The organism is Methanolobus zinderi (assembly GCF_013388255.1).
GTDB lineage: Archaea > Halobacteriota > Methanosarcinia > Methanosarcinales > Methanosarcinaceae > Methanolobus > Methanolobus zinderi.
This window is the reverse complement of sequence record NZ_CP058215.1, coordinates 1,499,010-1,614,352: the sequence shown is the minus strand read 5'-3', so window position 1 is coordinate 1,614,352 and position 115,343 is coordinate 1,499,010. Positions and strand designations below refer to the sequence as shown.

General features: G+C 43.4%; 105 protein-coding genes, 1 tRNA gene and 1 pseudogene (2 of these 107 cut by a window edge). 41 read left to right on the top strand and 66 right to left on the bottom strand.

The window, feature by feature from the left end; all coding sequences use genetic code 11:
- Together HWN40_RS07905 and HWN40_RS07900 are read right to left on the bottom strand one after the other, a co-directional pair.
- Nucleotides 1-716 carry the 5' portion of a type II secretion system F family protein gene (locus HWN40_RS07905; protein ID WP_246275870.1) on the bottom strand. It extends 1,231 nt beyond the left edge of the window, so 716 of the gene's 1,947 nt are visible here — the first part of the coding sequence; its start codon is at nt 714-716; its stop codon lies beyond the left edge, outside the window.
- 10 nt (nt 717-726) lie between these two features.
- A complete protein-coding gene (locus HWN40_RS07900) occupies nt 727-2,427 on the bottom strand; it encodes a type II/IV secretion system ATPase subunit (protein ID WP_176965225.1) in 1,701 nt (566 codons plus the stop codon).
- A 174-nt stretch (nt 2,428-2,601) separates the two neighbouring features.
- Between HWN40_RS07900 and HWN40_RS07895 the strand changes: the two genes are divergently transcribed.
- Nucleotides 2,602-3,846 carry a PAS domain-containing sensor histidine kinase gene (locus HWN40_RS07895; RefSeq protein WP_176965224.1) on the top strand — a complete coding sequence of 415 codons (1,245 nt, stop codon included), beginning with the start codon at nt 2,602-2,604 and terminating at the stop codon, nt 3,844-3,846.
- Between the two features lie 15 nt (nt 3,847-3,861).
- Here the strand turns inward: HWN40_RS07895 and HWN40_RS07890 are convergent, their stop codons facing one another.
- The 14 genes from HWN40_RS07890 to dph5 form a co-directional block, all read right to left on the bottom strand.
- Nucleotides 3,862-4,761, bottom strand: coding sequence for a carbohydrate kinase family protein (locus tag HWN40_RS07890; RefSeq protein ID WP_176965223.1), 900 nt, complete (start codon nt 4,759-4,761; stop codon nt 3,862-3,864).
- 26 nt (nt 4,762-4,787) lie between these two features.
- Nucleotides 4,788-5,141 (bottom strand): DUF555 domain-containing protein, encoded by a 354-nt coding sequence (locus HWN40_RS07885; protein WP_176965222.1) that lies wholly within the window; start codon nt 5,139-5,141, stop codon nt 4,788-4,790.
- A gap of 199 nt (nt 5,142-5,340) precedes the next feature.
- A complete protein-coding gene (gene mtaA, locus HWN40_RS07880) occupies nt 5,341-6,366 on the bottom strand; it encodes a methylcobamide:CoM methyltransferase MtaA (protein WP_176966338.1) in 1,026 nt (341 codons plus the stop codon).
- A 106-nt stretch (nt 6,367-6,472) separates the two neighbouring features.
- A complete protein-coding gene (locus HWN40_RS07875; RefSeq protein ID WP_176965221.1) occupies nt 6,473-6,787 on the bottom strand; it encodes a DUF6951 family protein in 315 nt (104 codons plus the stop codon).
- A 38-nt stretch (nt 6,788-6,825) separates the two neighbouring features.
- Nucleotides 6,826-8,448, bottom strand: a complete 1,623-nt coding sequence (locus HWN40_RS07870; RefSeq protein ID WP_176965220.1) for a methylamine methyltransferase corrinoid protein reductive activase — start codon at nt 8,446-8,448, stop codon at nt 6,826-6,828.
- A gap of 10 nt (nt 8,449-8,458) precedes the next feature.
- Nucleotides 8,459-9,574 carry a uroporphyrinogen decarboxylase family protein gene (locus HWN40_RS07865; protein WP_176965219.1) on the bottom strand — a complete coding sequence of 372 codons (1,116 nt, stop codon included), beginning with the start codon at nt 9,572-9,574 and terminating at the stop codon, nt 8,459-8,461.
- Nucleotides 9,575-9,593: 19 nt separating this feature from the next.
- Nucleotides 9,594-11,201 carry a TCP-1/cpn60 chaperonin family protein gene (locus HWN40_RS07860; RefSeq protein WP_176965218.1) on the bottom strand — a complete coding sequence of 536 codons (1,608 nt, stop codon included), beginning with the start codon at nt 11,199-11,201 and terminating at the stop codon, nt 9,594-9,596.
- Complete coding sequence (locus HWN40_RS07855; protein ID WP_176965217.1) at nt 11,198-13,132, bottom strand: hydantoinase/oxoprolinase family protein; 1,935 nt, start codon at nt 13,130-13,132, stop codon at nt 11,198-11,200. Before HWN40_RS07855 ends, HWN40_RS07860 begins: the two co-directional genes overlap by 4 nt.
- Nucleotides 13,133-13,290: 158 nt before the next feature.
- Nucleotides 13,291-15,198: a methyltransferase cognate corrinoid protein gene (locus tag HWN40_RS07850; protein ID WP_176965216.1), complete on the bottom strand. Its 1,908-nt coding sequence runs from the start codon at nt 15,196-15,198 to the stop codon at nt 13,291-13,293.
- A gap of 353 nt (nt 15,199-15,551) precedes the next feature.
- Nucleotides 15,552-16,337 carry a helix-turn-helix transcriptional regulator gene (locus HWN40_RS07845; protein WP_176965215.1) on the bottom strand — a complete coding sequence of 262 codons (786 nt, stop codon included), beginning with the start codon at nt 16,335-16,337 and terminating at the stop codon, nt 15,552-15,554.
- A gap of 9 nt (nt 16,338-16,346) precedes the next feature.
- Nucleotides 16,347-18,887: a sensor histidine kinase gene (locus tag HWN40_RS07840; protein WP_176965214.1), complete on the bottom strand. Its 2,541-nt coding sequence runs from the start codon at nt 18,885-18,887 to the stop codon at nt 16,347-16,349.
- Nucleotides 18,888-19,065: 178 nt separating this feature from the next.
- On the bottom strand, nt 19,066-19,347 hold the full coding sequence (locus HWN40_RS07835; protein ID WP_176966337.1) for a DUF357 domain-containing protein: 282 nt from the start codon (nt 19,345-19,347) through the stop codon (nt 19,066-19,068).
- 17 nt (nt 19,348-19,364) lie between these two features.
- On the bottom strand, nt 19,365-21,059 hold the full coding sequence (locus HWN40_RS07830; protein WP_176965213.1) for an ATP-binding protein: 1,695 nt from the start codon (nt 21,057-21,059) through the stop codon (nt 19,365-19,367).
- A 76-nt stretch (nt 21,060-21,135) separates the two neighbouring features.
- A complete protein-coding gene (dph5, locus tag HWN40_RS07825) occupies nt 21,136-21,939 on the bottom strand; it encodes a diphthine synthase (protein ID WP_176965212.1) in 804 nt (267 codons plus the stop codon).
- Between the two features lie 150 nt (nt 21,940-22,089).
- Between dph5 and thsA the strand changes: the two genes are divergently transcribed.
- Nucleotides 22,090-23,721: a thermosome subunit alpha gene (thsA, locus tag HWN40_RS07820; RefSeq protein WP_176965211.1), complete on the top strand. Its 1,632-nt coding sequence runs from the start codon at nt 22,090-22,092 to the stop codon at nt 23,719-23,721.
- Between the two features lie 363 nt (nt 23,722-24,084).
- Here thsA and HWN40_RS07815 read toward each other — a convergent pair whose 3' ends face one another.
- Together HWN40_RS07815 and HWN40_RS07810 are read right to left on the bottom strand one after the other, a co-directional pair.
- Nucleotides 24,085-24,705 carry a DUF2119 domain-containing protein gene (locus HWN40_RS07815; protein ID WP_176965210.1) on the bottom strand — a complete coding sequence of 207 codons (621 nt, stop codon included), beginning with the start codon at nt 24,703-24,705 and terminating at the stop codon, nt 24,085-24,087.
- A 16-nt stretch (nt 24,706-24,721) separates the two neighbouring features.
- The gene (locus HWN40_RS07810; protein ID WP_176965209.1) at nt 24,722-25,384 is read right to left on the bottom strand and encodes a S4 domain-containing protein; all 663 of its coding nucleotides are present in this window, start codon (nt 25,382-25,384) and stop codon (nt 24,722-24,724) included.
- Between the two features lie 81 nt (nt 25,385-25,465).
- Between HWN40_RS07810 and HWN40_RS07805 the strand changes: the two genes are divergently transcribed.
- Nucleotides 25,466-26,143: an HAD family hydrolase gene (locus tag HWN40_RS07805; protein WP_176965208.1), complete on the top strand. Its 678-nt coding sequence runs from the start codon at nt 25,466-25,468 to the stop codon at nt 26,141-26,143.
- Here the strand turns inward: HWN40_RS07805 and HWN40_RS07800 are convergent.
- The 9 genes from HWN40_RS07800 to HWN40_RS07760 form a co-directional block, all read right to left on the bottom strand.
- Nucleotides 26,125-27,216, bottom strand: coding sequence for an NADH:flavin oxidoreductase (locus HWN40_RS07800; protein ID WP_176965207.1), 1,092 nt, complete (start codon nt 27,214-27,216; stop codon nt 26,125-26,127). The two genes, HWN40_RS07805 and HWN40_RS07800, sit on opposite strands and share 19 nt — an antisense overlap.
- Before the next feature lie 49 nt (nt 27,217-27,265).
- On the bottom strand, nt 27,266-27,973 hold the full coding sequence (locus HWN40_RS07795) for a cytochrome c biogenesis protein (RefSeq protein WP_176965206.1): 708 nt from the start codon (nt 27,971-27,973) through the stop codon (nt 27,266-27,268).
- Nucleotides 27,974-28,040: 67 nt separating this feature from the next.
- Nucleotides 28,041-28,715: a heme exporter protein CcmB gene (locus HWN40_RS07790; protein WP_176965205.1), complete on the bottom strand. Its 675-nt coding sequence runs from the start codon at nt 28,713-28,715 to the stop codon at nt 28,041-28,043.
- A gap of 14 nt (nt 28,716-28,729) precedes the next feature.
- Entirely contained in the window at nt 28,730-29,479 is a 750-nt protein-coding gene (locus HWN40_RS07785) for an ABC transporter ATP-binding protein (RefSeq protein WP_176965204.1), read from the bottom strand.
- 98 nt (nt 29,480-29,577) lie between these two features.
- On the bottom strand, nt 29,578-30,252 hold the full coding sequence (locus tag HWN40_RS07780; protein ID WP_176965203.1) for a molybdopterin-dependent oxidoreductase: 675 nt from the start codon (nt 30,250-30,252) through the stop codon (nt 29,578-29,580).
- Between the two features lie 25 nt (nt 30,253-30,277).
- Complete coding sequence (locus HWN40_RS07775; RefSeq protein ID WP_176965202.1) at nt 30,278-30,577, bottom strand: helix-turn-helix domain-containing protein; 300 nt, start codon at nt 30,575-30,577, stop codon at nt 30,278-30,280.
- Nucleotides 30,578-30,764: 187 nt separating this feature from the next.
- Nucleotides 30,765-31,142: a hypothetical protein gene (locus tag HWN40_RS07770; RefSeq protein ID WP_176965201.1), complete on the bottom strand. Its 378-nt coding sequence runs from the start codon at nt 31,140-31,142 to the stop codon at nt 30,765-30,767.
- Nucleotides 31,143-31,219: 77 nt separating this feature from the next.
- A complete protein-coding gene (locus HWN40_RS07765) occupies nt 31,220-32,305 on the bottom strand; it encodes a metal-dependent hydrolase (RefSeq protein WP_176965200.1) in 1,086 nt (361 codons plus the stop codon).
- Between the two features lie 95 nt (nt 32,306-32,400).
- Nucleotides 32,401-32,829, bottom strand: a complete 429-nt coding sequence (locus HWN40_RS07760; RefSeq protein ID WP_176965199.1) for a hypothetical protein — start codon at nt 32,827-32,829, stop codon at nt 32,401-32,403.
- A gap of 127 nt (nt 32,830-32,956) precedes the next feature.
- On the opposite strand from HWN40_RS07760, the gene HWN40_RS07755 reads away from it, so the two are divergent.
- Nucleotides 32,957-33,556 (top strand): class I SAM-dependent methyltransferase, encoded by a 600-nt coding sequence (locus HWN40_RS07755; protein ID WP_176965198.1) that lies wholly within the window; start codon nt 32,957-32,959, stop codon nt 33,554-33,556.
- An 18-nt stretch (nt 33,557-33,574) separates the two neighbouring features.
- On the opposite strand, the gene HWN40_RS07750 is transcribed toward HWN40_RS07755, so the two are convergent.
- From HWN40_RS07750 to HWN40_RS07735, 4 genes are all read right to left on the bottom strand, one after another.
- A complete protein-coding gene (locus tag HWN40_RS07750; RefSeq protein WP_176965197.1) occupies nt 33,575-33,868 on the bottom strand; it encodes an ArsR/SmtB family transcription factor in 294 nt (97 codons plus the stop codon).
- A gap of 50 nt (nt 33,869-33,918) precedes the next feature.
- On the bottom strand, nt 33,919-34,137 hold the full coding sequence (locus tag HWN40_RS07745; RefSeq protein ID WP_176965196.1) for a hypothetical protein: 219 nt from the start codon (nt 34,135-34,137) through the stop codon (nt 33,919-33,921).
- A gap of 97 nt (nt 34,138-34,234) precedes the next feature.
- Nucleotides 34,235-34,723 carry a hypothetical protein gene (locus tag HWN40_RS07740; protein ID WP_176965195.1) on the bottom strand — a complete coding sequence of 163 codons (489 nt, stop codon included), beginning with the start codon at nt 34,721-34,723 and terminating at the stop codon, nt 34,235-34,237.
- A 141-nt stretch (nt 34,724-34,864) separates the two neighbouring features.
- Nucleotides 34,865-35,503, bottom strand: coding sequence for a hypothetical protein (locus HWN40_RS07735; RefSeq protein ID WP_176965194.1), 639 nt, complete (start codon nt 35,501-35,503; stop codon nt 34,865-34,867).
- A 272-nt stretch (nt 35,504-35,775) separates the two neighbouring features.
- On the opposite strand from HWN40_RS07735, the gene HWN40_RS07730 reads away from it, so the two are divergent.
- Nucleotides 35,776-40,332, top strand: a complete 4,557-nt coding sequence (locus HWN40_RS07730; RefSeq protein WP_176965193.1) for a PKD domain-containing protein — start codon at nt 35,776-35,778, stop codon at nt 40,330-40,332.
- 82 nt (nt 40,333-40,414) lie between these two features.
- On the opposite strand, the gene chaB is transcribed toward HWN40_RS07730, so the two are convergent.
- Entirely contained in the window at nt 40,415-40,645 is a 231-nt protein-coding gene (chaB, locus tag HWN40_RS07725) for a putative cation transport regulator ChaB (RefSeq protein WP_176965192.1), read from the bottom strand.
- Between the two features lie 258 nt (nt 40,646-40,903).
- On the opposite strand from chaB, the gene HWN40_RS07720 reads away from it, so the two are divergent.
- The 3 genes from HWN40_RS07720 to HWN40_RS07710 all read left to right on the top strand — a co-directional run bounded on the left by HWN40_RS07720 (nt 40,904) and on the right by HWN40_RS07710 (nt 42,165).
- Nucleotides 40,904-41,404, top strand: a complete 501-nt coding sequence (locus HWN40_RS07720) for a hypothetical protein (protein WP_218165461.1) — start codon at nt 40,904-40,906, stop codon at nt 41,402-41,404.
- A gap of 115 nt (nt 41,405-41,519) precedes the next feature.
- Nucleotides 41,520-41,726: a hypothetical protein gene (locus HWN40_RS07715; protein ID WP_176966336.1), complete on the top strand. Its 207-nt coding sequence runs from the start codon at nt 41,520-41,522 to the stop codon at nt 41,724-41,726.
- A gap of 124 nt (nt 41,727-41,850) precedes the next feature.
- Nucleotides 41,851-42,165, top strand: coding sequence for a hypothetical protein (locus HWN40_RS07710; protein ID WP_176965190.1), 315 nt, complete (start codon nt 41,851-41,853; stop codon nt 42,163-42,165).
- Between the two features lie 25 nt (nt 42,166-42,190).
- Here the strand turns inward: HWN40_RS07710 and HWN40_RS07705 are convergent, their stop codons facing one another.
- From HWN40_RS07705 to hcp, 6 genes are all read right to left on the bottom strand, one after another.
- Entirely contained in the window at nt 42,191-42,598 is a 408-nt protein-coding gene (locus tag HWN40_RS07705; protein ID WP_176965189.1) for a molybdopterin dinucleotide binding domain-containing protein, read from the bottom strand.
- Complete coding sequence (locus HWN40_RS07700) at nt 42,598-43,845, bottom strand: formylmethanofuran dehydrogenase subunit B (RefSeq protein ID WP_176965188.1); 1,248 nt, start codon at nt 43,843-43,845, stop codon at nt 42,598-42,600. Before HWN40_RS07700 ends, HWN40_RS07705 begins: the two co-directional genes overlap by 1 nt.
- Before the next feature lie 27 nt (nt 43,846-43,872).
- Nucleotides 43,873-44,334 carry a (Fe-S)-binding protein gene (locus tag HWN40_RS07695; RefSeq protein WP_176965187.1) on the bottom strand — a complete coding sequence of 154 codons (462 nt, stop codon included), beginning with the start codon at nt 44,332-44,334 and terminating at the stop codon, nt 43,873-43,875.
- Nucleotides 44,335-44,361: 27 nt separating this feature from the next.
- A complete protein-coding gene (locus HWN40_RS07690; RefSeq protein WP_176965186.1) occupies nt 44,362-44,640 on the bottom strand; it encodes a ferredoxin-thioredoxin reductase catalytic domain-containing protein in 279 nt (92 codons plus the stop codon).
- A 164-nt stretch (nt 44,641-44,804) separates the two neighbouring features.
- Nucleotides 44,805-45,143: a cupin domain-containing protein gene (locus HWN40_RS07685; RefSeq protein WP_176965185.1), complete on the bottom strand. Its 339-nt coding sequence runs from the start codon at nt 45,141-45,143 to the stop codon at nt 44,805-44,807.
- Between the two features lie 63 nt (nt 45,144-45,206).
- A complete protein-coding gene (hcp, locus tag HWN40_RS07680; RefSeq protein ID WP_176965184.1) occupies nt 45,207-46,892 on the bottom strand; it encodes a hydroxylamine reductase in 1,686 nt (561 codons plus the stop codon).
- Between the two features lie 337 nt (nt 46,893-47,229).
- On the opposite strand from hcp, the gene hdrA2 reads away from it, so the two are divergent.
- The 7 genes from hdrA2 (at nt 47,230) to HWN40_RS07645 (ending at nt 59,659) form a co-directional block, all read left to right on the top strand.
- The gene (hdrA2, locus tag HWN40_RS07675) at nt 47,230-49,584 is read left to right on the top strand and encodes a CoB-CoM heterodisulfide reductase HdrA2 (protein WP_176965183.1); all 2,355 of its coding nucleotides are present in this window, start codon (nt 47,230-47,232) and stop codon (nt 49,582-49,584) included.
- Nucleotides 49,581-50,915 (top strand): 4Fe-4S binding protein, encoded by a 1,335-nt coding sequence (locus HWN40_RS07670; RefSeq protein ID WP_176965182.1) that lies wholly within the window; start codon nt 49,581-49,583, stop codon nt 50,913-50,915. Before hdrA2 ends, HWN40_RS07670 begins: the two co-directional genes overlap by 4 nt.
- Before the next feature lie 114 nt (nt 50,916-51,029).
- Nucleotides 51,030-52,928 carry a Glu-tRNA(Gln) amidotransferase subunit GatE gene (gene gatE, locus HWN40_RS07665; protein ID WP_176965181.1) on the top strand — a complete coding sequence of 633 codons (1,899 nt, stop codon included), beginning with the start codon at nt 51,030-51,032 and terminating at the stop codon, nt 52,926-52,928.
- 13 nt (nt 52,929-52,941) lie between these two features.
- Complete coding sequence (locus HWN40_RS07660; RefSeq protein ID WP_176965180.1) at nt 52,942-54,015, top strand: DUF5050 domain-containing protein; 1,074 nt, start codon at nt 52,942-52,944, stop codon at nt 54,013-54,015.
- Nucleotides 54,016-54,120: 105 nt separating this feature from the next.
- Entirely contained in the window at nt 54,121-55,218 is a 1,098-nt protein-coding gene (gene carA, locus HWN40_RS07655; protein WP_176965179.1) for a glutamine-hydrolyzing carbamoyl-phosphate synthase small subunit, read from the top strand.
- On the top strand, nt 55,218-58,448 hold the full coding sequence (gene carB, locus HWN40_RS07650) for a carbamoyl-phosphate synthase large subunit (RefSeq protein WP_176965178.1): 3,231 nt from the start codon (nt 55,218-55,220) through the stop codon (nt 58,446-58,448). The genes carA and carB overlap by 1 nt, the downstream gene beginning before the upstream one ends.
- A gap of 29 nt (nt 58,449-58,477) precedes the next feature.
- Entirely contained in the window at nt 58,478-59,659 is a 1,182-nt protein-coding gene (locus HWN40_RS07645; RefSeq protein ID WP_176965177.1) for an argininosuccinate synthase, read from the top strand.
- 60 nt (nt 59,660-59,719) lie between these two features.
- Here HWN40_RS07645 and HWN40_RS07640 read toward each other — a convergent pair whose 3' ends face one another.
- On the bottom strand, nt 59,720-60,532 hold the full coding sequence (locus tag HWN40_RS07640) for an HNH endonuclease (protein WP_176965176.1): 813 nt from the start codon (nt 60,530-60,532) through the stop codon (nt 59,720-59,722).
- 166 nt (nt 60,533-60,698) lie between these two features.
- On the opposite strand from HWN40_RS07640, the gene HWN40_RS07635 reads away from it, so the two are divergent.
- A complete protein-coding gene (locus tag HWN40_RS07635; RefSeq protein ID WP_246275868.1) occupies nt 60,699-62,081 on the top strand; it encodes an ATP-binding protein in 1,383 nt (460 codons plus the stop codon).
- Between the two features lie 12 nt (nt 62,082-62,093).
- Here the strand turns inward: HWN40_RS07635 and HWN40_RS07630 are convergent, their stop codons facing one another.
- The gene (locus HWN40_RS07630; protein ID WP_176965174.1) at nt 62,094-63,518 is read right to left on the bottom strand and encodes an ATP-binding protein; all 1,425 of its coding nucleotides are present in this window, start codon (nt 63,516-63,518) and stop codon (nt 62,094-62,096) included.
- A gap of 356 nt (nt 63,519-63,874) precedes the next feature.
- Between HWN40_RS07630 and HWN40_RS07625 the strand changes: the two genes are divergently transcribed.
- On the top strand, nt 63,875-64,501 hold the full coding sequence (locus HWN40_RS07625; RefSeq protein ID WP_246275867.1) for a cysteine hydrolase family protein: 627 nt from the start codon (nt 63,875-63,877) through the stop codon (nt 64,499-64,501).
- Nucleotides 64,502-64,584: 83 nt separating this feature from the next.
- Here the strand turns inward: HWN40_RS07625 and HWN40_RS07620 are convergent, their stop codons facing one another.
- The gene (locus tag HWN40_RS07620; RefSeq protein ID WP_176965173.1) at nt 64,585-66,072 is read right to left on the bottom strand and encodes a PEGA domain-containing protein; all 1,488 of its coding nucleotides are present in this window, start codon (nt 66,070-66,072) and stop codon (nt 64,585-64,587) included.
- A gap of 93 nt (nt 66,073-66,165) precedes the next feature.
- Between HWN40_RS07620 and HWN40_RS07615 the strand changes: the two genes are divergently transcribed.
- A complete protein-coding gene (locus HWN40_RS07615; protein WP_176965172.1) occupies nt 66,166-66,615 on the top strand; it encodes a YqaA family protein in 450 nt (149 codons plus the stop codon).
- A gap of 60 nt (nt 66,616-66,675) precedes the next feature.
- Here HWN40_RS07615 and HWN40_RS07610 read toward each other — a convergent pair whose 3' ends face one another.
- The 4 genes from HWN40_RS07610 to HWN40_RS07595 all read right to left on the bottom strand — a co-directional run bounded on the left by HWN40_RS07610 (nt 66,676) and on the right by HWN40_RS07595 (nt 70,966).
- Nucleotides 66,676-67,155 (bottom strand): hypothetical protein, encoded by a 480-nt coding sequence (locus HWN40_RS07610; RefSeq protein WP_176965171.1) that lies wholly within the window; start codon nt 67,153-67,155, stop codon nt 66,676-66,678.
- Complete coding sequence (locus tag HWN40_RS07605; protein WP_176965170.1) at nt 67,148-68,743, bottom strand: BCCT family transporter; 1,596 nt, start codon at nt 68,741-68,743, stop codon at nt 67,148-67,150. The genes HWN40_RS07610 and HWN40_RS07605 overlap by 8 nt, the downstream gene beginning before the upstream one ends.
- 140 nt (nt 68,744-68,883) lie before the next feature.
- A complete protein-coding gene (locus HWN40_RS07600; RefSeq protein ID WP_176965169.1) occupies nt 68,884-69,750 on the bottom strand; it encodes a DUF1638 domain-containing protein in 867 nt (288 codons plus the stop codon).
- A 214-nt stretch (nt 69,751-69,964) separates the two neighbouring features.
- On the bottom strand, nt 69,965-70,966 hold the full coding sequence (locus HWN40_RS07595; protein WP_176965168.1) for a sensor histidine kinase: 1,002 nt from the start codon (nt 70,964-70,966) through the stop codon (nt 69,965-69,967).
- A gap of 267 nt (nt 70,967-71,233) precedes the next feature.
- Between HWN40_RS07595 and HWN40_RS07590 the strand changes: the two genes are divergently transcribed.
- The gene (locus HWN40_RS07590; RefSeq protein ID WP_176965167.1) at nt 71,234-71,410 is read left to right on the top strand and encodes an ATP-binding protein; all 177 of its coding nucleotides are present in this window, start codon (nt 71,234-71,236) and stop codon (nt 71,408-71,410) included.
- Between the two features lie 33 nt (nt 71,411-71,443).
- On the opposite strand, the gene HWN40_RS07585 is transcribed toward HWN40_RS07590, so the two are convergent.
- Both HWN40_RS07585 and HWN40_RS07580 read right to left on the bottom strand, forming a co-directional pair.
- The gene (locus HWN40_RS07585) at nt 71,444-72,115 is read right to left on the bottom strand and encodes a dienelactone hydrolase family protein (protein ID WP_176965166.1); all 672 of its coding nucleotides are present in this window, start codon (nt 72,113-72,115) and stop codon (nt 71,444-71,446) included.
- Nucleotides 72,116-72,132: 17 nt separating this feature from the next.
- Complete coding sequence (locus HWN40_RS07580) at nt 72,133-72,783, bottom strand: phosphoribosyltransferase (protein WP_176965165.1); 651 nt, start codon at nt 72,781-72,783, stop codon at nt 72,133-72,135.
- Nucleotides 72,784-72,951: 168 nt separating this feature from the next.
- Here HWN40_RS07580 and HWN40_RS07575 point away from each other — a divergent pair, with 168 nt between their 5' ends.
- The 5 genes from HWN40_RS07575 (at nt 72,952) to HWN40_RS07555 (ending at nt 75,744) form a co-directional block, all read left to right on the top strand.
- Nucleotides 72,952-73,536 (top strand): diacylglycerol/polyprenol kinase family protein, encoded by a 585-nt coding sequence (locus HWN40_RS07575; protein WP_176965164.1) that lies wholly within the window; start codon nt 72,952-72,954, stop codon nt 73,534-73,536.
- A gap of 167 nt (nt 73,537-73,703) precedes the next feature.
- The gene (gene sp36 / locus HWN40_RS07570; protein ID WP_176965163.1) at nt 73,704-73,883 is read left to right on the top strand and encodes a Sp36 family protein; all 180 of its coding nucleotides are present in this window, start codon (nt 73,704-73,706) and stop codon (nt 73,881-73,883) included.
- Between the two features lie 194 nt (nt 73,884-74,077).
- Nucleotides 74,078-74,590, top strand: a complete 513-nt coding sequence (locus HWN40_RS07565) for a cytochrome P460 family protein (protein ID WP_176965162.1) — start codon at nt 74,078-74,080, stop codon at nt 74,588-74,590.
- A 125-nt stretch (nt 74,591-74,715) separates the two neighbouring features.
- Nucleotides 74,716-75,075, top strand: coding sequence for a cupredoxin domain-containing protein (locus HWN40_RS07560; RefSeq protein WP_246275866.1), 360 nt, complete (start codon nt 74,716-74,718; stop codon nt 75,073-75,075).
- Between the two features lie 15 nt (nt 75,076-75,090).
- Entirely contained in the window at nt 75,091-75,744 is a 654-nt protein-coding gene (locus HWN40_RS07555; RefSeq protein WP_246275865.1) for a phosphoribosyltransferase, read from the top strand.
- A 62-nt stretch (nt 75,745-75,806) separates the two neighbouring features.
- Here the strand turns inward: HWN40_RS07555 and HWN40_RS07550 are convergent, their stop codons facing one another.
- Nucleotides 75,807-77,930: a methyl-accepting chemotaxis protein gene (locus tag HWN40_RS07550; RefSeq protein ID WP_176965161.1), complete on the bottom strand. Its 2,124-nt coding sequence runs from the start codon at nt 77,928-77,930 to the stop codon at nt 75,807-75,809.
- 369 nt (nt 77,931-78,299) lie between these two features.
- On the opposite strand from HWN40_RS07550, the gene rsgA reads away from it, so the two are divergent.
- Nucleotides 78,300-79,406, top strand: a complete 1,107-nt coding sequence (rsgA, locus tag HWN40_RS07545; protein WP_176965160.1) for a ribosome small subunit-dependent GTPase A — start codon at nt 78,300-78,302, stop codon at nt 79,404-79,406.
- Nucleotides 79,407-79,620: 214 nt separating this feature from the next.
- Here the strand turns inward: rsgA and HWN40_RS07540 are convergent, their stop codons facing one another.
- The gene (locus tag HWN40_RS07540; protein WP_176965159.1) at nt 79,621-80,778 is read right to left on the bottom strand and encodes an LL-diaminopimelate aminotransferase; all 1,158 of its coding nucleotides are present in this window, start codon (nt 80,776-80,778) and stop codon (nt 79,621-79,623) included.
- Between the two features lie 190 nt (nt 80,779-80,968).
- On the opposite strand from HWN40_RS07540, the gene HWN40_RS07535 reads away from it, so the two are divergent.
- Nucleotides 80,969-82,834: a sensor histidine kinase gene (locus tag HWN40_RS07535; RefSeq protein WP_218165459.1), complete on the top strand. Its 1,866-nt coding sequence runs from the start codon at nt 80,969-80,971 to the stop codon at nt 82,832-82,834.
- Nucleotides 82,835-82,854: 20 nt separating this feature from the next.
- Here HWN40_RS07535 and budA read toward each other — a convergent pair whose 3' ends face one another.
- Both budA and HWN40_RS07525 read right to left on the bottom strand, forming a co-directional pair.
- On the bottom strand, nt 82,855-83,706 hold the full coding sequence (gene budA, locus HWN40_RS07530; RefSeq protein WP_176965157.1) for an acetolactate decarboxylase: 852 nt from the start codon (nt 83,704-83,706) through the stop codon (nt 82,855-82,857).
- A 173-nt stretch (nt 83,707-83,879) separates the two neighbouring features.
- Nucleotides 83,880-84,356 (bottom strand): chemotaxis protein CheW, encoded by a 477-nt coding sequence (locus tag HWN40_RS07525; protein WP_176965156.1) that lies wholly within the window; start codon nt 84,354-84,356, stop codon nt 83,880-83,882.
- Between the two features lie 304 nt (nt 84,357-84,660).
- Here HWN40_RS07525 and HWN40_RS07520 point away from each other — a divergent pair, with 304 nt between their 5' ends.
- From HWN40_RS07520 to HWN40_RS07505, 4 genes are all read left to right on the top strand, one after another.
- On the top strand, nt 84,661-85,383 hold the full coding sequence (locus HWN40_RS07520) for a CPBP family glutamic-type intramembrane protease (protein WP_218165458.1): 723 nt from the start codon (nt 84,661-84,663) through the stop codon (nt 85,381-85,383).
- Nucleotides 85,384-85,516: 133 nt separating this feature from the next.
- Nucleotides 85,517-85,999, top strand: coding sequence for an ATP-dependent zinc protease family protein (locus tag HWN40_RS07515; protein ID WP_176965154.1), 483 nt, complete (start codon nt 85,517-85,519; stop codon nt 85,997-85,999).
- Nucleotides 85,996-86,901: a 30S ribosomal protein S6--L-glutamate ligase gene (gene rimK, locus HWN40_RS07510; protein WP_176965153.1), complete on the top strand. Its 906-nt coding sequence runs from the start codon at nt 85,996-85,998 to the stop codon at nt 86,899-86,901. The genes HWN40_RS07515 and rimK overlap by 4 nt, the downstream gene beginning before the upstream one ends.
- A gap of 2 nt (nt 86,902-86,903) precedes the next feature.
- Nucleotides 86,904-87,917 (top strand): succinylglutamate desuccinylase/aspartoacylase family protein, encoded by a 1,014-nt coding sequence (locus HWN40_RS07505; RefSeq protein WP_176965152.1) that lies wholly within the window; start codon nt 86,904-86,906, stop codon nt 87,915-87,917.
- Nucleotides 87,918-87,990: 73 nt separating this feature from the next.
- Here HWN40_RS07505 and HWN40_RS07500 read toward each other — a convergent pair whose 3' ends face one another.
- Together HWN40_RS07500 and HWN40_RS07495 are read right to left on the bottom strand one after the other, a co-directional pair.
- On the bottom strand, nt 87,991-88,653 hold the full coding sequence (locus tag HWN40_RS07500) for a flavodoxin family protein (protein ID WP_176965151.1): 663 nt from the start codon (nt 88,651-88,653) through the stop codon (nt 87,991-87,993).
- Between the two features lie 301 nt (nt 88,654-88,954).
- Nucleotides 88,955-89,128 carry a hypothetical protein gene (locus HWN40_RS07495; protein WP_176965150.1) on the bottom strand — a complete coding sequence of 58 codons (174 nt, stop codon included), beginning with the start codon at nt 89,126-89,128 and terminating at the stop codon, nt 88,955-88,957.
- 99 nt (nt 89,129-89,227) lie between these two features.
- Here HWN40_RS07495 and HWN40_RS07490 point away from each other — a divergent pair, with 99 nt between their 5' ends.
- Nucleotides 89,228-90,493 (top strand): competence protein CoiA family protein, encoded by a 1,266-nt coding sequence (locus HWN40_RS07490; RefSeq protein ID WP_176965149.1) that lies wholly within the window; start codon nt 89,228-89,230, stop codon nt 90,491-90,493.
- Between the two features lie 118 nt (nt 90,494-90,611).
- On the opposite strand, the gene HWN40_RS07485 is transcribed toward HWN40_RS07490, so the two are convergent.
- Genes HWN40_RS07485 through HWN40_RS07475 form a run of 3 tightly spaced genes read right to left on the bottom strand, consistent with a single transcriptional unit; the run spans nt 90,612 to nt 94,422 of the window.
- Entirely contained in the window at nt 90,612-91,361 is a 750-nt protein-coding gene (locus HWN40_RS07485) for a succinate dehydrogenase/fumarate reductase iron-sulfur subunit (protein ID WP_176965148.1), read from the bottom strand.
- The gene (locus HWN40_RS07480; RefSeq protein ID WP_176965147.1) at nt 91,361-93,037 is read right to left on the bottom strand and encodes an FAD-dependent oxidoreductase; all 1,677 of its coding nucleotides are present in this window, start codon (nt 93,035-93,037) and stop codon (nt 91,361-91,363) included. The genes HWN40_RS07485 and HWN40_RS07480 overlap by 1 nt, the downstream gene beginning before the upstream one ends.
- Nucleotides 93,034-94,422: a class II fumarate hydratase gene (locus HWN40_RS07475; protein WP_176965146.1), complete on the bottom strand. Its 1,389-nt coding sequence runs from the start codon at nt 94,420-94,422 to the stop codon at nt 93,034-93,036. Before HWN40_RS07475 ends, HWN40_RS07480 begins: the two co-directional genes overlap by 4 nt.
- Before the next feature lie 177 nt (nt 94,423-94,599).
- On the opposite strand from HWN40_RS07475, the gene HWN40_RS07470 reads away from it, so the two are divergent.
- From HWN40_RS07470 to rpiA, 5 genes are all read left to right on the top strand, one after another.
- Entirely contained in the window at nt 94,600-95,208 is a 609-nt protein-coding gene (locus HWN40_RS07470; protein ID WP_176965145.1) for a hypothetical protein, read from the top strand.
- Nucleotides 95,209-95,353: 145 nt separating this feature from the next.
- Complete coding sequence (gene argH / locus HWN40_RS07465; protein ID WP_176965144.1) at nt 95,354-96,838, top strand: argininosuccinate lyase; 1,485 nt, start codon at nt 95,354-95,356, stop codon at nt 96,836-96,838.
- Nucleotides 96,839-96,885: 47 nt separating this feature from the next.
- Nucleotides 96,886-98,163 (top strand): Glu-tRNA(Gln) amidotransferase subunit GatD, encoded by a 1,278-nt coding sequence (gatD, locus tag HWN40_RS07460; RefSeq protein WP_176965143.1) that lies wholly within the window; start codon nt 96,886-96,888, stop codon nt 98,161-98,163.
- 86 nt (nt 98,164-98,249) lie between these two features.
- Nucleotides 98,250-99,581 carry an aspartate--tRNA(Asn) ligase gene (gene aspS / locus HWN40_RS07455; protein ID WP_176965142.1) on the top strand — a complete coding sequence of 444 codons (1,332 nt, stop codon included), beginning with the start codon at nt 98,250-98,252 and terminating at the stop codon, nt 99,579-99,581.
- Between the two features lie 22 nt (nt 99,582-99,603).
- The gene (rpiA, locus tag HWN40_RS07450; RefSeq protein ID WP_176965141.1) at nt 99,604-100,296 is read left to right on the top strand and encodes a ribose-5-phosphate isomerase RpiA; all 693 of its coding nucleotides are present in this window, start codon (nt 99,604-99,606) and stop codon (nt 100,294-100,296) included.
- 15 nt (nt 100,297-100,311) lie between these two features.
- Here rpiA and HWN40_RS07445 read toward each other — a convergent pair whose 3' ends face one another.
- Genes HWN40_RS07445 through HWN40_RS07435 form a run of 3 tightly spaced genes read right to left on the bottom strand, consistent with a single transcriptional unit; the run spans nt 100,312 to nt 102,766 of the window.
- Nucleotides 100,312-101,535: a potassium channel family protein gene (locus tag HWN40_RS07445; RefSeq protein ID WP_176965140.1), complete on the bottom strand. Its 1,224-nt coding sequence runs from the start codon at nt 101,533-101,535 to the stop codon at nt 100,312-100,314.
- A gap of 53 nt (nt 101,536-101,588) precedes the next feature.
- On the bottom strand, nt 101,589-102,146 hold the full coding sequence (locus HWN40_RS07440) for a magnesium transporter (protein ID WP_176965139.1): 558 nt from the start codon (nt 102,144-102,146) through the stop codon (nt 101,589-101,591).
- On the bottom strand, nt 102,143-102,766 hold the full coding sequence (locus HWN40_RS07435; RefSeq protein WP_176965138.1) for a magnesium transporter: 624 nt from the start codon (nt 102,764-102,766) through the stop codon (nt 102,143-102,145). Before HWN40_RS07435 ends, HWN40_RS07440 begins: the two co-directional genes overlap by 4 nt.
- A 123-nt stretch (nt 102,767-102,889) precedes the next feature.
- On the opposite strand from HWN40_RS07435, the gene HWN40_RS07430 reads away from it, so the two are divergent.
- The gene (locus HWN40_RS07430) at nt 102,890-103,192 is read left to right on the top strand and encodes a Dabb family protein (RefSeq protein WP_176965137.1); all 303 of its coding nucleotides are present in this window, start codon (nt 102,890-102,892) and stop codon (nt 103,190-103,192) included.
- Nucleotides 103,193-103,297: 105 nt separating this feature from the next.
- Nucleotides 103,298-103,837, top strand: a complete 540-nt coding sequence (locus HWN40_RS07425) for an NAD(P)H-dependent oxidoreductase (RefSeq protein WP_246275864.1) — start codon at nt 103,298-103,300, stop codon at nt 103,835-103,837.
- On the opposite strand, the gene HWN40_RS07420 is transcribed toward HWN40_RS07425, so the two are convergent.
- A complete protein-coding gene (locus HWN40_RS07420) occupies nt 103,838-104,605 on the bottom strand; it encodes a nuclear transport factor 2 family protein (RefSeq protein WP_176965136.1) in 768 nt (255 codons plus the stop codon).
- 196 nt (nt 104,606-104,801) lie between these two features.
- On the opposite strand from HWN40_RS07420, the gene HWN40_RS07415 reads away from it, so the two are divergent.
- Both HWN40_RS07415 and HWN40_RS13715 read left to right on the top strand, forming a co-directional pair.
- Nucleotides 104,802-104,878: transfer RNA gene (locus HWN40_RS07415), tRNA-Val, on the top strand.
- A 668-nt stretch (nt 104,879-105,546) separates the two neighbouring features.
- A pseudogene (locus HWN40_RS13715) lies at nt 105,547-105,738 on the top strand (integrase); the annotation flags it as partial.
- A 344-nt stretch (nt 105,739-106,082) separates the two neighbouring features.
- Here HWN40_RS13715 and HWN40_RS07405 read toward each other — a convergent pair.
- The 3 genes from HWN40_RS07405 to HWN40_RS07395 form a co-directional block, all read right to left on the bottom strand.
- A complete protein-coding gene (locus HWN40_RS07405) occupies nt 106,083-107,666 on the bottom strand; it encodes a hypothetical protein (RefSeq protein WP_176965135.1) in 1,584 nt (527 codons plus the stop codon).
- Nucleotides 107,632-108,231, bottom strand: coding sequence for a hypothetical protein (locus tag HWN40_RS07400; RefSeq protein ID WP_176965134.1), 600 nt, complete (start codon nt 108,229-108,231; stop codon nt 107,632-107,634). Before HWN40_RS07400 ends, HWN40_RS07405 begins: the two co-directional genes overlap by 35 nt.
- 73 nt (nt 108,232-108,304) lie before the next feature.
- The gene (locus tag HWN40_RS07395; protein WP_176965133.1) at nt 108,305-109,411 is read right to left on the bottom strand and encodes an RES family NAD+ phosphorylase; all 1,107 of its coding nucleotides are present in this window, start codon (nt 109,409-109,411) and stop codon (nt 108,305-108,307) included.
- A gap of 278 nt (nt 109,412-109,689) precedes the next feature.
- Here HWN40_RS07395 and HWN40_RS07390 point away from each other — a divergent pair, with 278 nt between their 5' ends.
- On the top strand, nt 109,690-111,684 hold the full coding sequence (locus HWN40_RS07390; RefSeq protein WP_176965132.1) for a hypothetical protein: 1,995 nt from the start codon (nt 109,690-109,692) through the stop codon (nt 111,682-111,684).
- A 41-nt stretch (nt 111,685-111,725) separates the two neighbouring features.
- On the opposite strand, the gene HWN40_RS07385 is transcribed toward HWN40_RS07390, so the two are convergent.
- The 3 genes in view from HWN40_RS07385 to HWN40_RS07375 are tightly spaced (at most 49 nt apart) and all read right to left on the bottom strand, a layout consistent with a single transcriptional unit that may run on beyond the window.
- Complete coding sequence (locus HWN40_RS07385) at nt 111,726-112,364, bottom strand: hypothetical protein (protein ID WP_176965131.1); 639 nt, start codon at nt 112,362-112,364, stop codon at nt 111,726-111,728.
- A gap of 49 nt (nt 112,365-112,413) precedes the next feature.
- Nucleotides 112,414-114,117: a restriction endonuclease subunit S gene (locus tag HWN40_RS07380; RefSeq protein WP_176965130.1), complete on the bottom strand. Its 1,704-nt coding sequence runs from the start codon at nt 114,115-114,117 to the stop codon at nt 112,414-112,416.
- A protein-coding gene (locus HWN40_RS07375) for a type I restriction-modification system subunit M (protein ID WP_176965129.1) crosses the window boundary here: on the bottom strand, nt 114,114-115,343 show its 3' portion. 219 nt of this gene lie beyond the right edge of the window; the window shows 1,230 of its 1,449 coding nt (coding positions 220-1,449); its start codon lies beyond the right edge, outside the window; its stop codon occupies nt 114,114-114,116. The genes HWN40_RS07380 and HWN40_RS07375 overlap by 4 nt, the downstream gene beginning before the upstream one ends.

Below are 115,343 nucleotides of genomic sequence, written 5' to 3'. Positions count from 1 at the left end.
TTCTGCTCTTTTGTTGCGGTAAGCCGGTACTGATCGTTCTTTGCCTTGAGATATGCAGTTATATCCCCTCCGCTGGCCACAATGGATTCCAGGCCCTCGATAAAGTCCTTGAACTTCTGAGAGGGTGTCCTGATAGTGGCCTTCTCAAGAGCCGTCAGCAGGTCGGTCCCGTAGCAATCCATATCCTTGACTATATAGCCTATCTCCTCCGCAGCAGCACCATATATGTGGTAGTTTTCAGTGATCGAGCGCATGATGTCCAGAAGATTCAGACCTCCACCTCTGCTCAGAGCGTACAGGTAGGCTGTTGTATGGGGGAGGGACTGGTTGATAAGCGAACTCCTGACATTTGCCTGTACCTGTGGAATTGACATGAAAATATAGTATGTGAGCGATGTAGCGACCACCAGGAATGTAATGGAAAGAAGTAAAGCAAAAATATTTGCAAAATTGGAACTGATCCATGCGGGAACGATCCATGTACCAATATTGTACAATGCAATGTCCCTGAAGAAATAAAGCCCGATGAAAATTCCGACAAGTGCTGCAAGGATGCCCGTAATTGCTGATACAAGACACGCCTGGGATATGTATTGCTCCACAAGCATGCCCATATTGGCCTTTCTGAGGATTATGCGTGTACTCTCTAAATCATCGATACGCTCTCTGATATATTCTCCGAAGATCCGATGTGCAACATAATCAAATCCGTTCACGTATACACCTTCAGAATTCCTGTGATATTATCTCCTCAAGGTTATCGTCGTCTATTGCCTTCAGAACCATTTCAGGGTTGGCGGTATATGCCTGGACCACAAGGGATATGCTGACATAGTCTCTCATTTCCTTCTTGCGCATATATTCAAGTATGCGCTCTCTTGTTTCCAGCTCTGAGATCAGTTTCTCCCGGTTCCATCCACGTGCCTGCATTATTTTATTTATGGCATAGGAATCCCCGCTGCGTTTGAAAGTGTCAGTTGCAGGATCCCAGCGGTATAGTTCATTGATGCGGATATAGCCGGTCTTTGCGTCTATTCCTGTGAGTTCCACGATACTCTGCGTACGCCTCACGCGCCTGTCATTGACAAAGGTCTGTGTCTGTATGCTCAGGATATCCAGCGACTGCAGCATCACATGGGGTACGTTCAGTGGTGGGCTGTCCAGCCTGTTTACAACGGTCTGCACATCGCCGGCATGCATGGTGGAATATGTTGCATGTCCCGTGGATATTGCCTGGAAAAGTGTAAGTGCCTCCTCACCACGAATCTCACCCACAAGGATGTACTCAGGACGCTGCCTGAGTGCTGAGCGCAGCAGGTCGTACATGTTGACTTCCCCTGTATTTCCGGAGCTGAGTGATTTTCTCGTGATACCCGCGATCCAGTTGTCGTGATGCAGGGTCAGCTCGCGTGTATCCTCGATTGATACTACCTTTGAAAGAGGGGGTATGAAAAGAGATACCGCATTGAGCATGGAGGTCTTACCAGATGCGGTTCCTCCTGCAAAGATGGCGCAATTGCCGTTTTCTATGGCAAGCCAGAAATAGGCGATCATTTCTACGCTGCATGTGTTAAAATCGATAAGGTCGATGGCGGTGATGGGGTCTCCCCGGAACTTGCGGATGGTAAAGGAGCTCCCCCTTGTGGTAACCTCCTTGCCAAGGGTTGCCTGAAGCCTAGAACCATCCGGAAGTGTTGCATCCACCATGGGATCGCTTATTGAGATGTGTTTGCCGCTTTTCTGGCAGAGCTTGATCACCAGGGAGTTGAGTTCCTCCTCGCCAAAGGAGATATTTGTTTTGATATTTCGATATTTATTATGATACAGGAAAACCGGGATGTCGACTCCGTCACATGATATGTCCTCGATATCCGGGTCAAGCATCAGTGAGTGCAGCCTGTCGCTGCCAAGAAAGTTACGTTTAAGATAATATAATATCCTGTAGATGGAACTATACTCAAGGTTGGCGTGATACCTGCTGAGAAGTGTGAGTGTCTGCTCTACCAATACTTCTTCCTTGTCCTTTTTAGAGCCGATTCCTCCAAGACTTAGAATGTCCCTCAGGTCATCATATATTCTTTCAAGTATGTCCCTTTCATAAAGAGTGAGTTCAGGTTCAACCACAAAATAATGGAATACACTTCTCTTTTCAAGAACGGTCACAAAAGAATAGGGCTCATTGACCCAGTACCTCTCGATTTCCTCATAACCCTGAGGTATTTCGAACTCAACAAGAGGTCCGTGCAGTTGAGGGTCATAAGCAGGAAGTTCGGTTCTCTTCTTTCCGAGAGTGGATATCTGCTCCCACAGATATCGATGCAATGATTTGATAGGCTTTGTTTCTTCTGTTCTGGTTTCCCGGATATCGTGATTTTCTGTCTCTGGTAGTGCCAATTCTGATCCGGATTTGTCTGACTCCTGACTCATTGAAGATTATTATATATGAGAATATATAAAAACTCTTTGTTTTTTAACTAATTATAGTTTCCTCACAGAACTATATCGTCATAAGAAAAAGCAGAAATAATTATATTCTATTGTTTATTATATAATTGCTCATCTCGCTGAAAGATTAAATCAAAACAAAATAGCGGTTCACATATGTCTGAAAGATGTCATTTCATAAAACCTCCAAAAACAGGTAGTAATGAGTCAAAACAGCAAAAAATGCTGGATGTGGCTTTTGAAAATGCCCCCACGATCATGTTGTTAGTTGATTCGGAATGTCGGGTAGAGCGGATCAACAGGATCGGGATTGAATCCATTGGCAAGGATCCTGAAAGAATTCTCGGGATGATGGCAGGTGATATCTTCTCATGTGTTCATGCAGCCGAAGACGATGGATGTGGCACGACCTCCAGCTGTGCCTCCTGTCCTGTCCGTACTACCATTACCAATACTGTTAGCACGGGCTCTGATCATTATAAGGCTGAAGGGGCCATTGAGGTCTTCACCAGGAACAATATTGTTTCGAACAGGGATTTCATAATCTCTACCGTATACGTGGATTTTCAGAATGAGAAAAAAGTTATCGTTTATCTGGATGACATCACTGAACGGAAAGAGGCTGAAAGGGCTACAATAGATGCGATGCTTCTCGCTGAGGAAGCAAACAGGGTCAAGAGTGAGTTCCTTGCAAACATGAGCCACGAACTCCGCACTCCCCTAAACTCTGTGAACGGTTATTCGGAAGTATTGCTTGAGGAAACAACTGATATACTTGATGACCGGCACAGAAAATTCCTGGAGAATATATCCCTCAGTGGTACCCGTCTATTGAAATTGATAAATGATATTCTTGACGTCTCAAATATAGAATCAGGAGAGATCGAAGTTAATTACGGGGAGGTTGACGTCAATGAAGTGTTCGAGAGCGTTTTGGATGACATTTCCTCTCTTGCAAAGAAAAAAGATATTGAGCTTAATGTCTCCATTGTTCCTGAAACGTTTTCACTGTATGCTGATAGTTTTCTCTTGAGACAGATATTGCTGAACCTTTCCAGCAATGCTATAAAATTCACTCCCGATGGTGGCAATGTTGCACTGAAAGCACATTTAAGGGATAATATGGCCGAATTCTCTGTTATTGATACGGGTATAGGTATCTCGGCTGATGATATGGATAAGTTGTTCATTCCTTTCCATCAGATAGACTCCAAACTTTCAAGAAAATATGCCGGTACAGGTCTTGGTTTATCACTTGTGAAAAGGTTTGTTGAAATGCAGGACGGCGAGATATCAGTTGAGAGTGAACCCGGTAAAGGCAGCAAGTTCATGTTCAGGCTTCCCGTGAATTCGAGTAATACTACCCCTAATAAACACATTTTACAGTCAGAAAGGATTTAAAGTAAAGTCCGGTTCTCAGAGCGTGGGAATAGCTTCTCCAAAATGGTCTTCGTACCTTTTCTCCATCTCATCCCAGGTTGGCAGGTCGGTCTGACAACCAATGCTCTGTACCGCAAAGGACGCTACAGTTGCACCTGTTTTACCACAGATCTCGAGAGGATAATTGCGCGTATATGCTAACAGGAAGCCTGCCCTGTAAGCATCGCCTGCTCCGGTGGGGTCCACTGCATTTACGGACACTACCGGAATAGAGATACTCTCCCCGCCGTGGTGGATAATACTGCCTTTTGCATCGTATGTGACTATGACTGTCTCGATCATTTCGAGTATGTCATCAAAACATTTCCCGGTCATGTCGCAGACGCGCTCTATCTCATGCTTGTTCGTGAAAAGTATGTTTGTGTTCTCAAGTATGCTCTCAAGATTCTCTCTGGAATAGGTCACAAGATCCTGTCCGGGGTCAAATGAGACAAAACCTGCTTTTTTTGCTATCCTTGCATTAAAGGTTGAATCCGATGTAGCTAGATGTGCAAAATCTACTGCCGGAGGATCGAGTTCCTGGAGGTGCTTTGAGGCACCCCAGTCGAAATATGTACTCTGGTGGTGTTCCCTGTCAGTAAATACAAATGCTCTGGTGCTCTTCTCCTCTTCGAATCTGTAGAGCAGCGAGAGGTCGACTCCCTGGTCTTCCAGTTCGGCTTCGTATCCAGAGGAAGCAAAGTCTCCTCCGACTGCTGCAATTAGCTGGCAGTTGCCGGCAAGTCTGGCGATTCCCATGGCTATATTCGCAGCTCCTCCGCCATAGTATTCATGATACTCGATGATTGGCTGCGACTCGTTGTGCACAGCTATGTTCTCAACATCAAAAAGAAGATCAATGGCAGCGTGTCCGACGACCGAGATAACTCTGTCCATGTGAATCACTTTAAGCTTGTTTCGCTTTAAATCGATTCCTCATCGAATGGCTGTACATCCACTACATCCAGGGGTACATCCCTGAGTGCTCTTCCGATAACGGATTTTGCTATCCTTGCGGCATGCTCATCACTTTCAGCATCAAATACCTTCATTTCAAGGACCAGTCCTACAATGGCTGTATTTGCTGCAAGGAACACGCTTGAGAAGGGGGCACTGCAGGAAGGACAGAAAGTGGTTCCGATATCCACTTCAACGTAATCGAGCTTAGGGTTCAGGCGCTTTCCTGCCTCCGAAATAGCAACACCAATGGCATCATCGGCTGTTTTTACATCTCTTACCAACCAGGCGGCTTCAAGTATAACATGATAATTGGGCATCTCTCTAACTCCGAAATACTTTCTTCTTACAATTACCTATGTAATATTAACTGTATTATAGGTAAATGATAAGCTTTGAATTAAACGAATTGACAAAAGGATTCAACGGTACATAAATTGTTTGCCCTGATGAACCCCGAAGACAGGCAAATTAGCGTATCTTACTACATTGAGCTATTATACTGAATACTTCTGGGATTCAGAGGGTACCTTCTGAATTTGAAACATATTCGTCCCTTGCCTCGACCATAGCCAGAAGATTCTCCAATGGCGTCTCAGGTGCCAGACCGCATCCGGGAGCAAGTATATCGATATTTGTATCCAGACACCTAAAGGCTTCTTTTCTTACATCTTCCGGTGTCTTTCGATAAAGTGTGTCCGCGGTCGAAATATTTCCGATAACCGCCGTATTGTTCCTGTGTGCAAGATCGATCACATATTTGAGATCCTTCACATTTTCTTCGACACTTATAGCACTAAAACCACATTCAAGCATGTCCGGTATAATACTATCCGTTTCCCCGCATACATGGAGGATACTATGGCCTTTTATACTCTTATTAAATCTGATCAGTGCAGGTTTTACAATTTGCCTGAATGCGTCAGGTCCCATCATCTCGGGAGAGGACAGAGCATCCGCGACCACAACCGCATCTGCACTTGAACGAAGATAAGCGTTGGCAGAAATTATACAGGCATCGATGCATTTTTCGATTATATCCTTTGCAATTTCAGGTTTCTTGATAGTTGATTTTAAGAAAGATCTGATCCCCCAGAGATAAGACGCAAGATCAGCAGGACCTTCAATACCTGCAACTAAAGGCACCTGTAATCCGGGATCCTTTTTAAGAAGGGAAATTGCTTCCATCACAACAGGTATTCTTCCCCTCTCCAGCAGATCACCGGGTATTTCAACATCCTCAGGATTATCTTCAAATGGGTGGGTTATTACCGATGGCGTTCTTGCCTTTGTGCCGAAATCGATCTGGCAGCCAAGTGCCTCTCCGATCACTGTCACATCAAATGGGATACGTATGAGCTCAAACTTTGCATCCGTGTGTAAAGAAGATGCAAGTTTTGCCATTTTTTCCGGATCCCTGTCAGCTTCTGGTCTGCTTGCTCCGGAAACATCCATCAGGTCAATTGTTGCTGATGTGGTGGCCGTACCCACAAGAGGAGTGCCTGTTTTTTTTCCATCAAGTATGTCCTGAAATTTGTTATAGATATCCGATTTTGATTCGCTAATGTAATACCATCCTTTTAATAATCTTTATTTGGTGTATTTGAAGACTAATTCTTAAAATGATTCTTATATTAAAAAAGAAAATCGGTTATAGGAAATCTATACTGATACTTCCTGTTTCCTTGGCAAGGGTATCCGACATAAAATCTGCCTCTATGCAACAAACGTGCATCACTGCGCAGGGTACAAGGCATGTGGGGGTACATCTTGCCTCTTTGGCCTTTTCCATCACAAGATTATCTTTTATATCAAATAGATCCATCATGTCGACTTCCAGATGAGACATTTTCTTGATTTTCTCACATGGTGTATCAATGTCAACAATTATCTTTTTACCATCTCTTTTTCCCCTGACTATATGTGTGAATCCACATATCCTGGAATTTACTCTTACTTCTGTCATCGAATCCTCCCGTAGTTTATGTCGAAAGACCTGAAATGTCATTCTTCCGCAATCGTTATTTCCTTGTAGTCAATTGCATGCACCGGACACACACTCACACATCTTTTGCACGCCGTCCCCAGACATTTCAGAGTATTGTACTCTGCAGTGAAATTTCCGTCTGATTTTATGAATATTGCTTTCTCAGGACATTCTTTTTCGCATTTATGGCACATTATGCACCCAACTGCCATCTCCTCAAGAGTTTCCCCTATGTCCTCTATCACTTCAACTCTGCCTGAACCGGTCTCACTGATATCTTTACTGACCCTTTTCTCAATAATCGGATATTCGATGGGTGCTGGCAGTTCAGGCAATTTCGACATCTTCAAAAGTTTCCGGTACATCTCCATGGACATACCCTCTGTCCAGTATCCCAGTTCACAGGCGTAGAACCTTTTGAAGGTTTCACTGGTTGCCATCATAAGATGATCTGCCTTTATATGTCCTGCTAATTCGATCAGCACGTCAAGCTTCACATTTTCAGTGACTATGTCCCTTGCAAGAGCCAGGGATGTGTTCCCGAATTGCACTGTTCTCTTTGTAAAATCCGGACATGAGCCAATTTTCCTTGCTTTCACAGGATCCACATAGGTTCCGGAAGCACCGCTCATATACATGCTTTCAAGGTCTTCATAGGCGATCCCGGATTCATGTATCAGGGTCAGTTGTGCAGCCCTTATGGCACCTATGGCCTTGCCAGCTTCTTTTATATCTTCTTCCGATACCTCTATTCCCTCACCCAGTTCGATCTTTCCGTATTTTAGCTTGGGTGGGGTGATTACGATCCCTGTTTCCATGGCAAGGGACAATATGGAAATGAGACCGGTTCCTGTAATACCATCAGGCACTATATCCGATTTTTCATGAATAGTTCCGGTTATCGGATCTACAAGATGACCTTTTACAGTTTCCATGTTCTCGTCAAGTACGGTTATTCTCCAGAAACCATCTTCCGGATTGACATCCGTGATGGCCCCGGGACCGGCAAGCATACCACAATCTATTCCCTGTCCCTCTATAGCCGGTCCGGCAGCAGCGCTTCCTGTGATTATCCTGCTGCCTATCTTTATAGCCATCTCAGCATTCGTTCCGTAGTCTGTTACAAGAGTTGGTTCTTCCTGTTCAAGAAAATCCGTCTCCACCATCATGGCAAGTGCATCGGCACCGATCTCATGCTCGATGGCAGGCGGAATGATTATCACACAATTATCAAGGTTTAAAGTTCCCTGAAATATATCCGTAGCCTTGAACATCCGGGCATCTCGTTTTATTTCCTCTATGCCCAGTCTCTTTTGCATGTTTCTCCCTGCATAGGCCAGATCACGTATTTCCGAATTCTGGAAAAGTGAGAGTTGTATAGGGTTACCACAGACCGCCATCTTTGATATCTGCAATGTATCTATATTAAAACCTTCTATCATTTTTCCGACGGCATCTATGATGATCCTGTGTGCCACATCTTCCCCGATGGATATGGCAAAGTCAAGATGGTCGGTTACGTTTCCTCCAGGCAACGGATGTTTCATTGTCATTGAAGTCTTAACGACTTTCTTTGTTTTCAGATCGATCAATTGAGCCCTAAAGCCGCTGGTTCCCACATCTAATGCAATTGCGTACATTTTAATCCCCCTATTTTAAACAAGATTTCATAGATTCCCAGAGAATTTTCATCTCTTCCTGAGGTGTATCCAATGGAATTTCACACCCGGTGGCTAGTATAAATCCTTTCTCAGGAGCTGCATCCATGCAGCGCTTAACTTCGGCATCGATTTTGTCGCTTCTTCCTGAAGTGAATGCATAAGGATTGATATTTCCCATCAGGCATATGCCGGAATCACTGAAATCTTTGAAATCCCTGAAACAATATCTTTCACTGCAACCAATGTGTTTATGATTGTGAATCTTCAGACAATCAACCCCATATTTTTCTCCGAGTGCTTCTACATCTCCAAAGAAGAAATTCAAAGCATCGGGTTCAAGAGCCTTTTCAAGTTCAAAGAATGCATGGTTTGCACAGTTATGTGAAATTACGTAAGCACCCCTGCCCTGTACATGTGAATATAATTTTTTAGAGTACTTAAACCCGAATTCCTTTGCCATTTCCAGACTGAAAAGATCCGAAGTGCTGCCACCGTTCTCGATAAATGCACCGTCTGCTCCTGCATCAAGCATCATATCTGCAAAGGTTATGCAACTATCCGTAAGGACATCAAGCAGTGCATGGAAATTATCGGGATCTTTCATCATTTCAATGAACATCTTGCTTCCATCCATTAGCTGGGAAGCGATCATGAAAGGAGGAAGGAGTGAACAGGTAATAAAAGCCTCATCTCCAAGCTGCTTTTTGAGCAAGCCGATGGATTCTACAATGGTCTTTACCCTTTCCGAGCGTTCTATGTCAATGGGATCGATATTCTCATATTCTTTTGCAGACTTTAGAGGAAATTCTGCTATGGTGGGATAGCCTTCTTTTTTGATGTTTATTTTTGCGCCTAAGGCTTCCGCTTCCACAAGCAAACATCCCCATGGAGACATTACATTGTCATGATGATACATTTCCCGTGCCAGGATTTGTGCTCTTGCAATTCCCTCTGCGGAGTAGTAAACATCCTTCATGTTTGCATTCATCCGCTCAAGTACCGCATTACCGGCTCCAAACCACAAATACCCAAGTGGTGCTCTGTCCACTTCTTTTAATTCAAGGGCGTTGATAAAACGCTCCTTTGAAGTCATTTCTTCAGCCACTTATACTCCCCCGGGACTTTTACTTTTTAAGTACGATCTCATCAATTCTCAGCATATTGCTTACAGCCTCGGTTCCCGCGATAAGAGCCATCTGTTTAATGCTTGATGAATCATATACAGGAGGGTTGTTTGCAACGACCTCTCGTGTAAGGTCGATCCTGCAGTCAATTCCCTTGCTATAGTAATTGAGCATGTGTGCTATTGCGTCAACCTCATTGAGACCTACATTCCTTGCCAGCGTTCTTGGTATCTCTTCAAGGGCATTCGCATATTCGATCACTGCAAGCTGCTCTTTGCCTTCGACAGTGGAAGAATACTTCCTGAGCATTTGTGAGAGCACAAATTCAATATCTCCTCCTCCTTTGACTACAAGAGGATTCTTCAATATGAATGCCGCATTATTAATGGCATCATCCACTGCTTCCTCAAGTTTTTCCAGGCCATATCTGAAGGGTTCCCATATCAGGATCGTGGATATCGGCTGTTCGTTTACAGAGAGGAAAAAGAAATGCTCATCGTTTCTTTTTTCAACTTTCACCTCATCGGCAAAACCCAGATCCTGGGGCAGTATATCATCCTTGATGGAAATGATGTTTGCACCTGTTGCTTTTGCGATCATCTCCATATCCCTGATCTTCAGTTTATCGAAAAGCAGAATACCATGCTTTGCCAGGGCTTCCTCTACATATTCGTCCACTTTTCCTTCACACAGAACAACGTTAGCTCCGGAACCAATTATTTTCTGTGAGTGGGCTTTCAAAGCCTTCATTTGGCCGTCCAGCAGAAGTGTGGAATTGTCAAAACCATCGAATCTTATATTATGCTGGGAATTTATGATCTTACTTTCAAATCTGACATTCCCGTTGATCATAAGGACATCCGCATTTTCTAAATAATGCGGCATGTCATCTCTTGAAGGTGTTTCATCAAGAATTATACCTGAAATGGATTCAATAGATGGCCCACCTACTTTTTTTATGACTTTGACATAATCATTCAGATCTATGCGGTTATTAGCCTGTATGTCTCCGAGTTTTGAAAGTGTTCTTAGAACGATGTCTGCTATCAACCGGGCCTGATGAGTTTCGACACCTTTACTCAGGCTGGCATTCTCTATAACAGAATGCAGATCGCTGTCAGAAACTATCCGGCTAGTCTCATAATCCATGATCTCATACGCTTTACTCAGAGCAAGCTGATATCCTTTTATTATGGTTGTCGGATGCAGTCCGTACTCCACAAGTTTGGCAGCATTCTCGATAAGCGAGGCAGCAAGGATGACCGCGGTCTTCGTACCATCGCCGCATACCCTGTCCATTGACATGGCAAGCTCTTTGAGGGACGTGACCACTGGATGCAGGACATCTATCTGTTCAATAATTGTTTTCCCGTCACTTGTCAGATAAATATCGTCTGTGGGGCTGATTATCAGCTTACTCAATCCACAGGGTCCGAAAGATGATGTAAAGAGTTCTTTGATGTCCTGGGAAGCCTGTAACATCTGGTATATCAGTTCATCCTCTTCAACATCTTCCCTGATTCCGATACGATTGCGTACACTTTGCTTCAGAGCATCCATATTGTCCAAAGCATGCGTGTTTTGTATCTGTTCAATAGATGTGCTCATATTATTCTCCTTGGAGAACCGACAGCTACTCCTACTATTTTAGTCTCCAGAGGTACCGTTCCGATACTTCCGATATCATTACATTCAAGATCAAAACTTACATTGTCCATACTCAATCCGTAGCCTGCCATGTATTCTGAAACTGTGCTGTTGACAAGGGAATTTGCCGTGTCAAGAGCCTCCTGATAGTCATCGAACGTGTATCTTCCTTTTTCCGAGAATAGCAGATACTGTGAGCTTCCGGGTGCTGTGGGTCTGATCAAAGCCTCTCCCCTGTAGACCACGTTACCGACAAGAGCACCTACAGCATTACCTACTTCATGGAATTCAGGGATCCTTATATCCGCATCAATGAAATGTTTCATGTCTTTCATATACGGTGTTACAGGTGCACCAACCAGTACCACCGGACTTTTAATCATGAATTTCATGAGTTCTGTGCCATTCAATATTTTTTCCAGATCGGTTTTTTTCACGGTATTCGCACAGTGTGCAATCAGATTAAGCACAATTTCCTTGGCCACGTCCTCCCTGAGTTTTTCACAGAGATCGAAGGGCTCCATGGATGTATAATCTGAAAGTATTGTGGCTCCCAGCATCGATGCATTGGAATCCCATCTGGTATAGTCACCGGTCACATGCAGGACGTCTGTCGGGGTGAAACCTACCTGTTTGATATATCTTTTCTGTATGAGCCTTCTCAGTATATCTTCGAACATCAGTGGATGCTTGTTTGTCCTTGAGGCAATATCCGATATGGAAGAAGGCTCTTCATTTATGGCATCGAATATTTCTATCTCTTCTCCCTCAAGTTCAGAGGCATAAAGACAATGGGATTTTACTCCATTGCACATGAAGAACGTTGTTGGCTGAAGGATGTCATTCATTATGCGCCTTGAGATCTTTTCAGCGTTCTGTAATTTGTTTATAAGGGACGGGAATTCGGAAGCGCAAAGGCACAGGGGTATGACCCTGTTAGGCCCCATATTTGTTTTCTCATGAATCCATACATGACTGTCTCCTCCAATGGCAGAGGTATTCATTTTGATAGCCTTGACCTTTGTATCCCAGCCTCCAACTACGGCACCTGAACTACTGACAACAGGCATGCTATTGCGGATCATTGAAATGTCCGTACTCGTACCTCCCACATCTATGGTCAGGCACTCTTTTAGATCCGTTAGATGTGCAGCGCCAAGGAGACTTGCAGCAGGTCCGGAGAAAATGGATTCCACAGGTTTTTTCAGTGCTTCTTCTATCCTGACCAGCGAGCCGTCACATTTCATCATCATCAGGACAGAATCAATCTTCTTATCCTCCATTACAGACCTTACTGATCTGATGAACTGGTCGATTACCGGGATCAGCTGAGCATTGAGAAGTGCGGTCAAAGCCCTTTCATATGCTCCGAGATCCATGGAAAGTTCGTGTCCGCAGACAACAGGGAGATCTGTCAGATCCTGGATGATCTCTTTTATCCTCAGTTCATGTTCAGGATTGCGCACTCCAAAATACGATGATACGGCAAAGGATGAGACCTTATGTTTGTTCATTGTGACAAATTTTTCCACTTCATCCAGGTTGCCCAGAGTTTCAACTTCGTTTCCGTCTGCATCATGTCCGCCTTTTATGGAAAGGATATGATCGGTGGGAATTTTCCGTGATATATTATAACCAATAAGTATGAGACCTGCCGGATATCCTCTGCCTTCCAGTGTGGTGTTGGTGGCTAGTGTGGTAGATACTGAAGTGAATCTCACATTTGCAAGATATTCGGCTTTAAGGCCGTCAATTGAATTTATTATGCCCTTTATTAGATCAGGGTAAGTAGTAAGCGATTTGTTTGAATCTATTATTGATCCGTCTTCAAGATTCATAATTACAGAATCTGTATATGTACCGCCAGTGTCTATGCCAAGTCCAAAGTTCATTATTATCACCTTCTTTTATGTGGAGGCAGAGTGGCTTACCACCCTGTGTATATTGTGGAGCAGAGCGGTTTGCCACACTGTGGATATAGACCTCATAAAGTGATTTTTCAAACCACTATGAGTAAAAAGGAAAAGCAGGGGGAAGTGATAGTTCCTGCTTATCCGAATATCTTTTTCTGAAGCTCGGGACCTAGCTCTTTAACTACATCTACCGAAGCCTTCACGGTCGTAAGAGGACCTCCTGGTGGAATCTCACAACCAGATGACATGACATACTTGGACTGCATTCCGTTCTCCTTGAGTACAGGAAGCACGCCTTCAAGCAACTCTTTTGTGTCATCCTTTACTTTCTGAACACCTGCAGGTGTGTTGTCCATGAACTCTACCGGGTTGACCTCTCCCATCATACAACATTCCTGTCCATACTTTGGAATAAGGTCTGCATAGTTCTGTGAGCCCTTACTCCTGAGTTTTGGATAGTATGCGTAACTGTATAGCTGAGTTCCGAATTTGCTGATCTGTGTGTCAAAGTGTACTGCATCCGCACAATTGTGTATAATGTATGGCTGGTCGTATTGCTTGAAGATCGGCAGGTGCTGGTCGTATACGAACTTACCGTCGAACTTCCAGTAGTCCTCCTCGCTCATGATCACATTGTTGGACCAGAGGTTATCGATACACAGTGCGTTACAGGCATTTTCTTCAAAGAACAGTTCGGATACCTGACAGATGTAATCCGTACATTTCTGGACTGCTTCAAGTACCACATCAGGATGTGTCTTCATGTCCATAAGAACACGGTCTGCACCCATAAGCTGGGTAAGGGTAAGAAGTGGTCCTTCATGGAATCCGACAAATGGTGTGTTGAGTTCCTTGTTAAGTTTCTCAGTTGCCGCCTTGGAAGCCATTACAAGCTCATAGGCACGGGTACCCTCCTTGACCTCAGGGACTTCTATACTCTCATAATCCTCAAGGTGTCCTTCGGATGAAGGTGTGTCATCTTCAGGGTACTTGATCTTACATCCGAAATCAGATGATGTTGCAGAAAGGTCAATGAGTCCTACGAACATGTCAGTGTCAAGGTATTTGGATCCCAGGTAAGCACTTTCAACAAAAGCATTAATGTCAGTAGCATATTCTTTGTAGCTGACATCAGCGAATTTCCTCAAAACTCCGCAGGCAAGCGGATATACCGGCAATCTGTCGACCTTTTTGTCACCCATTGCTGCCAGCGTCCTGTCCATATGGGTCATTTCCTCTTTTGTCTTGACGCCAACGCTCTCAAAGTCTGCAATGATCTGCTTCGCAGTTTCCAGACCGATATCTGTCTTTCCTTTAACCTTCTTTTTAGACAGTATCTCTCTGTATTTGACCTTACCAAGTGATATCTTCTCCTCGCTCCATCTCTCATCAGCAGGAGCAAGTTTACGCACCTCATTATTTGCCCATTCCGTAGCTGACATGGAATCCGGATGTGTAGAGTCCGCACCGATCTGTTCCGCGAATTCAGGTGAAACAGGTGCTCCTCCTATCATGACTATAAGGGAATCTCTGATACCTTCCTCCTGCATCATCTCGATTACCTTCTCCATGTTGGTCATGGTAGTGGTCATCAAGGCACTCATGGAAATCAGGTCTGCCTTCTTCTCCTTTGCCACCTCTACGAACTTCTCGACAGGCACATCGTGGCCCAGATCTACCATATCAAAGCCGGATGCAGACATCATTGTCTTGACCAGATTCTTTCCTATGTCGTGCACATCTCCTTCGATTGTTCCGATCACACCTACGGCACGCTTTCCGGCACCTTCTTCAAGTTTCATATGAGGTGTCAGTATGTCCATACCGGCATACATGGCACTGGATGCGATGAGCAGGTGTGGCACAAAGGCTTCACCTTTTTCGTAATTGTCACTTACAATGATCATTCCTTTTGCGAGTCCGTCAACTATGGCCTCGTAAGGATCCACACCTTCATCAAGGGCTTTTTGTGCAAGTTCTTCTGCTAAATCGTCGTCACCTTCGACAACAGATTCCGCTAATTGGTTCAAAATTGATGTTTTCATACTATCCTCCAAAGTATTATGCTTTATTTTAAACAGTGAACCTCCATTTTTCACTGTCAACAAGGAGGAGTATTTCACTTGAGGTATATAGCATAACCTCCGGTTATTTATTAACGGTGTTAATATTATGAACCGGGTTTCTTTTTGAGCAGAACCGCAATCTTATGAATGAACGCCTTTTAATTAACGCTGTTAACCAAAGGAAAGATCTCCAACAAGATTAATGGCTTTAATCAAATTAATGGCTTTAATCTGATGAACGCGAAAATGAACACAGTAAAATAAGATACTTTGAGGTCAAAAAAATGAAATTATATCTGAAGTGAAAACATCTCTGATATGATAGCCGGATTTCAGATATCTGTTACTTCTTGTGATGTGTTCCTGTAAAAGCGGTACATGTCCTCTCCCCACTTCAATGCGCCCGTTTCAAAACTCATCATGGCATGATTGTGGAACATTCCGTTCTTATAGAACAGGGTCAATGAAAGGAATCTGTCTGTTAACACACCGGACGCAAAACCGATATCGTCTTTGCATACAAACAGTTCGGTATTTTCCATTCCGATGTAATCCTTTAATTGTTCAGAATACTCCGTTTCAAATCTTTCAAATACAGGCTCTGTAATTATGAGTGATATTCGGACGCCCTTTCTGGCAAGTTCAATGTACTTATAAGGGTAAGCCGGACTGAAAGAAGAAGAGATTTCTTTTATGTATTCTGACTTTACAAGATTGTCAGTTAGCTTTTTAGGGAGTTCATACATACGGTTAAGTTCCGGCTCAACGAGTTCACAGACCCCCAGTTCTTCTATTCTTTCAAGAAGATGTGTCGGAATTCCGTTCACTTTATGATTTTCCCAGTATTGTTTGTTATCTTCATAGACCATCAAGGTGTTTAAAAGAGGGATCATTTTCTTTACGATTACCTCACCAAAGCTTGAGAGCTTGTAATGATCATCCTCATAAAGTATTATGCCTTGATCGATGAGAATCTTGATCTGTGTCATCATGGCACTGGAAGTAACATTAAGTGTAGTTTTGATCTCATCGATATTCATCGGTCTTTCTATCAGCAGGATGAGCAGATCTTTTCTTTTATCGGATAGAAAAAGAGTACCTAACAGAGCCAATTTCATTTTATCATCTCATTTTTTGGAAATTCGTGAGGAATCCTCTTCCGGACTTTCCACTGGAAGTCTTATGTGGAATGTTGTTCCTTTACCCTTTTTACTTTCGATCCATATCTCGCCTTTATGTTCAAGGATTATATCCTTACAGATGTACAGGCCGGACTCAAGTCCCTGGTACATTCGACTCATAGCATCCTCCATCTGATAGAATTTCTGGAAAATATGTGGTATAAGGTCTTTCTGTATGCCTGGTCCCGTATCAGCTATCCTCAGGTGCAGATGGTCATTTTCTTCACTTAGATCAACGTTTATCATTCCACCTTCAGGAGTAAATTTGACCGCATTATCTATAAGGATAATCAATGTTTCTGTCAGTTTAGCTTTATCAGCTCTTATCGGTGGCAGTCCGTCAGGTACATTCACTTCAAGCTCGATTCCTTTCTCATCTATCAGTAAAATAAGATCCATCACAGCTTCTGATATCAGTTTGTTCAGTTGTATCCGGGAAAAATCATATTTTAGCTTTCCTGCCTGCTCCTGACTCATATAAATAAGTGAATTTACCATGCGTTTTAATCTTTCAGAGTTTAGCAATACAGAATTGATGGACTTGGCCTGCTGGTCATCAATGGCCCGGATCATTTCATCGTGAAGGATACTGCACTCCGGGAGTTCGTGTGTGTGTTCAAGTCCCATCCTTTCCGCGATAAATTCTGTTTTCATTATGCTGACAGACCTTAGTTCCTCATTTGCCACCTTCAGTTCATCGGAATATTGTTTTAAGGCATCTTCGATCTGTTTTCTTTGAATGAGGTTCCACATACCCTGCATCAGTAAGGTAAGCTGGCGCAGATCTGATTCATCGTAATCCTCTTCTTTATTTCCAACACCGGCAACTGCTACGATGTGATCACCATCGAAGATCGGAATATTCATGTGTCTTGTAAGCCTGACATGATCCTCGGGGTATCCTTTTTTCATAGGACTGGGAAGTGAGTACTCATTTGTTATTATAGGTCTGCGCTGCCTTACTGCTTCACCCCACAGGCCGGTGGTCTTTATGGGATATACGAAGCGTTTGTTCTTGATACCACATTCCTTCATGGCACCTTCAGACCAGGAATGCATAATGAGTGCGGTTTCGTCAGCATTCATAAATGCAAGGTATCCAAGTGAACTTTCAGTAAGTCTTACGGCTTCTTCCCTTGCAAAGTCTGTGATCTCATCCAATGATGCACCTGTCATACTGTTAAGCTTAACAAGAGCTTCAAGCCTCTCCTCTTCAAGACGGCGCTTCTTTTCGGCTCTTTTGCGCTCACTGATGTTTCTGGCAACGGACAGGATGGCTTTTTTCCCATCATAGATTATGAATCGTGCACTGATTTCCAGCGGTATCTTCCTTCCATTCTTATGTATCGCCTCGGTTTCATATATCGCTCTTCCGTCAGTTTCGATCTCCTTCATCAGTTTTGATACGCGGTGCACATCTTCTGACGGAACGATATCGCAAGGGTATGAACTTAACATCTCTTCCCTGCTGTAATCCAGTGTATCTACTACAGCCTGGTTCACAGCAATAGTTTTCCCGTTTAGTTCGCTGATATATATCTGATCGTTTACATTGTTGAAAATGATCTTAAGTTTGCGTTCAGATTCAAGAGCGTTATCCAATACCATCTTGTTGTTTATCGCGATAGCTGCAAGATTGGCGTTTGCTTTGAGGATATCGATCTCTTCCTTTGTAGGCGTGTGTGGCTCGCGGAAGTACATCCCGAATGTCCCAAAGACTTCATTGTTCGAACTTATCAGGGGTTCGCAACAACTGGCCCTAAAGCCTGCACGGGCTGCAATATCCTTGAGGTCTTCCCAGTAAGGATGCTCCATTATATCCTCTACAATAACCCTTTTACCGGTGTAAACAGCAGTTGAGCAGGAACCTATGCCTTCACCTATGGGTAGTCCTTCAATGGCTTTTTTGTAGAAATCCGGAAGATCGGGAGAAATAGCATGAACAAGATGTTTCTTTTCCTCGTCCAGTAGCATGACAAAACTGATAGCTTCCGGTATAATTTTTTTAGTGGATTTCACCAGACGTGTAAGAATCTCATTCAGAGTTTCACCCGAAGCCAGAGCTTCAAGAACCTGGTTACGGCAATCAATTATTGTTTCAGAGAGTTTTCTCTGGCTTATATCCAGAATAATACCTTCATAGTACTGGATATTACCATCATCATACCTTCTGATAATTGTTCTGTCATCAATGCACCGAATCTCACCCGATGCTGTCAGTATTCTGTATTCCTGGGTGAAATTATCAACATTTGCTTCAGAGTATTCGGTAACCTCTCTACGTACTCTTTCAATGTCATCAGGATGGATAATATCTTCATATTTTAATTTGCCAGAAAGAAAATCATCGGATGAGTATCCAAATTGTCTGACGTTTTCTGAGACAAATTCCACTGGCCACCCGTTTTCGGGCTTCCATATGAAAATTGTTACAGGGCTGTCATTGATAACTTTTGCAATTTCCGAATTTACATCGAGTTGTGTCATTTATTACCATCATATAATTTTATCAACTAAATATCCGGGAATACATCTAAGGAATGAATGCTATTACTTAATGTCTAATATATCAAATGGTCAAAGAATATTCATTACTCTGTGTAATAAAAGTGTATATGAACTCTGCTTATTTATTGCAAGTTCATTCTTCAATTCAACTTACCACTTAAATGGTAAATAATACATCATCATCAACATCGAAAAGGCCAAGACGTGCACCTGCGTCCAGCCATGCATGACCGTAACTGAAACATACAAGTGCATTCACAGGATCATCGGTCTCCATGAAATGCAGGCCGTCATTGTAGTATGAAGTTGCCATGGTGCGATAATCCCCGGCTATCCTGTACATATGTGACTGCTTGATGGGAGCAACTTCAGCTTTCTCCAGCGCTTCCCTTAGCAGTCTTTCATATCTTTTGACCTTTTCATTCAGATCCGCAGCCATGACAACATCCACTCATATTATTTTCCGCCACCAAATATTTTGGTGAACAGCTTTCCACCTTCATTTTTAGGGGGACGGGACGGCTTTCTCTTCGGAGGTGGTGTCTTCTTAACAGTTTCTTCTTCAACATCTGCAGTCTCTACAACAGGTGGCTGAGCTGCAGGTGTTTCAGGAATCTGAGCTCTGCTCTCCTCCACAGTCGGGATCTTCGTCGCAGATGGTGGTGGAGGTGGAGGGCTCATGGTCTGCGCTGCCTTGAGCACGTTGACCGATTCGCCACCATGCTTGGATCTGCGTATGCGTATGTCCACAAGCACAGGTCTCTCAATTTCCGTGCTCACAAGCATGGCAACACCTGGCGGCAGTCGCATAAGCTCATCTTCCACATAGGAATTTACCCCTTCCAGTCCCTTGCTTATGGCTTTGAGGTCATTGGGGTTTGTCACCTTCATGATGATCTGCGTACCACACTGGGAAAGCACGTTCTTGTCTATCCTCGCAGGACGCTGGGATATGACCATCATCCCAAGACCGAATTTCCTTCCTTCTGATGCGATTGTTCTCAGGATGTCCGTACTGACAGTCTTGCTGAACCCCTTTTCCGGTGCATAGTTGTGTGCTTCCTCAACCACGAGCATACCGGGCGGGACCTTGTCCAGCTTTCTAGCCTCGAACAGATTTGAACACAACTGTGCCACGATCATACTCTGTATGTCAGGAGGCACGCCCTTGAAATCAAGTATCGCAACCTTGCCCTTCTGCACAAGAGCTTCTATGGGTGTCGGGTTTGGTGACAGGATATCCGTTTCCTTGATTGTTTCAAGCATGTTGATGACAGTCCATTTTGCCTTGCTCTTGTCGTTGCTCACGGCAAATATGATGTCATCGATGGTATAGGTCTCCATTTCAGCCCGCAGGCTCTGTATGGCCTCATAGAGAATACCCGTATGTGTTGTCGAGAAATTGTCAGGGAAAATGGATGTCAGATCCTTTACTGTAAGGTTCATCCCGTTAAGACGGAATACCTCGTCTGCATCCGGGTTTATTGCCCTGTTTGCGGGTGTGTATACTTTGACCCTGTCCGCATATGATTTTGGTGTGACCCCGTACTTTTTGAATACTTCCTGATCATCCGTTGCTTCCGTTTTGAGTGAAGCGTATTCACTGTGCGGGTCGATAATAAGAAGCGGTATGTCCCTGTCGATGAGTTCTTCAAGGATCACGGCGGCAGTATAGGATTTTCCGCTACCGGTCTTGGCAAGGATGCTGCAGTGCTTCTGCACAAGGCTGTTGACACTTAACTGAACCTTTATTCCTGTGCCTTCAAGCATGCCTATGTTCATATCCTTTCCCACAAGTCCCAGCACTGACCGGATCAATCCCTCGTCTGCAACATATATCAGATCACCCGGGCTGAATGGAATGACAGGTGATCTGAGCATGCCATCATTGTCACGGGTACCTATTACGATTGCTTCCGCTACTATGCGGTCGTCACTTTTGTCTTTTCTCTGACCTGCTTTTGCCTCTTCTATTGTAAAAGAATCACTCGATCTTGTGATATTCATTACCTGAGCAAGTACCCATCCATCGGTTTCATGCCATGCCTTGACATATGCACCCCTGTGAACGGCGGTGCTGTCCGACACAAGCATCTTAAAATCCAGGGTACCTGTCTCTCCAAAGATAACTCCTACTGAACCTCGAACCATTTTTCATCCCTCAAATTCTTGGTTGCTGCTAATATGTACGGGTTGTATTATTATATTTCCCCCGGTATTATAATTTTCAATCTTCAACAGTTGACATGATCTCAGTTGGAGCACCTGCAAGTTTTACTAGCGCTTCGGCCTCGATGAAGTGCAGATCTGCGGGGATCACGACAATATGCAGCGGTCCTCCGAAATCATGATCCTTTAATTTGTGTATATAATCTGCCTTGACAATCGGTCCAGGTGAACCTGCCCGTGCAATGCCCACGGTAATGGCATTTTCCATTACTCCTTCTCCCCTTCGCTCTTCCACTTCAAGCAGAAGCTCCATTGCCTGATTTACGGTCATGTATCCCTTTTCTCTGTCAATGTCAAGGAAGATAAGGGTGTGCATATCCCTTTCTTTGTTTGCTTTGATTGTGTCATAGGGGGTTTCCGATATGATTGTTCTTCCCCGGCTGCTTGTATATGGGTGTGGTATTGTGGAGGCTTTACCGAAACGATAGTTCTGTAGACCGGACAGCCCGCAGATGGCCGACGCAATGGATGCTCCGTGGATGAGCTTTGTTTCAATACCCGCATCCTGCGCCCTCAGGCGAAGGTCCACATGGGTAGTCGAGACCATGGTGTCCCCTCCGGTAAGAAAAACCACATCTTTCTCCTTTGCGTGTTCTATCCAGTCGGGATTCTGTTCCACATCCTCTCTTAAGAGTACGTGAACCTTTTTCCCATATAATTCTTCAAGCCTTTCAACAGTGGTACCCATGAGTACCGAGGTATAGAACTCCGCAAAGACCATATCTGCTTTTCTTATCGCCTCAAGTCCCTTTACAGAGATATCTTTTTCATCAAAAAGACCCAGTCCTATGAAAGTGAGCATAGTCGGAAAACGGCCCTTTATATGTTAAAGGTTTTGAAGCCAGGCAATTGCTTCGGCAACTCGTTACCTTTTTATAGAACCACACACAGTTAGTTTCACTCATACTTAATTAGACATGAATTTAATATGGTTTATCGGAGGTCTGGAAGCATGGCAGGACAAAGTGGCGGTCAGCCCGTAATAATTGTTGATCCAAGTAAAGAGCGCACTAGCGGAAAAGATGCATTATCAGTAAATATCGCATCAGCACAGGCTGTTGCAAAGATAGTAAGATCCACTCTTGGTCCAAAAGGAATGGACAAGATGCTCGTGAATATCATGGGAGATATCACTCTCACAAACGATGGTGCGACTATTCTTGATGAAATGGATATAGAACATCCCACAGCAAAGATGGTTGTGGAAGTCGCAAAGACACAGGAGAAGTCAGCTGGCGATGGTACAACCAGTGCTGTGGTCATGGCCGGTGCACTGCTTGAAAAAGCACAGGATATGATCACCCAGGGTGTTCATCCTACCATCATTGTCAAGGGATACAGTATGGCAACTGAGAAAGCCCTTCAGGTACTGAAGGACTATTCCATGGATGTCAAGAAAGATGACAGGGAAATACTTGAGAAGATAGCACTGACCTCTATCACCGGAAAAGCATCCGAGATGGCAAGTGCACACCTTGCAAAGATCTGTGTGGATGCTGTATTTGCAATCGAGAACGATGGCGAGGTCAATGTCGACGATGACATCGTGATCGCAAAGGAGATCGGTGGCAGTATCGATGATACAGAGCTTATAAACGGCATTGCTATCAGAAAAGAGGCCCTTCACATGGAGATGCCTCACAGGATAGAGAATGCAAAGATAGCACTTATTGACACCGAACTCACATTCGGCAAGACAACTACCAAGTCAAAGCTGCATGTGGACAGGGCTGAACAGCTCTTTGAGTTCAAGGAACAGGAAAAGGCTAATTTCAGAAGGATAATCCAGAAGATCATCGACACAGGTGCCAATGTGGTATTCTGTTCCAAGAACCTTGATGACTATGCACTGCACTTCTTCAAGGAAGCAGGCGTATATGCCACAAGGCGTGTCAATGACGAGGACATGGAGGCACTTTCCTACTCCACCGGTGCTTCACTTGTGAGGAATGTACAGGACATCACATCAGACGACCTTGGATTTGCAGAACTTGTGGAACAGGAAGACCTCCACGAGGAGAAGACCTATATCAAGGGTTTCAAGCAGTCAAGGACCATGACTATCCTCATCAAGGGAGGTTCAGAGCACGTAACAGATAATGTTGAGCGTGTATTCGATGACGCCCTGCATGTTGTAAAATCCGTGTTCGAGGACAGCACTATCGTAGCCGGCGGCGGAGCCTCAGAGATCGAGGTCGCACAGAACCTGCGTGCATATGCCTCAAGTATCGGAGGACGTGAGCAGATGGCCATCGATGCATTCGCATCTGCAGTGGAAGAGGTCCCAAGGGCTATAGCAGAGAACTGCGGTTTCGATGCGATTGACACACTCCTGCATCTGCGTGCCAACCACGGCGATGTGAAATACGGCGGTCTTGACATCAGCACCGGGGATGTTGCGAACATGATCGACATGGGAATCGTTGATCCTCTGAGGGTTAAGACCCAGGCCATCAAGTCAGCAGCTGAAGTTGCTATCATGATCCTGCGTGTGGACGACATGCTCCGTGCCAGGGAACAGGAAATGATGGATGTAAAGCCAGAACATAACGTCCACAACTACGATATGACAGGTATGATGTAAGAGCCTTAAAAGCTCTTAATCGCCTACTTTTCTTTTTTCTTTTCTCTTTTCCAGCGCTTATTTTCAGGATATTGAAGCGTAGCTTTTGGGCTGGCTGTTTAATTCAAATTTTGGAAAGAATTCGGCCGATGAATGATTAATCATGATAAATAAGCAAAAGTATTATATAGTTTTAATTGCTAGTGTATCATGATAAATCATGACAGAACAATACTACAACAAAACAGATATCACAAACTTTGCCACGATGCTGACCACACTTGCACTTGCAATGCTTGCATACTATTCCCTGTTCAGCTATCATGGTGTGATCTGAAGTTCTGCCATGAGGCTCTTTTCTTTTCCTCCAACCTTTTCTAAAGTCTATTTCCTGATCTCTTCATAATATTTAAGCTCATCAGCAGACAGGCCGTAAAAATTCCTGTAATCTTCGATAGCTTTTCTTGCCTGTTTCGGATATCTTCTGAGCATACACTCAATGAACTCGTCCCTTGATGTGAACTCCTTCATCCTGTTTATTATCCTGGCGGCATACTGTTTTGAAAGGGCGTTCTCTTTCTGTATCTCGAATGTCAGGCAGAGTGCTTCCTGCGGGAAATAGTTCCTGCGAATTGAGGGTGCCACAGATCCAAGCAGTACATCATGGTCCAGGCGGCTGAAGGCAGGCACACCCACACGCTGGAGCCTGTCGGGTTCTGTGAGTTTTTCCAGATTTTCGGCAGAATAGGAATGCAGTTCTATGTAAACATCGGGCTGGAGTTCCTCAACAGCATCGATTATAACCTGCCCGATTTCAGTAAAATAATTTGCATCCAGTGTAGAGATATAGTTCCCCTTATTCACAAGTGGGATGGTCACAAGTGTTCCCTTTTCTGGTGCTTCTATGTTCTCCAGGATATCCGTTGTGTCCTTCCACTCGTTCCCGTGTAACCCTGCCACAAACAGGCGGACCGGTTTTCCATCACCAAGTATATTGTATGACATCAAATCCTCCGGAAAGTCACTCTTCTGTCTTCTCGCCTACTATGTAGATCTCCTTTTGTTCAGGCTCTATTACATCCTGTATCCTAACACCACAGTCCTCTATGCGTGCAAGGATAGGTTTTCGGTTCTTCCGGTTCTCAATCTTGATGACCAGTAAGAACTTTCCACCGGTCTTTACTAAAGGCAGCATTCTTTCCAGTGCCTTGACAGAATCAAGGGGCTCAAGTGTCATATCAATAAGCAGCACATCAACTTTCTCAGGAGATATCTCCTCAAGTGGTGAACTGAAAGCATCTGCAAATATCACGGATACGTTATTTTTTTCATAGGCTATCTTCCCCAGCTCCGATCTGAAATCCTTGCTGAATTCCACACCCCTGACACTCGCAGCTATCTCGGATGCGAAAAGAAGAAAGCCTCCCGCACTGGAACCAATATCGAGCACGCTGTCGTTTTCACCAATCAGTCCGGATGCTTCCTGAATCTTTCTGAGCTTGAAATAGCCCTTTGGCATGTCGAGTCCTTCTTCCACTTCTATCTCATCTTCGGCACTGATATCCTTTGAGGGTTTTTTCATCACGTTACCGCCTACTCTGACATTACCGTCACGTATGGCATTCTTTGCCCTTGCCCTGGACTTGAAGTAGCCCATTTCCACAAGATATGCATCCAGTCTCATGTTTTCTTTCTACGGGACTTTAGTATTTATAGTATGACCATGTAGACAGATGCGATATCAGCAGTAGTGTGAGGGAAATATGTGCTAAAAGCTATAATATTCGATATGGACGGTGTGCTCGTGGATTCAATGTCATATCATGCACAAGCCGTACAGAACATATTCGATCAGATCGGCGTGAAGATGGATAAGCAGGATATCTTCGAAAGAGAGGGTGAGAGGACAGTGGATATAGTCACCTACCTGATCGAGAAGGAAACCGGCGATGCCTCTGGTTATGATATCCATGATATTGTTGATAGATACATCCGGGAATTCAACAGGATAGTGGAACTGAAGGTTTTCGACGGACTCAGAGAATGCCTGCTATCAATGAACAATGATTTTCGCATGTGTGTTGTATCAGGCTCCGACAGGCCGATTGTTCACGATATAATTGCCAGGGAGTTTCCCGATATCTTCGAGATCCTTGTTAGCGCAGATGATGTTGAGCGCGGAAAACCTCATCCTGAGCCATACCTTACGGCGGTGGAAAAGCTCGGTATTGCAAAGGATGAATGCCTTGTAGTTGAAAATGCACCCATGGGTGTGGAATCTGCCAAAAAGGCAGGTCTCTGCTGTATAGCAGTACCTACCTATCTTGATTCTGAAAAGCTTTCAAAGGCAGACCTTGTCCTGCAGGATCACAGGGAACTGGTAGACTACCTTCTCAAGCTCGGACCTTCTTCAGCAGCCTGTCCTTATTCGCCGAAGTCATAATTGCATTTTATGCCGCTGCTATCGGAACAGAGGTTGCAGGAGACACACTTTACAACATCGATCTCCCCTTTCCTTATTTTGAGCACAAGATCGGGTTCGACTATGAAGGGCCTTGAAAGGGAGACCATGTCTGCATATCCTTCATCAAGCAGCATTTCCATGACCTTCTTTGACCTGATACCTCCCACAAGGATTACAGGCACGTCCACCACTTCTTTTATCTGCTTTGAGTAATGCTTGTAGTAGGCTTCCTTCTCTTCCGAGTCGATATTGGTTCTAAAGAGTTCGTCACCTGCTTCGGAGATGCCACCACTGACCTCAATTGCACATATGCCGTTGTCTGCCAGTATCTTTGCTATCTCTATGGACTCGGGAGCATCAAGTGTATTCTTCTTTGAGCCGGAAAAACCATCTGTCATGTTCAACTTGACCATTATGGGATAATCATCCCCCACCATCTCACGTGCACGCTTGATAATATCAACTATGACCTGGGTTCGCTTCTCTGTGCTTCCTCCCCACCTGTCCTTCCTGCGGTTGGTGTAGGGAGATATGAAGTTGCTTAACAGAAAGCCATGTGCACAGTGAAGCTGGACCGCATCGAATCCTGCTTCCTTTCCCCTTCTGACGGCATTGGCAAAATCCTCTATCGTTTCCTGGACTTCCTTCTCGCTCATCTCCTCGGGTGTCATCCCCAGTGTTTTCTCGGTGACCGCCGATGGTGCGAGAGAGTAGGGAATCTCCGGGGTTATCAGTGTCTGGCGTCCACCGTGGACTACCTGCAAGACTATTTTACTATCATATTTGTGAACCCTGGACACTATCTTTTTGTAATCTTCCACAAAGCTGTCATCATAGATGCCCTGCTGGCGGTGATCACTTTTTCCCATGGGATTCACATAGGCATAGCCTGTGATTATGATCCCTGTCTCGTTCCTAGCGAGCTCCTCATACATGTCCCCAATTCTGTCAGTCGGTGTACCGTCGGGTTCAGCCATCCATTCATGGGTAGCCGAGCGTACAAAACGATTCGGTACCTCCATTCCACACATTGATATCGATTCGAATAACATGAAGGAATATTGAGTCCGCTGGCTTATATTTTTTTTGAAGCCGGCACCCTTACTGTGAACTATGGATGTCCTCTATGTCTTCTTTCATCTCCTCATTGCGGATCTTGTACACCAGCAGGGCTGCAAAGAGAAGAATAAATGCTATCAGGTTTACAATAAGTGTGAGCTGCAGGCTGCTTCCCTCCAGTCCTCCTCCGGTGCTTCCGTATGCAGATCCTCCGAACATAAGGGGATGTGCCGAGCGCCAGAGCCTGACCGAGAAAAAGCTCAAAGGTACCGAGACAAAACCGATGATGCCAAACACCGAAGCAAGTCGTGCCCTCTTTTCAGGCTCCTCCACAGCCTGGCGCAGCATCAGGTATGCCAGGTACACAAGCAGAAGTACGAGGGATGTGGTCAGTCTGGGTTCCCATATCCAGTACCAGCCCCAGGTGGCTTTTGCCCAGATGGAACCCGTAATAAGCACAAGTGAAGCAAAAACAATGCCCACCTCGGCAGCCGAGAGAGCAACTATATCCCACTTCCTGCTGCTCTGTTTAAGCTGGAAAATGCTTGCAATAAAAACGACTAAGAAAGCCAGATAGGATGTGAAAGCTATTGGCAGGTGGAAATAGAATATCCTGAAACTGCTTTCAAGAACTTCACCGGAACCGCTTCTCATCTCCGGCAGGTAGAAGAATATCATCCAGACAGCAAGCAGCATCACCACTCCGGCAGCAGCGGCAATCAATCTTTCCATTTTCCTGTCCAAGAACATTTTGTCTCCTGTGGCATTACTGATGCTTTTTATTTAAACGCTTTTGGTACTTACTGACTTTTCAGTTTCAATCCTGAATCGTGTATTCGAACACCAGATGACCCACTGCAAAGAATATCAGGTCATACACAAGCAGCAGCCTGAGCTCTGAGGAGATATCGCCTATGCTCCCGCCCGTGAGTATCTTTCCGGTTGCCATCACTGCAGGGATTATCACAGGTATCACAAGTGGAAGCAGCAATATGGGGAGCATGATCTCCCTTGTGCGTGTGTTCACAGTAAGGGCTGAGAGCAGGGTTCCCACGGTTATAAAGCCGAATGTCCCTGCAATTACTACCAAAGCAAGGCCGGCTATATTCTGAATGTTATAATTGAACAGCACGATAAAAACAGGAATTGTCAGTATCTCCACAGCAAACATTATAATTGCGCTTGATATTGTTTTCCCTGTATAGATCGCACCCCTGTCCACAGGGCAGAGTTTGAGGCCTTCAAGGCAACCATTTTCCATCTCCGCTGCAAAGGAGCGTGCAAGTCCGAGTGTTCCTGCAAAGATAAAAGCAATCCAGAGCACTCCTGGAGCAAGCCTGTCCACTATCTCCTGCTGACCCAACAGGTCTCCGAAGGAAATGCTGAAGATAACTATGACCAGCACAGAAAAGATGACCATGGAGTTAAGCATCTGTTTTGTCCTGAATTCGGCCTTCAGGTCCTTTGCTGCAATATGGAGACTTCTTAACATGTCTTACTCCGTTTTTATTGAAGGTTTGTAATGCCTTCCACATCAGTATCGGTGCAGACCAGTGAAGAGTAATTCTTCTTGAACTCATCAATACTCTCTATTTGCTCTGTGGTGCTGTCGTATACTATCTCTCCGCTGTCCATTATCATAAGCCGGTCACATAACTGTACTGCTCTTTCGATGTTATGGGATACCATTACTTTTGTCACATTGTCCTTATCCAGCATCCTCAGCACATTCTCAAAAGCCTCTGCTGATCTCTGGTCAAGTCCGGTATACGGCTCGTCCATAAAGAGTATCACAGGTCTGTGGACCAGTGCTCTTGCAATGGAAAGACGCTGTTTCATTCCGCGGGAAAAAGAACCTACCCGATCATCAGCTCTTTTTTGCAGGTCAACCTGTTCCAGAAGTTCGTTGATACGTTCTTCTAGCAGGTCCTTTTCCATCCCATACATCTTACTGAAGAACCGCAGATTCTCCCTTGCCGTGAGTTCATCGTACAGGTAGCTTTCATGCGATATCACGCCTATCAGTTCTCTGGCTCCGGATGGATTTTTTTTAATATCGATGCCATTTATGATCACATCCCCTTGCGTGGGAGTGATTATGGTCGATAGTATTTTCAGAAGAGTTGTCTTTCCCGCACCGTTGGGGCCGAATATCGCCAGAGATACGCCTTTTTTGAGTTCCAGGTCTATATTCCTGAGTACCTTATGTTTTCCGAAACTCTTGCTGATTCCACGAGCCGATATGATCGTATCCATCGGCTAGATATTCACGGTCAGTATAAATTAACGTTTTGTTAGATCAGGTAAAATAATAGAGAATCATTACATGAATAATTCCACGATAGGTTTTGAGCTTATCCGAAAGCAGGTCCGCCAACATCGGCATTATTGTTGTAACCTACCTTTTCCCAGTACCCTTCGTATGGTTCATCGGTTACTTCTATGCCTGTGACCCATTTAGCCCATTTGTATCCGTACTTGTCTTCGGCAACAACCTGTATGGGGAATCCTCTCTCAGGTGGCAGGGTTACATTATTGAGTTCATATGCCAGCATAATGTCATTGTCTGCCAGGTAGTCGAGTTCAAGTGATGTGGAATAACCGTCTTCACAGTAGAATATGACGTTAGTGGCGTTTTCCTGTACCTGTGCCTCTTCAAAGATAGTGTTCAGTGTCACACCTGTCCATATGGCATCAAAACCCCAGCCTTCCACACAGTCCAGCCTTACAAATCTGGTATCAGAAGGATAGGCTGTCAACTGGTCATAACTGATGTTCATGGGATTGTCCACCATACCGTATACCCGCAGTTTATATGTGTCAGGATCGATCTGCTGAGTTCCTCTGATCGCATTATTGCGCTGCTCGGAGATAGGTGTCAGTTCCCGTCCCTCATATTCGGTAACTTCCGCCGAGGTATTGTAAGTCTGCTGAGTGTCACTTTCATCTATACAGCCGGAAAACAGAATAAAGCCCGAAATGATGAAAGATATTATTAGTAAGCCGATTGGTATACTTTTAACGGTCATAGGCATGACCACACTTTTATGAATGTCAGTTTATGTTAGAAAGAAGTTCAAGCCCCTTCTCGGTCAGGAAATATTTTCCGTTCACAAGGTTCAGGAGATCACCGTTCATCAGGTATTCAGTATGGTATTTGAATAACTTGTCGTCGATATCAGTATCCTGCTGGATCTCATCCTTTGTCGATCCGAAAGCACCTATTTTTTTGATAAGCTGTCTGCGGACGGGATGTGAGGCTGCTTTATGCATGAACTCATGCTCCATTTTAACGCGCTCACGCTCGGATGGCTTTGCCATTATCATGTGGTCCAGATCGTCTTCTTCCAGCATGTTCCCACTACTCTCTATAATAATAGTGTGAATGCATTCTTATATAGCTTGTCCTGAAAGCAGGAAACAAAATTAAAAAAAAATTGAAATAAAATATAAATGTTGGCATTCATGAAAGCAAACATATGATTGTTTGGTTTAGGAGTGTACATTTATCTGAGGGGAGTCTTGGATGCCAACATTTATATTAGTGTGATAAAGCCACCGTGGGGTCGCTCGCATGGACATTGTTCTCGTATTTTATGCCCGTAAGCTCCGGTCTGCGTGTTCCCTGACCCTGATCGGCGGGAAGGTAGACCAGTTTCCCCTCTGAGTATCTCATCGGGGATCCGATGGCGTTATAATAATCATTTTTCAAACTCTGCAGTGCAGCAACCACAGTCTCATAGTCGTATCTTGAGCTGCCAAGGTTGGCAGATGATACACCCACAAGAGTGTCATTTACATGAAGTGCCAGATGCAGATGCCATGTGTCTTTATTGACGAACTCATGGACTTTTACATCCATAACCAGGCCGATTATATTTTCCCTCAAAACATATATCTCCTTGTTTGCTTCTAACATCCAGATTACATGAACACATATATAAACCGTCTGTGTAATTTTTCTTAAAGATGTTCATGTTTGTTCATACTATGTAGTCAAAAGAAGAATGCCATGTACATTGAATAAAATGGTATCCAGAACCAGTTGTCAGGAGCCTCCTGCCGGTACACTGTTTCTCTTTCTACATAGGCGGTGTAATCTTTAGTATCCCTGTCGAACTCGAAGATATACTCTGTCCGGAAATAGGTCCAGAAGATGGCAAACGGATTTCTGGCATCCCGCAGGGTGACAGTTACTGTTTCTTCGTTATTGGTGATGCTGTAAACCGTATAATCTATCTCCTGAAAAGGGGCGGAATCATAGAGTCGGGTTGCAAGTACCATGTATTCCAGATTTTCATCCGCACCATCCTCTGATATAATGGGCGTGAACATGCTCCTCTCCACTCCGTTCCAGTAATTAATTTCCATTACCTTGTAGTGTGTCTCGTTATAAGGATAAGCAGAAAGGAAACTTCCAAAGTAAGTTGGGTAGGAATTCTGGTAGCTTATATCATAACCTTCGATTTCCGAAACACGGTCCACAAGTAAAGCCTTCGATGCAGGGGTAATGACACACCATATTATCAATATCGCGAGAAGTATGCGGTCTGTTCTTAATCGTCTGTAGTGGCTTGAATCAAGACTGATTCCCGGTACACTTCCAATGACCTTCCTTTTTTTGAGCTCTTCTGCTACCAGGAAGTATATGGGTATCAGGGAGACTATCATAACGATGGGATCAAATGAATCGAAGGCACCCATGATGCTTGATTCATCTGAAAAAGGGAAAAGCGGTCTCATTTTCCAGGTAGTTGCATAATCCAGATAGAAATGGCTGAAAATTGCAGCAAACCCTGCAGCAGTAAACCTTTTGTCCTTGCTGTAGATCCATAATAGTGCAGTGATCATGAGAATGAACATGGGAGAGTGAAAAAATTCCCTGTGGCCAAAAACATAATACAGATTTACATAGGTCTGGTGACTGAAGCTTCCTCCAATAAATGTTAACAGGGCATCAGAAAAAAAGTCAAGGTCAGGCATTATTGCCAGAAAGGCTACGATTTTTCTTTGCCTGCCGTTCAGTCCCGCAACTGTAGCTATAAGGAGCCCGATGCCTAAATGGGATAGGGTATTGACCATCCACTCACCAATTAACTTTAGGCATGTTTGCTATTATAGTTTTTCAGTTAGCTGAAATCCACGCCAGATTTAACTATGTTCTGATACATTTTCTGTCAATATTTACCAAGGGAGCGTGCAATGATCCTGTGGAAACCATGTATGCTCATGGATTTCCCGAGATACATCATCGGACATCTTCCTGTTATTATATCCAGTTCGGGATCATAGGTCAGGTGCTCCACATCACATGTATCGGTTTTCCAGTGAACCCAGAAATCGGTTATGCCTTTTGCTGCAAGTTCCTCTATGATCCTGGCGGGCTCGGTTGTAGTTATTCCTATGATCACGTTTTCGACTTTGTCGGGTAAATCTGAGATACTGGTAAGTGAACCAGATGCAGGCTTTTCCGAGAGGTCCACCACATATATGTTCTTATCTCTTTTTCGGAGCTCGTCAATGGCCCATTTAAGTGCCGGTTTTGTGCCATCGGTGATAACCGCAAAGTTATCCCTTTTCCAGAATTCTTCCTGTTTTGTTGCCATGCTTTAACATCTTCCCTTAAACCTTAAACAAATGACTTTCCTGATGGTTTAAGTTATTTTTCAGGGATTTTATTTGCAAAAAATAAGCGCGACTGGTTTTTAAGTCAGGGTTTACATAGAATAATGCATGTCGATCATCTCAAAGTATAACCGCTTTTCCTATGTCTATGATATGATGGAGATTCCCGCGGAACATCTGCGCTACGCAGAATGGAGGCAGGAATTCCTTTCGGGATTGTCCGGGAAGGTGCTTGAGATCGGCGTGGGAACCGGGAAGAACCTGCAATACTATCCTGATGATTGTGAGGTAATTGCAATAGATATCAGTGAGAAAATGCTGTCACATGCAAAGAAACGACTCGAAGGCAGGCACAATATCTCTCTTTTCATTATGGATGCAGAGAATCTGGCTTTTAAGGACGATAGCTTCGATCATGTGATAACGACTTTCGTGCTTTGCTCGATACCGGACCCGGTCAGATCACTGGAAGAGATGCGACGTGTATGCAAACCAGATGGCGAAGTGATGAATATTGAGCATATGAGAAGTGAGAACAGGCTGATATCACTTGTCGAGGATACCTTCAATCCTGTTACAAGAGGTCTTACAGGAGTTAATATTAACCGCAGGACAGTTGAAAATGTAAAAAAGGCCGGGCTTCATGTTACTGAAGTAAAAAATCTTGCATTGGGTGATGTGTTCAGGCTTATAAGGTCAAAGCCATAGAAAAGTGTGATAAAAAAATCATTCAAAGATCTTGCACAGGTCATCCATTCCGATGGCTACGTCGAATTCCTTCAGTTTGAAGAACTTTTTAGCCCTGTTGTCATCTTCTTCGAGTCTCAGATCACTTTCTACAAATCCTGCTTTCTCAAGACGTTTTAAGTGCAACTGTACAACCTGGCGGGAGAGTTTCAGATCCTTGGAAAGTTCATAGATGTATCTCTCCCGCTCGGAAAGTAGATACAATAGCTTTAGTCTTACAGGGTGTGAAATGGCTTCTCCAACCGTTATAATTTCCTGTAGTGTCATTGTCATCGGGAATCATGTACCTGTTTTTGAAATATCCTGTATTGGGATCGGAAGGATCAGATCTCATCAAGTTTTTCCTTTATATCCTCAACCATCTTCTTAATATCTTCGACATCCTTTTCCAGTCTGGCCAGTCGTTCGTTGTTTCCGGAACTTACAAAATCAGATCTGTTTATTAGAAAGAATGCCAACCCGACAATTACAAGAATAACAAGTATATTCAAAAGCAGTCCCCAAATAGAAAATCCATACATGCCGGTGCCGGTGCCCATCATCTCAATTACCTCTGTGAATCATTTTTTAAAAGTATATGGAGGCACTTTATATTAGTATCTTCGCTCCTCCTCTAAAAACATGTTAAGGGGATACAGTTTAGTATCTGTATCCACCACCATAGCATCCGCCACCATATCCGCCGCCACGGAAATTACGGCTATTCTGATTGTACTGCTGCTGGTAAGTTGTATTCTCTGTAAAATCCTCTATAACATCACCAGTGTAGATGTCAATGCGTCCCTGTTTAACTACATCATCCTCTGTGTAGTAAAAGATCCACCATCTGCCCATCTGGTAGACATTGTCTTCCAGAATGTCCTGGCCGGTCTCTTCCTCGGCGATTGTTATTGCTTCTTCAACTGTTGTAACTTCCGGCTCTACACTTGTATATGTGGCATCATCAGTAGCATATGATCCGAAATACGGACAGCCTGCGAATCCGCCTCTCATATTGTTAGCCCACCTATACATTGGTCCGAAGAATCCATCCTCTTCGGCATCTCCGGCATCTGCACTTACTATGCCTGCTCCCGCAACAACTGCAATAAGCATTCCTGCAAGGAGTATTGCTGTTACTCTTTTCACTTTTACACCTCTTTGTCTGCAGGAATTATATATACCTGCATATGTAGTCTTAACACTACATATGTATGGATCACTTCTATTTAAGTATTCTCTAGTACTGTTATTTTTGGTGATTTTCAGCAGTACCTGAAATGCAAAATTTCAGCGTCTTCTTTCAATAAACCAGCCGACAAACGGTGGGATCCAGCAGAGGTTGGCAACTATTGTTTCAAAAGCTGTAAAGGTCTGAGTTGTCGGACTAAATCCGATGATACGGGCAAACAGAAGTCCTGCCGGGACTACAAGTATGACTGCCAGACTTGCAAGCATGACAGGGTGGTGAATGTATCGTTCAAATCCCCTGTTCCAGCCACCTTCTTTACGTTTCAGGTAAAGCATTCCCGAGATATTAGCTCCTATCTGGTCGCTGAGGGCGTAAAAATATGGTATGTAAAATCCTTCAACCCCGTAAACATTCACTCCCGCAAGGCGGCTGCCAAGATCGATTACCCAGGGAACGGCCAGCCCGAACAGTTTTCCCCATCCATAGGCTTCAGCCATGCTACCTGTAGCATTACTCAACAGCTGGCGGATTGAGTAAACTCCTTCAAGTATACTCTCTCCTTCTCCTGCAAAAGTACGTACCAGCCACTGACCAATAGGACTGCGCTGGTATCCGAGACTATCCAGCGAAATTCCAAGAACCAAGCCTATGATATATCCAGGAATGGTGTACTTGATAAGTTCCGAGAAATTCTCAGTTTCGAGAACTTCTTCTTCAGATTCTGCCTCTTCTGACATTAACTGATGTTATACTCTTCTCTGTAAAATAGTTTAATTATAACTCTTTTCAATTATTTTGCTGCTCTGTTGGAATAAATTGAATCCGAGGTTTTGAATCACACAATATTAATGTATAATTCTTTTATGTGTATCATCTATTTTTTAAGCTTAAAACTTAAGTTGCTTTTGGAAGAATTACTATCAGTATACTCCTTAAATATTATACCTTCTTTTTATATAATATTAAAATATACATTCGCTCATATTCAATAAAAAACAGGGACACAAAAATGAATCAAAAAACAATTTTATCGATATTGTTAGCAGTTATTGCTTTTTCAATAATGCTTTCAGGAACAGCTTTTGCAGCAACTCCTACAGCAGACTTTGCAGCAAACACAACATCTGGTACTTTTCCGTTGATAGTTGATTTCACGGATTTGTCAACTAACAGTCCTACAAGCTGGACATGGTATTTTGGTGATGAAAACCTGTCAGCATCATCCTGGAATGAAATAAATTCAAGCGCATGGCTTGAAAGATTTGGTCACACCAGTGTTGTCCTACCAGATGGAATTATAATAGTAATGGGTGGCTATGGGGGTGGTACTCGGCTGAGTGATGTGTGGAGATCAACTGATAATGGTACAACCTGGAATCTGATGAATACAAGTGCATGGCCTGCAAGATCTTACCATAGTAGTGTTGCTCTATCTGATGGTAGTATCTTAGTAATGGGCGGTAAAGATGTTGATGGTACCAACCTTAATGATGTCTGGAAATCTGTGGATAATGGTGCAACGTGGACTCAATTAACTACTTCTGGTACAATGTGGAGTGCAAGGAACAAGCATAGTAGCGTTGTTCTCTCAGATGACACTATTTTACTTATGGGTGGCTATGATTTAAATTTTAAAAATGATATTTATAAGTCAACCGATGGTGGAACAACCTGGTCAAAAATAACTGATTCTGCCATATGGAGTACAAGAGAATGCCAGCAAACAGTTGTACTTCCTGATGACAGCATTGTTCTTATGGGTGGAAACAGGGGTTCCCTTCTTAATGATGTTTATCGGTCAATTGACAAAGGTGTGACATGGGAGCAGGTTAGCTCAAGTGCCGAATGGTCAGCAAGACAATATCATAGCAGTGTTGCTCTTCCTGATGGCACGATCGTGCTTATGGCTGGTAATGATGGTTCTTACCTTAATGATGTTTGGACATCAACGGATAACGGTACTACATGGGAAGAAGTTAGCTCAAGTGCAGAGTGGTCTGCAAGACAGTATCCTAGCAGTGTCCTTCTTTCTGATGGTACAATTGTACTTATGGGCGGTAACAATGCGAGCCGTTTAAATGATGTCTGGAGCCTTTCAACTGCAGGTTCTACTGAGCAGAACCCTGTGCATACCTATAATGAAGCAGGTACTTACAATGTTACCTTAAAGGTATCCAACTCAGACGGATCTAACATTACCACATTTGCTGATTTGATTTCTGTAACTATTGGAGCACCTGTGGCTGATTTTACATCCAACGTAACGTCTGGTGAAGCACCATTTTCAGTAGACTTTACCGATCTGTCACTTAACGGTCCTACCGGATGGGCATGGTACTTTGGAGAGGATAATCTCTCTGATTCTTCTTGGACCGAAGTAAACTCAAATGCCAACTGGACTGGAAGATCCGGACATAGCATTGTTACTCTTCCTGATGGCAGTATATTACTCACTGGTGGTGCTACAGCCCTCAGCACCTCTAAAAATGACACCTGGCGGTCTACAGATAATGGAGTAACATGGACCCTAATTAATTCAAGTTCAGGTTGGTCCGAAAGAAGATGGCATGACAGCGTTGCTCTTTCCGATGGAAGTATCGTACTTTTTGGTGGTTATGATTCCAATACCAATTTTTTAAATGACACCTGGCGCTCGACTGATAATGGTTTAACATGGACTGAAATGAATTCAAGTTCAGGTTGGCTTACAAGGAAGCAACCTTCCAGTGTTGTCCTCTCTGATGATAGCATCTTACTCATGGGCGGATATACTTTTACCGATGGCACTTCTTTTAACGATACTTGGATTTCCGAAGATTTCGGTGCAACATGGACCGAAGTAAACTCAAATGCCAACTGGTCAGCAAGATCAGAACATACTAGTGTTGCACTGCCTGATGACAGTATAGTACTCATGGGTGGAATCGATTCCAATAACAATTTTTTAAATGACACCTGGCGCTCTGAGGATAAAGGTATAACATGGACCGAATTAAATTCAAGTTCTGGCTGGTCAGGAAGATTCTATCACTCAAGTGTTGCTCTTCCTGATAGTAGTATAGTACTCATGGGTGGCAAGGATTCAAATGGTTATTTTAATGACACCTGGCACTCAAATGATAAAGGTGCAACCTGGACTGAGATCAATTCCACGGGCGACTGGATTGGTAGACGATATCTCAATACCATTGCTCTTAACGACGGGAGCATCATGTTCATGGGTGGCGATGATGGTGGATCCAATTATTTCAACGATGTCTGGAAATTGACAACCGCTTCTTCTACAGAACAAAACCCCACACATGCCTATGACGGAATCGGTACTTACCAGGTAACTCTGCAAGCATATAATTCAAAAGGATACAACAGCATTATACAGAACATTGAGGTAGCCAAAACTCCAGTCGCTAATTTCACTGCAAATGTAACTTCTGGTATAACTCCACTCTCAGTTAATTTCACTGATTTATCAACCAACGAACCAACTTCGTGGGAATGGGATTTCGGAAACGGTGATATTTCAACCGAACAAAACCCGGTATACACTTATTCAGAAGCAGGTACTTACACTGTTAATCTGACTGCCACTAATGCCGGAGGGAACAATACAACTACTATATCTGATTACATTATAGTAACAGACATTCCTGTTTCAAACTTTACTGCAAATGTAACCTCTGGATCAGTTCCATTGACAGTCAACTTCACAGATATTTCTGAAAATGATCCTACATCATGGGAATGGGATTTCGGTGATGGAAATAATGCAACTGGTCAAAATCAGATATACACTTATACAACTGCAGGAACCTATAATGTCAGCTTAAATGCAAGCAATATTGCTGGAAGCAACACAAAAACTTTAATTGGCTACATTACAGTAGCAGTTGAGCCGGTTTCAAATTTTACTGCAAATGTAACCTCCGGAACAAATCCACTTTCGGTCGCTTTCACAGATCAGTCTGAGAATGAACCAACTTCATGGGAATGGAACTTCGGAGATGGAAGTACATCTACTGAACAGAATCCTATCCATACATATGCAGCTGCAGGTACTTACAACGTTAGCTTGAACGCAAGTAACGTAGGTGGAAGCAACAATAAAACTGTAAACACTTACATTACAGTAGCCGACACTCCGGTTGCTAACTTCACGTCCAATGTAACATCCGGAGCAAACCCACTTTCGGTAGCTTTCACGGATCTATCTGAGAATGTGCCAACTTCATGGGAGTGGAACTTCGGAGATGGAAGTACTTCCACCGAGCAGAATCCAATCCATACTTATTCAGAAGTAGGTACATACAATGTCAGTCTGAACGCAAGCAACATAGGCGGAAGCAACAATAAAACTATAAATAGCTACATCACTGTAGCTAACATTCCAGTACCTGACTTCACATCGAATGTTACTTCCGGAGCACTCCCGCTTACCGTAAGCTTTAGTGATCAGTCCACAAACGGGCCTACTGAATGGGAGTGGAATTTCGGAGATGGAAACACTTCAACTGAGCAGAATCCTACACATACCTATTCAACGGTAGGAGCATACAATGTTAGTTTGAATGCAAGTAACGTTGGTGGAAACAATAACATCTCAGTAACAGATTATATAACTGTAGCTGTTGCTCCTGTTGCCAACTTTACAACCGATATCACTTCAGGCACAACTCCACTTACAGTGACCTTCACTGATCTGTCAACAAACGGACCTACTACATGGGAATGGGATTTCGGTGACGGAACTACAGCAACTAGTCAGAATCCTACACATACCTATTCAGCTGCAGGTACTTACACTGTCAGTCTAAACGCAAGCAATGTAGGTGGCAGTAATGTCACAACTATGACCGGCTACATCATCGTGAATGCACCTGTAGAAGATTCTGGCAGCTCAAGTGATTCCAGCAGTCGCAGGTCTATTCCTGTCAGCCAGCCATCTGAGATCGTTGCATCTACCCACAGCTCAATGCAGCATATTCTTGGTGGTTCCAGTATCGAGTATGACCTATCTCAGACAGAAAGCCCTGTTGTCTCTATAAAATTTGATGCAAAGGACAATGAAGGTCTTGTTGTTGCCAGCGTGCAGGTCCTCTCAGATTCTCCTGACAACACTCCTTCTCCAGTTGGAGATTCATATCAACTCTTGAGCATTGATGTTGGAAAGCAGGGAACCATCTCCAGCCAGAACGCTGAAAATATCCTGATCAATTTCAGGGTAAGCAGAGAATGGATTCAGGAGAATAATCTTGACCCTGCAACGATCCGCATGGCAAGATATCATGAAGGAGAATGGGAAAAGCTGCCAACCGACAGAGTTAATGAAGATGATGAGTTCCTCTACTTTGTTGCAGAAACACAGGGATTCTCTATCTTCAGTGTCATTGGTGATGAAGTAAAAGCAACTACTGAAGAAGAAAAGTCTGCAATAGCAGAATTTCCAGAAGATGAACCTGTAGAGTCCATGCCTGCAGAAGAGAAGAGTACTCCTGGGTTTGATACTGTGATGAGCCTTGTCTTTGTTACTGTTGCATTCTTTGTCAGTAGGAAGATCAGACAGAACTAAATTTTGAAAAGGACAGGTTTCTGTCCTTTCTTTTTTACAGGTAATTCTTTTGTAAGATTCCTTCAGGGTCAATTCCACTATTTCAGTCTTTTTTCACCCAGTTTCCGTCAGAGTCCTTCTCATATTCATTCTTCACAGCACTCCAGGCAACCCTGTGCGCTGTCTCTTCCCTTGATGCATCTCCTCTTCTGTCCGATGGGTCTTTGTACTCATCCCATGCGCTGTTGAAAGCTTTCCTGTAGATATCCTGGGCGTGTTTCGGAAGATTTCCCTTCACACTATCCGGTAATTCTGAATTCTTATCATATGGCATTAAATTCCCCAATCTAATATTTGAATAGGATTTTAAAAGTGTTTTGAAACTTAATATGCAGCCATTTTTACAAGATCTGGATTTTATTTTTTTTAAATCTGACAGAATCGGTAAATTATATCAGCACTAAATTATTTGTTCGATGTATTATACTATATTAACTATCTGTACTAATTATCTGTAAAAGGTTTGAATGGAATGCAATATAGTTTTTATTTGAAAATTTTAGTTTTTTTGCTTTTTATACCTGTATCCTTAATGGCAATTAGTACATTACAGGAAAATGCTTATGAACCTGTTATCCGGGAAGTGCCCATGAGCAATATTGAAAAAAGTACTTCCGGGATAATTGACGTCTGGCCTTTTGATACGGTTATCATTACTCTGGATCCCGATAGTTTCAACGAATCTGTTTCTAAAGGTGGGATAATTTTAAAGCTGCCTGATAATCAACTAAAGCTGGAACTTGTAGAACAGGTGATAGATGAGGATCAACGGAAGATAAAAATCATCAATGATTCCGGGATTTTTATCCTTAGAGGGCCGGAATTCCATGTATATCGGGGAAAGGTAAGCGGTATGGAAAACAGCAGTGTACATCTAACGATTCATAAGAACCTTCTGCTCGGGACAATTGATATTGACGGAAATCCCTATCATATTGTCCCTACAATGAAATCACGAGATGGAAAAACAGTACTGGCTATTTACAGGCAGGATGCCGTAATTGTGCACGAAAATGTTAACGCGTACCTTTAAGTACATTCCGTATCAGGCTGAAGAGTGGATAATTATTATGAATGCGAGCGTTTTAATGGCATTACATTTATAGATATAATTATTGCCTCAAAGGGGGTCTAGTATGAGCGTAAACATGAATCAAAAGAAGACGTATGGTGTCCCTGCAATATTTTCATTTTTCATTCCCGGACTGGGTCAGCTTGTAAAGGGCCAGGTGCTCAAGGCCATCGGCATATGGATCGCGCTGGTTATATGCTGGTTTTTGCAGTTTATACTGATCGGCTATCTACTTGGATTCATTGTCTGGGTCTGGCAGATATATGATGCCTATAACGATTGATTATTTTTTGTCCTTTTTTCTTATTACATTGTTTGAACGTTGGCCATAAAATGTAAATACTTTAGCCATATTTAAAAATTAATCTAAAAGATCCAGGATATATAGTTGAGGGTTACGGCAAACAATGAGCAAAAAAACAATAGAAGCTTACGCATTAACAGACTCAAACATCGTCAATAAGGCTACATTTTTTCTGGGAATACCGATTATCATTGTGTTCGGCTGGCTCAATAACAAATACATGAGTATCTTTTCAGTTGACCACAATGACCACAGGCTGGTAATTGTCTATTCCGGGATCTGTCCTGTAGTAAGAAAAGACAGTTTACGTATCAAAGGCTCGATGACAAACGGAGAAAAACTGGGCATTCTGGGAAAGATAATGCAGGCACACAGAATTGAAAACCTTGATACGGGAGATGTGTATGAAAAAAGATAGGGCAAGCCGGCGTATCACGAAAATATCAGATTATTTCCTTGATCCCGGTAACTTTCTCTTCCTTTGAGCCGGATGCGACTACCTCGAAATCCTTGAATGCAGGTACTCCTGTGCCACCGGCGTCCTCTGGCACAAGCGCGTTGGACCAGGGGCTGTTAACCATGTAACCGATTCCAGGGTGTGGCTGCTCGTAGCCGGACTTTTGTGCTTTGACAACAACTTTGCCGGAACTGTTCTTGAGGATGACCGTTTCACCTTCTTTTATCGAGAGTTTTGTGATATCTTTTTGATCAAGAAGTATTACTGCGGATAGTTTCTCATATTCTTCTCCAAAAAGCGACTCTACCTTTGCAGCATCCTGGAATGCATCCCTGTAGGTCACAATTCTCAATTTTACTTCAGGAGATGAAAGGAATTGTCCGAATCCTGCCATTATAGTCCCTCCAGTATCTTTGTCATTACATCCTCATCCGACAGGCGGTCGGATTCAACTATTTGCTTGAGTTCCACTTCCACTCCGTCCATACGAACGGCAGTGCCACCGGATTCAACACCTACAAGCCCGCAGGGGATCGTAACGTCGGCTTTGGTAGAGGTCAGGGTCTGGCACGGATCAATGACTATGAGCGGTATGTCCTCAAGATGCCTGACAATTGAGCGCGGAAGGCTTGAATACGGATCTGCACCTATGACAAGTGCGGCATCGATATCTTTTTTCCGCAGGGCTTCCACGACAGAGTATTCGGGACCATGCTTTATTTCTTCGCCTTCAAATTTTACCCTGTTGATGTAACCTGTTTCCCCGAAGAGGTTCTTGTTAAATCCTACCATATTATAGTGTCCTGACATCGGGATTACATGGAAATTTGAAACCGAGTTGAGCTTCTCCATCAGCCTGTATAGAGGCTCATTGTCTTCGAGTGAGTAGACCATTCCAAGTCCCGCAAATATGACTCCGAATTTTGCTTTCTTCATGATACTTGCAAGCTCAAGCAGGCGTTTTTTATCAAAATCATAGGATGTCTTTGGTACCTTGCCCGAAAGCGCACTTACCAGGGCATCCATGAACTCGGCATCACCTTTAACAGGAATCTGGTAAAGCCCGTTTTTACCGCATATCTCCGCGGTGTCGGATTTTCTAACATCGATAGCTATCACGGTACGGTCCTCTTCCCATCCTCTCTGGCGCTCCTTTCCTCGCGGGAAATAGGAATAGCGTGACATGTGTCTTGGATGAGCACTTGCAGGGTCTGATCCCCAGAAGATTATTACGTCAGCCTTATGTCTTACATCATCCAGGGTACAGGTCTTCAGTTTATCTTCCATAATGGCTTCGATAAGAGGGCCCTGGCAGAATGATGATGTATCGTCAAGATAGCCATTTGTCCTTCTGGCCAGCTCTATGGCCTTGAACTGTGCTGCACTGCTTGAATTCGCATGTCCGAAGATCAATGGATGCTCTGCTTTTTTCAGGATGTTTGAAGCTTCCTTTATTGCAGACTCTACATCGGCTGTTTCACCATTGATCGTGGCTTCCATGGGGTGGCTGCACCCTTTCATGAATGCGACTCCCTTTCTGCAGGCAGCATGGACTGCTGTTAGTTTTTCATCTTCGACCTTTACACTTATATCATCGCACAGGAGTGCACATCCCGTGCATACATAATAATCATCGCTCAATTCCATTCCCCCGTAGAACTATGTCCTTTATACAAACTCTATGGCCTTTGTAGGACAGGTGTCTATACAGGCAACACAGAGTATTTTGTTCTCGCCAAAGCGTCTGCATTCCTGCACATTCATCGCCTTGACCACACCGTCCTCGACCTTTAGAATTACCTTATCAGATGTGGGAGCTTTACCGCTTCCGGCACCGGCAGGATCGGCAGCTACGTTCACGGGACAGGCGACCACACAGTTGCCACAACCTATGCATTTGTCCTCATGAACTATAAGCCCGGTTTCAGTAACATCTCCCACCGGAGTTATCATTTCCGAGAGTTTCTGGTAGTTCTCCTTATATTTGTCCTCGTTTACGAGTGGCTTACAGTCCTCCACCTTGAACTTGCGGGCAAGAAGGTCAACGGCAAATGCCATACATGTGGATTTCCCACACTCTTTGCAGTTGGTTTTCGGTAGAAGCTGGTATATTTCCATTACAGTTGCCATTTTGAGAACCTCTTACAGGTATATCTCTCATGCCTTAAAGAACAGAGAACAGTGGCAATTGCCCTCATTTTCGATCTCGTCCTCGTGATATACACAGGGGCAGATTATCTTGCGGTCTTCCTTGATATCGCCGGTCCTCAGTCTGCACGGACAGTATTGTTTCCCATGCTCATGCTTATTTCTGGAAAGCCCTTCAATGACCATGTGAAGCATCTCTTCATCCGGGTTTAAGATAAAACCCTTCTTCTTTGCGTATTTTGATGCCCATTCGTGTGTCTTTTCCATAATTGGTGCAAGTTCGGTCATAGATAATCTCCGATAAATCAGATTAGAAGTATGAAAGATATATTCCTGATATCCTTATTTATGAATTTCCCACAGGCGATAACATATGGTAACGTTTTATCAGTAAACAGAAGCCGACGTATAATCAAAAATAGAAAATAGAAGGTAGAATGTCTAATCTAGGCTTATAATAACCTGGTCTTCTCCGTCTGACGTGGCACCTTCACCACCAGGAAACGGAAGACAGAATCACTTTCGTTCATCAGCCGGTGGGGAATTCGTGCAAGACTGTCCACAAGCATATCCTTTGTGATTTTTTCCTGTTCGTCTCCTATTTCCACGATGCCTTCGCCTTCAAGTACATAGAAGAATGCGTCAACTGGAGTCGAATGTTTCTTTAACTTCTCTCCCGGCTTTAGTTCTATATGCATTACCTGTGCATGTTCCGTATCATAGAGTTTATTCACGGCGACCCCGTGAGGGTTATCCTTCTTCTCTGCATCTTTGTAATTTGTTATCTTCATATTTTCCACTTCCCTGAATATCATTATGTAAATATTAGCTTAGGAATGTTTTCCTGAAATAGTTTAAAGAAGGACCTTGAGGTCTTCTTCAACTGTTGCATTTGGCCTGATGTTGAACTGCTCGACCAGTACATTGAGTACGTTCGGTGAAACAAATGCCGGAAGCTTCGGGCCAAGCGTGATGTTCTTAACACCAAGGCTCAGCAGTGCGAGCAGTACAAGTACTGCTTTTTGTTCGTACCAGGCAATGTTATATGATACCGGCAGGTCATTAATATCTTCAAGTCCGAAGGCTTCGGCAAGCTTCTGTGCTATGACAACCAGCGAGTAGGAGTCATTACACTGACCTGCATCTATAACCCTCGGAATTCCGCCGATGTCTCCAAGGTCAAGCTTGTTATACCTGTACTTTGCACAGCCTGCAGTGAGGATTACGGTGTCTTCAGGAAGTGCTTCTGCGAAGTCGGTGTAGTAATCTCTTTCCTTGTGCCTTCCGTCACATCCTGCCATGACAATGAACTTCTTTATCTGTCCGGCTTTAACTGCCTCAATGATCTTATCAGCTACTGAAAGTGCGGAAACATGTGCAAACCCTCCCATGATAGTGCCTTCCTCTAGCTGCTCGGGTGGCTTGCATGCCTTTGCCTGCTCAATGATGGCTGAAAAATCCTTGGCTCCGTTCTCGTCTGGATTTATGTGTGTGACTCCATCGAATCCGACGATACTTGTTGTGTAGATCCTGTTGAGGTAGCTTTCCTTCGGTGGAACCAGACAGTTTGTGGTCATGAGTATCGGACCGTTGAACTTCTCGAACTCTTCCTTTTGTTTCCACCATGATCCGCCATAGTTGCCAACAAAGTTATCGTATTTCTTGAAGGCAGGATAGGAATTTGCAGGCAGCATCTCCCCGTGTGTGTAGACATCGACGCCTGTGCCCTGTGTCTGCTCCAAGAGCCGTTCCATGTCACGCAGGTCGTGTCCGCTTATGAGAATGGCAGGATTTTCACGAACTCCGATATTGACGGCCGTAGGTTCAGGGTTGCCGTAGGTGGTGGTATTTGCCTTATCGAGGAGTGCAAGCGTAGCAACACCCTTTGAACCACATTCCATAACCATTGGGACAAGTTCGTCAACTCCCATCTCGTCATCCATTGTAGCCAGGAGGGCATTTTCCATGAAAGCCATGATATCGTCGTCCCTGTAACCAAGCACACTTGCATGATGGGCATAAGCAGCTATACCTTTCAGACCGTAGGTCAGCAATTCCCTGAGAGAGCGAATATCCTCATTCTCGGTGGCAAGGATGCCTGTGTTTATGTTAGCCAGGCTTTCGGGTGTGACCTTTGCCATAAGCGGAAGCTCCTGACCTGCATTCGGGCTTGCTCCGAGAAGTTTCTCTTTGATCCACCTGGGGAATGAAGAGCCGGACTTTTCATCAATTACCTTTGCAGCGAGCAGTTTCTGTTTTATGCCGTCTTTTATCTCAAAGCCTTCACTGATAAGTCTTTCAAAATCCGTCTTACTGAAATTGGTATTTGTGACCGTAGCAAACATTCCATCAAGCATGAACTTGTCTGTCCTTGCGTCATTCAGGCCATTTGCCCTTGCCTTTGAGTTATAGAATGCAATGCTTTTCAGCAGATACATGAGATCATCCTGAAGGTCTGCAACATCGCCTTTCTTTCCACAAACGCCATTCTTTGTACATCCGGTTCCGTTAAGAGTTTCTTCACATTGGTAGCAGAACATATTTTTCACCATTTACTAATTGATATCTTTTGGATACCAGTATATTGGTGATACTGTGTTATAAGTAAGACAGTTTCCGATCGGATACTCCAGAAAGAGAGGATTATAGATTATTTAATTAAAAATAGGTGCATCAATCAGGTGTTTACCTTTTTTAACAAATGCAGGTTATCAGGCTATTGCCCTGTTTTAAAAATTAGCTTGTCATGGATTTTCTTGTTCCGGCAATTTTAAATAGGTTTTATTCAAGATCAATAGGTAGCAAAGTTTCTTTCCTTTTATCCAAAACTATATCTCATTCCACGTCGTCCATTCTTCAAAACAAGGAAAAATCAAAATGCGCATCGGAGTATACATATGTCACTGCGGCCTGAACATAGCCCATACCATTAACGTCGTTTCCCTTCAGGAGAAAGTGAACGATCTTGAGGACGCTACGGTTGTAAGGGACATCCAGTTCATGTGTTCTGATTCCGGACAGGAATCCATAATCAAGGATATCAAGGAAAACGAGCTTGATCGTGTGCTTGTTGCTGCATGTTCACCTCATTTGCATGAGCCTACTTTCAAGAGGGTGCTTACAAAGGCAGGTCTTAATCCTTTCCTTCTGGAAATGGTAAACATCCGTGAGCAGTGCTCATGGGTTCACCAGGAAGAGCCACAGATGGCCACCCAGAAGGCATTTGATCTTATCAGGATGGGTATTGCCAGACTGAAACTGCTCGATCCGCTGGAGATAGAGAAGGTCGAGGTCACAAAGGATGTGCTTGTGATCGGGGGAGGTGTTGCCGGTATCGAGGCCGCACTCACGCTTGCGGATTCGGGCTATCATGTCTACATGGTTGAGAAGGAGCCCACGATAGGTGGCAAGATGGCTCTGCTCAACGAGGTTTTCCCAACCAATGACTGTTCTATTTGTGTGCTCGCGCCCAAGATGACCGATGTGCAGAACCATCCGAACATAGATCTTATCACGATGGCCGAGGTCAGCGAGGTCACGGGTTCTGTGGGAAACTTCCATGTTACCGTTAAGCAAAAACCCCGGTATGTGGATGAGGACAAATGCAAGGGCTGTGTGGAAGAATGTGGTGGCGTATGTCCTGTTGAAGTTTCCAATCCATTCGACTTCGGACTTGGCAAGGCCAAAGCCATCAATATGCCAATCCCGCAGGCAGTGCCACAGGTAGTCTATATAGACAGTAAGTACTGCGTTGGCTGTGGCCTGTGCAAGCAGGCATGTCCGGCGGATGCCATCGATTATGAGCAGAAGGAGGAAACGCTGGAGTTCACTGTGGGTGCCATAGTGCTTGCAACCGGTTACAAGCTCTTTGATGCGTCACGCAAGCCGGAGTACGGTTACGGAATCTATCCCGATGTCATCACCAATATGGAACTGGAACGCCTGTTAAATGCTGCCGGTCCCACCAGGGGGAGGGTGCTTGTCCCGTCCACCGGAGATGTTCCGCACAAGGTTGCATTCATCCAGTGTGTGGGTTCAAGGGACGAGAAGGTGGATAATCCATATTGTTCCAGGGTCTGCTGCATGTCCAGCATGAAAAATGCCCAGTTGCTCAAGGAACGCTATCCTGACATGGATATTACCATTCATTACATTGACATCCGTGCATCCGGTGAGATGTACGAGGAATACTATATAAGGACCCAGTCCATGGGTATCAACTTCACTCGTGGCAGGGTTGCAGAGATACTGCCGGAAGATAGCGGAAGACTTAGTCTGCGTTATGAGGATACACTTGCAGGTGAGATACATGAAGACCCGTATGATATGGTAATTCTGGCAACAGGTATGGAAACCGTATCGGATGCCGACCAAATCTCCCGTGTGCTGAATCTGACTACACGTTCTGACCGTTTCTTTTCAATAGCCCATCCCAAGATGCGTCCGGTTGATTCTCATGTAAAGGGAATCTATATAGCAGGATGCGCCTCCGGACCCAAGGAAATACAGGTTTCCATAGCCCAGGGCAGTGCAGCAGCCTCCAAGGTAATGCAGTTGCTCTCAAAGGGTGAGCTGGAAAGCGATCCGCTCAGTGCACATGTTAATCCTGATGCATGTATCGGCTGTTCCATCTGTGCCGATGTGTGTCAGTTCAATAAGATCAGTATGATTGACCACAAGGCTGTTGTGGATGAGCTTTCCTGCATGGGATGCGGTGCATGCAGTGCATCCTGTCCGTCAGATGCCATATCCATGCGTAACAGTACTGACGAGCAGATCTTCTCGCAGATACGTGCAGCCACCGAGGTCAAGTCCCAGTTCCCCCTTATAATCGCATTCCTGTGTAACTGGTGCAGCTATAAGTGTGCCGACCTTGCTGGCACATCACGGGTTCAATATCCGAGCAATATCAGGACAATCAAGGTCATGTGTGCAGGACGTGTTGATCCTGCATTCGTGCTCGAGGCATTTGAACAGGGTGCCGACGGTGTGCTTGTAGCAGGTTGCAGGCTTGGTGAGTGTCACTATATCTTTGCCAATTACAATGCAAAGCACAGGATGGAAGCCCTTCAGGAAGTATTGAAGGACATAGGCATCGATCCCGAAAGGCTGAAGGTGGAATGGTTATCCGCTGCCGAAGGTGAGAAATTTGCAAACACGATTGAGGACATGGTTGAATATCTGGAAAAGATCGGTCCTATAGGTTCCGAACTGCTGGAGGAGCCCCAATGACTGAAAAACGTGAGGACAATTGCGAGGAAGATTCACTGACAGTTATAAGGGAAATGGATGTGGAAGATACACATTTCATCTACAAGCTGATAACCGATGAATCAGTCAAGTTCCTTGATTATGATTACAAGCGCTGTATTGGCTGTGGTCTCTGTGTCGGCCTGTGCCCCACAAAGGCACTGGAACTCGGTCCCATGCAGGAGATATCCACTGGCCTTGATGCTCCGCCTGTGACACTTGATCTTGATAAGTGCACTTTCTGTTCAATGTGTGCAAGTTTCTGTCCGGTAAAAGCATTCAAAATGACATCAGAAGGTGATTTCCCGGAACATGAGAAGTTCCCGGAATTCGATTCATATGTCAGGATGAACGAGAAATGCCTGCCATGTGCCCTCTGCAAAGCATCATGTCCCGAGGATGCCATTGATGTGGAATTCACCTTCCCGAAAAAAGAGGAGATAGCATTATTCAAAGAAGATGCCGAAGGTGAGATCGAGATTGATACCGATAAATGTAACTTCTGCGGCCTGTGTGCGGAGTTCTGTGATGCTTTCCTTCTGATCGAGAAAGAACCGACTCCGACCGACCCCACGCCTTTTGAGCTCCTGCTTGTGGACGAGGACAAATGTGATTACTGTGTGCTGTGTCAGGATCTCTGTCCCGAGGATGCTATCACGGTCAAGGGTGAAAAAAGAGGTGAAGCTCCGCAGATAGAAGGCAATGTTACAGTTGACGATGATAAATGCACACGTTGTACATGGTGTCAGGTAGTCTGTCCCTACGAGGCGGTCGACCTCAGGAAACCTTTTGAGGGTGAGCTTCGGCTGGTGGATGCGAATATAAATAAATGTGATCCGCAGGGATGTCATGGCTGTTTTAACGTATGCCCGTCCCATCTCTGGTACGTTCCCGAGGATGGCGATGCTAAGATTGCGGTGAAGGAAGACTACTGTATCTACTGTGGGGCCTGTGTCAATGCATGTCCCAAGGACGTTATGACTGTCTCACGCAGTGAAGTAGCCCATACTGAGATTCCTGATTCTCCATGGGCGGACCAGTGGCGCGATGCCGTAGATTCAATGATCACCGGAAAACGAAAACTTCCTGATACATCGCGGACACTTGAGGTCGGTAAGGAAGCTCCCAGGGAGCATGTTGAGGTTGAATTCCCCGAGGTTGATGGTTCCCTGCTCAAACTTGCCAAAGAACGTATTGAAAAAGCAAGGCCTGTACTTACAAGTCCGAAGATAAGGAAGATGCTGGAAAGCAAGCCTGCTTCCGAAGTTAGGGAAGAGTTCAGCAAAAGGACCGGGTCCGAAGACGAACAATAACTTTATACATGCTTATGCATTTTCATGTGTATCTTTAAGGACAGATTCACAATATCATATACTGCTATGATTATCCTGATAAATTGATTGATACTAATATTGGTGATATTTTCCATGAGTGACAAATTCGATTATGCCGGACTCGGTTTGAAATGTGGTCTTGAGATACATCAGCAGCTTGATTCCAAACAGAAACTCTTCTGCCGATGCCCTACACAGATCAGGGAAACCGGTGAGTCGACCTATGAATTCTTCCGTTACCTGCGTCCGACTGCAAGTGAGATGGGTGAGACCGACAGGGCTGCACTGGAACAGTCCAAACTCAAGCGCAAATATGTCTACAAGGGCTACGACACCACCTGCCTGGTGGAAAACGATGATGAGCCACCCAAGGAGCTTGACAGGGAAGCCCTGGATATCGCGCTGAGCATAAGCAAGCTCCTGAAAATGAAACCCGTTGACCAGGTGCATGTAATGCGTAAGATCGTTGTGGACGGTTCCAATACATCCGGTTTTCAGAGAACGGCTTTTCTCGGAAAGGACGGTCATCTTGACACTTCAGTAGGACCTGTAGGTGTCGGTGTACTCTGTCTGGAGGAGGAAGCATGCCAGAAGATAGAGGACAAGGGTGATTCTATCATATATTCCCTTGACAGGCTGGGTATTCCGCTTGTTGAGATCGGCACGGATCCTGATATCATCTCTCCTGCACATGCAAAGGAGACCGCACAGCAGATCGGTATGCTCCTGCGCTCAACAGGGAAGGTCAAACGAGGACTTGGGACCATCCGTCAGGATGTTAATATCTCCATTGCAAAGGGTGCCAGGGTTGAACTTAAAGGTGTACAGGCACTGGATATGATCGAGACAATTGTCGAGCGGGAGGTCGAACGTCAGGTCAATCTGCTTGAGATCCGTGACGAGCTGCTGGAAAGAGGTGCTTTGGCCTGTGATACTATCTTCGATGTCACCGACCTTTTCAAAGAAACAAAGTCCAAGGTCGTAAAGAAAGCATTGAAAAAGGGCAAGGTGCTTGCCGTCCTGCTTCCGGGATTTGCCGGTTTTGTGGGCAGGGAGGTACAGCCCGGCAGGCGTCTGGGTACGGAGTTTTCCGACCGCGCCAAGACATCAGGTGTTGGCGGCATATTCCATACTGACGAGCTTCCCAAGTACGGCATAAGCGAGGATGAAGTAAGTTCACTTCGTGAGACCGTGGGAGCCGGTGAAAATGATGCTGTAGTTATGGTAGCAGATTCTGAAAAGCGTGCCAGGGGTGCCATGGAAAGTGTGATCATAAGAGCACGTGAGACCCTTGAGGGTGTACCCGAAGAAACAAGGCGTGCGCTGCCTGACGGGAACAGCTCTTACCTGAGACCTCTTCCCGGTGCTGCAAGGATGTATCCTGAAACCGATGTTCCACAGACTGAAGTCTCAGAGGAATATTTCCTTTCAGTGGAAGTACCGGAGCTGCTGACCGAGCGTGCAAAACGCTTTGAATCCGAATTTGATCTGCATAAGGAACTTTCCGAGAAGATAGTCTATTCAACTTATCTTCCTCTTTTTGAGGATATGATGCAACGTTTTGCCCAAAATCAGAACATCAATGCGACCCTTGTAGTCAGGACACTCACCGGAACACTTCCCGAACTCAAACGTGACGGTGTGGAGATCGATAATCTTGATGATCATCATTTCATTGATGTATTTACACTCGTTGCAAACGGGGACATCTCAAAGGAAGCAATCGACCAGGTGCTTCGGGAAATGGCAGCAGATCCGTCTATGAGTGCCGAGGATGCGGCAGATAAACTTGGTCTAGGAGGAGTTGATACCGAGAGTATCGAAGCTTTCATTGATACTGTGATCAGCGAAAGGGAGGAATTCGTCAGGGAAAAGGGTCTTGCAGCAATCGGTCCTCTTATGGGTCCGGTGATGGCCGAGTTCAGAGGTAAGGTTGACGGAAAACTTGTGAGTGATATCCTAAAACAAAAGATTAATAAATATATAAATTGAATATATATTTTTAATGTACTCTTTCCCACACCTTCTTCCACCCAAAAAAGCAGCCTGTCTGGTACTTGCTGCTATTGTATCTTTATTGCTGATCCATGCGGCATCAGCCGAAATGTATGTCAATGAAAATGTTCAGTTGACCAACGATTCCAACTACAACCACCCATCCTGGAGCCCGGATGGGGAAAAACTGGTCTTTGCTTATGATCAGGCTATCTGGAGCATGAATGCTGATGGCTCGGGCAGGAAGAAACTATATGATAACCTCGCATGGGAAGGGGATCCTGTATACAATCATAACGGAAGCAGGATATATTATGCCACCGAGAGCAAGAAAGCCTATTCTGCACGTTATACCAGCATACACGTGATGGATGCTGACGGCGGTAATGTTGTAAAGCTCACGGAAAGCGCGGATGCTAAGGATCCTGTTGTAAGTCCCGACGGAACGAAGATCGCTTATGTTTCAAGACTTGCCGGCAACTATGATGTATGGATCATGGATACGGACGGTTACAACAATGAAAGGCTGACCGACAGTCAGGGTGATGAAAGCTCTCCTTCATGGAGCCCCGATGGCAGCAAACTGGTTTACTCACTTGAAGGTGCCATACTTGTCCAGGAAACGGATTCCGTAAAACCGACAGTGTTGCTGGATAATTCCTATGATAATGTGGAACCATCTTTCAGTTCAGACGGGAATATGATAATCTTCTCATCGGATCAGGGTGGGGACTATGATATCTGGATCATGGGTGCAGACGGTAAAGGTTTCACCATGCTGACATCCGTGTCGTCCAATGAAAGGGCACCTGCGTGGAGTCCTGATGGGAGCAAAATTGCCTATGTTTCCAATGAGGACGGAGAGTATAATATATGGATAATGGATCTGAAAGATCAGAATCTGCAATTGCAGGAAGAAGAGGAAGAAATAGTTGATACTGAACAAAGGCAAATGAATCCTTATATTGACAGGATAAGATTGTTTGCCAATGAGAACCCCAGGGATTTCATTATTTCAGTGCTTATAATTTCATTCCTGCTTGTCAGTCTTATCGTTTATTCGTTCCTCCGGAAGATTCGCTGATCTAAGTTCCTGAACCTTTTTTATTTTTATATTAATACCGTTCACACCTGCAATCCATCGTAATACTTATAGCCTATTCCTTACATGTAGACGCAGGTTCGTACAATGAATGCAGTATTAGGATTAGAAGATGGGACTATTATAAAAGGCACTGGCTTCGGTGCCGAAGGTATCGTTTCCGGGGAACTTGTTTTTACTACTCAATATACTGGTTATGAGGAGGCTCTGACCGACCCCTCCTATAAGGGTCAGATCCTGATGTTCACCTATCCTCTCATCGGCAATTACGGCGTCAGCGAAAGCTGTTTTGAATCTGACGGAGTAAAAGCCGAAGGTCTTGTTGTGAGGGAGGCTTGTCCCGAGCCATCCCACCACCTCTCAAAGAAGACCATTTTCCAGATGATGGAGGATGCAGGTAAACCCGGTATCGCAGGTGTCGACACACGTATGCTTACTATAAAGACACGTGAGCATGGAACAATGCGTGCGGCCCTGATCAATGGAAGTGATGACGGAGAAGAGGCTGTAAGACTGGCAAGAGAGCAGCCCAGGATCTCGGAGATCGACCTGATCTCAAAGGTCACTTGTCCTGAACCTTTCAGGATAGAGAGCCCATATAGGGATCCCTCAAATCCTGTACATGTAGTGCTCATGGATTTCGGAAGAAAGTTGAGTATAGAAAGGAGCCTGCTGTCCAGAGGTATCGATGTGACGGTTGTTCCGGGTACAGCTTCAACATCCGAGATCGAAGCATTTGAGCCAGACCTGCTCTTTTTATCCAACGGTCCGGGAGATCCACAGCAGGCAGTCAAAGGAATAGAGGCAGTAAATAAGTTCTCAGGAGAGTTGCCTATAGTAGGTATCTGCCTGGGACACCAGATCATATCACGTGCACTTGGTGCGGATACATATAAAATGAAGTTCGGACACAGGGGTGCAAACCAGCCTGTAAAGGATTTCGAAACCGGGATCGTACATATAACATCACAAAATCATGGTTTTGCTGTTGATGCGGATACCTTTGAAGATGCGGAAGTCAGGATAACCCAGATGAACGCCAACGACAAAACGGTCGAAGGTGTAGCACACAAGAATCTCGATATTGTAAGTGTTCAGTATCACCCTGATGCGCATCCTGGTCCCCTTGATTCCGAGAAGCTTTTCTTTGACAGGGTTTTCAAAATGGCCGGAGGTAAGAAATAATGCCAAAACGTACGGATATTAAAAAGATTCTTCTTATTGGTTCAGGTCCTATTATGATCGGGCAGGCGGCAGAGTTCGATTTCTCTGGTAGCCAGGCCTGCCGGTCTCTTAAGGAAGAGGGTCTGGAAGTCGTGCTAGTAAACTCCAACCCTGCGACCATCATGACAGATCCTGAAATGGCGGATGCGGTCTATATCGAACCACTCGATGTCAAGGCTGTTGAGAAGATCATTGAGAAGGAAAGACCCGATGGTATCATTGCAGGTATCGGAGGTCAGACAGGTCTCAACATCACAAGTGAACTCGCAGAACACGGTGTTCTTGAGAAGTATAATGTAGAACTTCTGGGAACCCCATTGGAAGCGATAAAAAATACTGAGGACCGTGAGCTCTTCAAGCGTAAAATGGAAGAGATCGGGGAGAAAGTACCCCGCAGCAGGGCAATATCCACACTAAAGGAAGCAGAGGAGCTTATCGATGAGCTAGGACTTCCGCTTATCATCCGTCCCGCATACACACTCGGTGGTGCAGGTGGCGGTATAGCCCATTCAAGGGAAGAACTGCTGGAGATTACAGAAAGGGGTCTTCGCCGCAGCCGTATCAGTCAGGTACTGATCGAGGAGAGCGTACTCGGCTGGAAGGAATTTGAGTATGAGGTCATGCGTGATGCAAATGATACATGTATAGTAATCTGTAACATGGAGAACCTGGACCCCATGGGAGTTCACACGGGTGAATCCATGGTGGTTACACCATCCCAGACACTCAGCGATGACGAGCATCAGATGCTCAGGACCGCTGCGATCAAGATCATCAGGGCTTTCGGAATTGAAGGCGGTTGTAATATCCAGTTCGCTGCAAAGGACGGAGAATATCGTATTGTGGAGGTCAATCCACGTGTGTCGCGCTCATCCGCACTTGCTTCAAAGGCAACCGGTTATCCGATCGCCAGGGTCACAGCCAAGATCGCAATCGGTATGGCACTGGACGAGATTCTCAACGATGTTACAAAGCAGACACCAGCATCATTTGAGCCAACCATCGACTACATTGTCACAAAGATACCAAGGTGGCCATTTGACAAGTTTGTAACTGCAGACAAGACCCTTACCACTTCAATGAAGAGTACCGGAGAGGTAATGGCTATCGGTCGTACCATTGAGGAGTCACTTCTGAAGGCAGTACGTTCACTGGATATCGATATGGACTTAGGTTCCGATGAATGGTCTTCAAGTGAGATCAAGACCCTGCTCAAAACTCCGACAAGCGAGCGTCTGTTCGTTATATATCACGCCCTGAGCAATGGTTTTTCCATAGAAGAAGTCTCTGACTTAAGTGGTTTTGATGTATTCTTCCTCAGGAAGATCAAGAACATCGTTGACATGGAAAAGAAGATAAAAGACGCCGGTTCCTCAGAAAAAATACTTGACGATCTGCTTTGTGATGCAAAACGCATTGGTCTGACCGATGCACGTATTGCGGAACTTACAGGAAAACGCCGTGAGGAGATCAATGACCAGAGGCGGGCAGCAGGTGTAAAGTCCACCTACAAGATGGTAGATACCTGTGCGGCCGAATTTGCTGCAGCAACCCCTTATTATTATTCATGCTACGAGCAGATGTGCGAAGCAGAGCCGTCTGACCGTAAGAAGATACTGATACTTGGTTCAGGTCCAATACGTATCGGGCAGGGAATAGAGTTCGATTACTGTACCGTACATGCGGTAGCGGCCATACGCGAGGCAGGTATTGAGGCACATATCATCAACAACAATCCGGAAACAGTCTCAACTGACTACGACACATCCGACAAGCTCTTTTTCGAGCCTCTGACGCTGGAAGATGTAATGAACGTCATCGATAAGGAGAACCCTGACGGTGTGCTCGTACAGTTCGGTGGACAGACCTCGGTTAACCTCGCACTTCCCCTTGAAAAAGAACTTCAGAGGCGCAGCGATCTCAAGACGAAGATTCTCGGCACATCCCCTGCGGATATAGATGTTGCAGAGAACAGGGAAAAGTTCAATCAGATGATGAACAAACTGGGAATCAACCAGCCGGATGCCGGTTATGCAACTTCACAGGAACAGGCCATCGAGATATCATCGAGAATCGGCTTCCCTGTACTCGTAAGACCATCATATGTGCTGGGTGGCCGTGCAATGGAGATCGTTTACGATCAGACCGACCTTGAACGCTATATGCGTGAAGCTGTGAGAGTATCTCCTGAACATCCGATTCTCATTGACGATTTCCTTGAAGGAGCCGTGGAGATCGATGTGGATGCAGTGTGTGACGGTAAGGATGTACTCATCGGTGCAATCATGGAACACATCGAGGAAGCCGGTGTGCATTCCGGAGACTCTGCATGTGTAATTCCGCCACAGTCACTGTCAGAGGAAGTTCTTGAAATAGTACGCGATTACACCCGCAAGATCGCACTTGCACTTAATGTGAAAGGTCTTGTTAATATTCAAATGGCCAAGAGGGGCGATAAGATATATGTCCTCGAAGCAAACCCACGTTCAAGCAGGACAATACCATTCGTATCCAAGGCGGTAGGTCTTCCACTGGCAAAGATCGCTGCCAGGGTGATTATGGGAGAGAGCCTGAAGGACCTCGGTTATACGGCCGATAAGGAACCCGAGGTCAAACACGTCTCCGTTAAGGAAGTACTCCTGCCCTTCGACAAGCTCCCCGGAGCTGACCCGATACTCGGTCCCGAGATGAAGAGTACGGGTGAGGTCATGGGTGTGGACCCGGATTACGGCAGGGCTTTCTTCAAGGCACAGCTCAGTGCTGATAACCTGCTGCCACTCACAGGTAAGGTCTTCCTCTCAGTCAGGGATGAGGATCAGGAACAGCTTGTGGATGTGGCAAAGAAGCTCAGGGGTGCGGGAATCGAGCTGCTGGGTACTAAAGGTACCGCAGATTCACTTGCTGAACACGGAATTGAGATGGGTATCGTGAAGAAGGTCCATGACGGCAGTCCGAATGTGATCGATATGATGCGCCGCTATGAGGTTGCACTTGTCATTAACACTCCCAAGGACAAACAGGCACGTGAGGACAGCTCAAGGATTCGCCGTGCTGCGGTTGACTTCAAGGTGCCGTACATCACTACAATCCAGGCGGCAATCGCTGCATCCAATGCGATCGTTTCAATGAAGAATGGTGAAGGTGCGGTAAAATCTATAAATGAGTACCACAGGGAAATGATGAGTTCTTAATTCTATAAAGGAAGGATAGGAGTTTTCATATGACAAAGAAAGTTGTACTTGCTTATTCAGGCGGGCTTGACACCTCTGTGTGTATCCCGCTGATCAAAGAGGAATACGGCTACGATGAGGTAATCACAGTTGCCGTTGATGTGGGACAGCCTGAGGATGATGTAAAACAGGCTACAGAGAAGGCACAGAAGATCAGTGACAAGCATTTCACCCTTGATGTGCGTGATGAGTTCGTGAAGGACTACATCTTCCCTCTTATCAAGGCCAACGGAGACTATGAGGGCTATGTGATGGGAACTTCCATCGCCCGCCCGCTCATTGCCAAAAAGGTTGTTGAGATCGCAGAGCAGGAAGGCGCTGTTGCACTTGCGCACGGATGTACCGGCAAGGGTAACGACCAGCTGCGTTTCGAGGCAGTGTTCCGAATGACAGACATGGATGTCATCGCACCAATGAGGGATATGAACCTCACCCGCGAGTGGGAGATTGAGTATGCCAAGAAACATGGCATCCCTGTTGGTGTAACAACCGCAAAGCCCTGGAGTGTTGACGAAAATATCTGGAGCCGCAGCATCGAGGGAGGTAAGCTCGAAGACCCAGGATTCATCCCGCCGGAGGAGATCTACCAGTGGACGGTTTCACCTGAAGCAGCACCAGAGGGCAAGACCCTTGTAATTGGCTTCGAGAACGGTGTCCCGGTATCCCTTGACGGCGAAAAGATGGGCGGTGTGGAGCTTATCGAAAAGCTCAACGAGATCGCAGGTTCACACGGTGTCGGCAGGACGGATATGATCGAGGATCGTGTACTCGGACTCAAAGCACGTGAGAACTACGAGCACCCAGCAGCCACAGTGCTCCTGACAGCCCACAGGGACCTTGAGAAGCTGGTTCTCACAAGAGCAGAACTCAAGTTCAAGAAAGGTGTGGACGAGCAGTGGTCAGAACTTGCCTACTACGGCCTTGTGGACGAACCACTCTACCATGACCTGAATGCCTTCATCGACAGGACCCAGGAACGCGTAACAGGCACTGTCACCGTGAAACTTCACAAGGGCAGCGTTATCATACTCGCAAGGACATCCCCGTACGCCCTCTACTCAGAGGACCTAGTATCCTTCGACAGCGCCACCATCGACCAGAAGGACGCCGAAGGATTCGCAAAGTATCATGGCTTCCAGGCCAGGATGTTCAGGAAGGTTGTTGAGAAGTGAAGTTCATCTTCACTTTCTAACTCTTTTTGTATTATTTTTTTTGTATGCTTAAATAAAGTCTTAGTCTTCAGTTTTTCCTTTTATAAGGGATTCAGAATTTTTACCATAATACAATGGACTTGCATTATCATTATCTTTTAACCATTGAATGTATCCATCTATCGCTGGCCCAGCATAATTTATGGCAAACTCCATTCCAAAAATTGAAAGAACAAAATAAAGCTCCCCAACTTCTGTTTTAAAAATATCAAATTCGTGGACAACTTGTACTTTATTCCCATTTTCGTTAATCCAGAGCTTGTCGGGGTCATGTATTCTACGGGAATAAAAAGGCCATTCATTATTTTGTGCGTAACGTGCATGATTCCGTAGTGAATCTAATTGTATCTCATTTACAAGGTATTCTATGCCCGCAGGATTTTTGATTAATTTTTGGGCCATAGCTTCTAACGCGACCTTTGCCAAAAACCTTGAAACAACTGGACCAACTGGCAATGGTGCACCGGCTGGAATCATAACTTTCCCCTCTTTTGTATTTTTTGCATATTCAAATGCTGTAGGACAGAGTTCAATTGAAAACAAATATGGATCCTTCATTCTCTTGATGACCGTGGCGGGATAATTGGACCCAATCGTTGCCTCAACAGGTGGAATGTTGCCTCTTTTACTCGGTATTATTTGATGAAAGCGAAGAATTTTCATAACTTCCAAATCTAAAAAAGGCTTTTCAACCTTCCTTGAAAAATAATTGTTGCATTTGTCGCAAACCACTCCTTTAGGAAGAATGTGTGATTCGTTTCCAAGTGATTCGGGTATAATATGTTCAATACTTCTAGAATCATTAGAGTCGTGTTTACAAAATATACACTGCATATTTAAACCATTAATTTTTTTTATATGGGTGAAATATGCTTTTTACTACAATTTAACTTTTTGATAGGACAATCCTAATTTTCATCCATACTCATCATTCTATCTTTAACAAATTGATTCTTCTTCGACAATGATTATAAATATAATGATTACAAAAATAATCATTATGGACTTCTACAACCGAGAGAAGGAACTCGCCTTAATGTCCCTCCTCGACAAAAGCAAGCCGTCCTTCTTGGTAATAACCGGCAAACGAAGGGTCGGGAAGACTGAGCTTATCAAACAGTTCAGCAAAAACCGGCAAGCAATCTACTTCTTCGTGGACAGCAACAAGAGCATCGATATACTCATGGACGAGTTTGACAGGCTGCTCAGGGAGGAGATGGACCTGCCAGATTACATAAATGTTAAGGAGCCTGAGAATTTCCTCAAATTCATCACATCCTATGACAGGGATTTGGTGATAGCAATCGATGAGTTCCAGAGATTTCTCAAGGTCTATCCTCCTTTCATCACCCAGCTACAGAGATACTGGGACATGAAGGCGGACAATTGCAGGGTCTTTCTCATCGTGTCGGGATCTTCCATCGGCATGATACGAAAGATCTTCATCGAGGCGAAGGCTCCGCTCTTCAAGCGTGCGGACAACATCCTGACCCTACGGTCATTCACTGTCCGCGAAACCTTTACAATGCTTGATGGCATGGGTATCACGGACCTGCAGGAAAAGCTGAACCTGTATTTCCTTTTCGGAGGAACTGTTTACTATTACCGACTCTTTGAAAAGTACCAGTGCACGGGATTTCTTGATGCTCTTGAAAAACTCGTGTTCAGCGAGTTCGCACCTTTGAAGGACGAGGTAAGGGACATACTCATCGAGGAATTCGGCAAGGAGCACTCCACATATTATGAGATAATCTCTGCTATATCACAGGGAAAGTGTTCCATGAGTGAAATATCGGAGATGACACACGTATCTTCAAGTTCACTGTCGCCTTATTTCTATGATCTCACAGACCTTCTTGGGATAGTGGAATATCGGATACCTGTAACGGACAGTCCTAAAAAAAGCAAGAAAGGCAAGTATTTCCTCAAGGATAATTTCTTCAGGTTCTATGGCCGTTTCATATATCCTGCACTAAGCCAGTACATGGCAGGTAATTACGATCCGATAATGGAAAAGGTCCTGCAGCAGTGGCAGAGCTACACAGGCAAATTATTCGAGGATATTCTCAGGGAACTGATTACAGATAATATCATTTCCGAATATCCCGATGTTGGAAGCTGGTGGAACAGAAGGGGAGATGAGGTCGATATTCTGGCTATAAACCGCGAAAACAGAAAGGTTCTGGCAATTGAGATAAAGAACAAGGAACTTACCGGGAATGAAGCAAGGCGTATTCTTAACTTTACTGCAGATAAGGTTAAACTGGTTGGAGAACTATCCGGGATGGATGTCAGGATAGGGGTTGCTGCAAGGACGGTAGAAGACCGTGAATCACTAGAGAAAGAAGGTTTTGGTGTGTGGGAATTGGAAGATTTTCTGTAGGATTGTATCCTTTCACCCCATAACCCTCTCAACATCCCCCAGATCAAACAACAATACTCCCTTCTCCTCAGCAAACTCCTTCGCTTTCTGAGTGAATCCTGCCCTTGAAATAACAGCAAAGTATTCCTTCCTGTCCCCGTTGTACCACTGGACATATCTGGCCTTGTTCATCAGGTCTGCTATTATGTCGGGTCCAATTTTCTGGTGTTGCCACTTGCATTCGCAGAACAGTATCTCCTTTGTGCTGTTGTTGATGGCTGCCAGATCAATTTCGTAGTTGTTCTTTCCGGGCTCGCCCCTGAACTTGCCCCATTGGAGTCCAATCTTCTCGAAGGTAAAGGGAAGACGATCCTGCCTATTCATTTCCAGCAGGAACTGTTTGCTTATGTCTTCAAATATCGGGGCTGTAAAGGTATCCAGTTCGTTTTCTATTTTTCCAAGCACTCTTTCATAATTTCCAATTTCAAGTTCCGAAAAGGATGGATACACGAACCTGAACCAGAACCTGAAGAAATTATCGTTAATCCGGTAGATTGCCTTTCGGGATGAAGGTTTGTCACATACCGGAATTTCTTTTTTGACCAGATCGAGATCATTGATCAGAATATTAAGATAGTAATCAATGGAAGTTGCCTTTATACCTGAAGCTGTTGCAATTTCCGAGGACTTAGAAACGCCGGAGGCTATGTTCTTCAATATGTTGAAATAGGTATTGCTTTCCTTAAGTTCGGTTTTGAGCAGAACCTCAGGTTCATTGTATAACACACTTGTTCTTGAAAGTGTTTTAACTATAAGTTCCTGCAAATTGGCAGACTCGACTTCTTCCAGATACTTTGGCGTACCGCCATAGATCGTATAGACGTACACTCTCATTTCTACAGGCAGATTCGGGAACCATTTACTCAGTGCATCAAACCTGAAAGCATCAAAAGGAATCTGTCCGGTCCTCCTGCCGTATAGCGGAGAAGCATATTCGAATATCTGATGCATCATTCCGATGGAAGAGCCTGATACCACCAGGAATAGCTTGGAATCTGCAGCTGATTTGTCTATATGTTTCTGCAAATATGAGAATACACTGTTATTGATTCGTGATAATCTCTGGAACTCATCAAAAAGGACGATGACTTGCTCTTTCTGAGACTTTATAAACAGCTTCTCGAATATCTCGTCCCAGGAAGGCAATCCCAAAAAAGCTATGTCAAGTTTTTCATAGAATACCCTGGCAATCTCCATTCTGGTATCTTCATCATTAAGCTCGGGAACCAGCACATAACAGTATTTTGATTTTCCTTTGAGGAATTGTTCAAGGAAACGGGTTTTTCCGAGTCTTCGTCGTCCGATAACAGAAATAAATCGGAAATCTTTCTTTGAGAATTCATTTTCAATATATCCAAGTTCATTCTCACGATTTATGAATTCAGACTTTATTGTCACAACAATAATTGTTGTCACAATAATATTTATCATTTACGACCTTTATCAGGAATACAACATTTATTTAATACTCTCAATTTGTGTTAGTCCAGGTTTCAGTTGCTGATATTAAAATGATTAAAAACATAATGATTACAAAAATAATCATTATTCTATTCTGAGATGATTGAAGAGTTGCCTTAAAACTCTCATACAACAACAAGATTATTGTCTCAACAATAATTGTATTCACAATAATTTTTAACATCTGAAATCCTTATCCTGAAACAAACTTTAGATTAAAATTTATCTTCAACCACCACTCTTATATCCCCTCCACCAAAAAGCTAAATCAGGGATTACCGGAGGGGAAAATTGTGGTAAAAGTCAACAGAGATAGCACTGCATTCATCTTAGTAGATGCACAGAACTTCGTTCTTCATGAGAAAGGAACTGCTGCCCGGTGGGAAGCCTGGAAATTCGCACGGGAAAAGGGGATTATTGAGAGTACGGCCAAAGCCATGGAAAGATTCAGGGCTGAAAGAATACCCATAATCTATGTGAATATGGAGCTGCGGCCCCAGATATCAAAGGAATTGAATGCGAACCTGCCTAACATCGATTTCTGGAAGCCGATCAAGGAACTGGATTTTACAAAAATAAGCCGCGAGGAAGGAGCATTCCAGGGGAGGGTTATCGATGAGTTTGCACCTCATTACGAAGATCTGATAGTCGCCAAACACCATACTATGGATGGTTTTCACAACACGGACCTCGACAGGATACTAAGGTCCTTGAACCGTGATACACTGCTATTTGGAGGTGCCATCACGAATCTCTGTGTCGAAGGCACGGTAAGGGGAGCTTTCGACAGGGGATATGATAGTGTTGTGCTGAGTGACTGTGTGGCTTCAGTAAGTGACGGGGCACAGGATTTTGCCCTGGATTTTATTTTCCCGAAATTCGGCAGGGTATGTACTTCTGAGGAGCTTGAGATTGTGTGATTATTTAATCAGTTTTTTAGAAAAGTAGTGTCAAGTTAATGGGGATGTAATGAAAATAACTTTGTCTATCTTTCTTGCCAACATCACTTTGGGATATATCTGATTCTCTTGCCACAAGCCATACAGAAATTTCCATCTCCGGGCATTGTACTTTCACAGAAAGGACATGAGATGATTTTTGAGCCAATATTGGAGCGCTGGACCACAGAATCCTGTATATGTGTTTCTATCCTGTCACCGTAATGTATATTCTGGATAACTGGACTTTTGGCAGTATCTGGTGTCAGATTCTGTTCTTTTTGTTTTGTATTTCTTGTCTTTTTCCTACGGGAACTCATGACGATAAGGAGTAAAAACCCCACAATTATAGTTCCGGGGAGCAGGATTCTAATTTCTAATGAGTTACTTGAAGTAACAGACGAACTTGCTGCAGATGAGCCACTGACAGTTGCACTGACTTTTTCTGTAAAACTCAGACTGTCCATTGATATTGATACAGAAGTCGTTTCTCCATCATTTACTGTAACGGATCTGTCTATATCTTTGTAGCCTTCCTTTGTCAGGCGAACATTATACTTTTCAGGAGAAATCCCTTTAAGCAACAGAGGTGTCACACCTTTATACGTGCCTGCAAGATATACGCTTGCACCGGTTGGTGTGGAATCGATTTCGATGTTTCCATTTTCCCTGACCATTTTCTTTGAATAAGTAGTTGAAGCTCCGGCTGTAATGTAAAATGAATCAGAGATATCCCTGTACTCATTCATGCTTAATGAGATTGTATGAGAACCCGGTTTAAGTGAATCCACCTTCATTGGGCTGGTTCCTGCATATTTTCCGTCTATATTTACAGAAGCGCCTTCTGGATTGGTTGATATGCTGACGCTTCCAGTTTTCTGTGTAAGCTTCTTTGAGACTGAACTTATTGAACCAGCTACGACATTTACACTGGTACTAATGTCGTTGTAGCCATCTTTTTTAAGTAATATATTATGTTGACCTTTCATTATGCTGGAAATGGTCATTGGCGATTTGCCTGTATATTTTCCATCAAGATATATATCAACATCAGAAGGAGTAGTTGTAACATCAATTTTTCCATAAGGATTCTTAACGGTAAAATACTGTTCATCCTGTATGTAATATGGCCCGAAAGTGTTGATATTAAGCAGATCCATCTCATAGTACTTAACCGTGACATAAATAGTACGGGTTCCTGATGCCGCACTTTTACTTAATTCGACAGGGAAATAGAACGACTTACTTGAGCTTTTATCAATTCTTGATGTCCCTTGAGATGATGATTCTACTACAGTTCCGCTGGCTGGTGATATCTGGACCGATACAGTGACATCCTTCACCCAGTCGCTACCTCCAATCTCTGAAACCTGAACGGCTAAAGTTGCAGATTCTCCAGGATAAAGCCCGGGAGTGAAATCCACTTTAGTGTCAACTATGGGTGTTCCTGCATATGCCGGTGATGACATTAACAAAAGAACAAACAGTAATAAGAATAAACTTCTCACTGCGTTTAATTGAAATGTTGTTTTTAAAAAATTGATTATTAACATATAATTCCCTAACAACGATTAAGCAACTTTTTAAGCATAAGTAATTATATGTAGAATGTATATATAACTTTTCAAAATAGATGAGGGACTTCCATGGTAGATTTAATGCTCCTCCTAACAGATTATGGTTACATAAGCCTCTTTGTAACAAGTTTTCTGGCTTCAACAATATTGCCACTTGGCTCCGAAGGCCTTTTAGTGTTGATGGTCCTTGGTAATTTTAATGTCCACAGTGTTGTTCTTGTGGCATCAATAGCAAATTTTCTTGGAGCGTGTACTTCTTATTATATCGGATTAAAGGGGAGAACCTTACTCATAAGCAAATATATGAAAATATCTGATAAACAGCTCAAACGTGCAGAAGCCTATTTCGGGAAATATGGTGCTATCTCTCTTTTTTTTACCTGGCTACCGGGAATAGGTGATGCCATCGCCGTGGCTGGAGGTGTGTTACACTACAGTTTTTCTCAGTTTGTCATTTTTGTTTTTCTGGGAAAATTATTCAGGTACGCAGCAGTCGCTTACTTTGCTATTCAAATTTGAAAGAGCTTATTCTTCAACTGACGCAAATCAGAGATACCTGTACATCTTTCATTTTCCAGCTTAATAATTGATCCATTTGGAATACTCATTGACAAAAGTTTCCACGATATCATCCTGGGATAGGTCTTTTATGTCATATTCATGGATGCTTCCACTTCGAAGCAGCATCTCCACTTTTGTGACCGGTGGCTGTTCCTCGTCCGCATGTGCAGGGAAGGCAAACTCTCCCTTCTGGTAGACCCGGCCTCTTATCTCAAAATAGAACTCTTCGATCATCTCGTCTGGATCTTTGTCAGAAGGTGCATACACTGTGAGGGTTGCGGATATCAGCCCTGTTTCATCAACATCGATCACGACGGTTCGCCCGTATTTCTCGATCTCCTCTTTCAGATCATCATAAGCAGGGAACACTACGTGTTTGAAGAAATCCCGCATATTGAGTTCTGCAAACTTTGTATGTGCCTCTTTAACAGTCTGATCTTCCGAATCATCCTTATCTGTTCGGAATATATTCCTTAGTTTCCTTTTCCAGCTACTCATCTGCTTCACCCCCTAAAAGTTCTCCTATCATCTGTTTGGCTTTGTTGTCAGATGTACCTTCCGGTGATCTGTTTTCCAGTTCTGAGATACTCTTTCCGTCTGATTCTGCTTTAAGCCCCTTATATATACTGTAGCACATAAGTATCAGGACAATACAGAATGGCAGGGCTGTCGTAAGTGCAGCTGTCTGTAGCCCCACCAGACCGCCAGTCAATAAAAGTACAGCAGCAACAGCACCCTGCAGCAGGGACCAGAACAGCCTCAGAGGTTTTGCGGGTTTAGGGTTACCTTCGGAGGAGAGTATGGATATCACAAGGGAACCCGAATCTGAGGAGGTCACAAAGAAGGTCATGACTACAATTGTGGCAAGAGCAGAACTCAGCAGAGAGCCCGGCAGTCCGTCCAGCAGGACATAGAGTGCCGTGGGGATGCTGGTCTGTACAGCCTGAATAATCCCTCCGTTTCCGAAGATTTCCATGTGTATCGCAGTGTTTCCGAAAACAATGATCCATATGAATGTGACCAGAACAGGGGCAAGCAGTACTCCCCGGATAAACTCCCTTATAGTACGACCTTTGGATATCCGGGCAATGAACATCCCGACAAACGGGGACCAGGATATCCACCATCCCCAGTAGAACATCGTCCAGGTCTTCTGCCATTCTATTCCGGTAAAGGCATCTGTCTGGAAAGTCAGGGAAACGATGTGCTGCAGATAGTAACCTATGCTCTGTACATATGAGCTCAAAAGAAATACCGAGGGACCTACTATGAAAACAAAGACAACAAGTATGAGGCCCAGCATGATATTCATCTGACTCAGTATGCGTATACCGCGGTTCAGTCCTGACATCACTGAAGTTGTGGCAGCCAGCGTTATGAATGCTATGAGAAGTATCTGGTTGTTCACGGATACCGACATCAGACCGAGATAATCCATGCCTGAGTTTATCTGCATCACTCCAAGACCCAGTGATGTGGCGACACCGAACAAGGTACCGAAGATTGCCAGCACTTCAACGATATTACCGCGTACCCCGTATATCCGGTCACCGAATATCGGATACATTGTAGATCTGATGGTCAGTGGCATGTCATGTCTGTATGAGAAATAAGCCAGGGCAAGGCCCACTATAATATAGATCGCCCATGCGTGCAGTCCCCAGTGGAAGAATGTGATATTCATTGCCTCCACTGCAGCTTCCACTGTTCCCGGTGCAGCTTCCCTTGGAGATGCAAGGTGGATTATAGGTTCGGCGACACTGTAAAAAAGCAGACCTATCCCCATACCTGCACTGAAGAGCATTGCAAACCAGGTAGTGTCCCTGTACTCCGGTCTGTCAGAGCTGTTTCCCAGTCTTATATTGCCGTAGGGACTCAGGTAGAGCCAGATTACAAATATCAGGAAAAAGGCAACAGAAAGGATATAGAACCAGCCGAAATTGCTCACTATCAGATCCTGTACGGATGTGAATGCATCAGTCAGTCTTTCTGTAAAAAGGACTCCTATGATAACGAAGAACAATACCAGAGCTGCAGATACTGAAAAAACATATGAGTTTAATCCGGAATTTCTCCTTCCATCCATTGTTTTGTTCCTCGCCACGAGATACTAATGGCAAAAGGGCAAATTACAAAAAACTTTCGACTATGTATTAGTACGTCCTGTAAAAAAGTAAAAATTAAGATCACAGAAAACAGCTCTGCTATAGATCGAACTTCTCTGTTTCAGGCAGTTTTAACCATCGGACTTTCAATTTCATTTCCGATTTCAGCAAATACATCCCCGGAGCCTGTTATAGTTTGAGATTCCATTACCTTGTCTCTGAAAACTGCATAGGAACCATTGATAATCTCATGTTTACCTTTAATTTCAAGGATATTGAGCTGGAATGTGTCGGCGAACTCCTCGATCATCTCATGGTAGCCATCGGTGTACTGCAGGCCGGTGTCTATTTTCACGACAGTTTCATAACCCATGGAATCTAGGACGAACCTGGCCATTTCGATATCTTCCCTGTTCTCGATAAAACCGCTGTGCTGGAACATTTCCTGCCAGTTCTTCACCCACATGGGTGTCATTACTATTGCGCTCTTTCGGTTGAAACCGGATACAATCTTCAAAAAGGACTTGCGACCGCCAATTGCCGCACCAATGCAATCGTCCACTATCTTTCCTTCATTGTCTTTCAAGATAGAGACGGGACAGGGCAATTGATCAAGATCTTTTTCTATTCTCCTGAGCACATTCCCGCAGAGGCCGTAGAATAAAAAGATGCCATCAGAGAAATCAGCGATACGTTTTATACTACCGTAGACCTGGTCTCTCAGGTGTTTTGGATCGCCGTGTAATGAAAGGGGCATGATGTTGACCGTAACGACATACTCATTGTTGTTTGCTGAGCTGTATAAATTTGAGATCTCATCCGGAGAAATCATTCTGTAGGAGATACCGCATTTCTCCAGTTTTTCTGTCAGGCCGGCAGACTCCTGGTTTTCAATAATGATTATATCATCGATCTTCGGGTCTTTACATAATGTATCAACTATCTCATCCTCAAACATCCTGCATCCGGTTATATTCATCACTGTCATCTAAATCCTCTGGATTATTTGTGGATCAGAGATGTCGATATTAACAGCATTATCTGTATAATCACCAGCATTATTCTGCACAGAACATGTGTTCTGATTGACCCTGTCGATAATATCAATACCTTTGATTATTCTTGCTTTATCGACTATTACTTATAAGGATATGCTTAACGCAGTTAACAATGAAAAGAAGTAGATTATTGCGTGCTATGTATCACTCTTCTGAGTGCACGGGAATCTCAAAAATAAATGTGGATCCGATTCCGGGATCACTTTCCACCCAGATACGTCCTTTATGCAGCTCCACGAATTCCCTGACAATGGAAAGCCCCAGTCCTGTGCCCTGATACTCTTTATTGCTCATCTGACCGGCCTGTTTGAATGGTTCGAAGATGTCATCCTGTTCTGATTTCTTTATTCCGATTCCGGTATCAGCTACCATTACGGTAAGCATGCCATCCGATATCATCATTCCGATATCCACACGGCCGTTCTCAGGTGTGAACTTGATTGCATTGCTCGCTAGATTGAAAATGATCTGCTTTAGTTTCAGTTTATCTGCATTTATCTCAGTAGCTCCGTCATCAGAAGTGAATGTCAGCTTTATATTCTTCTTTGAGGCAAGAGGGTATAATACTGTCTTAACCTCTTCCAGTGTATCTGCTACACGGAATGTTTCCCGGTTCAGTTTCATCTGGCCGGACTCGACCTTTGCAATATCAAGTATCTGGTTTATCAGCTCCAGCAGATGTTTTCCGCTTGAAGAGATATTCCTGACATGACGTGTCTGCTCTTCATTGAGACTCCCGAATATTTCCTCAAGAAGCAGATCGGAAAAACCTATTATGGAATTTAGAGGGGTGCGAATCTCATGGCTCATGTTTGCAAGGAACTCGCTCTTTGCCTGGTTGGCGTGTTCAGCCTCATGAACAGCGTGTATAAGCTGTTTTTCCAGTTCTATCCTTTTTCCAATCTCGTTTTTTGCTTCCCTCCATCTCCTGAAAGAAAAAAAGGCCAGAGCTATTGAAAAATATAATGAAAGAATAAAGATCTCATCAAGTTCCCATTTCTCGTGAGTCTGCATAAAGGACAGGACAGTTTCAAATAGATCCAGATAAGCTGTAAGAAGCAGAACACACAAACCTAGCAGTAGTATAACTACTACATCTGTGTGCGCAAAACTTTTGGATATCTTCTGATTATCAATATCAAGCATGAATTCTTCTTTTCTATATGGACCTGTAAATCTGTACTACCTGTCTACAGTTTAATTAATTTATTGTGGTAATTAGTATATTAAGTTACTTTATACCACTCATATAATAATATTTATATATGATATTCTGAGAGTTTTCGATTTCATCTTTCGACATTCAGATATGTTCACTGAATACGACAGGTATTTATTTCATAATCCCTGATTTTGGATGTGCAATCTCTTAAAATGAAATCAGTAAAAATCTAACAAGGGAGCGATACTCAAATGACAGCTATTGTTGATAAAGATCTATGTACAGGATGCGGAGCATGTGTTGATTCATGTCCCGTTGAAGCAATTTCAATGAATGACCAGGACCTTGCCGAAGTCGATGCAGAAGCCTGCGTGGACTGCGGTGACTGTGTCGAGATTTGCCCGGTTGAAGCCATTTCACTGGAATAATCACCGGCATTTTCTTTTTTTAGTTTCTAACTTTTATTTTTCCAGTTTATTTCGACCCATATATTTTACAAACCATTCTCCTGCCAGCCTTGCTGCCTCTTCCAGTGTGCCAGGCTCTTCGAAAAGATGGGTGGCTCCACTGACCAGTTTCATCTCCTTCTCAGAATTCAGTCTCTCCAGAGCCCATTTGTTCATATCTATAACCGCACTGTCCATACTTCCAACTATCAGTAAAGTGGGTGCCTTTACATCTCCCAGTACCCTGTCTGCGAGATCCGGTCTTCCTCCCCTGGAAACCACGGCCTTTGTTCTTTCAGCTCGCTCACTGGCAGCATAAAGAGCAGCCGCAGCCCCGGTACTTGCACCAAAATAACCTATATCCAGTTCAGATGTATCAGGGTTCATGCTAATCCAGTCAGTGACCGCGACAAGACGCTCGGCAAGTAATTCTATATTGAAACGAAGATGTGCAGTGAGGCGGTCGATCTCATCCTCTTCACGGGTCAGCAGGTCGAACAGCAGTGTTGCAAGTCCCTGTTTCTGCAGATAATCGGCCACGAACCTGTTTCTCGGACTAAACCTGCTGCTTCCGCTTCCATGCGCAAAGATCACAATTCCTTTTGCAGAATCCGGAATATCCAGGTTTCCTTCAAGGGTGACCTTTTCCAGATTGATGGTAACATGGTTTTCTTCAGTTTGGTTCATGCTCTCATCTCCTGTATCTATCTGTTCATGTCCTCTGCTTTTTTGAGGAGATCACAGACCTCCCGGTCACTGGTCTGGGCGAAGTCCTCATACCATGCACCAACTCCATAGAATGGCTCTGGTGTTGTAAGGCAGACAGTTTTGTCAACATCTGCTGCAAATTCCTCGCAGGCTTCTTTTGAAGCAGTCGGGACTGCAACGACTATATTTTCAGGTTTCTGTGCTCTTAAGGCCTGAACTGCTGCCTTCATGGTAGCACCCGTGGCAAGTCCGTCATCGATCAGAATCGCAGTCCTGCCGGTAACATCCAGTTTAGCTTTACCTTTTCGGTACAGTTCTTCTCTTCTTTCCAGCTCCTTTCTTTCGGCCTCAACAACCGAATCGATATCTTCTCCGCTTATCTGCAGGGAATCCACTACACTCATGTTCATGACCTTAACACCACCACTTGAAATTGCTCCCATGGCAAGTTCCTCATATCCGGGCACACCAAGTTTCCTTACAATGAAAACGTCAAGTTCAAGGTCAAGTTCCTTCGCAACTTCAAAAGCTACAGGTACGCCTCCCCTTGGAAGGGCAAGTAAAATAACATCATCGCGTCCGGCGTATTCTTCCAGTTCCTCTGCAAGCCGTTTGCCGGCATCTGTTCGGTCCTTAAAAACTACCATTATCTTTCCACTCCACATTGTAGTTTCTGAGGCCTGCTATTTTATTGATTCGCTTATGAATAGGAAATACTGGCCATAGCTATCTCATTTACCTATCAAAAATAGCGGGTCTTATCTTATCATTTTTGATGAACCCTTTTATATACAACAAAAGCACATTAAATGCCGATGGCTTCAAGATCTTTCATGAACGAGATACTGAGAAAAGGTATTCACTTCACATCCATTCTCATAGTCCTTGTTTATTTCTTTCTGGGAAAACAGGCAACTGTTACCCTGCTTATAAGTTATCTTGTTATTATCCTGACTATCGAACATTTCAGACTGGATAGAGGTTTCAAGCTTCCTGTTGTTCATTTTCTCCTGCGTAAAAAGGAAATTTCATCTCTTGGATCACATGTTTACTTCACCCTGGGAGCTCTTGTTGCCGTATCCGTATTCAGTGAACATGTAGCCTACGCCGCGTTGCTGATGACCACATTCGGTGATGCGAGTGCGGCACTTGTGGGTAAAAGAATTGGCAGGATCAGGATATTCGGTAATGGTAAGTCACTTGAAGGTGTAATTGCCGAGTTTATAGTCGATCTTGCCATAGGTCTTTTCTTCCTTTCCAGCTGGCCTGTGGCCATACTTATGGCTGTAGTGGCGACACTTGTAGAAACCTACTTTGTGAAGATCGATGATAACCTCGTTATTCCTGTGTTTTCAGGTTTCTTTGTGGAACTTTTCTTCTTTCTTTCACCATATATTTGATCAGTATCATCCCTGGATTTCATGGGATTTTCTCGGAGTATCCATTCTATAATTCAAATTGACTTGTTTTCAATGCAATTTCATTTTTTAAAAAAGTATTTATAGATCGCGAATATAGGCTATTATACACGAAAAATGTGGATCGGAACTATTGCGAGGTAAAAAATATGACATCATGGGAATACGAAATAAGATCAGTTAGATTTGGTGAATGGGATCTCACAAAGCAGGACCTGAACGAACTTGGTGTAGATGGCTGGGAACTGGTAAAATTCTCAGGCGACATTGATGAAAATGGAATGATGAAAGCCTTTTTCAAGAGACCACTCGACTGTCTTGAAACATAGGCCAGACATCTATTTTCTAAACCAGGTCATAGGATCCTTTTTTACATTTTCTTTGAGTATTTTACTTTATTTGCTTCAAACACTTCTTTTTTAACAAATATCCAGTATCCGATGGTTTATCTGGAAATTTGTTAATAATATGTATTTCATATATTTTATCGGGTTAATATCGAAATTCAATGGGGTGGACTATTATGCAAAGAAAATTTCTGGCTTTACTACTTATTGTAAGTGCTTTTCTTGCGCTGGGCTGTGCGACCAGTGATTCCGGTGAGGAAGATATGGTTTCAGAGACAGATTCTCAGGCAGATGCTGCTGAATTGTATACACAGATAACTGAAGATGATGACTACGGCCAATGGGAACTTATGCCGGGGACAGAAGAAATGAGTCCCGGACAGGGTGTTCATGGTGAAATGATAACAGTGTATGTTTCCGATGATGCCTTCTCTGCTCTGGAGAACAATGAAAGCGTAATGCCGGATGGAAGTATAGTTCTCAAAGAGGGGTACAATTCGGAGGGTGAGCTTCAGGAAATAGTAATTATGCAGAAGATCGATGGTTATGATCCGGAAAATAATGACTGGTTCTGGGCTACCTATTCTGCCGACGGGGAAGTAGTTAGTGAAGGAAGGCTTTCAGTTTGCTATGACTGTCATTCCGGAGCAGAAGGTGGCGATTACATCTACACCAATGATCCGGGTTGAAATCCTATCTTTTATATAAGCTAAAAATTGTTCCTTACTTCTTTTTAATGGCATTTTTCAATAAATCGTCTTTTTCCGCTAGTGATTTAAGTCTTATTCACTTTGTAATTATGGGGAGTGATGTAGTGAAAAGATTATTGAAATGGCTTCTGGTTATGATCCTTGTGGTTGTAGCAGTGCTTGCTGCAGGTTGTACTGATGACGGTTCAACAGATAGTGCTGAAACCGAGCAGGTTCAGACCACTGAAGTATCCATTGAAAGCTTTCAGTTCCAGCCTCAGAATATCAGAGTTTCGGCCGGCGACACAGTTACATGGACAAATAATGACTCGGTAGCGCATACCGCTACTGCCGACAATGGCGAGTTCGATTCAGCCAGCCTGGAGCCGGGCATGACTTTCTCTCACACATTTGAGCAAACCGGTACATATGATTACAGATGTACGATACATCCTGACATGGTAGGCACCATTACAGTGGGATAATCAGAACCATTCCGGGTGAAAACATCGACGGAAAGATCTGACATGTTCGAGGATCGCAGGGATGCAGGCATAAAGCTTGCAAGGGCACTGAATAAGTACAGGGAAGCGGGTGTACTTGTGCTTGCCATCCCCCGGGGTGGGGTGGAGGTCGCTTGCCAGGTAGCAAAGCATCTTAATGCGGATTTTTACCTGCTGGTTACCAGAAAACTTCCTTTTCCCGACAACCCGGAGGCAGGATTTGGAGCAATAGCCGAGGATGGCAGTACCTTTATCTTCGAGGATGCTGCCATGTGGCTCTCGGAAAGCCTGATAGATCGGATTGTAGAGGCACAGTATGGGGAGATTAGAAGAAGAATAGATGTTCTGAGAAAGGGCAAACCTTTGCCTGAAATGACCGGAAGGATGGTCATACTGGTTGATGACGGACTGGCAATGGGTTCTACAATGAGGGCATCCATCAAGCTCTGCAGGAAAAGAGAGGTTTCAAAGATAGTGGTTGCAGTTCCTGTGGCCGGAAAGGAAGTCGCCGAGGATATCGGCAATCTGGTCGATAATATTGTTGTGCTCGAAATGCCGGCTAACTTCATGGCAGTTGCCCAGGTCTATAGAAACTGGTACGATGTTTCTGATGAAGAAGTACTGGCAATACTGGAAAAAGGCTGTAAATGAAGTTCAATAAAAACCGGAAGAAATGGAAAATGTAATTAAAAAAGTAGGGAGAAATTAGACCATCAGGCCAGAATTTCTCTTTCAGCTTCTTTCTTCCGGGAAACCGGAATTTCATCTTCCTGAAAAGTTGCTGGCTGCTCGCTCAAAGTGTATTTTGAGATCATCTGCTGCATGGCTGCTGCCATACTGGCAAGCTCGTGTGCACTGTCAGCAAGCTCGTTCATGGAGGCGGTCTGCTGCTCAACTCCTGCTGAAGCTTCCTCTGTTCCTGCGGCTGCTTCTTCTGAGATTGCTGCTACCTCGTCCATGGATGATGTGATCTCTTCTATGGAAGCTGATTGTTCCTGTGCGGCTGCGGCAATATTCTGTGCCATATCAGCCACCTTACTGCTTTCAGCAACAATAGTCTGCACGGCCTGGACTGTTGAATTCAGTGCGTTTACTCCTGAACCGACAGTCTCAGTACCACTTTCCATGGACTCGACCGCATCTCTTGTTCCGTCCTGTATTTCATGGATCAACTGGGCGATTTCCTGAGCTGCGTTTCCTGAATCTTCGGCAAGTTTTCTGACCTCATCGGCCACCACAGCAAAACCTCTTCCGTGTTCTCCTGCCCTTGCAGCTTCGATTGCTGCGTTGAGGGCAAGCAGGTTGGTCTGGTCCGCAATGTTCGTAATAAGGCTAACGATCTCACCTATCTGCCTTGATTTTGCTTCAAGTTCTGTTATAGCGGATGCGGAATGGTCTGTTGCCGCCTTGATCTCATCCATCTGCTTCAGCATGTCCTCGGATTCGTTTCCTACATTGTCTATAAGTTCGCTGGTGGTAGTTGCAGTTTCAGCTGCCTGCTGTGCATTGGCTGCGATATCCTGTACATTTCCCGTCATATCGGTCATGGCATGTGCGACTTCCTCTGTCTTGGCAGACTGATCCTGTGCACCTTGGGATATCTCTCCGACTGTGAGCGAAATCTGATTTGATGCTGCAGTTGCCTCTTCTATGGAAGATGATATCTCCTGGGCGGTTGCAGCAACGTCATTAGCGTTCTTACTGACCATACTGATTATATCTGTAAGTGTATCCAGGATACCGTTCAAACCTCTGGGTATTGCTGTGAAGTCAACACCAACATCGGTGCTGGCACGTGTGTTGATCTTGCCTTCCAGGGCATCGGAGGATATATTATCGAAATCATCCACGATTTTCTGGATCCCTCCTGATATTGATCTGCTGATGAGCAGTGCAAAGGCGGCTCCGAGCACAATAAAGATCATAACCGCTGTTATAATACCATTTCTGATAGCTACAGAAGCAGCTTCAAATTCATCAACATAGGTTCCGGAAGCAATGATCCAGTCTTTGGGCTCGTAGTATGTGTAACTCATCATCTTGTCGCGCCCTTCCCACTCGTAAATGATATCGCCTTCCTTATTGGCTGTCATCTCTTTTACGAAATCGTTCTCGTAGAGGTTATCTCCCTCTCTTGTGGGATGGATTATAAGGTCGCCTTCAGAATTTATTACATACATATACCCGGTTTCACCAAAGGTTATGGTTTCCATCTGCTCTTTTATCTGGGATTTGTATTTTTCTTCAGGTACTCCGATTCCCAGTATCCCTATTATCTTGCCATTGCTGTTTCTGATTGGCTCATAGGCAGTCATATACCAATCACCAAGGACATCTGCCCTGCCCGTATATGTCTGACCGTCTCTCACAACTTTATTATAAACTTCTCTGGATACTGCAGTTCCGATGGCTCTGCTTCCATCATCGTTTCTTGTTGTTGTGGATATTCGGACAGCAGAACTGTCCTTTACCTGAAATACACTGACACTTCCGTCAATCTTACTTTCTATCTGATCAACGAGCTTGTTATCATTATTTAGGATAGTATCTCCTACTATCATCTCTCCATCAACTATCTCTGGATTTGCTGATGAATAGAATTCAGCTTTGGCTGTTTTAAGATAGGTTTGTAAATTTTGCTGCGCTACCGAAAATACAGCATCAACATAATCTTCTTCCATCCGGACCTGTTCATCTAGACGTTCATTGAGCTGAGTCTGTATTGCGTCAGAAGTCTGGTTATAAGCATAAAATCCTACAAGGGTAACGGGTACAATAACCAGTATCAAAGCCAGGGCAATGATCTGACGACTGATTGGTATATTTTTTAGATTCATCTTCCACCTTTTTGTACGATTGTATCACAATGTGATTTTGTGTAACATTAAAGGCAGATTAATATATAATATTATCAAATAAAAAAACTAAAATATAAAATAAACTATATTAAAATAATGAATTAAAATTCTGCAGTTGTTATCTTTTTTTGGAGTCTGCAAATATTTATCTACTATTTTCGATAGTTTAATAGTTTAAAGCTATTTCGCTAAAATTATTTTAACCTAGCTTTTGGATAGAAAAATAACGACATTATGTGCAAAAGTGACAAAATAGTTAATAAATCAAGCATTTACAGTTATATCCTATTCAGGACTCAGTTATCTCTGTCAAAAACCTTATTCTTCATGTCATCCTGAATTAATGGTATGAATAATAAATACAGGAACAAAAGGAATAATACTTCAGACAACTTCTTTATTCCTGGCTGGAACAATTCACTTGAGTCTGCATTTTCAGCTTATAAAGGACCATACGTTCCCGGTAGAGTTGCAGTCCGGCATAAAACGGTCTGCAATATACTTACTGAAAAAGGTGAGATACAGGCAGCAGTATCAGGAGCTATGCGTAGGGTCGGCAAGCAGCCGGTTGTAGGAGATTTTGTTGTACTGCTTGATCAAAGTGACATTAATTCATACACCATAGTGGACATTCTTCCACGAACTTCCTGTCTTTCCAGAGGTTCCACGGGTGAGTCTGGTGAAGAACAGTTGATAGCCGCAAATATTGATACGATTTTCATTGTTACGGCAGTCGGACATGATCTTAATCTGAGAAGACTTGAAAGATATCTCACCATCGTTTATTCCTCCGGCGCGAGGCCTGTTATTCTCATTAACAAGATAGATCTTGCCGAGAAGCTGTCAGATGATATATCACAAACGATACAGCAAATAAAGGATATGGCTGGCGATGTTCCTGTGATAACTCTCAGTGCCCTCTCAAGTAAAAACCTGGAAAAACTGGACCCTTTTATGATTCCGGACGACACGATAGCACTCATCGGTTCCTCGGGAGTTGGCAAATCCACCCTCATTAATGCTCTTTTTGGCAACGAAGTCCAGAAGACATCAGGTGTACGTGAAGATGATGATAAAGGAAAACACACTACCACTGTAAGACAACTTTTCCTCCTCCCGAACGGCACGATATTCATCGACAACCCCGGAATCCGTGAGATACAGCTTGGAGAGTCATCTGGTGGTATCGACAGGACGTTCTCCGACATTGCTGAACTTGCTCAAAATTGCCGTTTCAAGGATTGTACTCATCGGAACGAGCCACACTGTGCCGTCATGAAAGCACTGGATGAGGGACTTATCACGCAAGAAAGGTTTGATAGCTACCATAAGCTGAATGATGAGCTGGCTTTCCAGAAAGATAAGGCTGAGATTGGATTGAAAAGGCTGGAAAAGAAGAAATATAAAGGGCTTGCACAGGCGGCAAAAAAGTATCGCAAGTCTGAGAGGGAATGACAGGAAAGCTGTCACGTCTCTACTGAATTTTCTATCTGTTTTTGTATTTATATATCATTAGATTGGTCCAGACTGGATCTAAGTAAGGAGATATGTTAAATATTGACATCAGGATATACAGAAAAATAGAAATTATTGCTTGCTTGGAACAGATAAAAAGAATGAGATGATGAATATCTTTACTGATATCCATCCAATTAAAAAGTTATTGATCTCAGATATTAAGTTCTGACATCCTGCTGACAGCTTCGGATAACCTGTCCACGGACTGTGTCAGTGCAAAGCGTATGTAACCTTCACCGTGCTTTCCGAATCCGACACCGGGTGTTGCTACGATACCTGCGTTCTCCAGCAGAAGCTTGGAGAATCCGATGGAATCATATCCGCTTGGCACTGGTGCCCATATGTAGAATGTGGCCTTTGGTGGCTTAACATCGATGCCCATCTCATCCAGACCCTTAAGGAGTACGTTTCTCCTTTCAGTGTACATCTTGTTCATGTCAGCAACACACTGCTGTGAGCTTGAAAGGGCTGTGATTCCTGCCATCTGTACTGCATTGAAAGCTCCTGAATCGATATTGGACTTGGCCTTTCCGAAACCTGCAATAATGTCCTTGTTACCAACGGCAAATCCAAGGCGCCATCCTGTCATGTTATAGGTCTTTGACATGGAGAAAAGCTCCATTCCGACTTCCATTGCCCCGTCGACTTCCAGGAAGCTTGGTGCCTTGTAACCGTCATAGGTCATTTCTGAATAGGCGTTGTCATGTACAACTACAATATCGTTGTCCCTGGCAAACTGCACGACCTCTTCAAAGTACTTTTTGTCGGCTGTTGCCGAGGTGGGATTGTTAGGGTAGTTCAGGAACATCAGCTTTGTTCTGCCAAGTATGTCCTTTGGTATGGCATCAAGGTCCGGCAGGAAACCGTTTTCCTCAAGGAGTGGCATAATATGGGCTTCTCCGCCTGCAAACTGTGTACCTATCTTATAGACAGGATATGCAGGGTCAGGGCACAGTGCCACGTCTCCAGGGTTGATGAATGCAAGAGGGATGTGCGCTACTCCTTCCTTTGAGCCGATAAGCGTAAGTGTTTCGGAAACAGGATCGAGGTCCAGTCCTCTGCTCTCTCTGCACCAGTCGGTAGCAGCCTTCCTGAACTCAAGCATGCCTGTATAGGAAGGATATCTGTGTGTAGAAGGATCGCGAACTGCCTGACACATGGAATCAACAATGTGTTCAGGAGTTGGCTGGTCAGGATCACCGACTCCGAGATCGATCACATCCACGCCTTTTGCCTTTATTTCTGCTTTTGCTTCGTCTATGGTTGCAAACAAGTAAGGGGGTAATGCATTTATTCTGTCAGAGTACATTATTTCACCTGATATTTGGACTTCTTTCAATAGGTAATTCCATATATACCTTCCCCTGTTCCTTAGTTCTACTGATAAAATAGATGCTATATTTTTATCGGATTTTTGAAATGAACGAAATCTATTAATAACTAAAATATAAATATAATTAATATAAAAATAGTAGGTGTCTTCTATAACCGATTCTAATATGGCGCTGCTCAGAAAAAGGGAAAAAGAACTGGAATGCATATACAGTATCTCAGATCTGTTTGATATGCATATCCCTCTTAAGTCCTTACTCAAGGGGATAGTAAGGCGCATACCTTCCGCATGCAGTCATTCAGAACTGGCAGCAGCACGTATTACACTTGACGATGAGGTCTACCAGACTCCTGAATATGAAGACACTCCATGGATGATGTCTATCGATATATTCGTTCATGGCAAGGTTCGGGGCTGTCTCGATGTTGTCTACATCGAAGAACGTCCGCCTTTGGATGTGGGTCCATTTCTCAACGAAGAGAAAAAACTGATGGATGTTATTGTTTCCAGGCTTGGAAAGGTTCTTGAGAGAAGGCATGTGGAGGAAGCCTTACTTGACTCCGAGAAAAGGTACAGGGTTATCTTTGAGTCATCTCCTCTTGGTATTTTCATAGACCGTAACGGTATAATCACCCATTGCAACAGAAGTTTTTTAAAGATATTCGGCCTGTCGCGTGAAGATGTAATCGGCTCCGAGGTAACTGATTTTGTAAATGACGAAAAGCTGGAGAAAGTACTTTTCAGATCCGACCAGGAGATTATGCCTTACTATGAAACAGAGTACACTGCCAGACTAGCAGGCCGACAGGTTCACTTACGATCATACTACGTTCCACACAGGTCTTCAAGAACAACCCTCGAGGGTGGGGTATGCCTGATTGCGGATATTACAAGGAATAAACAATCAGAGGATGCACTGCACCAGCAAAAGGAATTGCTTACAAGCACCTTCAATGCACTTCAGGACCTGATAGTTGTCGTGGACAAAGAACTGAACGTAGTCACCAGTAACTGGAAGAGTGATGAGCTGATCAGTCCTGAAAAGAGAAAAGTCCACCCGCATTGCTACGAATGCTTCATGCACCGCGACGAACCCTGTGACCCGTGTCATGTGAAAGATGTTTTTTCCACAGGAGAGGTTGCCGAAAACGAATATACCAGTCCCGTTGACGGAAAGACAAGGGAGTACCGTGTATCCCCGGTATTCGGCAAGAACAATGATATCGTGATGGCCGTGGAACACATCCGGGACATTACCGAGCGCAAACAGACCGAGACCGCCCTTCAGCAGTCTACGGAAGAACTTGCCAGTGCATATGAGGAACTCCGGTCCCTTGACAGGCTCAAGGATGAATTCCTTTCAAATCTACGACATGAACTCAATACCCCTCTTACCACAATCAGAGGTTACAGTGAACTGCTTCAGGAAGGCACTTTCGGTCCCTTGAATCCCGAACAGGAAAATGCAGTGGATAAAGTTGTGAACAAATCCAAACGTCTGCACAGCCTGCTTGATTCTCTTCTATTCGCCAGTAGCTCACAGGGCGGACGGGTGAAATACAACTTTGAGAAAATGCTGCTGTCCGATTCTTTACAATCTGCAATCGGAGAAGTATCCCGGAATGCAAAGGACAAAAGCATTTCCCTGAATTTCGATCAGCCGCCGGAGGTACTTCTGACAAAAGCAGATGCCGATTATCTTCCCAGGGTCTTTGTGAACCTGATCGATAATGCCATTAAGTTTACTCCAAGGGAAGGGAAGATCAATCTTTCAGCGTTCAGGGAGAACGGGGATGTACATGCGGTGATTGAGGACAACGGGATAGGAATTGCAGAAGAGAACCTGCCAAAGCTTTTCCAGAAATTCTATCAGATAGACAGCTCATCAACAAGGAATTACGGTGGCAACGGCCTTGGACTCTATATCTCAAAGGTTATAGTAGAGGACCATGGCGGAAAAATATGGATCGAAAGCGAGGAAGGTGCCGGTACCAGGGTACACGTGACACTTCCTGCCATTGATCAGAATTAAAAAAAATATTTGTATTTATCTTACTTTTCTACCTGCTCCAGTTCAGAAGTCTTATCACTGGAAAGGTCCACGTCCTGGAAGTCGTTACTCTCAGGAAGGTCCATGAAGAAATCGTAGGTATTGTCAATTTCGACTTTTCCTTCGATTATGTCGAATTCAAGTACATGTCCGCCGGCAGTCCTGTCTTCGTTTATGAAGTGCAGGTGATATCCCGGTACATTGATACCATCCACATATACTGGCAGCCAGTAACCTACTATCACTCCGTTGACCTGTTCCATCTCAAAGGTAGGCTGGTTCTTTGTGACCTCTACCAGTTTTGGATATGGTTTTTCCTGCTTTGGAACACTTCTTGTCTTTACATACTCGAAAGTACCGTTGATCTTGATACCGTACATGATGTTCTTGTTTGGCATCATTCCGGAAAGATACTCTTCGGTGAGTGTCATGTTCATGGGTTCGCTGATACGCATTTCGGTATCAGCTTCAAAAAATGTCACCGCTGCAAATGGTGTTGTCGTGGTGTCATTCACAGGATAGGCAACCCCGTCGGCTCTGACTTGATATATTTCACCATCAAGCTCTATCATCTCACCATCAAGACCTGAAAAGGTTCCAATTCCGAAATCTCCGTACTGTTTCAGGGTTCCGTATTCGGTATCACCGTCATAGACACCTTCAAGAAGTGCGTTTATTGTGGATACCTGATACAGTATATCGTTTGAATCATATTGGTTTGCTACTAAGTTTTCAGTTTCCTTTTCCGGATTACTCTGGGCATTGGCGTCCGATGTAGTTTCATCGATGCATCCGGAAAGCACTGTAAACATAAGTGACAGAGCGATTGTAAGAATAATGATTTTCTTTTTCATGATTATCTCCAAGATGGTTTTTGCATAAAGTCAATTATAGTTATAAAACAAAGAAAACAAAATAATTTGAAAACCACGATCAGGATTTCTGTCTGCTAAAAGTAAAGCAATGATGTCGTTTCTCTGATCTGGTGCTCTTTGGAATGCGGATATTATGTCCGCCTTCAGAGTTTTCAAGAAGCTGTTTCGTTTATAATACTATCAAGGTTCAGGAGTATCAGCAGCCTTTCATCGATTTTTCCTACTCCCTTGAGGTAGTCTGCGTTGATCTTCTGATTAATAATGTCAGGTGTCGGATCGACATTCGTATTGAGCAGCCTGATAACTTCGCTTACGGAGTCCACTACCATGCCTATGATTGTACCTTCAACATCTACGACAATGATCCTTGTCTCATCGGTGATCTCCTTTGAAGGAAGACCGAATCTCTTATCAAGATCCATTACAACGATGATCTTCCCACGCAGATTGATGACACCTTTGATATAATCCGGTGATCTCGGGATACGTGTTATTTCAGGAAGCCGGATGATCTCCTGCACTTTCATTATATCAACGCCGAACTCTTCCATCCCCAGATTGAAAATAACAAGCTGGAGCAGATCATCTGTATTAACATGTTCCTGAAAATTATTTGCCTCGTTTTCCATATTGACCCTCGACTGAAAATTTGATTCTGTAAGATTTCATTATGTTATATTTTGAATTATATAATAATAAATTGTATATATACTTTCGCTAATCGGAGATACATAAGGCTTGATCTGTCAACATAAATATCGAGCTTTAAATACAGGATAAGTCAGCTACAAATAAAAGGACTGATATATTATGTAGCTATAATAAAAGTAATCTTAAACGTAAAATAACTTTACCCAGGCTGTTCTAAAAAAGGAAATAAGGATGGATGCCAGAAATATTGTAGACCAGAAGATCTTTTGGTCATTATTCCTAATGGCGGAGTTATCGGCGATCGCATCTGTACCCTATGGTGTGTCAATTTCTGGTGATGCGATCTATGAATATGGTATATCTCCTCCGATGATCCTTGCAACTCAGTTTGCAAGAGGAACAATACTTTTGATTCTATCAATCCTGACGGGTATAGTTCTTGGTAAAAAGGTCGGTCTGAAAACTCCTGTGCTTGAATCATTGTTTGAGGGTAAAGGTCTGCCAGCTGATTTTTATCAATCCCTGAAATTATCGTTTATTCTCGGTGCTTTTGCAGGCACACTTATCTTTGCTACAGACAGGTTTGTCTTTTCCATGTTCATCGAGCCTCTGACTCCGTTACTATCATCACCACCGCTCTGGCAAAGATTCTTTTATTCATTCTATGCTGGTATAATTGAAGAGATAGTTCTGAGATTTTTCCTGTTAACACTTTTAGTATGGATTACCTGGAAAATAAAAAGGACACCAGAGGATCGTCCTACAGATATGGGAGTATGGTTATCCATACTTCTGGTAAGTGTTCTTTATGGTATTGGTTATATTAGCTCCCTATCCTTGCCTACAGACCCGGGTCTGATAGTGGATTTAGGGATTGTCTCTTTAGGTATGGTTACCGGTACTATTTTTGGCTGGTTGTACTGGAAAAAAGGACTTGAAGCATCCATTATCGCTAATTTCACGGCTTCTCTGACATTATTCGTGATTCTTGGTTCCTTGTTCTAGCGTGGCAAGATAAAGTTTAAGAGCAGGTTTGCTGATTAGCGTATGGAAGTTAAGTTAAAACAACAATTTCTTTCTATCTATGAAGACAAATATTGGATCGTACCGTAACTATAATAGCAGTGAGAATATACTCATGACAAAAAAAAATCAGACCCTGACGGTTGGATGGAGAGAGTGGGTTGCATTACCCGGGCTGGACCTGCATGCCATAAAAGCAAAAGTGGATACAGGTGCCAGGACATCTGCGTTGCATGCCTTCGATATTGAGCACTACACTGAAAACGGTGTGGAAATGCTCCGTTTTCTGATCCATCCCATACAGAAGAACAGGGATTTTTATATCGAATGCAGGGCTCCCCTGAAGGATAAGCGTCAGGTGACCGATTCCGGTGGGCACAGGGAGATGCGTTACGTTATCGAAACACTTATTGTAATTGACAAATATTCATACCCTATAGAATTGACTCTTACTGACCGCGATACTATGCGTTTTCGAATGCTGCTGGGGCGAGAGGCACTGAAAGAGAGAATCATTGTAGATCCGGCGGCATCGTTTTTGTGTGGAAAAGTGAACGCAGAACAGGTATACGGTCTAAAAACAGAGGTAAATGAATGAAAATCGCTTTACTGTCAAGAAACAAAAAACTATATTCATCCCGTCGGTTAATTGAAGCAGCAGAAGAAAGAGGACATGAAGTTCAGGTAATAGATGTGCTGCGGGCTTACATGAACATTGCTTCCCACAAACCTTCTATTCATTACAAAGGCGAGGATATAAACGATGTTGATGCCGTTATTCCTCGTATCGGTGCATCGGTAACCGCTTATGGTGCAGCGGTACTGCGTCAGTTCGAGATGATGGGTGTCTTCCCCTTAAACGAATCCGTGGCGCTTACACGCTCCAGGGATAAGCTTCGTTCCCTGCAGTTGCTATCCCGTAAAGGCATAGGTCTGCCTGTTACAGTGTATGCCAGCAAGCCTGATGATGTAAAGGATATGATAGCAATGGTCGGCGGACCACCACTTGTTATAAAACTCCTTGAGGGAACTCAGGGTATAGGTGTTGTACTTGCTGAAACACATAAGTCTGCGGAAAGTATCATACAGGGCTTCATGGGTATTAATGCAAGTATCCTTGTACAGGAATACATAAAGGAGTCCAAAGGAGCCGATATCCGCTGTTTTGTTATTGGTGGAAAGGTTGTTGCATCCATGAAGAGACAGGGGCCAGAAGGTGAGTTCCGCTCAAACGTACACAGGGGAGGTTCTGCGACTCCAATAAAGATCACACCTGAAGAGCGCTCCACCGCAGTGCGTGCTGCAAAGATCATGGGACTCAACGTTGCAGGTGTTGATCTCCTGCGTTCCAATCACGGACCTGTTGTGATGGAAGTTAATTCCAGTCCCGGACTGGAAGCCATTGAATCAGCCACCGGAAAGGACATTGCCGGTCTGATTATCGAGTATATCGAGAAAAACAAGAAGTTCGGTAAAACCGCGACTAGAGGAAAAGGTTAATCTTGCAGTCCCCGATCACGATAGCAGGTACGACGATACAGCCGGGTACAAGGAAATCCATTGAATTGCCGATCTCCGGTTTTTACACTCATACATCGGCTTCAATGCCGGTCCATGTTATACACGGACGCAGACCCGGGCCATGCCTGCTGGTCTGTGCTGCAATACATGGGGATGAGATCAATGGTGTTGAGATCATTCGCCGTGTTCTGGCACATAAGACCATAAAGAACCTTAAAGGAACCCTCATTACAATCCCTATCGTGAATGTATTCGGTTTTGTTTCCCAGTCCCGCTACCTTCCGGACAGAAGAGATCTGAACCGATCCTTCCCGGGCTCTAATAAAGGTTCCATGGCATCCCGTCTGGCCAACATACTGATGGAGGAGATTGTAGATAAGTGTAGTCATATTATCGACCTTCATACGGGTGCGGTCGGGCGCAATAACCTGCCCCAGATACGTGCCCGTCTTGAAGGTGATGAGGAAACCGAAGCCATGGCCCGGGCCTTCGGAGTACCGGTCATCATCAATACCGAACTTCGTGACGGATCTTTGCGTGAGGCAGCAAGAGAGCTCAATATCCCGGTCCTCTTATATGAGGCTGGAGAAGCACTACGTTTTGATGATGTGGCCATCCGGGCAGGGGTGAGAGGTGTACTTGGGGTCATGTCCCATCTGGGTATGAGGCCAAAAAATAAAAAGAAAAAACCCAACAACACAGTAGTTTCTTCAACGACCCAATGGGTAAGAGGGCCTGAAAGCGGAATAATGCGCTCCAAAGTGCCCCTTGGAAAATGGGTCAGTGAAGGGGATGTTCTGGCCTACATAAATGATCCTCTGGGCGAGATCGAGACTGAGGTTACAAGCCCGGTTTACGGGATAGTGATCGGGAAAACTAATCTCCCACTGGTCCATGAAGGGGATGCTATTTTTCATATTGCCAAATATAAAGAGGAAGAGCAGATCACCAGCTATATTGAAAAATATCGCAATGAACTATCGATCAATGATTGATGAAAAAGTGATAGAAATAGTAGCAGGATCTCTAAAAATTAAGGATTCATTTTGCAGTTTCACGGATAATTTATCACTCAGGACCCTCTTCTGAATTAAGATACTCTGCAATTTTCCTGCCCAGCTTCTTTGCATTTTCAAAGGAGACTTTCTGATCCTCAAAACTGTTTATTCCCACGGAATCCACAGTTGCATCAGGCCCGTAGACCATTTTGATCCCACTCATATCACACTCATCACCGTAGCCGCATTTTACACATGGTACATTCCCGAGTATTTTCACATCTCCCATTACCTCCATCCCCTCTTCCTGCATATAAGCAGCAACTGCATTGACTGCAGTCTCTGCAACAGGGGGTGCTTCAGGGATGCATGGGACGGCTGAAGTTATAATGATACCTCCGGGTTTACCGCGCATGTATCCTTTCTTGTGCCTGATGGCATAAAGACGTTCAAGCATTGCCTTTGTCCCTGAGTCGATGGAAGAGTAGGGCGTGTAGCCTGCAACGATCAGTGCATCGGCATTTTTAATCTTCTCTGCGATCACATTGCCGTCATCACCTATGACACATACGTTGGTGTTGACACACTTCAGGCATGCAAGACATGGTTTGATCGTATATTCACTGAGCTTGATAAACTCTGTTTCCAAACCGGTTGCATCCAGTGCGACCTTAAGTGCCCGGTCAGTGTTGCTGTCAGGGATCGGTGATCCTGATATTCCTATTACTTTCATTCTTTCACCTATGTTCATGTCCGCTGCCCTCAGCCAGGACATTAATCCGGTTATTTTGATTTGTAAGTGTATTCAGATATAGCTTATCGTCACTGAAATGTACAAAAAATGAGATTTGTATAATGGGATGACCATTGAAAGATATTGTGTAAAGGATTCTAAAGTCTAAAGAAAGCAAGGAAATATGGAATTAAGCACAGTAGTGCGCTCAATAGGATGAAGGATAGTATATTGAGCGATAAATTAAAATTTGGGTCAAAGTGGGTGAAGAAGCTTGTAAGCGTCTTTTGATTCTTACATTTTAATCTTCTTTTTCCAGCAATTCACGCAGTTGTCTAGCAACAAAATCGGCTTGTGATTCATTAAAACTCATATACGTTTTTGAATTTGTTTTTTTATATGTTTTTTTAATTCGATAAAATCCATTTTCAAGTTTGTCTACGTTAATAAAAAAATCATCATCAACATAAAACATATTATCACCATTTATTGTATATTGTGTGTATAAAAAATACTCATATACTATTAATATATTATTATTTTTAGATTATAGATTTTAGGAACTAGTGTTATTATGACAGTACAATTTGAATTTGCAAAAACAAGTTCAGGGAAAATAGTTCACGTTACTAAAGCTGAAAAAGGTGAAAAATTTACTTGTGCAAATCCAAATTGTAACGGTGAAATGATTTTGAAAAAAGGGGAAATACGTCGTCCTCATTTTGCTCATAAGCATGTTGAATATGATCATGGAGGAGAAACACCTCTTCACTATAACACGAAAATTCTGTTGTTTGATTTTCTTCAAAATTCTGCTATAAATGAAACTCCTACCTTTGTTCAATTCAAGTGCTCCTGTTCAGAAACACATTCAATAAACCTACTTGAACATATTACAGATGTCTATGTAGAAAAACAGGTAACTAAAATATACCGTCCAGATATATCTCTATATAGCGAAAATAAATTTAAAATGGCACTTGAAATTATAGTAACTCATGATTTGGAATCTGAAGCTTCATCTTACTTAAAAAAACATGAAATACCATATTTAACGATAAAAGCAACTTCCCACTTGTATTCTGCCTTGTTGCAGAGATACATAACAAATACTTTGGAATTATTGGAGTTATCAGAAGATGTCGAGATTGAAGGTATTGATACATTAGATTACTGTAAAAATAACGTACCTGTAACTTATTATCCAGATCTCAAAAATATATTCCCTTGTTTTGGTTATGAAAATAATGATGAATCATCTGAATCTTCTGGCTGGACTGGCGTTGATGATTTTACCTTTAATCATGACTTTAGAGGAAAAATTGATGATGAAATCTTACCATGCAATACTTGCAAGTATTTTCATACAAAAGTGAATCCTACCCTTATTTTATGTAAAAACCCTCTTGCCAAAAAAAATGTTTTTTGTGAATGGGATAAGCATCTTACACCAACGATTTTTAAGTTTGATAAATATTACAAATCTGGCAAGAGACACCGCGAGAATGTAAATTGTATCGAATTTAAGGAAAAAATAGACAAATATCGCCCAGCATTGGATTTTTTTGAATATGAACGGTTTGCTTATTGCTTCTCAGATAGTGGTGGGAAGTATATGAAGACTTTTAAAAATGGAAAATGGGTTGAATTAAATGATAGTGAAATTTTAATGAAAGAAGTAATGTTTTGGCATGGTAAGCACGAAGGCAAAAGTCTGGAATATGTTTACAAAAATGATTTGGATTATTTACTCTGGATTTTATTCAAAAGACCAGACGGGATTTATTTCAAAGAAGTTTTGGAAGCTGTAATTCAAATGAGAAAAGATGGTTTACTCTAGAAAAATTATCAGTGTCTTGTATTTATTACCGTTGCATTTTTTGGTTATTACTATTACCCATAATGGCTGTACTGAGAGTATGATTTGAACCTTAACTCATAAGTTCCTTTTCTACTATCTACTCCATCTTCTTCCTCAACTCAAGAATAGCAGGTGTAGGAGTAACCTTCTTCGGACACACAGCCACGCACTTGTAAACCACATCGCAGCCCCAGACACCAGATTCGGAATCGAGAAGTTCCAGAAGTTCATCCCTGTCTTTGTCACGGCTTCTTGGGTCCAGGTAGAACCTCCAGGCTTTTGCAAGGGCTGCGGGTCCCAGATAATTTCCATCCCTGGCAGCAGCCGGGCAGGCTCCGTGGCATGTGGCGCAGAGTATGCAATTGGTATACCTTTCAAGCTGCTCCTGCGTGGATGGCTCCATGAGTGTTACTTTCTCCGGCTCCCTGTCCTGTGAATCTATCCAGGGTCTGACGGAGTCCACAAGACTGTAGAAATGATCCATGTCCACAATGAGGTCCCTGATGACCTTCTGATTGGGAAGCGGTTCGATGAGTATCTCGTTCTTGTCCTCATCTTTCTCGGACTGTTTCACCGCTGCTACGCCATCTTTCGGCTCATCGTCAGCCTCATCCTTTACATTAGCCACCTGTGTCCTGCATGCTAGTCTTGGTACCTTGTTTATCAGCATGGCACAGCTACCACAGACCGCACCTCTGCATGAGTATCTGAAACACAGGCTGCCATCCTGTCTTTCCTGTACGTGGAAAAGGGCTTCAAGTACAGTCATTCCTGTTTTTTCCTCAACCTCAAAATGATCGAACCATGTCCTGTCTCCGTCCTGTCTTTTGATTTTGAGAGTGACCATCAGTACGCCCTCCTCTCTGGCTGGAAGCGGTCTATGGTCACTTCCCTGTAATCGAGTTCTGGTCCTTTGGGTTTGAAACATGCCAGTGTATGCTTGAGCCAGTTCTCATCATCCCTCTCCGGAAAATCAGTCCGGTAGTGTGCTCCCCGGCTCTCTTCCCTCACAAGTGCACCAAGAGCAATTACATGCCCGAGCTCCAGCATGCCCTTAAGCTCGATGGCGTTCATAAGCTCGAAATTAAAAACACTGGAATTATTCTTCACTCTTAGCTCTTTTCCCCTTTCCTTCAGCTCACGGATAGCTTCAACAGCATGCTCGAGTTTTTCCCTGTTCCTGAACACGCCGACATATTCCTGCATGATCGCTCGCAACTCATCCCTGAGCTCTGCAAAGTTTTCTCCACCTTCACCCATCATTTCTTCAATCCTTTGCTGCTCATTTTTTAAAGCATCGATGAGAATTTCGTCAGCTTGATTCTCTACCGTCTTCACGTATTCCGCAGCAGCACCTCCGGCTCTTTTTCCAAAGACAACCGTGTCAAGCAACGAGTTCCCGCCAAGCCGGTTGGCACCGTGTACGCTGATGCATGCACATTCCCCGACAGCATATAATCCCGGCAACGGAGTCTCGCCATCCTTATTGGAGCTGACACCTCCCATTGAGTAATGCTGACCTGGCTGCACCGGTATGGGCTCCTGAACAGGGTCGATGCCTGCAAAATCAATGGATATCTGCCTTATGCCGGGAAGTCTTTTGTTGATCTTTTCTTTTCCCAGGTGGGTAATGTCGAGTTGAACGTATCCTCCCGGGAATCCTCTTCTTTCATCGATCTCTGTCTGTATCGCTCTTGCCACAATATCCCTTGGTGCCAGCTCCATGGCATCTGCAGCGTAGTTTGCCATGAAGCGTTCGTGGTCCTTATTGTAGAGGTAGCCTCCCTCGCCTCTTGCACCTTCGGTAATCAGTATGTTCGTATCCCAGAGCGTCGTTGGGTGGAACTGTACGAACTCCATGTCCTGCAGTGGAACACCTGCCATGTAGGCAAGAGCAATGCCAGATCCCCGGTTGATGATGGCGTTGGTGGAGCGCTGGTATATCCTTCCGTATCCTCCGGTGGCAAGTATTGTAGCTTTAGCTCTGAATGCATCCATTTCCGAATTCGCAGTGTTCAGGGCCACAGACCCGGCGCATTTCCCGTTCTCGACCAGCAGTTTTGTGACCAGCCATTCGCTGTAGACCTTGATCTTATTCTTCAGAACCTGTTCATAGAGAGTGTGAAGGAGATTGTGTCCTGTTCGGTCACCTGCATAACATGTCCTAGGGAAGCCTGCACCTCCGAACGGGCGCTGTGCTATGGTACCGTCATCCTTCCTGGAGAAATTCGTTCCCCAGTTCTCCATCTCGATCACTCTCTCTGGTGCTTCCCTGCAGAGTATCTCAACCGTATCCTGGTCAGCAAGGTAGTCACTACCTTTCACAGTATCAAGGGCATGTGCCTTCCAGCTATCATCGGAACCAAGGGATGCATTGATTCCTCCCTGTGCTGCTCCTGAGTGGCTGCGTATTGGATATACCTTTGAGATTATCGCAACATCAGCACCACTGAATTTTGCTTCAAGTGCTGCCCTGAGCCCCGAGAGTCCGCCGCCTATTACCAGCACATCATGATCTATCATTTCTTTACTCCAGTAAGTTTCATGGGGTCCAGGAGTTCCTGCTTTTCTTCCTCTGTCAGGATTCCCATCTCGTCAACAATCTCTCTTATTGTCCGGTTTTCGCGATGGGCCCGATAAGACACTTCTGCCGCTTTCTCATAACCGATTTCAGGGGCAAGGGATGTGGCAATTGCCAGGCTGGATTCTGCCAGTTTAGCACATCTTTCTCTGTTGGCTGTAATCCCGTTCAGGCAGTTCCTGTTGAATGAATCAATGGCTCCGCTGAGTATATGTATGGATTTGAGCAGGTTGTAGGCCAGAACCGGGGTGAAGACATTGAGTTCAAGCTGTCCGGCCTGTGCAGCCATCATTATTGCAGTATCATTCCCGATAACCTGGAAACATGCCATGTTGAGCATTTCAGCCATAACGGGATTGACCTTTCCGGGCATGATCGATGAACCGGGCTGTACAGCAGGCAGTTTGATCTCTCCCAGGCTGGCTCTCGGGCCACTTGAAAGCAATCTCAGGTCGTTTGCGATCTTTATGAGACTGGCTGCAAGGTTTCGAAGTGCAGCAGAAGTATTGAGAATCGCATCTGCTCCCTGGGTGGCTTCGAATGCATTTTCCGCAAGCCTGAAGTCGATCCCTGTTAAGCTGTTCATCTCTTTGATCGCAATGGCCCCGAATCCTGTCGGTGTGTTCAGGCCGGTACCAACAGCAGTTCCACCCATATTTAACTCTTCGAGATCATTCATTGCCCGAAAGAGACGTTCAACTCCAAGTTCAACAGTTCTTGCATAGCCACTGAATTCCTGTCCCAGGGTGATAGGAACCGCATCCTGTAGATGTGTTCTTCCGGGTTTTACTATCTCCATGAATTCAGCTGCCCTGTTCAGTAACAGTTCATTCAGTTCGATGACAACGGGAAGCAGATCCTTTTTCAGGGATTCCATGGCAGAGATATGTATTGCAGTGTGTGTTGTATCATTTGATGACTGCGACATGTTGACGTGATCATTAGGATGGATGATGTCATATCGTCCTTTCCCGTATCCCATTATCTCAAGGGCACGGTTTGCTATAACCTCGTTTGCATTCATGTTCTGCGAAGTACCCGCCCCTGACTGGAAAGCATCCACCACGAACTGCTTGTCGAATTTTCCTCCCCTGATCTCTGTTGCAGCCTGAACTATGGCTTCACCTATTTTTTGATCAAGTCTCCCGCTTTGCATATTCGCCCTGGCAGAGGCGGTCTTGATGGCTGCTTGGGCTCTTATGAAAGATGCAGGCAGTCTTTCACCGCTGACCCTGAAATTCTCTACAGCCCTTGCTGTCTGAGGTCCGTAATACACATTGTCGGGAACTTTCACTTCCCCTAAGGTATCTTTCTCCAAACGTACCATAAAATCAGCCGGGTAATAGTCAGACCCGGATATCTGCTAACTCCCAGTAAAGATTGAATTTTTTATCTAATAAGTCTATTCTCGGGAGTCTTATCTCGCTCGGCCTAAATTGATTGTAGTTGAGATTAGAAGACTGATAAGATGCCAATAATGTTTAAATTTTAATAGGGTGTGTAAATGAACATGAACGATGTAATAGAATGGGATATTGATGTTTCAATATTAAATAACAAATTCATCCGGAGGGAACTGCTGAAAGTCCTTGGGATTGCAACTTTGCTCACAGCATTCATCGTTTTATTAATAATGCTTCCCTCCATGCTCGGTGGAGACTTTACCGGAAGCAGCAGCAATCTGCGTGATATAAAGTATGCACTTATTCTGATTGGACTTTTATTTGTATTTACAGTATTATTCATATTCGCATACTATGGGAACAGGTACATGCTTTCCTATAGTCTGGATAAAAATACGGTCAGCACCATGAGCAGGACAGAACAACGCAGCAGGAACAGTAAATTGAATTTTCTCCTGATAATCATTGGTCTGCTTACGAGGAATCTGGCGGCAACAGGCACAGGTTTTCTTGCAAACTCCCGTCAGGATCAGATCATGAAATGGAATAATGTCAAAAAGGCAACATTCTATCCTGCCAGTAATACCATAACATTGTCAACCGGATACGGAGAAAAGAGTATTGTGTTTTGCACAGAGGATAATTATAACGAAGTATCTGAGCATGTGAGGTCGATGTGCAGCAATTCCTGCAGGATGAAGGAGAAATAAACAGCCTTTAGTTTTGATATTAAACCAGTGTCTATTTCAAAAAACCATCACTTCCAAAACCGATTCTTATTTATGTATTCAGGCCGTACCACGCTACAAAATCAAGGTCACTTTTAATATTATATTTAATCAAGCGAGGATTCACATGAGCGATATTTTACGCAGGGGACGCCTGTCTTCAACTCCAGATGAAGATATTTTGAATTTCACTTCATCCATGTCAGCTGATAAATGGATCTTCGAGGCAGATATACTCGTGGACCTGGCACATACGGTAATGCTGAAAGAACAGGGAATTATCCGGAAAGAGGATTGCAGTAGGATCCTGCAGGGTCTTCTAAGGATCAGGGAAGAGGGAATCGAGAAACTTGACCACTCCTATGAGGATATACATATCTCGCTTGAATCAAGGCTCATCGACATGGTTGGTGAGGATGTCGGAGGCAGGATGCACTCCGGTCGCTCACGTAACGATGAGGTTGTAACCTGTATCAGGATACGTCTGAGGGATGAACTGATCTCTCTTATGGAAGAGCTGGCACAGCTCCGGAAGAACCTGCTTGCAAGGGCTTCGGAGAACAGGGATACCCTGATGCCGGGATTTACTCACCTGCAGCATGCGCAGCCAACAACATTCGCTCACCATATTCTTGCACACTCCGGTGCGCTGGCAAGGGATACGCAGCGTCTGATGGATGCTTTTTCCAGGGTAAACGAATGTCCTCTTGGAGCTGCTGCCTTTGCTTCCACGGGTTTTGATCTTGACAGGGAAAGGACCCGGTCTCTGCTTGGGTTTGAAGCTATGATGGAAAACTCCATGGATGCGGTGAGCAGCCGTGATTTCATGATCGAGTCCGCGTCAGTGCTTGTGAATATCATGGTGAACTTGAGCAAGATGGCAGAGGAGCTTATCGTCTGGTCAAGTTCGGAATTTAATTTTGTAGAACTTCATGACAGCTATTCATCCACATCTTCCATCATGCCCCAGAAAAAGAACCCCGACACCGCCGAGCTGATCCGTGGCAAATCAGGTACGGTAATCGGTTCTCTCATGGGATTGATCTCCATTTGCAAGGCACTCCCGTTAAGTTATAACCGGGACCTGCAGGAAGCTACACCTAACCTCTGGCGTGCTGTTGAAACAACAAGGGGTGCCGTCAGGGTTATGGCAGGAATCTTTGATACGATAAATATAAATACAGACTCAATGGCGTTGCAGTCAGTTATGGGCTTTACCACTGCAACAGAGCTTGCCGATACGATGGTCAGGGCTGCGGGTATTCCCTTCAGGACAGCCCACCAGATCGTGGGAGTACTGGCACGCGGAAACGGAGACCCGACGCTGGAGGATATTGATTCAGTGGCCATGGATGTACTTGGTGAAAAGCTGAGTGATCGGGGAATGAGCCAGGAAATGCTGAAAGAGGCACTTGACCCCCTGTCCAATATCCGCAAGCGCAATATCACAGGCGCTCCTTCACCTGATGAAACTGACAGAGCTATAAGGGCTCGCTCCAGTGAGCTGGAAACTGAGATATCCTCAATAGCGGAAATGAACAAAAGCATTGAGGATTCGTTGAAGATCCTTCTCGAGACGGTAGAAAGCTGTATTGATGAAGGTCCAGAGTAACTCTGATTAATACTGATCTATTACGATATATTTAACAAGGGATTATCATGGAATTTGAAGAAGGCGACAGGGTAAAAATCGAAAAGGATGGTGTGGAATACGAAGGCATCGTCATGCCGAGCACCACAAAGCATATTGTCATTAAGATGAACAGCGGATACAATGCGGGAATCGACCCTGAGAATGCCACTGTTACGGTTATGGAGAAAAAGACACCAAAGGACACACTGCTTCCTCCAAGAAGCCCTGATATTAAAGTTAAAGAGAAAGCTTCCCTGCCAAAGGTCTCGATCCTTTCCACAGGCGGTACCATCGCGAGTAAGATCGATTACAGGACAGGTGCGGTGACAGCCAGTTTCTCGGCAGACGATATCCTGGAAGCTATCCCTGAACTGAAGGAAATTGCAGATTTCAGCGGCCGTGCAATCTACAATATACTCTCTGAGAACATGAAAGCAGATTACTGGCAGGCTCTGGCAAAGGCGATAGCTGAGGAGATCGATAAAGGTGCCGACGGTATAATCGTAGCCCATGGTACTGACACCATGATGTACTCTGCTGCGGCTCTGTCTTTTATGATAGAAACCCCTGTGCCCATAGTTTTTGTGGGTTCACAGCGCAGTGCCGACAGACCGAGCAGTGACAATGCTGTGAACGCCATATGTGCTGCTGTTGTTGCTACCAGTGATATTGCAGAAGTCACGGTTGTTATGCATGAAGGTGAATCCGATGGACGATGTGCAGTTCACCGCGGAACCAAGGTCAGGAAAATGCACACATCCAGAAGGGACGCTTTCCAATCCGTCAATGCAGATCCGATAGCCTATGTGGATTATAGTAGCCGCAAGTTAAATACTACGACCGCTTACATCAAAAAAGGCGAAAAAGAGCTCAGACTGAACGATTCCCTTGAGCCAAAATGCGCACTCTTGAAGTTCACACCCGGTGCAAGCCCTGATATTCTTTCCTACTTCATTGATGCGGGCTACAAAGGCCTGGTTATAGAAGGTACCGGACTCGGACATGTTTCCACCGAGTGGATCCCGCAGGTCGAGAGGGCTGTCGGCTCTGGTATTCCTGTTGTAGTGACATCCCAGTGTCTTTATGGCAGGGTATGTGACAGGGTTTACGATACCGGCAGGGACATACTCAAAGCAGGTGCAATTGAGGGTGAGGATATGCTTCCCGAGGTCGCACTTGTGAAGCTCATGTGGGCACTGGGTCAGTCCGATAATATGGGCACTATTGCAGAGATCATGAAAAAGGACACCGTGGGCGAGATATCTGAAAGAAGTCTTGTTGCAGCCTGTGAATGCCATGAATAATTAGGTTTATAATAAAGTAGCAAGTATTGGTGCCAGAGTTGTACAAATTTAAAATTTAACATCACTCTTACAAATCAGGTGATTTAATGTCATTAGCAGATCTTAGGACACATTATGCATCAGAGATCAAACCCGAAGAGCTTGGCGATGAGAAAGTAAGCGTCGCAGGCTGGGTACATGAGGTCCGTGACCTCGGAGGAATTTGTTTTGTTGTGATCAGGGACCGTACAGGAAGATCCCAGGTCACACTGGTGAAAAAGAAGACAGACCCCGAACTTCTTGACAGGGCAAGAAAGCTTGTCAGAGAATCCGTGGTTTCGGTCACAGGAAGTGTCAAGCCTGAAGGCAAAGCACCGAATGGTTACGAAGTGATTCCCGATGAGATCACACTTCTCAACGAAGCAGAGTCTCCGCTTCCAATGGACACAACAGGAAAAGTTGAAGCAGAACTTGACACACGTCTGGATTCAAGGTTTATCGACCTCAGAAGGGAGAAGACCACAGCTATCTTCAGGATAAGGCACGAAGTGCTCAGGGCTGTCAGGGATTTCCTTACAGATAAGGGATTTATCGAGACATCCAGCCCGAAGGTGGTCGCAACGGCAACAGAAGGTGGAACCTCCCTATTCCCGATCACATACTTTGACAGGGAAGCCTTCCTGAACCAGAGCCCTCAGCTCTTCAAACAGATACTGATGTCCGGTGGTATGGACAGGGTATTTGAGATCGGCCCAATCTTCAGGGCAGAGGAGCACGACACCCGCAGACACCTCAACGAAGCTACTTCCATCGATATCGAGGCAAGTTTCTGTGACCACTTCGATGTAATGGAAGTGCTTGAGAACATGGTTGCATACATCTACGAACAGGTGATCGAGAATGCTTCCGATTCGCTTGAGGTTCTCGGTGTAGAGTTGAAGGTTCCCAAGGTTCCGTTCAAGAGAGTCACCTACGATGAGGCAATTGAGATTGTCAATGCAAACACCGATGAGATGCTCAACTGGGGAGATGACCTTGGAACCTCTTCAGAGCATGCAATTGGTGAGTACGTCTTCAAGGAAACAGGTGAATCACACTACTTCATCATTGACTGGCCAACTGAGATAAAGCCATTCTATGCAATGCCATACGAGGACAACCCGGTCCTTTCCAAGGGATTCGACATGATGCACAGGACAATGGAACTCTCATCCGGTGCACAGCGTATCCACATCCCTGAGCTTCTGATCGAGAGGATCGAGTCACAGGGACTTGACCCCGAAGGTTTCGAGTTCTATCTCAAGGCTTTCAGATATGGTATGCCACCTCATGCAGGATGGGGTATCGGTTGTGAAAGGCTTGTCATGACCATGCTTGGTACTGAAAATATTCGTGATGTCGTACTCTTCCCAAGGGACAGGCGCAGACTTTCTCCATAATGAAACAACAGGTTGAATTCTGATGAAAGAAAGGAACCCAAGCGGGGAAAGCCCTGAAAAGAAAGCTGCAGGGATTGCAGCTGCTGAGCTTGTGCAGGATGGTATGGTGGTCGGTCTTGGTACCGGCTCAACTACCGCTTACACAATAGCCGAACTGGGAAGGCGTGTTGATGAAGGTCTTGACATCATTGCAGTTGTAACATCATACCAGTCAGAGATGCTTGCCATAGAGGCCGGCATTACCCTGACAAGTCTAGCCGAGCATCCGGAACTGGATATTGCCATAGATGGAGCGGATCAGATCAACTCGGCCCTGAACGTGATCAAAGGAGGAGGGGCTGCACACACCCGTGAGAAGGTGGTGTCCCGTTCTGCCGAGCGTTTTGTGATAGTCGCAGACGAATCCAAATACAGCGAACAACTGGATCACTATGTACCACTGGAAGTACTTCCGTATGCAAAGGAACTTGTTTCAAAGCATGTAAGGAAACTTGGCGGGGAGCCGGTACTGCGCCTTGCATCAAAAAAGGATGGTCCGGTAATATCCGACAATGGTAATTTCATTATTGACGCAAGTTTCGGTGTTATAGATAACCCTGTGGTAACATCTGCCCTTCTTTCACAGGCTGCCGGTATCGTCGAACATGGTATATTCACCAATGTCGATGAGGTATACATCGGTAAAAAGGATGGCTCAGTCCAGAAATTATCTTAAGATCCTGATCCTTGATCAGGAATCTTCTTTATTTTCATCTTCTGCTTCAAAAGGACATGCACACATCTCAAAGAGGGCATCTTCTCCCATTCTGGAACCCCTTGCTATGAGTATGTCTCCTCCCTGGATTGTGGTTCTTTTGTTTGGGCGGTATACCCATTTATCGTCCCTTTTGATTGCCATTATGTGCACACCTGTCTCAGTTTCCAGCTTCAGATGACCAAATGTCTTTCCTACAATGGGTGAACACTGCTGGACCATGAGTTTTGTAATAACCTCATCCGACTGTCTGACAGCCAGTGTTATAACCGGATGGAGTTCTATATCCCTCAGGACAGTGTCGGCGATGGTATATGCTGCGTCCGAGACTGCCTCGGCTGCGTTGGCAAGATGGAGCAGACCTCTTAGCTGGTTTACGTCGGGCACATGTTTTGCGGTTTCAAGAACCCAGTGCTGGAGTTCATATTTCATAGTGTCCATCTCAGCTTCAAGTGCCTTTACTTCATATGCTATATCCTCGTTGTCGAACAGAAGTGCAGAGTATGCAAGTCCCACTGATAGTTCTCCCATGTTCTTCATTTCGACAATGATATCCACGGCTCTTTCAAGGTCAATGAGGAAGCGTTCATGCGGGACTTCCCTTGGCACATATTTCCTTGCTGTCACAAGCTCCATGAAGATAGGAACACCTTCGTCATGCCCGCGTGCAAAGAGCACGTCGTCCGGACGTATCCTGGATGCATGGTTCGGGTTGTAGATCCACTCATTGTTCCGGCGTATGGCGATGATCCACATCCCAGTCTCGGTGTCCAGTTCAATGTCACCAAGCGTGCGCCCTGCTATTGGTGAATCTTCACTTACAGTTGCCCTTGTGATAGTCTCTTCTGCCTCTCTCATAGCCAGCTTGAGTTCTGTGGGTATACCCATGTCCATGAGAACTATCTTTGCAATATCCCCTGCTGCATTGGATATATTTTCAGATGCACGTGCAACCTGCAACACACCGGACATCTCTTCAGCCTCATCAACACGCCTTGCACTCATCATAGCAGCGATTTTCATATGATAGTCAAGGGTATCCATCTTCTCTTCCAGGTTGATTACCTCTTCGGCAATGTCCTCGTCATCGTAGATCATTGCAGAATATGCAAGATCAATCATGAGTTCTGATGTATCCTTGGTTGCTATCAGGAGGTCTTTGAGATTGTGCGGAACGTACTTTATTTCCTTGGGGGTCATGATCTTTCTACCAGTTTATCCTTTCATGTTTTTTATTTCTTTTTAATTCTGTTCTAGATGATATTCAACAAATTCATGGTTACAAATATTCCAATCACACCGATTAGGTCTCCGAGTGTGGCTATGATGGGAATTACGGTATCATCGGGATCCACACCGAAACGGTGTGAAGCAAATGCAATTAGAAGGGTAGCCGAATAGACGGCCAGAAGTTCGAAGGTGCCTGATACAAGACACAGAGCCATAAGCGTTTCAAATGCCATTTCCATATCGAGTACTATACCGGTGATCCATACAACCACGCCTAAAAAGGTAAAGGCACACATGCCCACGATAAAAGCCGACAGTACGCTGTTACGTACCACAGGGTTGCGAAAGATGTTTCCACCAAGACCCATGTGAAGGGCTGATGAGAGGCGTGCGCCAAGCATACTTCCGGTATCCCCTCCGATCTTGATCAGTGCGGGGATGAGAATGAGGATGATAGGCATGGAAACAAGGTTCTCAAGCTCTACGTTGAGTATCTGTCCTGTCAGTATCCCTATCACTGATGTGAAAAGGATTATAGGAAAACTCCTTCCCACGATTCCGCGCACGGTGTAGTAGGTCATAGTAAGAGCACCACCCTTGCGGAAAGGAAGATCATTATCATTGAAACGATATCCCCAACGGTTGCTATCGCGGGGGTGACAACATTGTCAGGATCAAAACCGAAACGGAACATACCCAGAGCAAGGAAAACAGCAACTACTGAGAGTATCAGACCGGACGAAACACCTGCAAGAACGGCTATAAGGGTCAGTGTGAGAGGACCCGCACTCTGCATTCCCAGTGCCACTGTGATAAAATGCCCCAGCAGTCCGAGTATAAATGACATTAAGGCACTGAGCAAAAGTGATCCGTTAACATTGTTCATCAGCTCCGGGTTCCTTTCTATTTTGGTTATAAGTCCCATATGAATAGCACTGCCAAGCCTGGATCCCAGGGTTGATGAGATATTTCCACGCATGCCCAGCACTGCAGGAGCTATGACAATTAGTCCCGGTATCATCTGCAGTTCATCTGTCATTCCCGAGAGAACGATGCCTGATGCAACACCTCCAAATGTTGCTACCAGCTGGAAAGGCAGAGCCTCACCTACGATTGACCTGATGCTTGCATAATCTCCGAGATAGGCTTCTGCAAACTCGTCTTCCTCATCATCTTCCTGGTAATGAGTATCGTGAGGCATATGCCCCTTATTTCGCTTTTTTATTATTTAAATAGGTATTACCAATCCTATGACACTAGTTTTATAAGTTTTACCTGATAAGTAACAGTAAACTATGTTTATTATATCGAGGAAGAGAGACCAATGTTAAAACATATTGTCATGTGGAAATTAAAAGCCAGTGCCGAAGGCAGGACAAAGCAGGAGAACGCCAAACTCATGAAAGAAAAGCTTGAAAATCTCCAAGAAATGATATCTGAAATAGAGATTATCGAGGTAGGTATCAATATCAATCAGTCAGACGCTGCTTTCGATGTGACCCTGTACTCTGAATTCAGGGATGAGGAAGCACTTGTCTCCTACCAGAAGCATCCTGAACATGTCAAGGTTGCCGATTTTGTTGGCAAAATAGTAAATGAAAGGGCAGTTGTGGATTATATTGTTTGAAAAGAGCTTTCTTATTATCTTACCCCTGTGGTGTTAATATGAAGGTTTCGGTCATACTCGGACATCCATCCGTATGGCAAGAGCTTTAACCATGCCATTGCTGATGTGACTGTATCCACTCTAAAAGAGAGCGGACATGAAGTCAGCTTCCATGACCTTTGTGCAGAAGGTTTTGACCCGATCCTTATGGGCGAGGAGCTTGTGTCTGACAGATCGGATGATGAGCTGGTCCAGATCCACTGGAATGAAATAAAAGAAGCCGATGGCATAGTCATCATTCATCCCAACTGGTGGGGTCAGCCACCAGCTATACTCAAGGGATGGGTTGACAGGGTGCTGCGGGAAAATGTGGCGTACAGGTTCCCAGAGGATGATGATGGCTCAGGTCTTCCAATCGGCCTTTTGAAAGCAAGGGTTGCACTTGTGTTCAATACCTCAAACACTCCTGAGGAAAGGGAAAATACTGTTTTCGGTGACCCACTGGAAAGAATATGGAAGGACTGTATCTTTGATTTCTGCGGTGTGAGCAATTTTCACCGCAGGATGTTCAGGACCATAGCCGGGAGCACGTCTGAGCAGAGACAGGCATGGCTGGATGAAGTCATGGATATGGTCTGTGAACACTTTCCCGGCAAAGAAAGGTGATTATTGTTCTCCGGGTGGTGTCACATCATCATATATCCTTGCAGCGTGCATTTTCCAGTTCTTTCCAAGCTCATAGACTGCCACACCGGTCTGTGGTGGCAGTTTTGTTTCACCCCATGAATCGGCGTTATACTCGATCACCGCACGCTTTCCATCAAAGGTGACCGTACAGTGTTTCAGAATTATCCCGCCGTCCCTCAATATCTTTGAATAGAAGTCCTTCAGCCCTGCTTTTCCTGAATGTGTGAAAGCTGAGCTGGCGGGTTCACGGGCATACCCTTCATCTTCGAAAAGACTCGTCACTGCTTCATAATCGCCGTTTCCCAGTGCCTGCATGTATTGTTTTACAAAATCGGGTTCTTCAAGTCCGTCCACCGGTTTCAGGATTGGCTCTCTTAACTTGTGTTTGCCTGTCAGTGGCCACATACTGTGGTATATCCTGATCTCGGATACTCTGTCACCGTCGAGGTCAGCAACTATGGCAACCAGAAGATCCAGGTTCCTCGTATCATGCCGTAGATAGAGAAGCAACTCGACACAGATGCGCTTTGGGTTTGCGGTAATCTCCACGAATTGCTGTCCCACATCGTGACCCTTGAGCCACTGGTGCTGATGGTCAACAAATTCAAGAAATGCATCTTCGCCTGTAACCCTTCCTTCAAGAGGCGTGTCTATCACGGGCTCTCCCACAAACATGGAAAGCAGTTTTTCGGTATTTTCTTCCCTGATGAGGCTGTACAGATCCTTCAGGTCTTCTGCTATTGTCACAATATCCACTCCTGAACAAGAATTTGTCTGGAGACTATATAAAGGTAGCAATCTCCATCAAGACAACCCGCACAAAATGAATGAATTTACTTATATACTGCCTGTTTTCACCAAAAAGGATTATATATCACTAGTTACATTATGGAGGTGCTCGAAGACGAAAGCGTCACCGGGTAACTAATATTATTCGCAAAATGGGCCCGTGGTCTAGCCGGTTATGACATCGCCTTTACACGGCGGGGGTCATGAGTTCGAATCTCATCGGGCCCACCACAATTCTTCTTTTCTGCTGATATTGATTCTTGTAAGAGTGTGAGCTGTTTTTCTAGTGTTTCTACTCTTGATTCGAGGTCTGAGTTGCTGCTGGGTTGTACAACTTGCAGTTCGCCTTCAAAATTCTCATCAAACGAGAGGACAAACAAAGTTTTGCCTTCGCACTCTGTTTTATGGATGTGAGTCGTCTTTCCAATAAATTCTGCGCATGATTGTGGTAAACGCACCAATGGATAAATTATGTCTTTTTTAGGCTTATGCCTGCTTATTTTCGATTTCCCAACAGATATCATTAGCTATTACCTCTTAATAAGAAATAGTTGTACAACAGTTGTATAACTACTGCTTCATGATTTGTCATACAGGATGTAAGGTTAGTTTTCTGCAAGTGCTAAGGTCACAGTTTAAACGAAATCAACTGATGATCAATACAGCTAATTTATTTACAACTAAATGACTAGGAGATTCAGGGTGTAAGAGTAACAAGAAGCCTTAACTCTATAATTCAGTTAGCACATATTAGAAACAGTATTCTTTATTACTAGCAGTACAGCTCAGATAAAGACTCATAACCTAAAGCCAAAAACAATCAACAATTGCCCTTAACACATATACGAAAGCACCATTCTATCTAAAAAGCTTCACGCAGATACTTCAGGACTCGTGGACTTGGGCTGAAATATGGTCGTAACTACTTCATTGACAAATGTGTAAAAGCAGATGTCCAAGAATCTCTTATCAAGTATATGGTGGGACACTCAAATGGTTCAGTGTTGATGACTAACTACTTGGATAAGCTCAATAACTCAAAGGAGGGTTATAAGAAAGTGAGACCTGTTTTAATCGATGTATTATTTTAATGTATGTTGTGTTACAATATGACTCAAATGAATTTATATTTCGGATGGGTACAGGTTTCTAACATGAGTGTCTATGTACATCCATCTGGTAGAGAGATCGATGATGCTATTCTAAAAGCTAATGGAGTGATTTCTGAATACGAGACTTCCATAAATCATAATCAAGTAACAGATTCTAATATTGTTTTTCATCATTTATAGAATCTAAAATCAATAGATTAGTCGATGAAATAGTAAAAACGAATACTAGGAAGCTGAGTTAAATTGGTTTTTCAGAATAGATATGTATGAATATTTTCCACTTACAAAATACGCTCACTTACTGCAACTGTGACATCCTTATTCTATGCTTTGTTTTCAAAATTCACGTCAATATATTTGAGAGAATGGTGATTAAGTCTATGTGGAAAGCACATAAGCAAATAATACAATAAAGAAAAGTTGTGTCTCAAAATCATTGGTACTTGATCATCTGAATTATTAGCTTCTAAAGCTAATTTGGAATAGCTCTGAGGATTTTCATAGAACGAGTCAACTTGAGAACCTTTGCTACATCTCCACAAGAAAAAATCCCATATGTGTTCTGGAATAAATTTGCTTTTTTGGATAAATGAAATATCTTTCCATAAAATATCTAGTTGTTCTCTTTTATTTCTTCGAACTAGGATATCCACGAGTGCCTCTAAATGGTATGATGAACCAATAAATGACTTAAAATCAAAATCAAGTTCAGAAACATTATAATTTACTGCAAGTATTTTTTCTAAAGAAATATATGGATCAGGAGTACCTATGCCGTCATAAGCATTCCCATAGGTTATATCCAATATCAAATTACTAATTATTCCATTAGCAAGTTGTTTATCTTCAACTTCCCATGACAAAAAACTCATCATGACAAAAAATGGTGTTGCTGACTCGCCCCAGAACCAAGTATTATTGGGATAAAGCGCCTTTATGCTATCATAAACCCTATTATCAATTTGATAGTCGTCCTTTACCACTTTATTAAATAGTTCAAACGCAGACAACCAACCAAGAACAATAGTTAATCTTGATTTGTATAATAATCCACCATCACCCAAAGATGAACCTTCTATGTAATTATCTCTTCCAAGAAACTCACTCTTAAGAAGATTTAACAAATCATTAATTTTACTTAGTATAATCTCATATGAATTCTTCCAATACTTCTCTTCTATTTGAAACTCATCAACGAGCCGGAAAATATAGCTGCAAAGTATTGTCCATCCTTCTATTGCTGAAACATAATTATTCTTTGTTTCATAGGGTTGCAATGCATATTGTGTTAATAGAATGCTACTAGCAATTCTTCTTTGAAGCTCTATTTTTTTTGCATTTTCAATTACAAGAATTGATTTTAAAAAATCTACATATAACTCAGCTTTTAAAGGTCCAGTACCTTCCGAAAGAAAGAGTTCCAAAAAAACACGAAAATCAGATGGTTGAACTGGTAAAAATGAGCCATGTACATCAACAAATTTGCTCACTAACTGAGAAACTGTAATCACTTCTAGTTTCGGTAAATTTAATTGTTCATAACGTCTATTTTTATCAACGATATTAACTCTTACAGGGTCCGAAATCTCTCCGTTAGTGACTAGAAATGGTTTATGGAATACGGAATAATCTATGGAAGGATGCTTTACAGGAACTTCTATTAACTCACTTATTTCTCCTTCTATTTTTCTCCATTCAGTTAAGTTAATGTTTCCACCTTTTAGCTGAAATGCATAGACTTCCCCATTATTATCAATGGAAATAATATCTTTTCCTTGTTCCATAGGTCCATGCGGTGAAATATAAACAATTGTATGCTTTTGTGAAATAAGATATTGACAAAAAGGAATTTGATAACCTTTTTCATTAGTTTTAGTCAACCAGTTTTCTATTATCCTCTTTATCAAGCCACTCACCTTTTTTCTTGTAGATTATATCTTTAAACTTCTTTTTCATAACAGGATCTTCATCGAATGCGGAGATTTCATCTTTAGATTTTTCGTAAAATTCAGGACTAACAATTAATGTGGGAATTATAGGAAATCCATATTCATCAAAAGAAATAGACATTTTCTCTAATACTTCTAGATAATTTTCAGCGAAAGATTTTGATTTACCATTTATAACATTACCAACTCTATCTGTAACTTCATCTATTTTATCTATAATTTGCTTCTCTTTACTGTTTTTTATTTTTTGAGCTATTTCAGGTATTTGTTCAAAATATGCATCAAAGCCTTTCTCGATTATTTCTTCTTTCGTTACACTAAAAGTTTCAGAGATTTCAGCATATTCCCTTTTATCCAGATATCCGTCGATTGAAGTTGATTCCAAAAAATCACCTTCATAGATTCTTTTTTCACGAATCACCGATAGAAATGAACCTTTTTTTGATTCTTCATTTATTAATCGTTCAAATTTTGTTTGGATAATCTTTTTAATCTCAGGATAATCTGGAAGCATGATAACCATCCTAGCTTGAGAAGCATTGTACAATTACTACATATCAAATGGCAAGAAAACTACTTGTTCGTATATTTCTACATCAATCATCATCGTTTTTTGGATATCTATAAATATCATCAATTATGAAAATTTCATCCCATTTAAATTGTTTATTTGTTTTGTCTTTAAATATTACGAAATTGTCACCACTTCTACCAAATCTACTCGCGTATTTTATTCCATCAAATCCCAAAGAAAGAGCACAGTCTGCGATGAACCTTGTAAATATATATTCTTTAGTAGCATACATTTTATTTTGAAATTTGTTTTTATTATCTGGATGGTTATATACTAATGGTGAGCAGATTAACATTTGATAGGTGTCATCTTTATGATTGTTACCCTGAACATCTGTCAAATCTAATATTTTAAGGCTTTTTAGTAACCTTATTTCAGCCATACAAACTTGTTTTTTTCTTGGTCCGTTGGAGGAATACGTCACTTCACCAAAGCTAACATCTTCAGTTGTTGCTAAATATAAATAACCATAACCAGTATGGTTAAATCTGTTTTCTTGTGCTTTTTCATCAGGTACAGGACCCATATCCTGACGAGAAAATAATACGGCTTCATCGTCTAAATTTCTACACCTATAGAACTTAAAGTCTAAGCATAGATTTGTTGATTTCTCAGACAGTTGCTTGAGCATACTATAAATTTTGGAAGCAAAATCATCCGTTAATATGGCAAATGGACACTTTTCAGCAAGTTTTGCAACTGCTTTCAGTTCATCATCGTATAAATCGAACAGTACATCTAAATTATTTGGATAAGGCCAAATAGAAGTGATATCTCCATTTTCACAACGGGAACAACCCATCATATCAACAAAAATATCAAAATCATCTTCTTTGTAAAGTTCATACAACGATGATTGGTAATAAAAAGAGGATAATGATATCTCACTTTCCTTAAATTCTGAATTTATTATAGCAAAACCATCCCATTTTTTTAAAAAATCATCAATACAATGATTACATAAAAACGAACTTGTTTTAAAAAGTTTTGATAGTTCTGTAAGAAAACTTTTTTTAAAACTAGGCAAATGACTTTCGCGACTCAACTCAGCCAATTGTTCATCAGAAAGATCGCTATAAGAATCTCGTTCAATTAAACTATCTAAATCTTTTTCACAGTCTCCACACATAGGTTCACACAACTTTTAGAGAATATAAAGATAATGATTAAAATATATTATAATATTTCCGCTTTGTCTAGCTGATAATTAAACAAATTGAGTTAAACACATTAACTTCATCAAACCAGATATGAAATACTAGTTGCGGGTAAAGTTTGGCATTGGTATGAACGCTGATAGATGTAGTACGGAGACATTGCCGTGATAATGCAGAGAAATATACTTGAAATAATCCAAGGGACTATTTAGTAAATTATTTCAAACACCTATGCATATTATCAAGACAGATGACTGAGGAGTATTTAAGAGCTGATCTCAAAGGTAAAATCCGAAATTTAGGTGATTTCAAATCGGAAGCTTTATTGCCCGTATTTGAAGCGGTTGTAAACTCGATCCATTCGATAGAAGATAACAATGATATCCATGATGGATTGATAACTGTCAAAGTTGTCCGAGACAATGTTGTTCAAGTACGACTAAGTGATTCAGATACCCTCAAAGAGGAAAAAATAATTAAAGCATTTGGGATAACAGACAATGGAATTGGGTTTACAGAAGAAAACTATAGCTCTTTTCTCACTTCTGACAGCACTTACAAACTACAAAAAGGTGGCAAAGGTGTCGGAAGATTCACTTGGTTAAAAGCGTTCGATAACGTTAAAATCACAAGTGTTTATCTAGACAAGCAAAAACAAAAACAATTTAGAAGTTTTGATTTTACAATTGATAATTTTATTAGCAATCACTTTAAGAAATCTGCAGATGCAAATGCAGAACACAAAACTACAGTTCTTTTAAAGGGGTTCAAAGAAAGCTATAGGACTGAACCAAGTGCCTATAAAACAACTGAAAAGATTGCACAAAGGATTTTGGAACATTGTTTGGTATACTATATCAACGACATAGCTCCAAGGATTATTGTCAAAGATGACGATGATAGTTTTGATCTTAACATGATGTTCCTTAAAATTAAAAATAATATAGTTTCTGAAGACATCAGAATATATGACGATACTTACAGAATCTCACATCTTAAGCTCTATAACACATATCAAAAAGCACATAAAATAGTATACTGTGCCCACAATAGAGATGTTGATGGTGACAAATTAGATAAGTACCTGGGAACTCCATCGCAGTTAGATGATGATGACAATAAGTTTGTGTATTCTGTTTATGTTTCGGGAAGTTATTTAGATAAATATGTGAACTCATCCCGAAGAGGCTTCGAACTACCTAAAAATGGGATTCAGGTATCTCTCGATAACAAAAAAACATATCCGTTGAATATAATTCGCGATCATGTAATAGAGAAATCAAAGGAATATTTAGAAAGCTATCTTACTCGTGTTAATGAGATTAAAAAAGAAAGAATAGCGAATTATGTTGCAAGTACTCCCTCATTAAAATCTGTTCCTCATTACTGCCCTGAGGTTCTTGACGAAATCGATGTAAATGCTTCGGATGCAAAAATAAATGAAGCACTGTTTAAACATAAAGGTGTAGCAGAATTCAATATCAGGAATGATACGGAAAAGTTACTTAAGACCCAATATGACAGTGTTTCTGATATTGAGGATGATTGCAAGCAGTTATGCAACAAACTCCATGACTTTCAAAAAGATGATTTGGCTCAGTACCTAATCAAAAGGAAAAAGATACTTGAAGTTTTTGAGAAAAAGCTAGAACTCCGAGAAGATGGAAAGTATGAACTGGAATCAATAATCCATGACATCTTGTTCCCAAGGAGAACTGAAACAAATCACATGTCATACGAAGATCATAATCTATGGATAATTGATGACGTATTATCATATCACCAATATGCAGCATCAGACAAACCATTAAGAGATTTTTCTGATTCTGATAGTGATCTACGTCCCGATATGATTATTTTTGAAGATGTAAATGATGATAAAATAGCTAATGCAGTTTCCGTTATCGAGTTAAAACGTCCTCAAAGAAAAGATTATGATAAATCTCCTGTAGTTCAGATGTACGAAATACTAGAAGACATAAAAAATAAGAAAATAAAACAGGAAAATGGAAGAGACATTAACATAAATGACTCAACTAAGTTTTATTGTTTTGCTATTTGTGACATAAATGATTCTGTAAAAAAGGATGCAGAAGAAAGGCAATTTCATCCATTAAAAGATGGGATGGGATATTATCTATATCATGGGAAGTTCAATGCTTACGTTGAAATATTGTCCTATGACAAATTGATAAGTAGTGCTAACAAGAAACACCGTGCCTTTTTTGACAAATTAGGTCTCTAATTACAGAGTACAGATAATTTAGTGTAAAAATACTACTAATCCTAAATTTCTTGTTTAATTAATTCCCATAAAGTTTCTAGATTAATTAATACTTCATCGCAAAACTGAGTAACTTCTTTTGGTTCTTCATGCATTAGAGGGACAAACATTTTCACATGACTTTCATCATTAAATTGTTCTTGACCTTCAATTTGTGCTTTAAAAACCAAATTTGCCTGGAAAAAAGTTTGTATCGGTTTATGCTGAATTATGTTTCTCATTACTCGTATTTCATCAATCCACTCCGAATTTTGAAAAATTAATTCATGAATCTTCGAATCTTTAAAATCAGGTAATTTTTTTCTACCTTTTTTACTCATATACTCACCAAAAGAAAAAGAACGCTCAGAAGTATAACCATCAACAATTCTGCATTTTAAATCAACCATACCATTAATTGAAGCCATTACAGAACTGATAAAAGAGTAGAATTCATACAACTCCGTAGCAAAACCTTTTTGGTATGAGAATTCGACAGGAATTCTAACTTCAACCCTGCCTTTTCCAGTTACATTCCGAAGCCCTTTTTCATCAACTACAGGTTTGTTTGAATCTGATAATTTCTGTTTGAGATTATTATAGTGATATTTTGAACTATCTATGAAAAACTCAATTGTATCTATTCTTTCTTTATTGTCCATGTTATCACTGTAGAAAGTATAATCTTGCTAGTTTTTGTCCATAGAATTATCATGTTTGTGTTAAAAGCTCATGAACCATAACTTCCATCAACTTCTCACCATCTTCCTGAGCCTGCCTTATGCCAGCTTCAAGCCTGTCACAAAGTTCCATCAGCTGATCGACCTTGGCTACAATACGTTTCTGTTCTTCGAGGGGTGGAAGAGGGAAAATCATGTTTCGGACAATCTTAGCATTTATATTTGGTGCCTTTCTCAAACCTGCTGCAAATTTCATCCAATCTGAACGGATTGATTTGAGATAATAGTGCAAGAAACTTGAGTCTACAAAACTGCTTGGGACTATTGCGCATACTGATTGATTTATTGTAGATTTTATTCCAAGAATTCCAGATTTCCCTATAGTTCCTGCACCACCGTACATAGCTACACAAACAGTACCTTTTGGATAATATTTGAGGTTGCAGTCATCAACTGCTTGTAAAGTAATTTTTTCTTCACAAGATAAAACTAAGCTGTTATTCAAATCTGTAGTTTTTACCCAGTTTTCCGTCCCATCTTCATAATAATGGTGTTTTGTTCGGCTAGGGGTAGTTCCACTTGAAATTAAGAACAAATTGCCTATTCGTGAAAAAAGCCATCCTTCTGGTATTTCAAACGGGTATTCATTTGCTTCAACAGGTTGAAGTGACTTGGAGTTTCTTATATTTACAATACTTTGAAGCTGTTCCTTTTCAGTCTTAATTTTCTCCAACATCACCTCAGCAGGCTCATCACTAGCATCCTGTTCAACAAGCTTTCCCATCACCGCAAGCTGTAAAATAGACTGCTTGAGCTTCTCCACATTTTCGAGGTTATCATACAACAACCCGAAGTTCTCACATACAAGTCGCCAGTTTTCTTCAAATTCCTCTGGACTGCTTGCGTCGAGCATCTTGTTGAGGGCAGCATTGTTTAGGTGAATGTGGCTTTCCTGTTTTTTCTGTTGCAGGGATTCAAGATGGTCGCAGAGTTCCATGAGTTGGTCAACTTTAGCGACTATGCGCTTTTGTTCTTCGAGAGGTGGGAGTGGAATTAAATATTTTCTCAAAAATCCCAGTGACACAAATGATTGAACACCACCTGCTGCTTTTGAACGCATAGTATTAGCTGCGTAAGTTAGAAAATAGTATAAGTACCAAGGACTTGAATATTCACATGAATAATATTTAAAAAGAGCAACGTTTTTGATGCTAAATTCTGTATTCACATCTACTATTAACGGGTTTCCAATGCTTCCAATCATTGCAAACAGAATGTCATGTTTGTCCACTTTTGATCTTTGTGAAATTTTAAGGTGATCTTCCTCAGATATAAATTTTACATTTGATAAGTCAAGCTTTCCACTGGATATATTTTTGCTTGTAACGAGAGGTACGCCTTCTTTTTGATATTTTGGACTGTCGTGAGTTCCATCTCTTACATCATATATTTCATTAAGACGAGTCCAGATCCAACTGTCTGGTATTTTAAAAGGAATTTCATCTTCTTCGATTTGTGGTAATTTCTTAGATTTCCTTATCTTACCTTCCTTCACTAACTTTTCCTTCTCGTTTTTAATCTTCCCCAACAATACTTCAGCAGGCTCATCATTAGGATCCTGTGGTACAAGCTTACCTTGTACCGCCATCTGTAGGATCATCTCACGTAACTTCTGAATTCCATTAGGTGATTCAGAGAGAAGGGAGAAGTTCTCAAAAAAAGTTACAGCATTCATGTGCTTTTACCCTCAAGAGCTGCCATGAGTTCTGCTTTCAGAGTATTGCGAGTATCTTCGATATCTGAGAGAAGGGCCTTGTAGTCCTCAAGAAGTTCCTCAGGATCTCCGTGATCGATGTCCTCCACATGTGGATTTTTAATATCAAGGTTGTAGTTGTTAGCCCTGATCTCATCTATGCTGACCTTCCAGGCAAACTCATTTTCCTCACGCTTGTTCCACCATGCCTTTTCAGGTTCATACTCCTCAATACGCATGGGCTTTGTCTTGGAATAGGACTTATAGCCATCTGGATACGGATGCTCGTAGTACCAGATCTCCTTGGTAGACTCACCTTTTTCGAAAAAGAGCAGGTTGGTCTTGATGCCTGTATATGGGTTGAAGACACCGTTTGGAAGACGTACAATAGTGTGCAGATTGCATTCTTCAAGCAGTTTCTCTTTAATACGTGTCTTTACACCCTCACCAAACAGTGTACCATCAGGAAGGACTATAGCACCTCGTCCACCGTCCTTGAGCAGATGAACGATAAGCACAAGGAAAAGATCGGCTGTCTCTCTTGTCTGGTAGGATGCAGGGAAGCCAGTTTCTATACCATCTTCTTCCGTACCTCCAAACGGAGGATTGGTGATGATAACATCCAGCTTATCTGACGGCTTGTAATCCCTCAGAGGTCTTGCCAGGGAATTATCCCTGCGTATCTGTGACGGATTATCAATGCCATGCAGCATCATATTGGTAACACATAACAGATGAGGCAACGGCTTTTTCTCAATCCCATGGATGGATTTCTGAAGATTCTCCTCATCCTCAACACTGCTGGCCTGTTTTCTCAGGTGTTCAATAGAAGATGCAAGGAAACCTCCTGTACCACACGCAGGGTCAAGCAAACTCTCTCCAATCTTGGGATTTACCATCTGAACCATAAAATCAGTAACTGCTCGGGGAGTGTAGAATTCTCCTGCATTTCCTGCACTTTGAAGGTCCTTGAGAATTTTCTCATACACATCCCCGAAAAGATGTTTATCCTTCTTGGAATTAAAGTCAATCTCATTGATCTTGTTGATGACCTGGCGAATCAGAGTGCCGTTCTTCATATAGTTATAGGAATCCTCAAAAACGTCCCTTACTACAAATCCACGGGGATCTGAGTCAGGATTGAACTGCAGTTCCTTGAGAGTCTTGAAAAGGTCGTTATTCACAAAATCAAGCAGTTCTTCACCGGT

What these genes read in the sequence shown, in the direction of transcription:
- HWN40_RS07900 (WP_176965225.1), bottom strand. Translation starts at nt 2,427, where the DNA reads ATGAGTCAGGAGTCAGACAAATCCGGATCAGAATTGGCACTACCAGAG.
- HWN40_RS07895 (WP_176965224.1), top strand. Translation starts at nt 2,602, where the DNA reads ATGTCTGAAAGATGTCATTTCATAAAACCTCCAAAAACAGGTAGTAAT.
- HWN40_RS07890 (WP_176965223.1), bottom strand. Translation starts at nt 4,761, where the DNA reads ATGGACAGAGTTATCTCGGTCGTCGGACACGCTGCCATTGATCTTCTT.
- HWN40_RS07885 (WP_176965222.1), bottom strand. Translation starts at nt 5,141, where the DNA reads ATGCCCAATTATCATGTTATACTTGAAGCCGCCTGGTTGGTAAGAGAT.
- HWN40_RS07875 (WP_176965221.1), bottom strand. Translation starts at nt 6,787, where the DNA reads ATGACAGAAGTAAGAGTAAATTCCAGGATATGTGGATTCACACATATA.
- HWN40_RS07870 (WP_176965220.1), bottom strand. Translation starts at nt 8,448, where the DNA reads ATGTACGCAATTGCATTAGATGTGGGAACCAGCGGCTTTAGGGCTCAA.
- HWN40_RS07860 (WP_176965218.1), bottom strand. Translation starts at nt 11,201, where the DNA reads ATGAGCACATCTATTGAACAGATACAAAACACGCATGCTTTGGACAAT.
- HWN40_RS07855 (WP_176965217.1), bottom strand. Translation starts at nt 13,132, where the DNA reads ATGAACTTTGGACTTGGCATAGACACTGGCGGTACATATACAGATTCT.
- HWN40_RS07850 (WP_176965216.1), bottom strand. Translation starts at nt 15,198, where the DNA reads ATGAAAACATCAATTTTGAACCAATTAGCGGAATCTGTTGTCGAAGGT.
- HWN40_RS07845 (WP_176965215.1), bottom strand. Translation starts at nt 16,337, where the DNA reads ATGAAATTGGCTCTGTTAGGTACTCTTTTTCTATCCGATAAAAGAAAA.
- HWN40_RS07840 (WP_176965214.1), bottom strand. Translation starts at nt 18,887, where the DNA reads ATGACACAACTCGATGTAAATTCGGAAATTGCAAAAGTTATCAATGAC.
- HWN40_RS07835 (WP_176966337.1), bottom strand. Translation starts at nt 19,347, where the DNA reads ATGGCTGCGGATCTGAATGAAAAGGTCAAAAGATATGAAAGACTGCTA.
- HWN40_RS07830 (WP_176965213.1), bottom strand. Translation starts at nt 21,059, where the DNA reads ATGGTTCGAGGTTCAGTAGGAGTTATCTTTGGAGAGACAGGTACCCTG.
- dph5 (WP_176965212.1), bottom strand. Translation starts at nt 21,939, where the DNA reads ATGCTCACTTTCATAGGACTGGGTCTTTTTGATGAAAAAGATATCTCT.
- thsA (WP_176965211.1), top strand. Translation starts at nt 22,090, where the DNA reads ATGGCAGGACAAAGTGGCGGTCAGCCCGTAATAATTGTTGATCCAAGT.
- HWN40_RS07815 (WP_176965210.1), bottom strand. Translation starts at nt 24,705, where the DNA reads ATGTCATACAATATACTTGGTGATGGAAAACCGGTCCGCCTGTTTGTG.
- HWN40_RS07810 (WP_176965209.1), bottom strand. Translation starts at nt 25,384, where the DNA reads ATGAGACTGGATGCATATCTTGTGGAAATGGGCTACTTCAAGTCCAGG.
- HWN40_RS07800 (WP_176965207.1), bottom strand. Translation starts at nt 27,216, where the DNA reads ATGTTATTCGAATCGATATCAATGTGTGGAATGGAGGTACCGAATCGT.
- HWN40_RS07795 (WP_176965206.1), bottom strand. Translation starts at nt 27,973, where the DNA reads ATGTTCTTGGACAGGAAAATGGAAAGATTGATTGCCGCTGCTGCCGGA.
- HWN40_RS07790 (WP_176965205.1), bottom strand. Translation starts at nt 28,715, where the DNA reads ATGTTAAGAAGTCTCCATATTGCAGCAAAGGACCTGAAGGCCGAATTC.
- HWN40_RS07785 (WP_176965204.1), bottom strand. Translation starts at nt 29,479, where the DNA reads ATGGATACGATCATATCGGCTCGTGGAATCAGCAAGAGTTTCGGAAAA.
- HWN40_RS07780 (WP_176965203.1), bottom strand. Translation starts at nt 30,252, where the DNA reads ATGACCGTTAAAAGTATACCAATCGGCTTACTAATAATATCTTTCATC.
- HWN40_RS07775 (WP_176965202.1), bottom strand. Translation starts at nt 30,577, where the DNA reads ATGCTGGAAGAAGACGATCTGGACCACATGATAATGGCAAAGCCATCC.
- HWN40_RS07770 (WP_176965201.1), bottom strand. Translation starts at nt 31,142, where the DNA reads ATGTTAGAAGCAAACAAGGAGATATATGTTTTGAGGGAAAATATAATC.
- HWN40_RS07765 (WP_176965200.1), bottom strand. Translation starts at nt 32,305, where the DNA reads ATGGTCAATACCCTATCCCATTTAGGCATCGGGCTCCTTATAGCTACA.
- HWN40_RS07760 (WP_176965199.1), bottom strand. Translation starts at nt 32,829, where the DNA reads ATGGCAACAAAACAGGAAGAATTCTGGAAAAGGGATAACTTTGCGGTT.
- HWN40_RS07755 (WP_176965198.1), top strand. Translation starts at nt 32,957, where the DNA reads ATGTCGATCATCTCAAAGTATAACCGCTTTTCCTATGTCTATGATATG.
- HWN40_RS07750 (WP_176965197.1), bottom strand. Translation starts at nt 33,868, where the DNA reads ATGACAATGACACTACAGGAAATTATAACGGTTGGAGAAGCCATTTCA.
- HWN40_RS07745 (WP_176965196.1), bottom strand. Translation starts at nt 34,137, where the DNA reads ATGATGGGCACCGGCACCGGCATGTATGGATTTTCTATTTGGGGACTG.
- HWN40_RS07735 (WP_176965194.1), bottom strand. Translation starts at nt 35,503, where the DNA reads ATGTCAGAAGAGGCAGAATCTGAAGAAGAAGTTCTCGAAACTGAGAAT.
- HWN40_RS07730 (WP_176965193.1), top strand. Translation starts at nt 35,776, where the DNA reads ATGAATCAAAAAACAATTTTATCGATATTGTTAGCAGTTATTGCTTTT.
- chaB (WP_176965192.1), bottom strand. Translation starts at nt 40,645, where the DNA reads ATGCCATATGATAAGAATTCAGAATTACCGGATAGTGTGAAGGGAAAT.
- HWN40_RS07720 (WP_218165461.1), top strand. Translation starts at nt 40,904, where the DNA reads ATGGCAATTAGTACATTACAGGAAAATGCTTATGAACCTGTTATCCGG.
- HWN40_RS07715 (WP_176966336.1), top strand. Translation starts at nt 41,520, where the DNA reads ATGAATCAAAAGAAGACGTATGGTGTCCCTGCAATATTTTCATTTTTC.
- HWN40_RS07710 (WP_176965190.1), top strand. Translation starts at nt 41,851, where the DNA reads ATGAGCAAAAAAACAATAGAAGCTTACGCATTAACAGACTCAAACATC.
- HWN40_RS07705 (WP_176965189.1), bottom strand. Translation starts at nt 42,598, where the DNA reads ATGGCAGGATTCGGACAATTCCTTTCATCTCCTGAAGTAAAATTGAGA.
- HWN40_RS07695 (WP_176965187.1), bottom strand. Translation starts at nt 44,334, where the DNA reads ATGGCAACTGTAATGGAAATATACCAGCTTCTACCGAAAACCAACTGC.
- HWN40_RS07690 (WP_176965186.1), bottom strand. Translation starts at nt 44,640, where the DNA reads ATGACCGAACTTGCACCAATTATGGAAAAGACACACGAATGGGCATCA.
- HWN40_RS07685 (WP_176965185.1), bottom strand. Translation starts at nt 45,143, where the DNA reads ATGAAGATAACAAATTACAAAGATGCAGAGAAGAAGGATAACCCTCAC.
- hcp (WP_176965184.1), bottom strand. Translation starts at nt 46,892, where the DNA reads ATGTTCTGCTACCAATGTGAAGAAACTCTTAACGGAACCGGATGTACA.
- hdrA2 (WP_176965183.1), top strand. Translation starts at nt 47,230, where the DNA reads ATGCGCATCGGAGTATACATATGTCACTGCGGCCTGAACATAGCCCAT.
- HWN40_RS07670 (WP_176965182.1), top strand. Translation starts at nt 49,581, where the DNA reads ATGACTGAAAAACGTGAGGACAATTGCGAGGAAGATTCACTGACAGTT.
- gatE (WP_176965181.1), top strand. Translation starts at nt 51,030, where the DNA reads ATGAGTGACAAATTCGATTATGCCGGACTCGGTTTGAAATGTGGTCTT.
- HWN40_RS07660 (WP_176965180.1), top strand. Translation starts at nt 52,942, where the DNA reads ATGTACTCTTTCCCACACCTTCTTCCACCCAAAAAAGCAGCCTGTCTG.
- carA (WP_176965179.1), top strand. Translation starts at nt 54,121, where the DNA reads ATGAATGCAGTATTAGGATTAGAAGATGGGACTATTATAAAAGGCACT.
- carB (WP_176965178.1), top strand. Translation starts at nt 55,218, where the DNA reads ATGCCAAAACGTACGGATATTAAAAAGATTCTTCTTATTGGTTCAGGT.
- HWN40_RS07645 (WP_176965177.1), top strand. Translation starts at nt 58,478, where the DNA reads ATGACAAAGAAAGTTGTACTTGCTTATTCAGGCGGGCTTGACACCTCT.
- HWN40_RS07640 (WP_176965176.1), bottom strand. Translation starts at nt 60,532, where the DNA reads ATGCAGTGTATATTTTGTAAACACGACTCTAATGATTCTAGAAGTATT.
- HWN40_RS07635 (WP_246275868.1), top strand. Translation starts at nt 60,699, where the DNA reads ATGGACTTCTACAACCGAGAGAAGGAACTCGCCTTAATGTCCCTCCTC.
- HWN40_RS07620 (WP_176965173.1), bottom strand. Translation starts at nt 66,072, where the DNA reads ATGTTAATAATCAATTTTTTAAAAACAACATTTCAATTAAACGCAGTG.
- HWN40_RS07615 (WP_176965172.1), top strand. Translation starts at nt 66,166, where the DNA reads ATGGTAGATTTAATGCTCCTCCTAACAGATTATGGTTACATAAGCCTC.
- HWN40_RS07610 (WP_176965171.1), bottom strand. Translation starts at nt 67,155, where the DNA reads ATGAGTAGCTGGAAAAGGAAACTAAGGAATATATTCCGAACAGATAAG.
- HWN40_RS07605 (WP_176965170.1), bottom strand. Translation starts at nt 68,743, where the DNA reads ATGGATGGAAGGAGAAATTCCGGATTAAACTCATATGTTTTTTCAGTA.
- HWN40_RS07600 (WP_176965169.1), bottom strand. Translation starts at nt 69,750, where the DNA reads ATGACAGTGATGAATATAACCGGATGCAGGATGTTTGAGGATGAGATA.
- HWN40_RS07595 (WP_176965168.1), bottom strand. Translation starts at nt 70,966, where the DNA reads ATGCTTGATATTGATAATCAGAAGATATCCAAAAGTTTTGCGCACACA.
- HWN40_RS07590 (WP_176965167.1), top strand. Translation starts at nt 71,234, where the DNA reads ATGACAGCTATTGTTGATAAAGATCTATGTACAGGATGCGGAGCATGT.
- HWN40_RS07585 (WP_176965166.1), bottom strand. Translation starts at nt 72,115, where the DNA reads ATGAACCAAACTGAAGAAAACCATGTTACCATCAATCTGGAAAAGGTC.
- HWN40_RS07580 (WP_176965165.1), bottom strand. Translation starts at nt 72,783, where the DNA reads ATGGTAGTTTTTAAGGACCGAACAGATGCCGGCAAACGGCTTGCAGAG.
- HWN40_RS07575 (WP_176965164.1), top strand. Translation starts at nt 72,952, where the DNA reads ATGGCTTCAAGATCTTTCATGAACGAGATACTGAGAAAAGGTATTCAC.
- sp36 (WP_176965163.1), top strand. Translation starts at nt 73,704, where the DNA reads ATGACATCATGGGAATACGAAATAAGATCAGTTAGATTTGGTGAATGG.
- HWN40_RS07565 (WP_176965162.1), top strand. Translation starts at nt 74,078, where the DNA reads ATGCAAAGAAAATTTCTGGCTTTACTACTTATTGTAAGTGCTTTTCTT.
- HWN40_RS07550 (WP_176965161.1), bottom strand. Translation starts at nt 77,930, where the DNA reads ATGAATCTAAAAAATATACCAATCAGTCGTCAGATCATTGCCCTGGCT.
- rsgA (WP_176965160.1), top strand. Translation starts at nt 78,300, where the DNA reads ATGAATAATAAATACAGGAACAAAAGGAATAATACTTCAGACAACTTC.
- HWN40_RS07540 (WP_176965159.1), bottom strand. Translation starts at nt 80,778, where the DNA reads ATGTACTCTGACAGAATAAATGCATTACCCCCTTACTTGTTTGCAACC.
- HWN40_RS07535 (WP_218165459.1), top strand. Translation starts at nt 80,969, where the DNA reads ATGGCGCTGCTCAGAAAAAGGGAAAAAGAACTGGAATGCATATACAGT.
- budA (WP_176965157.1), bottom strand. Translation starts at nt 83,706, where the DNA reads ATGAAAAAGAAAATCATTATTCTTACAATCGCTCTGTCACTTATGTTT.
- HWN40_RS07525 (WP_176965156.1), bottom strand. Translation starts at nt 84,356, where the DNA reads ATGGAAAACGAGGCAAATAATTTTCAGGAACATGTTAATACAGATGAT.
- HWN40_RS07520 (WP_218165458.1), top strand. Translation starts at nt 84,661, where the DNA reads ATGGCGGAGTTATCGGCGATCGCATCTGTACCCTATGGTGTGTCAATT.
- HWN40_RS07515 (WP_176965154.1), top strand. Translation starts at nt 85,517, where the DNA reads ATGACAAAAAAAAATCAGACCCTGACGGTTGGATGGAGAGAGTGGGTT.
- rimK (WP_176965153.1), top strand. Translation starts at nt 85,996, where the DNA reads ATGAAAATCGCTTTACTGTCAAGAAACAAAAAACTATATTCATCCCGT.
- HWN40_RS07500 (WP_176965151.1), bottom strand. Translation starts at nt 88,653, where the DNA reads ATGAAAGTAATAGGAATATCAGGATCACCGATCCCTGACAGCAACACT.
- HWN40_RS07495 (WP_176965150.1), bottom strand. Translation starts at nt 89,128, where the DNA reads ATGTTTTATGTTGATGATGATTTTTTTATTAACGTAGACAAACTTGAA.
- HWN40_RS07490 (WP_176965149.1), top strand. Translation starts at nt 89,228, where the DNA reads ATGACAGTACAATTTGAATTTGCAAAAACAAGTTCAGGGAAAATAGTT.
- HWN40_RS07485 (WP_176965148.1), bottom strand. Translation starts at nt 91,361, where the DNA reads ATGGTCACTCTCAAAATCAAAAGACAGGACGGAGACAGGACATGGTTC.
- HWN40_RS07480 (WP_176965147.1), bottom strand. Translation starts at nt 93,037, where the DNA reads ATGATAGATCATGATGTGCTGGTAATAGGCGGCGGACTCTCGGGGCTC.
- HWN40_RS07475 (WP_176965146.1), bottom strand. Translation starts at nt 94,422, where the DNA reads ATGGTACGTTTGGAGAAAGATACCTTAGGGGAAGTGAAAGTTCCCGAC.
- HWN40_RS07470 (WP_176965145.1), top strand. Translation starts at nt 94,600, where the DNA reads ATGAACATGAACGATGTAATAGAATGGGATATTGATGTTTCAATATTA.
- argH (WP_176965144.1), top strand. Translation starts at nt 95,354, where the DNA reads ATGAGCGATATTTTACGCAGGGGACGCCTGTCTTCAACTCCAGATGAA.
- gatD (WP_176965143.1), top strand. Translation starts at nt 96,886, where the DNA reads ATGGAATTTGAAGAAGGCGACAGGGTAAAAATCGAAAAGGATGGTGTG.
- aspS (WP_176965142.1), top strand. Translation starts at nt 98,250, where the DNA reads ATGTCATTAGCAGATCTTAGGACACATTATGCATCAGAGATCAAACCC.
- rpiA (WP_176965141.1), top strand. Translation starts at nt 99,604, where the DNA reads ATGAAAGAAAGGAACCCAAGCGGGGAAAGCCCTGAAAAGAAAGCTGCA.
- HWN40_RS07445 (WP_176965140.1), bottom strand. Translation starts at nt 101,535, where the DNA reads ATGACCCCCAAGGAAATAAAGTACGTTCCGCACAATCTCAAAGACCTC.
- HWN40_RS07440 (WP_176965139.1), bottom strand. Translation starts at nt 102,146, where the DNA reads ATGACCTACTACACCGTGCGCGGAATCGTGGGAAGGAGTTTTCCTATA.
- HWN40_RS07435 (WP_176965138.1), bottom strand. Translation starts at nt 102,766, where the DNA reads ATGCCTCACGATACTCATTACCAGGAAGATGATGAGGAAGACGAGTTT.
- HWN40_RS07430 (WP_176965137.1), top strand. Translation starts at nt 102,890, where the DNA reads ATGTTAAAACATATTGTCATGTGGAAATTAAAAGCCAGTGCCGAAGGC.
- HWN40_RS07400 (WP_176965134.1), bottom strand. Translation starts at nt 108,231, where the DNA reads ATGGTTATCATGCTTCCAGATTATCCTGAGATTAAAAAGATTATCCAA.
- HWN40_RS07395 (WP_176965133.1), bottom strand. Translation starts at nt 109,411, where the DNA reads ATGTGTGGAGACTGTGAAAAAGATTTAGATAGTTTAATTGAACGAGAT.
- HWN40_RS07390 (WP_176965132.1), top strand. Translation starts at nt 109,690, where the DNA reads ATGACTGAGGAGTATTTAAGAGCTGATCTCAAAGGTAAAATCCGAAAT.
- HWN40_RS07385 (WP_176965131.1), bottom strand. Translation starts at nt 112,364, where the DNA reads ATGGACAATAAAGAAAGAATAGATACAATTGAGTTTTTCATAGATAGT.
- HWN40_RS07380 (WP_176965130.1), bottom strand. Translation starts at nt 114,117, where the DNA reads ATGAATGCTGTAACTTTTTTTGAGAACTTCTCCCTTCTCTCTGAATCA.